At 48.8% G+C, this 115,343-nt stretch carries 100 protein-coding genes and 3 pseudogenes (2 of these 103 cut by a window edge); 19 read left to right on the forward strand and 84 right to left on the reverse strand.

Annotation, left to right across the window (positions count from 1 at the left end; genetic code table 11):
* The 3 genes from DXC51_RS15385 to DXC51_RS15395 all read right to left on the reverse strand — a co-directional run.
* Positions 1–859, reverse strand: the 5' portion of a protein-coding gene (locus DXC51_RS15385) for an acyltransferase family protein (protein WP_117544855.1). The gene continues 260 nt to the left of window position 1, outside the view; the window shows 859 of its 1,119 coding nt (coding positions 1–859); it begins with the start codon at positions 857–859; its stop codon lies beyond the left edge, outside the window.
* Between the two features lie 232 nt (positions 860–1,091).
* The gene (locus tag DXC51_RS15390; protein ID WP_117544856.1) at positions 1,092–2,369 is read right to left on the reverse strand and encodes a sensor histidine kinase; all 1,278 of its coding nucleotides are present in this window, start codon (positions 2,367–2,369) and stop codon (positions 1,092–1,094) included.
* Positions 2,366–3,067, reverse strand: a complete 702-nt coding sequence (locus DXC51_RS15395; RefSeq protein ID WP_117544857.1) for a LytR/AlgR family response regulator transcription factor — start codon at positions 3,065–3,067, stop codon at positions 2,366–2,368. Before DXC51_RS15395 ends, DXC51_RS15390 begins: the two co-directional genes overlap by 4 nt.
* A 240-nt stretch (positions 3,068–3,307) precedes the next feature.
* Between DXC51_RS15395 and DXC51_RS15400 the strand changes: the two genes are divergently transcribed.
* Both DXC51_RS15400 and DXC51_RS15405 read left to right on the forward strand, forming a co-directional pair.
* Positions 3,308–4,051: an ABC transporter ATP-binding protein gene (locus DXC51_RS15400; RefSeq protein ID WP_117544909.1), complete on the forward strand. Its 744-nt coding sequence runs from the start codon at positions 3,308–3,310 to the stop codon at positions 4,049–4,051.
* Between the two features lie 3 nt (positions 4,052–4,054).
* The gene (locus DXC51_RS15405; RefSeq protein ID WP_117544858.1) at positions 4,055–6,163 is read left to right on the forward strand and encodes an FtsX-like permease family protein; all 2,109 of its coding nucleotides are present in this window, start codon (positions 4,055–4,057) and stop codon (positions 6,161–6,163) included.
* A 98-nt stretch (positions 6,164–6,261) separates the two neighbouring features.
* Here DXC51_RS15405 and DXC51_RS15410 read toward each other — a convergent pair whose 3' ends face one another.
* From DXC51_RS15410 to DXC51_RS15460, 10 genes are all read right to left on the reverse strand, one after another.
* Entirely contained in the window at positions 6,262–7,809 is a 1,548-nt protein-coding gene (locus DXC51_RS15410; protein WP_117544859.1) for an ABC-F family ATP-binding cassette domain-containing protein, read from the reverse strand.
* A gap of 760 nt (positions 7,810–8,569) precedes the next feature.
* Entirely contained in the window at positions 8,570–9,886 is a 1,317-nt protein-coding gene (locus DXC51_RS15420) for an HD-GYP domain-containing protein (RefSeq protein ID WP_181970118.1), read from the reverse strand.
* On the reverse strand, positions 9,879–10,949 hold the full coding sequence (gene mtnA, locus DXC51_RS15425; RefSeq protein WP_117544910.1) for an S-methyl-5-thioribose-1-phosphate isomerase: 1,071 nt from the start codon (positions 10,947–10,949) through the stop codon (positions 9,879–9,881). The genes DXC51_RS15420 and mtnA overlap by 8 nt, the downstream gene beginning before the upstream one ends.
* 146 nt (positions 10,950–11,095) lie before the next feature.
* Positions 11,096–11,290, reverse strand: coding sequence for a hypothetical protein (locus DXC51_RS15430; RefSeq protein WP_021640431.1), 195 nt, complete (start codon positions 11,288–11,290; stop codon positions 11,096–11,098).
* A 60-nt stretch (positions 11,291–11,350) separates the two neighbouring features.
* The gene (gene ybaK, locus DXC51_RS15435; RefSeq protein ID WP_390580591.1) at positions 11,351–11,803 is read right to left on the reverse strand and encodes a Cys-tRNA(Pro) deacylase; all 453 of its coding nucleotides are present in this window, start codon (positions 11,801–11,803) and stop codon (positions 11,351–11,353) included.
* A 267-nt stretch (positions 11,804–12,070) separates the two neighbouring features.
* A complete protein-coding gene (locus DXC51_RS15440) occupies positions 12,071–12,967 on the reverse strand; it encodes an Rpn family recombination-promoting nuclease/putative transposase (RefSeq protein ID WP_117544861.1) in 897 nt (298 codons plus the stop codon).
* A 428-nt stretch (positions 12,968–13,395) separates the two neighbouring features.
* Positions 13,396–14,160 carry an ABC transporter permease gene (locus DXC51_RS15445; protein ID WP_102289974.1) on the reverse strand — a complete coding sequence of 255 codons (765 nt, stop codon included), beginning with the start codon at positions 14,158–14,160 and terminating at the stop codon, positions 13,396–13,398.
* Positions 14,147–15,001 (reverse strand): ABC transporter ATP-binding protein, encoded by an 855-nt coding sequence (locus DXC51_RS15450; protein ID WP_117544862.1) that lies wholly within the window; start codon positions 14,999–15,001, stop codon positions 14,147–14,149. Before DXC51_RS15450 ends, DXC51_RS15445 begins: the two co-directional genes overlap by 14 nt.
* Positions 15,002–15,343: 342 nt before the next feature.
* Complete coding sequence (locus DXC51_RS15455) at positions 15,344–17,875, reverse strand: hypothetical protein (protein WP_117544863.1); 2,532 nt, start codon at positions 17,873–17,875, stop codon at positions 15,344–15,346.
* Positions 17,872–19,968 (reverse strand): efflux RND transporter permease subunit, encoded by a 2,097-nt coding sequence (locus tag DXC51_RS15460; protein WP_117544864.1) that lies wholly within the window; start codon positions 19,966–19,968, stop codon positions 17,872–17,874. Before DXC51_RS15460 ends, DXC51_RS15455 begins: the two co-directional genes overlap by 4 nt.
* A 292-nt stretch (positions 19,969–20,260) precedes the next feature.
* Between DXC51_RS15460 and DXC51_RS15465 the strand changes: the two genes are divergently transcribed.
* Both DXC51_RS15465 and DXC51_RS15470 read left to right on the forward strand, forming a co-directional pair.
* Entirely contained in the window at positions 20,261–20,905 is a 645-nt protein-coding gene (locus DXC51_RS15465; RefSeq protein WP_117544865.1) for a TetR/AcrR family transcriptional regulator, read from the forward strand.
* A gap of 62 nt (positions 20,906–20,967) precedes the next feature.
* A complete protein-coding gene (locus tag DXC51_RS15470) occupies positions 20,968–22,428 on the forward strand; it encodes a helix-turn-helix transcriptional regulator (protein ID WP_117544866.1) in 1,461 nt (486 codons plus the stop codon).
* Between the two features lie 97 nt (positions 22,429–22,525).
* On the opposite strand, the gene DXC51_RS15475 is transcribed toward DXC51_RS15470, so the two are convergent.
* The 4 genes from DXC51_RS15475 to DXC51_RS15490 all read right to left on the reverse strand — a co-directional run bounded on the left by DXC51_RS15475 (position 22,526) and on the right by DXC51_RS15490 (position 27,470).
* Positions 22,526–24,073 (reverse strand): ADP-ribosylglycohydrolase family protein, encoded by a 1,548-nt coding sequence (locus tag DXC51_RS15475; RefSeq protein WP_102289978.1) that lies wholly within the window; start codon positions 24,071–24,073, stop codon positions 22,526–22,528.
* Positions 24,074–24,159: 86 nt separating this feature from the next.
* The gene (locus DXC51_RS15480) at positions 24,160–24,948 is read right to left on the reverse strand and encodes a carbohydrate ABC transporter permease (protein WP_117544867.1); all 789 of its coding nucleotides are present in this window, start codon (positions 24,946–24,948) and stop codon (positions 24,160–24,162) included.
* Between the two features lie 60 nt (positions 24,949–25,008).
* Positions 25,009–25,878: a carbohydrate ABC transporter permease gene (locus DXC51_RS15485; RefSeq protein ID WP_117544868.1), complete on the reverse strand. Its 870-nt coding sequence runs from the start codon at positions 25,876–25,878 to the stop codon at positions 25,009–25,011.
* Positions 25,879–26,039: 161 nt separating this feature from the next.
* Positions 26,040–27,470: an ABC transporter substrate-binding protein gene (locus DXC51_RS15490; RefSeq protein WP_117544869.1), complete on the reverse strand. Its 1,431-nt coding sequence runs from the start codon at positions 27,468–27,470 to the stop codon at positions 26,040–26,042.
* Positions 27,471–27,912: 442 nt separating this feature from the next.
* On the opposite strand from DXC51_RS15490, the gene DXC51_RS15495 reads away from it, so the two are divergent.
* Both DXC51_RS15495 and DXC51_RS15500 read left to right on the forward strand, forming a co-directional pair.
* Positions 27,913–28,176: a CD3324 family protein gene (locus tag DXC51_RS15495; RefSeq protein WP_025490325.1), complete on the forward strand. Its 264-nt coding sequence runs from the start codon at positions 27,913–27,915 to the stop codon at positions 28,174–28,176.
* A gap of 156 nt (positions 28,177–28,332) precedes the next feature.
* Positions 28,333–29,031 (forward strand): conjugal transfer protein, encoded by a 699-nt coding sequence (locus DXC51_RS15500; RefSeq protein ID WP_117544870.1) that lies wholly within the window; start codon positions 28,333–28,335, stop codon positions 29,029–29,031.
* A gap of 308 nt (positions 29,032–29,339) precedes the next feature.
* Here DXC51_RS15500 and DXC51_RS15505 read toward each other — a convergent pair whose 3' ends face one another.
* The 6 genes from DXC51_RS15505 to DXC51_RS15530 form a co-directional block, all read right to left on the reverse strand.
* Positions 29,340–30,383 (reverse strand): electron transfer flavoprotein subunit alpha/FixB family protein, encoded by a 1,044-nt coding sequence (locus DXC51_RS15505; RefSeq protein ID WP_025490323.1) that lies wholly within the window; start codon positions 30,381–30,383, stop codon positions 29,340–29,342.
* A gap of 28 nt (positions 30,384–30,411) precedes the next feature.
* Entirely contained in the window at positions 30,412–31,197 is a 786-nt protein-coding gene (locus DXC51_RS15510; protein ID WP_021640412.1) for an electron transfer flavoprotein subunit beta/FixA family protein, read from the reverse strand.
* A gap of 53 nt (positions 31,198–31,250) precedes the next feature.
* Positions 31,251–32,405, reverse strand: a complete 1,155-nt coding sequence (locus tag DXC51_RS15515; RefSeq protein WP_021640411.1) for an acyl-CoA dehydrogenase — start codon at positions 32,403–32,405, stop codon at positions 31,251–31,253.
* 150 nt (positions 32,406–32,555) lie between these two features.
* Complete coding sequence (locus DXC51_RS15520) at positions 32,556–33,395, reverse strand: 3-hydroxybutyryl-CoA dehydrogenase (RefSeq protein ID WP_117544871.1); 840 nt, start codon at positions 33,393–33,395, stop codon at positions 32,556–32,558.
* A gap of 194 nt (positions 33,396–33,589) precedes the next feature.
* Complete coding sequence (locus DXC51_RS15525; protein ID WP_025490322.1) at positions 33,590–34,366, reverse strand: enoyl-CoA hydratase-related protein; 777 nt, start codon at positions 34,364–34,366, stop codon at positions 33,590–33,592.
* A 118-nt stretch (positions 34,367–34,484) separates the two neighbouring features.
* The gene (locus tag DXC51_RS15530) at positions 34,485–35,666 is read right to left on the reverse strand and encodes an acetyl-CoA C-acetyltransferase (RefSeq protein WP_025490321.1); all 1,182 of its coding nucleotides are present in this window, start codon (positions 35,664–35,666) and stop codon (positions 34,485–34,487) included.
* 306 nt (positions 35,667–35,972) lie between these two features.
* Between DXC51_RS15530 and DXC51_RS15535 the strand changes: the two genes are divergently transcribed.
* On the forward strand, positions 35,973–36,572 hold the full coding sequence (locus DXC51_RS15535) for a hypothetical protein (RefSeq protein WP_117544872.1): 600 nt from the start codon (positions 35,973–35,975) through the stop codon (positions 36,570–36,572).
* Between the two features lie 237 nt (positions 36,573–36,809).
* On the opposite strand, the gene DXC51_RS15540 is transcribed toward DXC51_RS15535, so the two are convergent.
* Positions 36,810–37,652: a DegV family protein gene (locus tag DXC51_RS15540; protein WP_025490319.1), complete on the reverse strand. Its 843-nt coding sequence runs from the start codon at positions 37,650–37,652 to the stop codon at positions 36,810–36,812.
* Between the two features lie 341 nt (positions 37,653–37,993).
* Here DXC51_RS15540 and DXC51_RS15545 point away from each other — a divergent pair, with 341 nt between their 5' ends.
* The gene (locus tag DXC51_RS15545) at positions 37,994–38,896 is read left to right on the forward strand and encodes a prepilin-type N-terminal cleavage/methylation domain-containing protein (RefSeq protein ID WP_117544873.1); all 903 of its coding nucleotides are present in this window, start codon (positions 37,994–37,996) and stop codon (positions 38,894–38,896) included.
* A gap of 94 nt (positions 38,897–38,990) precedes the next feature.
* Here DXC51_RS15545 and DXC51_RS15550 read toward each other — a convergent pair whose 3' ends face one another.
* Positions 38,991–40,097 (reverse strand): GntR family transcriptional regulator, encoded by a 1,107-nt coding sequence (locus DXC51_RS15550; RefSeq protein ID WP_117544874.1) that lies wholly within the window; start codon positions 40,095–40,097, stop codon positions 38,991–38,993.
* Between the two features lie 346 nt (positions 40,098–40,443).
* On the opposite strand from DXC51_RS15550, the gene DXC51_RS15555 reads away from it, so the two are divergent.
* From DXC51_RS15555 to DXC51_RS15570, 4 genes are read left to right on the forward strand one after another with little or no spacing between them, the layout of a single operon-like run.
* Entirely contained in the window at positions 40,444–41,763 is a 1,320-nt protein-coding gene (locus DXC51_RS15555) for an MFS transporter (protein WP_102289984.1), read from the forward strand.
* Between the two features lie 23 nt (positions 41,764–41,786).
* Entirely contained in the window at positions 41,787–42,758 is a 972-nt protein-coding gene (locus DXC51_RS15560) for a polysaccharide deacetylase family protein (RefSeq protein ID WP_117544875.1), read from the forward strand.
* Entirely contained in the window at positions 42,751–44,055 is a 1,305-nt protein-coding gene (locus DXC51_RS15565) for a CehA/McbA family metallohydrolase (RefSeq protein ID WP_117544876.1), read from the forward strand. The genes DXC51_RS15560 and DXC51_RS15565 overlap by 8 nt, the downstream gene beginning before the upstream one ends.
* 24 nt (positions 44,056–44,079) lie before the next feature.
* Positions 44,080–46,140: a DUF5054 domain-containing protein gene (locus DXC51_RS15570; protein ID WP_117544877.1), complete on the forward strand. Its 2,061-nt coding sequence runs from the start codon at positions 44,080–44,082 to the stop codon at positions 46,138–46,140.
* Positions 46,141–46,234: 94 nt separating this feature from the next.
* Here the strand turns inward: DXC51_RS15570 and DXC51_RS15575 are convergent, their stop codons facing one another.
* The 17 genes and pseudogenes from DXC51_RS15575 to DXC51_RS15665 all read right to left on the reverse strand — a co-directional run bounded on the left by DXC51_RS15575 (position 46,235) and on the right by DXC51_RS15665 (position 65,926).
* Complete coding sequence (locus tag DXC51_RS15575; protein WP_025490313.1) at positions 46,235–46,753, reverse strand: nitroreductase family protein; 519 nt, start codon at positions 46,751–46,753, stop codon at positions 46,235–46,237.
* A 107-nt stretch (positions 46,754–46,860) separates the two neighbouring features.
* Positions 46,861–47,634 carry an EFR1 family ferrodoxin gene (locus DXC51_RS15580; RefSeq protein ID WP_117544878.1) on the reverse strand — a complete coding sequence of 258 codons (774 nt, stop codon included), beginning with the start codon at positions 47,632–47,634 and terminating at the stop codon, positions 46,861–46,863.
* 212 nt (positions 47,635–47,846) lie between these two features.
* Complete coding sequence (locus DXC51_RS15585; RefSeq protein WP_117544879.1) at positions 47,847–50,555, reverse strand: alpha-L-rhamnosidase; 2,709 nt, start codon at positions 50,553–50,555, stop codon at positions 47,847–47,849.
* A gap of 366 nt (positions 50,556–50,921) precedes the next feature.
* Entirely contained in the window at positions 50,922–51,122 is a 201-nt protein-coding gene (locus DXC51_RS15595; protein WP_117544881.1) for a type II toxin-antitoxin system RelB/DinJ family antitoxin, read from the reverse strand.
* 53 nt (positions 51,123–51,175) lie between these two features.
* A complete protein-coding gene (locus DXC51_RS15600) occupies positions 51,176–52,309 on the reverse strand; it encodes a M23 family metallopeptidase (protein ID WP_117544882.1) in 1,134 nt (377 codons plus the stop codon).
* Positions 52,310–52,465: 156 nt separating this feature from the next.
* Positions 52,466–53,632: a glycerate kinase family protein gene (locus tag DXC51_RS15605; protein WP_207660863.1), complete on the reverse strand. Its 1,167-nt coding sequence runs from the start codon at positions 53,630–53,632 to the stop codon at positions 52,466–52,468.
* 70 nt (positions 53,633–53,702) lie between these two features.
* Positions 53,703–54,491, reverse strand: a complete 789-nt coding sequence (locus DXC51_RS15610) for a sugar phosphate isomerase/epimerase family protein (protein WP_117544883.1) — start codon at positions 54,489–54,491, stop codon at positions 53,703–53,705.
* Between the two features lie 73 nt (positions 54,492–54,564).
* Entirely contained in the window at positions 54,565–55,449 is an 885-nt protein-coding gene (gene garR, locus DXC51_RS15615) for a 2-hydroxy-3-oxopropionate reductase (protein ID WP_021640389.1), read from the reverse strand.
* A 63-nt stretch (positions 55,450–55,512) separates the two neighbouring features.
* Entirely contained in the window at positions 55,513–56,454 is a 942-nt protein-coding gene (locus DXC51_RS15620; RefSeq protein WP_117544884.1) for a transketolase family protein, read from the reverse strand.
* Between the two features lies 1 nt (position 56,455).
* Positions 56,456–57,301 carry a transketolase gene (locus DXC51_RS15625; protein WP_117544885.1) on the reverse strand — a complete coding sequence of 282 codons (846 nt, stop codon included), beginning with the start codon at positions 57,299–57,301 and terminating at the stop codon, positions 56,456–56,458.
* Positions 57,302–57,315: 14 nt separating this feature from the next.
* Positions 57,316–57,999 (reverse strand): aspartate/glutamate racemase family protein, encoded by a 684-nt coding sequence (locus DXC51_RS15630; protein ID WP_021640386.1) that lies wholly within the window; start codon positions 57,997–57,999, stop codon positions 57,316–57,318.
* Between the two features lie 181 nt (positions 58,000–58,180).
* On the reverse strand, positions 58,181–59,836 hold the full coding sequence (locus DXC51_RS15635; RefSeq protein WP_117544886.1) for a GH39 family glycosyl hydrolase: 1,656 nt from the start codon (positions 59,834–59,836) through the stop codon (positions 58,181–58,183).
* A 268-nt stretch (positions 59,837–60,104) separates the two neighbouring features.
* On the reverse strand, positions 60,105–61,163 hold the full coding sequence (locus DXC51_RS15640) for a substrate-binding domain-containing protein (RefSeq protein ID WP_021640383.1): 1,059 nt from the start codon (positions 61,161–61,163) through the stop codon (positions 60,105–60,107).
* A 375-nt stretch (positions 61,164–61,538) separates the two neighbouring features.
* On the reverse strand, positions 61,539–62,066 hold the full coding sequence (gene hpf / locus DXC51_RS15645; protein WP_025490300.1) for a ribosome hibernation-promoting factor, HPF/YfiA family: 528 nt from the start codon (positions 62,064–62,066) through the stop codon (positions 61,539–61,541).
* 718 nt (positions 62,067–62,784) lie between these two features.
* Positions 62,785–63,078 (reverse strand): annotated as a pseudogene (locus DXC51_RS15655) (MATE family efflux transporter); the annotation flags it as partial.
* Between the two features lie 89 nt (positions 63,079–63,167).
* Positions 63,168–64,538, reverse strand: a complete 1,371-nt coding sequence (locus DXC51_RS15660; RefSeq protein WP_243003214.1) for a C40 family peptidase — start codon at positions 64,536–64,538, stop codon at positions 63,168–63,170.
* 479 nt (positions 64,539–65,017) lie between these two features.
* Positions 65,018–65,926: an NAD(P)/FAD-dependent oxidoreductase gene (locus DXC51_RS15665; protein ID WP_117544887.1), complete on the reverse strand. Its 909-nt coding sequence runs from the start codon at positions 65,924–65,926 to the stop codon at positions 65,018–65,020.
* A gap of 138 nt (positions 65,927–66,064) precedes the next feature.
* On the opposite strand from DXC51_RS15665, the gene ymfI reads away from it, so the two are divergent.
* On the forward strand, positions 66,065–66,784 hold the full coding sequence (ymfI, locus tag DXC51_RS15670) for an elongation factor P 5-aminopentanone reductase (RefSeq protein WP_117544888.1): 720 nt from the start codon (positions 66,065–66,067) through the stop codon (positions 66,782–66,784).
* Positions 66,785–66,799: 15 nt separating this feature from the next.
* On the opposite strand, the gene DXC51_RS15675 is transcribed toward ymfI, so the two are convergent.
* Both DXC51_RS15675 and DXC51_RS15680 read right to left on the reverse strand, forming a co-directional pair.
* Positions 66,800–68,221, reverse strand: coding sequence for an MFS transporter (locus tag DXC51_RS15675; protein ID WP_044915665.1), 1,422 nt, complete (start codon positions 68,219–68,221; stop codon positions 66,800–66,802).
* Entirely contained in the window at positions 68,218–69,264 is a 1,047-nt protein-coding gene (locus DXC51_RS15680; RefSeq protein WP_117544889.1) for a mannonate dehydratase, read from the reverse strand. Before DXC51_RS15680 ends, DXC51_RS15675 begins: the two co-directional genes overlap by 4 nt.
* A 36-nt stretch (positions 69,265–69,300) precedes the next feature.
* Here DXC51_RS15680 and DXC51_RS30285 point away from each other — a divergent pair, with 36 nt between their 5' ends.
* Positions 69,301–69,435 carry a hypothetical protein gene (locus DXC51_RS30285; RefSeq protein WP_021639450.1) on the forward strand — a complete coding sequence of 45 codons (135 nt, stop codon included), beginning with the start codon at positions 69,301–69,303 and terminating at the stop codon, positions 69,433–69,435.
* An 85-nt stretch (positions 69,436–69,520) separates the two neighbouring features.
* Here DXC51_RS30285 and DXC51_RS15685 read toward each other — a convergent pair whose 3' ends face one another.
* The gene (locus DXC51_RS15685) at positions 69,521–69,991 is read right to left on the reverse strand and encodes a GNAT family N-acetyltransferase (RefSeq protein ID WP_025490294.1); all 471 of its coding nucleotides are present in this window, start codon (positions 69,989–69,991) and stop codon (positions 69,521–69,523) included.
* A 119-nt stretch (positions 69,992–70,110) separates the two neighbouring features.
* Here DXC51_RS15685 and DXC51_RS15690 point away from each other — a divergent pair, with 119 nt between their 5' ends.
* Positions 70,111–71,082, forward strand: coding sequence for a phosphotransferase (locus DXC51_RS15690; RefSeq protein WP_117544890.1), 972 nt, complete (start codon positions 70,111–70,113; stop codon positions 71,080–71,082).
* Here the strand turns inward: DXC51_RS15690 and DXC51_RS15695 are convergent.
* The 28 genes and pseudogenes from DXC51_RS15695 to DXC51_RS15820 form a co-directional block, all read right to left on the reverse strand.
* Positions 71,069–71,785, reverse strand: coding sequence for a hypothetical protein (locus DXC51_RS15695; RefSeq protein WP_117544891.1), 717 nt, complete (start codon positions 71,783–71,785; stop codon positions 71,069–71,071). The genes DXC51_RS15690 and DXC51_RS15695 overlap by 14 nt on opposite strands.
* A gap of 31 nt (positions 71,786–71,816) precedes the next feature.
* Complete coding sequence (locus DXC51_RS15700; RefSeq protein WP_117531245.1) at positions 71,817–73,166, reverse strand: MATE family efflux transporter; 1,350 nt, start codon at positions 73,164–73,166, stop codon at positions 71,817–71,819.
* A gap of 403 nt (positions 73,167–73,569) precedes the next feature.
* Positions 73,570–75,180 (reverse strand): sensor domain-containing diguanylate cyclase, encoded by a 1,611-nt coding sequence (locus tag DXC51_RS15705; RefSeq protein ID WP_117544892.1) that lies wholly within the window; start codon positions 75,178–75,180, stop codon positions 73,570–73,572.
* Between the two features lie 107 nt (positions 75,181–75,287).
* A complete protein-coding gene (locus tag DXC51_RS15710; protein WP_117544893.1) occupies positions 75,288–76,229 on the reverse strand; it encodes an AraC family transcriptional regulator in 942 nt (313 codons plus the stop codon).
* A gap of 367 nt (positions 76,230–76,596) precedes the next feature.
* Entirely contained in the window at positions 76,597–76,809 is a 213-nt protein-coding gene (locus tag DXC51_RS15715) for a cold-shock protein (protein ID WP_025490286.1), read from the reverse strand.
* 354 nt (positions 76,810–77,163) lie between these two features.
* Positions 77,164–77,673, reverse strand: a complete 510-nt coding sequence (locus DXC51_RS15720) for a CarD family transcriptional regulator (RefSeq protein WP_021635753.1) — start codon at positions 77,671–77,673, stop codon at positions 77,164–77,166.
* Positions 77,674–77,836: 163 nt separating this feature from the next.
* On the reverse strand, positions 77,837–80,515 hold the full coding sequence (locus tag DXC51_RS15725; RefSeq protein WP_117544894.1) for an ABC transporter permease: 2,679 nt from the start codon (positions 80,513–80,515) through the stop codon (positions 77,837–77,839).
* A gap of 164 nt (positions 80,516–80,679) precedes the next feature.
* Positions 80,680–81,351: pseudogene (locus DXC51_RS15730) on the reverse strand (ABC transporter ATP-binding protein); the annotation flags it as partial.
* A 141-nt stretch (positions 81,352–81,492) separates the two neighbouring features.
* Complete coding sequence (locus DXC51_RS15735) at positions 81,493–82,698, reverse strand: sensor histidine kinase (protein WP_181970119.1); 1,206 nt, start codon at positions 82,696–82,698, stop codon at positions 81,493–81,495.
* Positions 82,691–83,470 carry a response regulator transcription factor gene (locus tag DXC51_RS15740; RefSeq protein ID WP_117544896.1) on the reverse strand — a complete coding sequence of 260 codons (780 nt, stop codon included), beginning with the start codon at positions 83,468–83,470 and terminating at the stop codon, positions 82,691–82,693. Before DXC51_RS15740 ends, DXC51_RS15735 begins: the two co-directional genes overlap by 8 nt.
* Before the next feature lie 84 nt (positions 83,471–83,554).
* Complete coding sequence (locus DXC51_RS15745) at positions 83,555–84,877, reverse strand: DUF2812 domain-containing protein (RefSeq protein WP_181970120.1); 1,323 nt, start codon at positions 84,875–84,877, stop codon at positions 83,555–83,557.
* A 299-nt stretch (positions 84,878–85,176) separates the two neighbouring features.
* Entirely contained in the window at positions 85,177–86,481 is a 1,305-nt protein-coding gene (locus tag DXC51_RS15750; RefSeq protein ID WP_025490277.1) for a SurA N-terminal domain-containing protein, read from the reverse strand.
* Positions 86,482–86,717: 236 nt separating this feature from the next.
* Positions 86,718–87,626: an SDR family oxidoreductase gene (locus tag DXC51_RS15755; protein ID WP_162162478.1), complete on the reverse strand. Its 909-nt coding sequence runs from the start codon at positions 87,624–87,626 to the stop codon at positions 86,718–86,720.
* A 101-nt stretch (positions 87,627–87,727) separates the two neighbouring features.
* Positions 87,728–88,681 (reverse strand): amidohydrolase family protein, encoded by a 954-nt coding sequence (locus DXC51_RS15760; protein ID WP_025490275.1) that lies wholly within the window; start codon positions 88,679–88,681, stop codon positions 87,728–87,730.
* Positions 88,682–88,809: 128 nt separating this feature from the next.
* Positions 88,810–89,436, reverse strand: a complete 627-nt coding sequence (locus DXC51_RS15765) for a manganese efflux pump (protein ID WP_025490274.1) — start codon at positions 89,434–89,436, stop codon at positions 88,810–88,812.
* Between the two features lie 86 nt (positions 89,437–89,522).
* On the reverse strand, positions 89,523–90,290 hold the full coding sequence (locus DXC51_RS15770) for a DUF3307 domain-containing protein (protein ID WP_117544898.1): 768 nt from the start codon (positions 90,288–90,290) through the stop codon (positions 89,523–89,525).
* Positions 90,280–90,966, reverse strand: a complete 687-nt coding sequence (locus DXC51_RS15775; RefSeq protein WP_117531946.1) for a SatD family protein — start codon at positions 90,964–90,966, stop codon at positions 90,280–90,282. Before DXC51_RS15775 ends, DXC51_RS15770 begins: the two co-directional genes overlap by 11 nt.
* A 117-nt stretch (positions 90,967–91,083) precedes the next feature.
* Complete coding sequence (locus tag DXC51_RS15780) at positions 91,084–91,815, reverse strand: class I SAM-dependent methyltransferase (RefSeq protein WP_025491704.1); 732 nt, start codon at positions 91,813–91,815, stop codon at positions 91,084–91,086.
* A gap of 98 nt (positions 91,816–91,913) precedes the next feature.
* Complete coding sequence (locus tag DXC51_RS15785) at positions 91,914–92,834, reverse strand: aldo/keto reductase (protein ID WP_025491705.1); 921 nt, start codon at positions 92,832–92,834, stop codon at positions 91,914–91,916.
* 386 nt (positions 92,835–93,220) lie between these two features.
* The gene (locus DXC51_RS15790; RefSeq protein ID WP_025491706.1) at positions 93,221–93,403 is read right to left on the reverse strand and encodes a DUF1016 N-terminal domain-containing protein; all 183 of its coding nucleotides are present in this window, start codon (positions 93,401–93,403) and stop codon (positions 93,221–93,223) included.
* Positions 93,404–93,446: 43 nt separating this feature from the next.
* Entirely contained in the window at positions 93,447–93,653 is a 207-nt protein-coding gene (locus DXC51_RS15795; protein ID WP_025491707.1) for a hypothetical protein, read from the reverse strand.
* A complete protein-coding gene (locus DXC51_RS30290; protein WP_276917244.1) occupies positions 93,650–93,784 on the reverse strand; it encodes a hypothetical protein in 135 nt (44 codons plus the stop codon). The genes DXC51_RS15795 and DXC51_RS30290 overlap by 4 nt, the downstream gene beginning before the upstream one ends.
* Positions 93,785–93,889: 105 nt before the next feature.
* A complete protein-coding gene (locus DXC51_RS15800) occupies positions 93,890–94,345 on the reverse strand; it encodes a nucleotidyl transferase AbiEii/AbiGii toxin family protein (RefSeq protein ID WP_330413844.1) in 456 nt (151 codons plus the stop codon).
* Positions 94,342–94,557, reverse strand: coding sequence for a nucleotidyl transferase AbiEii/AbiGii toxin family protein (locus tag DXC51_RS30455; protein WP_049942505.1), 216 nt, complete (start codon positions 94,555–94,557; stop codon positions 94,342–94,344). The genes DXC51_RS15800 and DXC51_RS30455 overlap by 4 nt, the downstream gene beginning before the upstream one ends.
* On the reverse strand, positions 94,554–95,150 hold the full coding sequence (locus DXC51_RS15805) for a type IV toxin-antitoxin system AbiEi family antitoxin domain-containing protein (protein WP_025491708.1): 597 nt from the start codon (positions 95,148–95,150) through the stop codon (positions 94,554–94,556). The genes DXC51_RS30455 and DXC51_RS15805 overlap by 4 nt, the downstream gene beginning before the upstream one ends.
* 442 nt (positions 95,151–95,592) lie before the next feature.
* Positions 95,593–95,781, reverse strand: a pseudogene (locus DXC51_RS15810) (DUF362 domain-containing protein); the annotation flags it as partial.
* A complete protein-coding gene (locus DXC51_RS15815) occupies positions 95,781–98,804 on the reverse strand; it encodes an efflux RND transporter permease subunit (RefSeq protein ID WP_025487379.1) in 3,024 nt (1,007 codons plus the stop codon). The gene DXC51_RS15815 and the pseudogene DXC51_RS15810, both read right to left, overlap by 1 nt.
* Positions 98,801–101,209, reverse strand: a complete 2,409-nt coding sequence (locus DXC51_RS15820) for an efflux RND transporter periplasmic adaptor subunit (RefSeq protein WP_025487380.1) — start codon at positions 101,207–101,209, stop codon at positions 98,801–98,803. Before DXC51_RS15820 ends, DXC51_RS15815 begins: the two co-directional genes overlap by 4 nt.
* A gap of 342 nt (positions 101,210–101,551) precedes the next feature.
* Between DXC51_RS15820 and DXC51_RS15825 the strand changes: the two genes are divergently transcribed.
* Positions 101,552–102,004: a MarR family winged helix-turn-helix transcriptional regulator gene (locus DXC51_RS15825; RefSeq protein WP_025487381.1), complete on the forward strand. Its 453-nt coding sequence runs from the start codon at positions 101,552–101,554 to the stop codon at positions 102,002–102,004.
* A gap of 21 nt (positions 102,005–102,025) precedes the next feature.
* Here DXC51_RS15825 and DXC51_RS15830 read toward each other — a convergent pair whose 3' ends face one another.
* From DXC51_RS15830 to DXC51_RS30295, 8 genes are all read right to left on the reverse strand, one after another.
* A complete protein-coding gene (locus tag DXC51_RS15830) occupies positions 102,026–103,291 on the reverse strand; it encodes an alkyl/aryl-sulfatase (protein ID WP_025487382.1) in 1,266 nt (421 codons plus the stop codon).
* A 131-nt stretch (positions 103,292–103,422) separates the two neighbouring features.
* Positions 103,423–104,553, reverse strand: coding sequence for a sensor histidine kinase (locus tag DXC51_RS15835; protein WP_025487383.1), 1,131 nt, complete (start codon positions 104,551–104,553; stop codon positions 103,423–103,425).
* Positions 104,550–105,224, reverse strand: a complete 675-nt coding sequence (locus DXC51_RS15840) for a response regulator transcription factor (RefSeq protein ID WP_025487384.1) — start codon at positions 105,222–105,224, stop codon at positions 104,550–104,552. Before DXC51_RS15840 ends, DXC51_RS15835 begins: the two co-directional genes overlap by 4 nt.
* Positions 105,225–105,299: 75 nt before the next feature.
* On the reverse strand, positions 105,300–107,774 hold the full coding sequence (locus DXC51_RS15845) for an ABC transporter permease (protein WP_025487385.1): 2,475 nt from the start codon (positions 107,772–107,774) through the stop codon (positions 105,300–105,302).
* A gap of 50 nt (positions 107,775–107,824) precedes the next feature.
* Complete coding sequence (locus DXC51_RS15850) at positions 107,825–108,514, reverse strand: ABC transporter ATP-binding protein (protein ID WP_025487386.1); 690 nt, start codon at positions 108,512–108,514, stop codon at positions 107,825–107,827.
* Positions 108,515–108,933: 419 nt separating this feature from the next.
* Complete coding sequence (locus DXC51_RS15855; RefSeq protein ID WP_025487387.1) at positions 108,934–109,563, reverse strand: HAD-IA family hydrolase; 630 nt, start codon at positions 109,561–109,563, stop codon at positions 108,934–108,936.
* Positions 109,564–109,575: 12 nt separating this feature from the next.
* The gene (locus DXC51_RS15860; protein WP_025487388.1) at positions 109,576–110,544 is read right to left on the reverse strand and encodes a penicillin-binding transpeptidase domain-containing protein; all 969 of its coding nucleotides are present in this window, start codon (positions 110,542–110,544) and stop codon (positions 109,576–109,578) included.
* A gap of 234 nt (positions 110,545–110,778) precedes the next feature.
* On the reverse strand, positions 110,779–110,913 hold the full coding sequence (locus DXC51_RS30295) for a hypothetical protein (protein WP_278336984.1): 135 nt from the start codon (positions 110,911–110,913) through the stop codon (positions 110,779–110,781).
* Positions 110,914–111,231: 318 nt separating this feature from the next.
* Between DXC51_RS30295 and DXC51_RS15870 the strand changes: the two genes are divergently transcribed.
* Positions 111,232–112,164: a magnesium transporter CorA family protein gene (locus DXC51_RS15870; protein ID WP_021633762.1), complete on the forward strand. Its 933-nt coding sequence runs from the start codon at positions 111,232–111,234 to the stop codon at positions 112,162–112,164.
* A 123-nt stretch (positions 112,165–112,287) separates the two neighbouring features.
* Positions 112,288–113,046 carry an N-acetyltransferase gene (locus tag DXC51_RS15875; protein WP_021633761.1) on the forward strand — a complete coding sequence of 253 codons (759 nt, stop codon included), beginning with the start codon at positions 112,288–112,290 and terminating at the stop codon, positions 113,044–113,046.
* A 140-nt stretch (positions 113,047–113,186) separates the two neighbouring features.
* Here DXC51_RS15875 and bcp read toward each other — a convergent pair whose 3' ends face one another.
* From bcp to DXC51_RS15890, 3 genes are all read right to left on the reverse strand, one after another.
* Complete coding sequence (gene bcp, locus DXC51_RS15880; protein WP_021633760.1) at positions 113,187–113,639, reverse strand: thioredoxin-dependent thiol peroxidase; 453 nt, start codon at positions 113,637–113,639, stop codon at positions 113,187–113,189.
* Positions 113,640–113,825: 186 nt separating this feature from the next.
* Complete coding sequence (locus tag DXC51_RS15885; RefSeq protein ID WP_117544899.1) at positions 113,826–114,683, reverse strand: carbon-nitrogen hydrolase family protein; 858 nt, start codon at positions 114,681–114,683, stop codon at positions 113,826–113,828.
* On the reverse strand, positions 114,680–115,138 hold the full coding sequence (locus DXC51_RS15890; RefSeq protein ID WP_025487394.1) for an Lrp/AsnC family transcriptional regulator: 459 nt from the start codon (positions 115,136–115,138) through the stop codon (positions 114,680–114,682). The genes DXC51_RS15885 and DXC51_RS15890 overlap by 4 nt, the downstream gene beginning before the upstream one ends.
* Before the next feature lie 189 nt (positions 115,139–115,327).
* Here DXC51_RS15890 and DXC51_RS15895 point away from each other — a divergent pair, with 189 nt between their 5' ends.
* Positions 115,328–115,343, forward strand: the start of a protein-coding gene (locus DXC51_RS15895) for an MATE family efflux transporter (protein ID WP_025487395.1). The gene runs 1,325 nt beyond the window's last position; the window shows 16 of its 1,341 coding nt (coding positions 1–16); it begins with the start codon at positions 115,328–115,330; its stop codon lies off the right edge, out of view.

Here is a 115,343-nt window from a genome sequence, read left to right on the forward strand (position 1 = left end):
GTATTTTCGCCGCCGGCATACTCAACAGGAAAAATAAAAGCCACATCAGCGCAGCGCCGATGCTCAGCACACGGAACTGCCAGCCGTAATTTCCTTTTTTATAAGAAACGGAGCCGTAAAGCCACGCGGAATTGATATCCTCCGCATGCCGGCTGATAAACCAGACAAGCAGCCCAATCAACACCAGCAGCCCGGCCATCAGAAAAGCCCTGAGCATGGCCTTTCCCCGCGCCCCGGTAAGGACGGACAGCCTTCTATGCTTCCTCAGATGCTCCGAAACCGTTTCCTTCACACCGTTCTTCAGTTCTTTATAATATACGCCCAGCAGGAAATAAGGGAAAAACTCCACAATCCTGGAGGCCGACAGATAATATCCCGCCTTATCATCAAAGCCGATGAGCACACTGGCGGCCCCGGCCGCTATGAGCATGACGGCCTTCCTGCCCAGGCTGCCGCCCTGCACCAGCGGAAGCACCAGATTCCACACGATGATGGCGAACAGATACCACAGCAGCCAGTACGGCGTGGTATACTGCATATCCGCATCCTTCTCCAGCACCTGATTTGCGAAAATCACATAAAGGGTCTGGAAAACCAGATAAGGATATATCATATTCTTCTTGATTTTATCCGGATTATATCTGGCAAACACTCCGGATACGAAAGCAAACAGCGGCATATGGAAGGAATAGATGACCAGATAAAGGATCCGGTTCCCCGAATCTTTACCCATAAACAGCTCCAGCATATGTCCTAATACAACTGCAAAAATGAGCAGGCATTTCAAATTATCCAACTGGTAATTCCGCGCTCTCCCGATTCCTCCGGCAGCGCAGGAGCTTACCTCATTCTGTCTCATGTCAGGCACCTCTCTTAAGCCACGCTAAACTATGTCAAATGCCCCTTCCCCCAAAAACCTTTTAACCTCACCAACTATATTACTTTTTCCCGAATTTGTCCATACTAAAATTTCTTAATAATACTTAAGACTTTGTGAAGTTTGCATCTGTCCGGGTAACAGAAGAGTTACCGGGCTTTATCCTTTTGCGAATTCCAAAAGCGCTGCCCCGGCCCGGAAATCTCCCAGCCCCCTAAACAAGGCTGCCTATCCAGATGGTTACGCGGAAGGCATCGGCAGCCGGTGTGATGTCCATATGGCCGCCGTAGCTTTCTACTACGTCACGGACGGATCGGAGGCCGTAGCCATGGTTTTCTTTATCAGGCTTGGTGGTGAGAAGTCCGGCTTTGGATTCCGCCAGTTCCCCGGTCCTGCTGTTTTCCACCTCGATGCAGAGCGATTCCCCGGTGTAGCGGGCCTTGAGGGAAATGCGGCGGGCTTCCCTGTCGGGGACCTTCTGCGCCGCTTCTATGGCATTGTCCAGAAGGTTGGCGAAAATGGTGCACAGGCTTACGTCATCCATGGCGAGAAGGTTATCCAGCTCGATGTTGACGAAGCAGTCTATATTTTTTTCCAGCGCCAGGTTATATTTTGCGTTGATTACCGCGTTGACCAGGCTGTTTTCACAGAATTTGCGGTTTCGGGCCGCTGCGGTGATATTCAGCTCTTTAAAATAGGCAAGCGCCTTGTCGTATTCCTTTTCCTCCAGGAAGGAGCCGATAACACCCAGGTGGTTGTTCATGTCGTGGCGGAGCTTGCGGACCGCCAGCTGGTTTTTTTCCAGCTCCTCATAGTATGCCTGGCGCACCTTCATGTTTTCCATTTCCATATCCCTGCGGATGGTTTCACCGATATAGGCCGCCAGCCAGATACAGCCCAGGCTTGTCACCACACAGGCCAGGCAGGATGGATAGGTGAGCCAGGCATCTTTATGGCTTATTGTGGAAATCAGGGTGATGCTGCCTGCAAATGCCGCGGCGCATACGATATCCATGAGCAGCCACATCCGGTCCGTCATCATTTTTATGGAATGGGCGGCCTTTTTACGGAAGGCAAAGTAAATCCCCATCCATATCAGATCCCGCAAAAGCATGGAAAAAGCGTTCAGCGCAGCATCCCAAAAGGGAGTCTGCGGCGTCAGCCGGAAAAAAACGATTCCGGTGGCATCCAGGGTCACAAAATTGACGGATACAATGATGGGATACAGGAGGAGTACCACCGACAGCCGCCGCACAACGCTTCCTTCAAAGCAGATGAGCAGCACCATGGCAAATAAAACGAGCATCCCGAAAACGTTAAACGGGTCCTCCGGAAAAACCACCGTACAGCCCACAATCCAGACCCCTGCAATGGCGGCCGCCTTTTGCAGGAGTCCCTGCTTCAGCTTCAGGAAGCAAAGAAGGAAGCGGAAAATAAAGGATACATATATGATTGATAATACACAGATTATCAGATTTTTTGAAACCATCATTTCAGCATAAACCTCGCAAAAGCCGCCGCCGTTTCCTGGCTGCAGGAACGGCTGACCGGTATTTTCTCTCCTTCACAATACAGTGCCGCGCTTTCCAGCTTCGTCACATAATTCAGGTTCACCAGATATCTGTTGTGGCAGCGGACAAAAAAGTCAGGCAGCTCTTCTTCCACTTCGCCCAGCTTCCCGTAAAAAGAGATTCTCTCCCCTTCCGCCGCTGCCGCTATCTTTCTTCCCTCGCTGACAAAATACCTGACCTGTCCCAGCGCAAGACGCAGGGTGCCGGACTTCTGCTCCACCGTAAAATATTTCTCCGTACTGATTTCCAGTTCCTTCAGCGCATCCCGCAGAACCTCTTTTATCTTTTTTTCCTTGTACGGCTTTAATATGTAGTTCAGCGCCCTGACCTCATAGCCATGGAATACAAAATCAGGATAGGAGGTCACAAATATTATTACCGCAGGCTGTCCGTTTTTCCGGAGCGCCCTGGCCGCCTCCATGCCGTTCATGCCGCCCATCTCAATATCCAGGAAAATAATATCCGCATTCCTTTCCCTGATGCCCCGAAGAAGCGCCTCCCCGCTTTCATATTCGGTCAGGCCGAACTCCACGCCGTCAAGCGCAAGCTCTTTTTCTATCACATGGCGCAGATCCAACCTCAGTTTTTTTTCGTCATCGCAAATCGCAATTTCCAGCATTCCGTTACAGCTCCGTTTCTTCCTTTTTCCAATTCAGGCCCGCCGCGGCCGCGCTTCCGATTTCAGGCGGCGCGCCAAAGCCGTATCCAGTATAACATATTCCTTATTTCCCGTGAATCACCGAACTTTACAAAATATCTCCCAAACATTACCCTGCCTCCCGTGGGAAACAGGCGCCTTTTCCCCTACAATAGAAGCATAAACACCGGACACAGCCCGGAAGAAAGAGAGGAATCAAACATGCTGCACGTAAATCATTTATATAAAAGCTATCACACCGGCTCCGCCACCTATGAGGTGTTAAAGGACGTTAACCTCACCGTTGAAAAAGGCGAGTTCGTGGCTGTCATGGGGCCCTCGGGAAGCGGCAAAACCACATTGCTCAACTGCATCTCCTGTTTTATCCCCCATGATTCCGGAGAAATCCTGCTGAACGGCACGCCGCTGGAGAATCTGGATGAAGCACGGCTGGCGCAGGTAAGAAGCAAAAAACTGGGCTTTGTATTTCAGGATTTCTGCCTGCTGGACGGCCTGACGGTATTTGAAAACATCTGTATTCCCAAAATCATTCTTCATTCTCCCTATAAGCCCATGGAGGCAAAGGCCCAAAACCTGATGGAGCTGTTTGACATCACCGATATCGCGGACAAATATCCCGCTGAGATTTCAGGAGGGCAGAAGCAGCGCACCGCCGTTGCCAGGGCATTGATGAACCATCCGGATCTGATTCTGGCGGATGAGCCTACCGGCAACCTTGACAGCCGTTCCGGCGCCGCCGTCATCGGCGCATTCCGGGAAGCCAAAGAGAAACTGGACGCCACAATTTTCATGGTCACACATGACAGCTTCTCCGCCAGCCACTGTGACCGGGTTCTACTGATGCGGGACGGCCAGGTGCAGAAGGAACTGAAACGCCAGGGCAGCCGCCGGGAATTCATGGATATACTGCTTGATGAACTGAAACAACTCAATGAAAGGATGTAAATCATGACACTGCATACCATTTTCCAACATCTCCGTAAAAATAATCCCGGCGAATACAGGCTGTTTCTTGGCTGCAATACCTTCGCCATTCTCCTTATTTCCTCTTTCCTGGCAGTTCTCACCAGCCCGCTGGTGCAAAGTGTCCTGCCGGAGGGCGGGGACTCCCGCAAGCAGGTTTACATCATATTTGCGGCGGCGCTCCTTGGCTGTTTTCTTTTTACCATTTATTCCTCATCCCTGTTTCTGCGTTATAAAAGCCGGGAAACAGGAATCCTGACCGCCATGGGGCTTCCCCGCAAAACCTATATGTGCTCACTGTCACGGGAGCTTCTTTCCCTCCTTGCCCTGTGCGCCGTCTGCGGAACTGCCGCCGGACAGCTTCTGTCCTTTATCGTCTGGCTCTGTTTTCTCCCGCTGGTAAAACAGTCCACCGGCGCCGCCTTCTCCATTTCAGCCCGGGGCCTGTTATATACTCTGCTCTTCGTAATTCTCATCGCCGTGTCCCTGTTTATCCAGGCCAACCTGTTTATGAAGCGCAGCAATGTGATCGAAATTATTCAGGAACAGCACAGAAGCGAGCCGCTGAAAAAAACAGTTACCCCCGGATATCTGCTTTCCGGCTGCATACTTCTTGTATCGGGACTGTTTCTTGCGCTCTGCCTTTCGCCCCTTTCACTGCGTTTATTCCATAGAAGCCTGGGAAGCCTGCCCTCCGTTTTTTTCCTGCCTGCCTTCCTGGGAATTTACCGGATTCTGGTGTACTCCATTTCCTGCCATAAAAAGGGAGCGCGGCCCCAGCACTACTATAACCATATCATTTCCTACAACATGTTGAAATTCCTGGGCGCGCAGATGGTGCGCAGCATGTGTATCATTACCCTGCTGCTGTTCTGCGGTCTGTTCGGCGCCTTCTATGTCCCCACGCTTATGACAGGCCTGAGTAACTTCAATGCACAGAATCCGGAGGATGTATCCTTCTTTTATCCGGCGGATTCCGGGGAGCTGACAAAGGAAGAAATTTACCATATTGCCGGGGATTTTGGCGTAACCATTACGGCTTATCATGAACTGACCTTCCTGAATCTAATTGGCAGCTCTGTGGACAGAGATTACGATGATCAGGGTTACCTCATTGAAACCTACATGGAAAAATCCGGATACATGCAGTTTCTCAGTGAAAGCGCCTACAATGCCTATACCGGGGAAGCTGTCCGGGTTCAGCCCGGCACCTACCTGCTGCTTACCCATCCGGATGCCGCTGAAACAATCTGGGCGCATTTTGACGACCTGGATCAGATTACGGATTTGAATGGAAATGCCCACCCTGTTTCCTTTGCGGGAACGCTTGTCTGCCACCAGCTGGTAGTGGGCAGGGGTTCTGACACCCAGGCAAGATACGTTCTCAGTGATTCTGATTACGCCATGCTGTCGGAAGGCGCCGTTGACAAAAACAAGACGAAACAGGTACTGTTTCAAACGGCGGATGCGGAGAATTCCTATGCCTTCGCCAGGGAGCTTTACCGTGCCTTTTCCGAGCGTGCAAGCTCTGAAATGCTTGTTTTAGGGAATTATGATCCCTATCAGCATGAGCAGGCGCGCAGCCAGGGAAAAGAGTACGGCTATGACAGAACGGTCACACTTTATCCGGAGCAGCCCGAAAGGGATTTTGACTGGAAATATGCACCTTATTTTAAAATCCTTGAACAGAAAATCTCTTTTGTCCGTCATGCTGTGTTTTTCCTTCTCTTTTTATATGTTGCCATTATCTGCCTGGCTGCCGCCGTCATCATTGCCTACACCAGAGGCCTTACCCTGGGACAGTCCGAAAGGCTGGTGTTCCGGGATCTGAGCCAGCTTGGCGCGAATGCGGCTTTTCTGCGGGGCTGCCTTTCCTCCCAGCTTCGCAGACTTTTCCTCCTTCCTTCCGTAATTGGTATTTTATCAGCTTACCTCTTTGATTTCTTTGTTATGTACACCAATGACGGCCATATTGCCTCCGCGGAAGCTATGGCGCTTGCCATCAATGGGAGCATCTGCCTGATCGCTGCGCTGCTGCTGGCTGCCGCATATGGGTATTCCGTAAAAAAAGCCTGCCGGGCCGCAGGATGTTAAATCCCGCGGCATCCACTCCCGCAGCGACTGTATTACAGCTTTGCAGCTTATCCGTTTATTATAATTTTGTATCTGTCCAGGACGGCACATGATTTTGATTATTCCCTGGGGCGTACCTGCTCCAGGGATATGATTTTATCAGCGAAGTCCTGGTAAAATTTTTCTTCATGGGACACCAGAATCACGGTTCCCTCATACTTCTCCAGCGCCTCCTTCAACGCCTCCTTTGCCAGATCATCCAGGTGGTTGGTAGGCTCGTCAAGGATCAGCAGGTTCGCGGGCTGAAGCGTCAGCCTGCACAGCTTGACCTTGGCCTGTTCCCCGCCGCTTAAGGTAGAAAGGCTCTGCCCCGCCTTTTTGCTGTCTATTCCGCATCCGGCCAGATGTCTTCTGGCCTCCTTTTCCGTAAGCTGAGGAAACCAGGAACGGATTGCGGCAAGCGGCGTCTGTTCCGGCGTATCCCAGGAAAATTCCTGTTCATAGTAGCCGGTCTGTACGGCCTCCGATATACTGAAATTACCGTCCAGGGCCTGCAGCTGCCCCACCAGCGTCTTTAAAAGCGTGGATTTGCCGATGCCGTTGAAGCCCGTTATCACCACCTTCTGTCCCCTGTTTACCGTAAAACTGATCCCGGAAATCACCGGATAATAATATCCTGCTGCCAGCCCGTTCACCTGCAGGAGGATTTCCTCATGCACCTCCCTGCCCGAATGGAAGCGGAATACCGGCTTCACATAGGTTTTGGCAGGCGGAGCCATACGCTCCAGCCTTTCCAGCTGCTTTCTTCTGCCCTTGGCATTCCGGCTGTTGACGCCGGCAATGTTTTTACGGATGTATTCCTCCGTCTTTTTTATCTGCTTCTGCTGGGCGGTATACCGCCTTATATAATCCTCCCGCAGATGTTTTTTCTGCTTCAGGAAGTCCGAGTATTTTCCGCTGTATTTCCGGATGCTTTGTTCATCAATATCGCAGATACAGGTGCTGATCTGCTCCAGGAAGGCAAAATCATGGGATACCACCAGAAACGCCCCGGAAAACTCCGTCAGATATTCGGACAGCCACCGGATATGCTCCTTGTCCAGAAAGTTCGTGGGTTCATCCAGCAGCAGTACATCCGGCTCCTCCAGCAGAAGCTTGGAAAGAATCACCTTGGCCCGCTGTCCCCCGCTTAAATTCCCCAGTTGTTTATCCATGCCAATGGCTGTCAGCCCCAGCCCCTCTGCAATCCGCATTATCCGGTATTCAATGGAATAAAAATCCGCGGCTTCCAGCTGCTGCTGGTATTTTTCCGCTTTTTTCAGCGCGTCCTCTTCACCGGCCGAATAGCGTTGATAAGCCTGTACCATCTCCTTCTCCTTTTCAAAAAGCGCCGAAAAGGATGCCTGCATATACTCCAGCACGGTCTGCTGCGCATCCGCCGCGGCATGCTGATCCAGGTAGCCACGGCTGATTCCCGGCTGCCACCTGATCTGTCCCTCATCCGGTATGGTATTTCCGGTACAGATATTGATAAAAGTGCTTTTCCCCACGCCGTTGGCTCCTACGATTCCCACATGCTCTCCTTTGAACAGGGAGAATTCCGCATTTTTATATAAACATTTGTCACCATAGCTCAGTGACAGCTCCGTAATATCAAGTAAGCTCATAATCTGTCATTCCTCTCTTTTTGTGCCTGCCGCAGATATTTCCAATGCGTTCACCGGCGTTTTACGCCCATCGCATTCTGCAGTCCATACAAATATTTCTATCAAAAAAAGGCCCTGCATTTCTGCAAAGCCCTTCCGCATTACATCCGCTTCCATGCACAGATGTCCTCAGGCATTCTTCTCCGGCATTGTTGCCGCAGGAAGGCCTGTGGTGTGCACAGATACGGAAAGGCCGCAGACAAAACATTGTCCGCGGCCTCTCATATATCACCTACAACAGCGCTCCGTAAAAAAGGAGCGGCACGGGTATCTTCGGAGAAAACCGGTACACAAACCAGACACACGCCGCCCCATATTCCGGAGCATACCGTGTGTATACTGCTGCATCTGTTCCGTTTCTTCCGATGAACCGTTACTGCCTAATGATTAACCTCTGTACAATGTTTCATCGGTTCCAGTTGTACAGAGTTGATTCGCCTTGTAATCTTATCGGTTTCTGCTGTAAGTGTCATTGGTAATCTCCTTTTCCCGCCGCTGCAAAAATCTGACAGTATAAAATCCATTATTGTATGCGGCCCGGGATTTTTAACATCCTATCACAGCGCTTTCCATCTGTCAAGCAGTAACAGTTCGGCCTTCGGCCGAACCGTTACTGCATCCGCCCATGAAAAGTCGCCTTCGGCGAGGGGCGGATGCCTGCCGCCGCCATGCTTTCTCACGGTCTGCACAGTAAATGCACAGACCTGCCTCAACTGTTACGTCAAGCGTCGTTAGCAGCTGTTGCCTGATTATGATGTCGGCCGTTCCAGTCTCCCTCCATATAGCCGGCAAGTTCCTGGTATTCCCTCTGGATATCCTGATACATATCCATAATCGGCTGACAGCGCACTCCTGTTTTTCCCATGATATCGTCAAAATTATCCGTCATAACATCCACAATGCTGCCGTCAATGAGGCCGTCCTCTTTCATCTTGCCGATGATTCCCACAATACGCTCCCTGGAAAAGGCCTCCTTGTAGCTTCTTGTCCCTGCAAGCGCACTGACGATATCTGCGACAGCCACAATTCTTTCCTCCAGGCTGAGATCCATGGCCGTCAGTCCCAGGGGATAGCCGGATCCGTCCAGCTTTTCGTGGTGCCTCATGGCAATTTTCCGTATTTTTTCTTCCACATCAGGGCCCAGGATCAGGCCGGTAAGCTCCACATGGGTGCGCATAATCCGCATGGCCTGAGGGCTCAGCTTCCCGGGGAATTCCAGGATTTCCACGGGTATGCCGATTTTTCCCAGATCATGAAGCAGGGAGCCGAAATAAATATCACTCAGTGCCCTGCCCTTAAGCCCCATCCTCTTTGCAAGCTCATAGCTGATGCTGGTCGTGGTCATGGTATGGGTCACGGTATGCCTGCTTCTGAAATCAATGGTATAAATCACCATGTCCAGATATTTTCTTATCTCTTCCTTTGTGAAGGGAACCTTCCAGATTTTTTCCCATAATTCAGCTTCCCAGGCCTCCCTTTCAGAGGAAAGCTCCAGGAAATCCTCCGCCAGCACAATATCCGCTATTTCAGGAGAATATCTCACTCCCCGTCCGGCCAGAAGGCGTCGTGCAAATTCCTGATAGCTGCAGCCTTCTTCCTCCAGGCACACATCCGCCCGGTCCGCTATGTACATGATCTGGGCAAGCCTCTTATTCTCCGGGCTGACGCCGGGCAGCTCCTGCAGCCTGCGCCAGGTGGTATGATGGAACAGGACCCCCGGAGCCACTTCCTGCAAAGGCGTAAAATACTTAATGAACAGATAACCATAAATGGAGTGTTCCTGCATATTTCTGGTTTCAAATTCCAGCATCCGGCTGATTTCTTCCGTTTTATAAGCACCTATATCATGGTACAGAGCCAGGATGCAGATATCCCGCATTTCCTTTTCCGTATAGCCGCCCAGCCTGGCAAGTATCCTGGATACGATACAGGCCACCCGGAATCCGTGGTCCACCAGCCTGGCATCCACATAATTACAGGCACGGCGGACTATTCCCAGCACGCCCCTGTTGTCAATATAATTACCATATTCAATCATATTCCGCATTTTCTTTTCTGGCAAAAATTTCACGGAAGGATTCCTCATAGGGCTCCCGTGCAATGCCATATTCCGTTACGATTCCTGCAATCAGGCTGTGATCCGTCACATCGAATGCAGGATTATATACCTTTACGCCCTCCGGCGCCATGCGTTCCCGATACCACATCTGTGTGACTTCCTCTGCAGGGCGTTCTTCAATATGAATATCCGCGCCTGTGGCCGTATTCATATCAATGGTAGAGGTAGGTGCGCAGATATAGACAGGCACGTTATAATAATTCGCAGCAATCGCCACCGAAGAAGTGCCTATTTTATTAGCGGTATCACCGTTACGGGCCACTCTGTCACAGCCTACGAAAACAGCGTCCACCCAGCCGTTTTTCATTACGGTGGCCGCCATATTATCACAGATCAGGGTCACATCCACACCTGAAGAATGCAGCTCATAGCTGGTCAGCCTGGCTCCCTGCAGCAGCGGACGGGTCTCATCCGCAAAAACACGGAAGTGATAGCCTCTTTCCTCTCCCAGATAAATAGGCGCTGTGGCGGTTCCGTATTTGCTTGTGGCCAGCTGTCCCGCATTACAGTGGGTGAGGATGCCATCGCCGGGCTTCACAAGGGTAAGGCCGAATTCCCCGATGGTTTTGCATACCCGGATATCCTCTGCCTTGATGGCATCCGCTTCCGCTTTCAGAAGCCGCTTGATTTCTTCCACCGATTTATCCCTATTGTCTGTCACAATTTTTTCCATACGCTTCAGCGCCCAGGACAGATTTACCGCGGTGGGGCGGGACGAATCCAGGTATTCCTTCTGTTTTCTGAATTCGGCAAGAAAAGTGCTGTAATCCGCCGTATCTATCTGCTTGGCCAAAAGGTAAATGCCAAAAGCCGCCGCCACGCCAATGGCCGGGGCGCCGCGTACCTTCAGAAGATAAATGGCATCCCACATTTCCTGTGCAGTTTTCAGACGGATAATCTCCGTTTTTCCCGGCAGCTTTGTCTGATCTATGATGACAAGAGCGTCATCCTTATCATCCAGCTCTACCGTTTCGTACTCCATGATATTTTTATTCTCACTCAACTGTGTTACCTCCTTGTATTGCGGAGCAAAATGCCAGCCTCTGACAAACAGAGGATTTTCCTCCGCTTAATGTATACCGGGCTTGATGCTCCGTCATCCTTCCGCTTATCAGGCAGGATGCCCTGTCAGCTTTTTCCAGGAAACTTGACTTCAGACAGAAGGCCCCGAAGGGTCATCCCTTTTGCTTCCAGTGTTTCGTTCACCGCCGTTGCCGCAAATATCAGGAAAAAAATTCCAACAATAAGAAAATCCAGTTTTTTGGATATCTTCTTTTCCCAAACCTTCAGCTTATCTTCCCTGGTTTTCGCTTTCTTTGCCACTGCATTTCCTCCTTTCAGGATTCTCCGGACGCTGTCCGATACTTCGTCCGCCGTCCAGTCTCAGCCAACAATAATATCCGCAAATTCCGCTGCCGCCGCTTTTGCCAGATCTGCCGGATCCAGTTCAATCTGGGAACCGATGCGGCCTCCGCTTACGATTACGGAAGGCAGGGACTGTGCACTTTTTTCTATCAGTGTTTTATACTGTTTCTTCATCCCCACTGCGGTGCAGCCGCCGCGGATGTATCCTGTAACGGTATTGATATCCTTTACATGGAGCATTGCCACGGATTTCTGGCCCGCAGCCCTGGCCGCCTTCTTCAAATCAAGCTCCGCTTCTATGGGTATCACGAATACAAAATATTCTTTGGACGGGCTTTGGGTAACCAGTGTCTTGTATACCTTTTCATGAGGAAGGTCCAGCATATCCGCAACCTGTATGCCATCAATAAATTCTCCGCATTCATAGGTGTAGTGGGTATAGGGGATTTTCATTCGGTCCAGAATGCGCATGGCATTGGTTTTTATTTCTTTTTGTTTTGCCAATTCCGCCACCTCTTTCGTGTTTGTACCTGGTCATTATAGCATATCGGCGTTTGGACGTATACTGTGAAATGTGGGGGATGGAGGGAACGCAAAGAAATGGGATAACCGCTAAGTTTTCTCAGCTGTTACTAAGCGGCCGGAAAAGAGAAAAAGATCCGGAGAAACTACCTTCCAGTCTCTTCGGATCCTCTTTATTACAGGGAATGTAAAACAGCATATCTTATTTGTCAGTTGCTATTGTTCTTCCTGATTCTTTGCTTTTTCCTCCATGAAACTGCGCAGTTCTTCTTCCGCAGCTTCCCGGGTCAGCGAAAAGTTTTTCTGCAGCTTTTCACAAATGCGTTTTTCTTCCACACCCTCTTCCAGATTATCCTGTATCATTGCATGGATTCCCTGTTTAAGCCCTTCCTGAAGCCCTTCCTGCCTGCCCTTTTCAATTCCAATCTCAAGAATATTCATCTTTACAGCCTCCCATTCTTCCGATTGCTTCACTTCATTTACAATTTCATCCAACGTGACAATCCGTCTATCCTTTACTATGATTTCAGGATTATCAATCGTTGTATTTTTCATATACTGCAGCAGGCTTATCAGCTCAGGACGGCCATTCCTGCTGGTCATATTCAGGAATATTTTCTTCGTGCCGTCATCCAGCGGCAAATCGGAAATTTCTTCACACTGTTCAGTAAATGTGTATTCAGCCAAATCCCGTCCAAAAATATCCTCCTGCGTAATGAAAATGATAATAGTCGATGGCAAATGCTTATATTTTGTCATCTTTCCTGATTTTAAAACCGGAGTATCCAGCAAACCCTGATAAAATCTTGCTCTTCGCCTGACATCATCCGTTTCGGTTTCATTCTGCATTTCCGTATTAATACGGCGGTCAAGCGTATCCCGTGCCCAGGCATCCAGCCGGATAGCCCGTTTCCCGCTTTTGTTAAGTACTACCTGCTCCACCTCTACCTCAGCCAGCTTCAGCTCCGGTTCATCCAGAATAATACTCAGGGTGCATTCATAAGCCGTCTTGTTCTTCATCACGGATAAGAACAAAGCGAAATCACTCAGGTTAAACTGATAGTTCCGGGGCAGCAATTGGGTAGAAGTGTCCCCTGTTGTTATAAGGTTCATAGGCATTCCTCTCTTTCTTTTTCCGCAGAGAGAACCATGCCTTTTGCTCTCCCTGCTTATTCATTTGTCAGCAAGGAGTTCATGCATTATCACGCATACGTAACCGGGATGTATCTTCCTCATGGCCCGGGCAATCTCTCTGCCGTTCCTATGGGATTTTCCTCGGCATATGCATTCATGCACACGCGAAACTGCGTGCAGATACCGGCCTGTCAGCGGAATCGCTGAGACAGTACGGCATAGAATCTTAAAAGATGAACAGATATGTTGAATTCATTGCTTGATCCGATTGTAGCATACAGAAATTTATAACGCAATAATATCATATAATATTTTAATAAACATTTTTTGTTGTCAGGAAATTACTCCGGCAATTTTTTACTTTAAACACAATGCAGCAAGGCCTGGCTAATAATTTACCGTTATGCTTATTTACGGTTGAATGTCCGCATTGACACAGCAAAACACACAACACTTAATACTATGCACCATGTAAGTGCCAGCATTAAACTATTCCCCAAAGGCAAATCAAGGGTCAGGGCTCTCAAGCTGTCAATCATCGGTGTCATAGGCTGTATCGAAGCAAACCTGCCAATACCTCTTGGCATAGTGTCAACAGGCGCAAATCCCGAACTCGTAAAAGGTAAAATAAAAAGGGGGAACAATAGTCCGGTTGCCCCTTCTACCGACTTTGAAATCGTCCCACAAAGTACAGCGATCAGCGTAAATGTAATATTTATCAACAAAAGGAGCGCTATAACCAAAACCCAATCCACAAACCCTGCTTGCGGCCTAAAGCCAAGAATGGGAGCCGTTGCCATAATAACAATGTTTGAAATAATCCCCCGCATCACTCCAGCCCCTGTATGGCCAATCAACACAGCAGATTTTGAAACAGACATACAGCGAAAGCGGTCTATGATACCCTTTGTCATATCCGCTGCAACATTCATTGCCGAATATTGAGAGGCCTGGGCGATGCTTTGAAAAATAATTCCCGGCACAATAAAATCAATGTAATTAAAATCCCCCACATCGGATATGCTGCCAAAGACCGTGCCAAATAAAAGAATTAAGAAAAATGGTATCAGCGTTGCCGTCAGGAGTGTTTCAGGATTCCGCAATGATATAATTAAACAGCGTTTGAACATAACCCATGAATCAGGGAATAAATTTCTACTAGATTTTTTCATATTGGTTTTTCTCCTTTTTTTCATCAATCAGTGTTAAAAATACATCTTCTAATGAGGGCAGGTTTTGTTCTATACTGTCGGCAGAAATTCCATTTTCATTTAAGAGTTTTATCGCTGAACCGGCTTTAACCTCACTTTCAAAAACAAGCCGCAGCCCTCTCTCCGGCAATATTTCTTTAAGATACCTCGGCGTGCCCTCTGCAATGATTTTACCGTCATGTAAAATAGCAATATCATCAGCAAGAAATTCAGCTTCTTCTAAATATTGTGTTGTAAGAAATACAGTTGTTCCTGTCCTTGCTAAATCCTTTACCAAATCCCACATGGCAATACGGTTTTGTGGGTCAAGCCCTGTTGTAGGTTCATCAAGAAAAAGTACATTGGGGTTTCCCATAAGGCTCATAGCTATATCAAGCCTGCGCCGCATTCCCCCCGAATAGGTGGAGACTCTTTTGTTGGCTGCATCCTCCAATCTTGAAAAAGACAGCCATTCGTTTACGGTGCTTTTGAGGTTTGGCAGACGTTTCAATTGTCCGATAAGCGTCAGATTTTCTCTGCCTGTCAAAACTTCATCTACCGCCACAAACTGCCCTGTCAGGCTGATACACTCACGTACATTGCCGCCATTCGTCGCCACATTAAATCCATTAACAACTGCACTGCCGCCGTCTGCTTTCAATAGTGTGGAAAGAATTTTGATAACTGTCGTTTTTCCTGCACCATTGGAACCAAGCAAAGCAAAAATACTCCCTTTATCAATAGTGAAACTGACATCCTTCAAAACATGGTTTTCCTTATAGGATTTTTGCAGCCCGGATACTTCAATTATTTTTTCTGACATGTTCCTCCTCCTGATATACATACACATGTATGTTGTCATTGTAAATTTTACTGTCTAAAAAAGGCAGTAAAAAACAGATTTATTCTCTTCATTTTAACTGCTACTTACAATGTCCCCCGCTTTAATATAAAATCAGCCGGAAGCGCCGTTACATCTGGCATCTTCCGGCTGTGCTATACAGTCAGGATATCGTATTTGTCATTGCCCGGCACGCAAGGTACGGTTGAGGAACCGATAATTGCGGCAGTGCAACCTGCAGTTTTCTGCGCATCCGGCGCAAATCCCTCACGATGGAGTAAAAGTGAACCGCAACCTGCGGTTCGGAAGATCAGAGCAGGCGGGTCAGCTGTCCGCTTTGACCTCTGCTGTTTTAATAATGAATTTCACGCTGCCGTCCATTCCCTCAGGCAGCCTGGTGAAGGTCTTGTATTCCTTTCCGGAATCCGCCACAGCCTTCAGACGGTCCGTCACGGTTTTTGTATTATCTCCGAAAATATCCGTCAGCTTACTGATTCCTTCTTCATCAAAGCGGAACATACCATCCTTCAGGGTTCCTGCGCCTTCATCCAGCGCCAGCGCCCCTTCCTGCAGGGAATGCGCGCCGTTTTCCAGGGTATCCACTCCGTCGGTGAGCGTCAGCGCTCCTTCATCCAGCTTTCCTGTCCCTTCCACCAGCCGGGCAGTGCCTTCCTTCAGCTGTGTGGTTCCTGTTTTCAGAGTACCGCTGCCTGCAGAAAGCGTAGCGGCTCCGTTTTTCAGTTCATCCAGGCCGCCCTTCAGCGTCCCGGCTCCTGAATCCAGCTTTTTGGCGCCCTCATTGAGTTCCCGGGCGCCGGATACTGCGCCTGCGGTCCCTTCCTTCAGAGCATTGGCGCCCGCAACCAGGGCGGGAACCCCTTTTTCCTGATCTGCCAGCTGCGTTAACCCGCCGTCCACCTGCCCAAGGCCCGCATAAAGAGCCTGGGTCCCGGCACTCAGCTGAGCGCAATACTGCTTGATAGTAACAATGTCCGTCGCTTTCTGCACCGCATCGCTGCTCAGGCCCTGAACCACCTGATACACCTCCTCCAGCTGGTTCAGCTGTTCGCTGTAAGCGGAAACCTGTGCTTCATAGACAGCCTCCTCCCTGACGGCCTCCCGGTAGCTTTCCACCGCCCCCGATACCGCGTCCGCAGAGATGGTTGCCACCTCCTTCGTCTGAGTGTCCACTGATACAATATCGTTGCCGCTGACACTTTCCACACTGCGGCCGGTCACTACCTCCACCTCTTCCGTGGAAGGCTGACATGCATTGTCCAGATCGGCCTGAGCCTGGCTGCACCGGGATCTGGCGGCATCCAGATTAGCCTGGGCGGTCTCCAGCGCTCCATTTGCATGACTCATCTGCTCCTCTATCATCTGGATTACGGGCGCCAAATCCTTTTCATAGGTATCAAAATAGGCGATTACCTTTTCATATAATGTTCCCATGTTCTGCGCGATTGCCTCGGAACTGCCCAGGATCGGCGGCTGGTCGCCGCTTCCGGTTTCCATGGCCGTTTTCAACGCCGAAATCCCATTATTAACACCGGCAATTCCTTCCTGCAGGGCCCCCGCTCCGGCATCCAGCTTTCCTGCGCCGTCCACCAGGCTGCCGGTTCCCTCTACCAGGCTGTGGGTGCCGTCCTTAAGGCTTCCGGCCCCGTCGCTTAAGGAGGAAGCGCCGCTGTTGAGCTTATCTGCTCCCTCTGCCAGTGAAGATGCGCCCTCCTCCAGTTTTGCAGCGCCTTCGTCCAGTTCTCCGGACTTTTCATACAGCTCCCCGGTTCCCTCCTTCAGGCTCCCGGCGCCGTCCTTCAGGCTTACCACACCATCTGCCAGACTGTCCGTGCCTTCCTTCAGCTTTGCACTGCCGTCCTTTAAATCGGAGGTCCCGTCCTTCAGTTCATTGGATGCTGACTGCAGATCATTCATGGAATCATTCATTTCCTCCAGATCCAGGGAATCCGTGAGGGAAAAATCAGAAAGCATGTCACTCATGGCTATTGTCATAGTCATTCCCAGAGAAAAATTCTCAGCATCCGCGCTGACCTCCAGATAATCCGGAATGGCAAGCTCCTCCTCCGCCTGTTTCTTCTCCGCCTTTGACAAATCTTTTTTAAGTTCCTCCCAGTTCAGGCTTTCCTTCAGCCCCGGAAAAGCGATCCCCACCACAATGCTGTTATTTCCTTCCGACAGCAGACGGCCGTTGGTAACTTGGATATTGGAAAAGGTATCCTGGGGCAAAAGCATACCGGACAGCATGGCAAAGGGGATATGTATTTCTTCCTTTCTGCCGTTTACTTCAACGGTTCTCGTTTCTTTATTTTCGTAATCCATACGGATGGTCACCCGTCCGCTCTTTCCCGCGATTTCCTCCGGCTTTACTTCTTTTCCGTCCAGCTTATAGGTAAGCTTCACCGCAACAGGCAGCTGTTTTTCCGTACTTCCCTGATAGTAAATATCGGCTCCGTCCGCCTGCCAGGTAAGCCCGTTTTTCCCATCTGAGACAAATGTTTCGTAGCCCTTGACATTCTCGATATTCTGTAAATCCGATGCATCCTGCAGGGTACTGTCACCGTCCTTATTTTTCAGCCAGTCGCTTACAATGATCTTCTCCACGCCGCCGGAAGCGTCCGCCAGAACATAAACGGTCTCCTCCTTTCCCGTTTCCGCACTGTGGGAAGGCGCTCCCTGACTGCTCAGCGCCTCTGTCAGCAGCGCCTCTTCCTCCGAAGCTGTAGCAGCGGTTTCCTCCGCCTTCTGCGCCCCGCACCCTGTCAGGCCAAGCAGCAGCGATGCGCTCAGGGTAAGACTGAGTATTTTCTGATATCCGTTTCTTTTTATTCTATTCATGCCTGTGAAGCCTCCTGTTCCTTTTCTGCTTTGTTTGTTTTCATTCCCCAGGTAGTCCTCCGGATCAGCGCGTCAAATACCATCAGCATGGAAGGAAGAATAAAAATAACCGATGCCATACTTATCAGCGCGCCTCTTGCCATCAGGGTGCACAGGGAACTTATCATATCAATATTGGAATAAAGCCCGACGCCAAAGGTGGCCGCAAAGAAGGACAATGCGCTTACCATAATGGATTTTACGCTGGTCTGGCAGGCCACGGAAACCGCCTGCGCCTTATCCGCCCCGCCCAGGCGCTCGCTTTTATATCTTGTGGTCATCAGAATGGCGTAATCCACTGTGGCGCCCAGCTGTATGGTTCCGATTACGATGGAGGCGATAAACGGTATGGCCGTGTCCGTATAATAGGGGATTCCCATATTGATAAATATCGCCAGTTCTATCACCGCCACCAGGACTACCGGAAGTGTGAGGGATTTGAATACCAGCAGGATGATAAGAAAAATAACCCCGATGGAAACAATGCTTACCGTGCTGAAATCATGATCCGTAATCCGGATTAAATCCCTGGTACATGGCGCTTCTCCTACCAGCATCGCGCCGGGATCATATTTTTTACTCACTGCGCTCAACGTATCGCACTGAGCGTTCACCTCATCCGATGCCACCTTATAAGCGGATCCAATGAGCAAAAGCTGCCAGTTTTCATCCTCCAGGGTCTCTGTAAGCTCAGCCGGCACCATTTCTCCGGGAAGCGCCGTCCCTTTCAGGGCATTCAGCCCCAGCACCCATTTTACGCCGTCCACCTTCTCAAGCTCCTCCGTCATATGCCGGACATCCTTGGGAGAAACATCGCCGTCTACCAGCAGCATGTGCGTGGCATTCATATCAAACTCCGCATTCAGCTTATCGTTTGCCACGATACTGGGGAGTGTCTTGGGAAGCGTTTCATCCAGGTTATAATAAACCTTCGTATGCGTATAGCCGAACACTGCCGGAATCAGAGCCGCAACAAAAAGTACGGCAAACACCCTGTAGTGCTTTGTAATAAATGCGCCGATTCCCTTCGGCTCCGGCAGCACTGCCCTGTGCCTTGTTTTTTCCAGAGCCCTGGCGAAAACAAGAATCATGGACGGAAGTATAGTGATGCAGGCAATTACCCCGAACACAACACCCTTTGCCATCACGATTCCCAAATCAAGCCCCAGGGTAAAGCTCATAAAGCAAAGCGCCAGAAAGCCCGCCACCGTAGTAATGGAGCTGCCCACCACTGAGGTAATGGTTGCCGCGATCGCTTTTGCCATGGCATCCTTTTTACCCGTACCGGTCTGTTGCTGTTCCTGATAGCTGTGCCAGAGGAAGATGGAATAATCCATGGTTACTCCCAGCTGAAGCACCGCGCTTAACGCCTTGGTAATATAGGAAATCTGCCCCAGGAACACATTGGTTCCCAGATTATATAAAATCGCCATCCCTATGCTCAGCAGAAACAAAAAAGGAATCAGATAGGAATCCATGGTCAGGGACAGCACCAGGCAGGAAAGCAGAACAGCAATGCACACATAAACCGGCGCTTCCTTTTCCGACAGATTCTTTGTATCCGTGACCACCGCCGACATTCCGCTCAGGAAACAGTTTCTGTCCGCAACCCGCCGTATCTCCTCAATGGCCTTCATCGTCGCATCCGAAGAAGTCGTATCATCAAAAATAATGGCCATCAAGGTACTGTCCCCATGATTAAACGCCTCATACAGTTCATCCGGCAGCATCTCCATGGGAACCGAAATATCCATGGCCGTATCATACCAGATAACCTTCTTTACATGCTCCACCTGCTCAATCTCATTCTTCAGCTCCGTAATTTCCTTTGGCGTCATCCCTTCCGCCACAAACATGGAAAAGGCGCCTGTTCCAAACTCCTCCGTCAGAATATCCTGCCCCGCCATCGTCTCAATATCACCGGGAAGATAAGACAAAATATCATAATTCACCCGTGTTTTCGCATAGCCGATAACGGACGGCACCAACAACACTAACGCCGCTATCAGGATCGGAATCCTTAAAGCCACAATTCTCCTTCCAAACCTATCCATTCCCTGCACCTCTGTTTTTTATCATTATATGACCATTGGTCATTTTTGTTTGCCTGTATTGTTATATCATTTAAATGACCATTGGTCAATATTTTAAATTATTAAATAACTATAAAGCCTGATATTTACCTTTTCCCACCCGACGCATTATCCCTCCGGCCCTTCTCTGCATGGATATTACAGTGCCGCGGCCCTTTTGCCCCGGCAGTCCCTTTTTTTCTGTAAAGCATTTTCATTTGAAGGAATCTGCCTTATAATAAGGGAAATAAAAAACGGCAGGGAGTTATGGCCTATGGGAAAAGCGGAACGGAATAAGAAACAGAAAAAAGACGCGCTATTAAATACCGCATTCGAACTGTTCACCAGTAAAGGAATTACAGACACCACCATTTCCAATATTGTGGATCGGGCAGGAGTGGCTAAGGGAACCTTTTATCTCTATTTCAAGGACAAATATGACATCCGCAACAAACTGATTGCCCATAAGGCCAGCCAGGTTTTCACAAAAGCGGAGGAGGCGCTCCATCAGACGGACATTACGCTGCTGGAGGATAAAATAATTTTCCTGGTGGATCATATTCTGGAGCAGTTTAATGAAGACAAGATCCTTCTGCGGTTTATTTCCAAAAATTTAAGCTGGGGGATCTTTAAAAATGAACTGCTTCATTCCTCTGACAGCTCTGATTTTGATTTCCATGAGCTGTATACCTCCGTATTCGAAAATGAAGCGTCAGACAAGCTTTACCGGAACCCTGAGGTCATGCTTTATCTAATCATAGAGCTTACCGGCTCCACCTGCTACAGCTCCATTTTATATGAGGAGCCCGTGCCCATACAGGAATTAAAGCCGTACCTGTTCCAGTCCATCCGCCAAATCATACGCGGCCAGGAAATTACAGGCGACGCTTTAGAAAATAGCAGGGTGAAAAAAGCATAACTGTCCAGTTATCTGCGCTATTATAAAAAGGACTAATCATAATTGCTGAAAGGAATTGTGTCATGTATTATCTTCTGCTTTTCACCCCTTCTGATACTTTGGCGGAGGAAATCACAGCGCTTCTCTCCCTGTACCTTGGGGATAAGCTTTACGTGGAAAATGCCGGTCCTCTTCAGGGCCCTGCAGCGATTTTTCCCAAAGGTTCTCCCTCCGCCTTTCTGCTGGATGTCCGCTCCTGCCCCGATCAGGACGCACATTCCTGGTTTCGGCTGCTGTCCTCCCAGCATACTCACATTCCCGCACTGGTTTATGATGGCAGCACAAACCTGCGGGAGCTGGTACTTCCCCTCTTATACGACAAGGCCTTTCTTCCTGTAAAAAATAAGGAATTTGTTTCCTATGCCCAAAGTCAGGCCTTTCTGGAACGTCTTTCCTTCCTGAGCCATATAAATCCGGGAGCCGGCCTTACTATACCCAATTTATCCGGATTCAGCTTTACTGTCTGCCTTCTGCGGGGACAAAAAAAGACGCCTGAATTGTTAAACCTCTGCCGCCTGCTTACACACTTATTCCATTCTTCTTTTTGCTATTATAATGACAGTATTCCGTTGTTTCTGTTTGTCCTGTTTGAGCCCACCGGAAATTTCACGCAGCTTGAGCGAAACCGGCAGCTGCTGATAGAGCGAATCCAATCCGGAAAAGACAGCCTTCCTATGTTTTGTCTTGGGGTGATCCATCATGATTTGGCCGGCCTGACCTCCTCCTTTCTGGAGGCCTGTGAAGTATATTATGTAAATTCCTATCAACGGCCCTGTGCCATTTTTGAAGAGATTTCCAGCCCTCCGGGACAGATGCTAAAGCCCCAAAAGCTCATGGAAATCGAACGTTCCATACGGACCGACATTCAGTTCAGGGAAGGAAGCAATGCACTGCAGTATTCCCGCCAATGGTTTGCTGAATGCCGGGCGCTGAATTATGAGCTGGATGACATGAAATACGATCTGATCATCCTTTATTCCAGTATTAAATATGTTTTGTTTGATATGTATGGCCTGAAGCTGAAGCGTATTAAATCCGGCCTTGAGGTACATGAAATACTCAGTATAACTCAAGCCTCCCAGCTTGAGGACTGGTTCTGTACCTGGCTGATTTACACACTGGACAACTTTGATCTGACACGTTCCAATACCGGCTTTCAAATTCAGGAGGTCCTCCAGTTCATCACCAACCATATCATGGAAGATCTTTCCCTGAATACCATCGCCAGCTATTTTTACGTGAATCCCTCTTATTTCAGCACACTGTTTAAGCGCGAAACAGGGCAGACCTATATTTCCTACATCACCAAGCTGAAAATGGATAAGGCCGCCGAACTGATCGCCGCCAACTGTAAAATCTATGAAGCAGCTCACATGCTGGGCTATGAAGATATCAGGCATTTCCGCAATACCTTCAAAAAATACCATGGAATCTCACCCTCCCAGATAAAAGCGCATCATAAAACTCCGGATGGGAAAGCCTGACTGCCCATGCTTTCCTGCCGGAGTTTTATAACCTTTCAGGCGGAAACAAACTGTTACGAAGTCTCCTCCTGTTTTTTATAATTTAATTTTATAACGACTATACTCTGGGAAGATTATTTACAGAACGGGGGCCCTTTTTCTCCCACTTCACATCCCTGACTGTTCCGGTTTCACTGACAAGAACCACTGGTACATGCATTACCCGTCTGTTTTTGCTTTCCTCAAAGGTAAATTCTGCTACGAAACGGTATAGCGGCTTTAGAGGACCCTCTACGTTTATCTCAAAGTCCACCTCCTTGATACCGGCTCCCATATGTGCCATAGTGAGAAATACAGAAGCTTCGTTCTGTGGACTCACCGTACATCCATCCCGATTATACAGATAAACATTCAATCTATCCGAAGTCACCGATTTGGACGTGTTGGAAAGAATAAACCTGATTTTTTTCGGTTCTTCTGCATTAATCACCGGATCACCGCAATAATCCACACGTACATTCAGGTAGGGAAATTCATACTTTACAGTCTTCATTTCATCAAAAATATTTCTGAAATAAGGCTTCGCATAGAAAATTTCTTCATCTTCTGCCGTAGCTTCTGTCAACGCCAGCTCTTTCCAGGCCACTTCCTTAAGCGCCAGAACCCTGTCGGTCAGTTCCTCTACCGTGGAAGGAATCCTTCCTGCCATCCGGAAGGGATCAATGCTGCAGGTTACAATTCCGTGTCCGATTGGATCAATCCATTTTGCCTCAAAGAAATCAATGCCATACATGATTCCAAAGAGAGACGCGATGGTTCCTGCCGTACAATCCGTATCTTCTCCGTAATGGACCGCTGTCAGAACCGATTTTTCAAAATCCCCGCCGCCAAAAAGCAGGCCATAGATAATGATCATGAGATTAGAAGGAACATCCCAACCCATTTTTCCATTCTGATAACCCTTCTTCTCATCCTCCTCAGAAATATAGTGCCACTCAAGATGACCAATAAAGTTCTGCATGATATATTCTCTTGTTTCCTCTTCATCCATACCGGAATCGAAGGTTTCCATGGCTTTTCTCACACCGATGCTTACCGCACAGCCCTCCGGAATATAGGAAAGCCCTATTTCAATCAGTTTTCTGATATCCCTGATATAAAATGCCGCGCTCTCCATAGCGGCAATGAACACCTCCGCATATACACCCTCACCATCCCCATGATCCACAATGGCATCCTGGAATGCATATTCAGCCGCCAAATCAGGCTTACCAGGAAACAGGCACGCCCATATTTCAGAACGGATATAGGAACCGCAGCTGTCCTTAAACTCATTGTTGAAGCTCCCTGTCACAGGCGGCTGGAACCCGCTCCTCAGATTGGTTTTTGCCACCCCGTACTCTGCATGAGTAAAAATCATAAATTCATTAAAATATTCACCAAGATCCTTGGCATCTATATGGATGCCCCGATCCTCCAGCGCCAGCAGCCAGAGTATCTGAATATCCAAATCGTCATTGGGAAGCGGTTCACCATTAAGATCATGCGTATAATATGTAATGTTATTTTTGCATCGTTCCCATTCCATGGGCATACCCAGGGTACCGCCGATATTCTTTCCCATCCAGCAGCCATAGACTCTGCTCTTGAATTCTTCTCTATTCATTCGTAATCTCCTTTTTTCGTAACATTTCAGATAACCGGATTGTTGCTATGTTTTCATATATGCCAATAGCCGTCTTCTATCGGCTGCTACTCCTTCACGGCTCCCGCATTCAGGCCGTTTACAATAAATTTCTGCATCAGCAGATATATGACAATACCCGGCACCAGAATGATGAAAAGAGCTGCATAAAGTTTTCCCACATTACCGCCATACATTGACTGGAACTTGGTGGGAATCACTGTGATTGTCATAATTTCTTCCTTGCGAAGCATTACAAATGCCATCATATATTCATTCCAGCTGGAAAGAAAAGTCCAGATAACTGCCATGACAATAGCAGGCTTACACATGGGCACCGCTATCTTGAAGAGCGTTTTCATAATACCGCAGCCATCTATGAGCGCTGCTTCCAATACCGTATTAGGGAGTGCGTCAAACCCGTTTTTTATCGTAAGAAGATTAAATGGAGCTATCAGCACCACATAAGGCCCCATCACTGCCAGATAAGTATTCAATATGCCCAACTTTGAATTTATCTGAAAAACCGGAACCAGGATGGCAGCTGCAGGAAGAAGCAGCGCCGAAAGCAGGAAAATATACACTCCGTTTTTAAACGGGAAATTCAGCTTGGAAAGGGCAAATCCCGCCAGTACATCCAGAAACACCACCAGCACTACCACCGAAACACTGATAATCAGACTGTTTATAAAATACGTCTGAATATGGTACTTTGTAAGAATATCCACATAGTTCTGAATTCCTCCACCCTGGAAGGAGCCATGCACCAGAATCCCTATGGGCAGAAGAATGACTGCAACACATGCAATACATATCAGATACCGAAGCACGGCACCTGCCAACCGTAATTTTTTCATCTTTGCTCCTAACCGCGCGCTATGGCGCGCTTTCAAATCATCAAGATATCTGCCGCAGATCTAATAAATTGATTTAGAATTATAAAGCCGCAGCTGTATGACGGTAATTATGCCTGCAATCAGGAACATTACCACCGCAATAGCCGATGCATACCCCTGTTCATAATTTGTAAATGCCGCTTCATACAGATAGGTCGCAAAAGTTTGTGTGGAATTGGCAGGGCCGCCTCCTGTAAGGGATGCAACCAAATCGTACTGCTTCAACGCGCCGATAACTCCGATAATGGTCAGATTATATGTAGTTCCGCGCACCAACGGCAGCGTTATCTTTCTCAGAATCTGGAAATGGGAGGCACCGTCAATTCTTGCTGCCTCATACAGGTCTTCAGATATTCCTGCCATGGAACCATAATAAAGTGTCATGGAATATCCCGTCCACTGCCATATATTAACGATGATAATTGCCCAGATAGCCAGCTTCGGGTTGGAAAGCGGTGCGCTGACTCCGAAAAAGCTGAGAATATTTTTCAGGTATCCGATATTGGGATCCAGCAGTCTGTAAAAAACCTGACCGATAATAATAGATGAAAGGATGGCCGGCATGAACAGAACAGCCTTGGAAACATCCCTTCCTAAAAATTTTTTCTGAAATAAATCCGCCAGAAGGAAGCCCAGCACTGCCTGTATTGTTACTGTGAACAGGGCAAAAAGCAGGAAATTTTTTAAAACAACACGGAAAACCTTGTCTTTAAAGATATCGGTAAAGTTTTTAATGCCGATGAAGGTCATATCCGGATCGATGCCGTTCCAGTCATAAAAACTGATTTTTACATTATACAGAATCGGATAAACCATGTATACCAGCACAAAGAGCACTAATGGCAGTACACAGAAAAAACCGATTTTCTTACTGTTTTTAAAATTAATCATTTATTCCGGCCTCCTGAAAATAGAACCGTCGGTAGTTTAAACTTATCAAAATGTTACTGTTAACTGTAAAGATCCTGAACCGTTATAGCAGGACATAAAAAGGACTGCCGCCCGCTTATCGCCTTGCGGCAGTCCGGAGCATTAATAAGATACCGGCCTTATTATTTGGAAATACCTGCTGCCGCTTCAGCCATAGCAGCAGCTGCTTCTTCAGGTGTAGCAGCCCCGGTTCCCAGCAGCTGCAGCTGATCAAACAGCGCGTCATTCAGCTTTGTATAGAAAGAACTGCGGAAGCCTACCGTATTGTCCGATGCTGCAGCCGCGGAAATAACATCATAAGCTGCTTTATAATCGTCGGTTAAATCCACGGTGGGACTGGGAGCATCTTTCAATACGCTGAAAAAGCCAAGTCCGTCTACAACTTCCTGCTGCATATCATAGCAAAGCCATTTTACAAATTCCCATGCAGCTTCCTTATTAGCGCTGTTGGCATTTACACCCCAGGCAACGTCGGGAGCTGTCAGCACTGCACCAGGCTTTCCTTCAATAGAAGGCATGGTTGCTACTTTAATATCATTGGAAGAGAAATTTTCATAGAAGGAATTTTCTGCCTTCAGAGAGCCCATATCCCAGGAACCATTAAATATCATCGGGATTGTTGAATTTCCATCATCATCCTTCCACTGGGAATAACCTTCATTATACAAAGTTGTAGAAAGGGCTCCGTCCTGAACAATTCCATCTGTAAACAGCTTCTGATAATAATCAAAGGCTTTAACCACATCGCTTTCCGTCCATTCATTTTCCAGGGCAAAAATTCCGTTACAGAGATCCTTGTTGATGGTTGCCATAATGGTAATGAACATATCATAATTCTGCCAGTTGTCTTTTCCGCCGAACATAAGCGGAATCTGTCCTGCACCACGCAGTGTCTGTGCCGCAGTCTGCAGTTCCTCCCAGGTAGCAGGGAAAGATTCCACGCCGTTTTCTGTCATCAGTTTATTGTTATACCAGACGGTTCCTGCCGCGCTCATCGCACTGGGAAATGCATAGATTTCATCACCGGACAGTTTAATTGTCGTAAATGAAGCTTCTGTAAACTTATCCTGCCAGTCCTCGCCCAAATCTTGTGATGCATAATCTGCCAAAGGAGCCAGCTGCGATTTATACTGTTCCAAGTCTGCGCCAGGCGCAATACCAATTACATCAGGTGCACTGCCTGCTGCAAAATCAACCTTCAATGCGTTATAATGATCTTCCTGTCTCATGATTTTTACAGTTGCATGTATACCGGGATGGGTGGCATTAAATTCATCTGCAATTGCCTGCGTCAATTCATCATCCTCTGTAAATCCCTTATAATTGCCCAGGGCATACTGCCAGGATTGAACAGTAATTTCCACTACCTCACCATTTTCCGCTTCACCGCCTTCGCCTCCCTGCGAAGCAGTGCTTTCCTGTACCGCCGCAGTACTTCCTGCCGCATTATTTTCTCCTGTGCCGGAGTTTGTTTCAGATACTGTATTTCCTGAACATGCTGTCAGAGATAACGTCATAACTCCCGCCAGCAACATCGCAATAGCTTTTTTCATTGGAAAAGTCTCCTTCCTGAATCATGTGCCGTTTCTTCACGGCACGATTATATCTGACATAAAATGTGAATGCATTCAACTTACTATTGAATTATAGTAGATAATACAAAAGAAACAAAGAGCACAAATTTTGGCAAAAATAGGTGGTTTTTTTTAGTTTTATAATATATTATCTTATATATGAATAAATATGGTTACTGTTCTCACAAAAATCCGAGATTAGTTGATACGGTATAAAGAATATGCTACACTAAAGCTACATCAGTTTTTAACCGTATATAAAGAAAGAAGGGGTTTATATGTGTATCAACACAAAAAATAAGAAGAAAGTTTTTCTCCATGCAAAGCCAGCAGATTGCGACGGTTGCATGGAGTAGATATGGTCGCAAAATAATAATGCTGGCTTTTGGAACTTGACTATAATATCAAGGAGGAAGCCTGCATGAAATATCTGAACGCAACATCTGTTCTTCCGGACACTTTGGTAAAAGAGCTGCAGAACTATGTTCAGGGTGGTTACATCTACATTCCAATAGAACAGGAACAGCAAAAACGTTGGGGAGAAGCTTCCGGCTATCGGCAGGAACTGGAACAACGTAATCAGCAAATCAAAAGGGAATATCGGAATGGTGTTTCCATTGAATGTCTGACTGAAAAATACTGTTTGTCTTTATATACTGTCCGGAAAATCATATATCAAAAATAATTGAAGGAGGCTGCCAGTCGCGGCCTCTTTTTTTTATACATATTGGTTCGGTAGCATACTGTATATAGAAAAAATATTCCAATAACCGTAGAATAAAAGGGAAATCTATAATGAATTTATGAGGTGTTTACTCAGGCTTTATGAAAGGAAACAATTATGTGTACCAGATTTGTTTATCATGGAAATGATATGATTACAGGCTTTAATTTTGATATTGACCTCTCTGCATGGAAGCATAAGGTGATTATGGATGAGGAACGTTTTTATATTGGAATCTTACGTCCGGATGGAACCTATCATTCTTATCATGGGGTTAATAAAAATGGGAATGTCGGTACGCTGCTTTACGTGCACGGCAATCCTGGCGGGGAATACCAGGCCAGCCCGGACTGCATGACAATTGCAGATTTGACGGAAGAATTTATTAAAGGACAGATTACATTTGATGACGCGCTTCAGCTTGTAAGGGATAAAAAGATTACCTATGCGCCGGACGCCACTATGCAGGCGCTGCTGTCAGATATCCATGGGCGTGTTTTGATAATCGAGCCGGGATTGGGATATCGGGAAGAACATAAGAAATATTCCCTGATAACGAATTATTCTCTGATAGATCCGGAAAGCACAAAAAATTATATTGTGCCGGGTGATGACCGGTATGAACGGGCTTTGCAGTTATTAGACTGCTGCGGAAATGATTTCTCGGTATCCAACGCATATACTTTGCTTCATGCCGTCCGTCAGGAGGGTGCATGGGCTACCAGAGTATCCTTTGTTTACTCTGCAAAAGAACAGGCGGTGTATTATGTGGAGAATAACCGTTTTGAACACATTACAAAGTATGTATTTCCTTGAACGGATAAAGAACGGAACTTTATAAGCTGTGAAGCTATAAAACTAAGAAGCTGTGAAACTATAGAGCAATGAAACTATGAAGCCGTGAAACTAAGAAGCTGTGAAATTATGATTTGACAAATAGAAAACAGGGACTCCGGAGAACGCCATTCGGATAAACGGAATACTTTACATCCATGCAGGCGGGGCAGCCAAGAGAAACATAAGAAGAAAAATAAAGAATATTATTTTTTGTATAAAAAACCGCCGCCCTACGGCAAAACTGGTGTGATACCAGAACCGTAGGGCGGCGATTGTTGTTCACCGCATTATTTTGCAGCTCTTGCTTCCCTGATCTTATCGGCAAGAATCGGAACGATCTTATTCAGATCACCAACGATGCCGTAATCAGCTACGTCAAAGATAGGAGCTGTCTCATCCTTGTTGATTGCAACAATGATGTCAGATTCTTCCATACCTGCCAGATGCTGAATTGCTCCGGAGATACCGATTGCAAAGTATACGTTGGGGCGAACGGTTTTACCGGTCTGTCCAACCTGAAGATCCTTGGGCTTCCAGCCTGCGTCCACAACTGCACGGGAGCAGCTTACTGTTCCGCCGATAGCTTCTGCAAGGTCATCCAGAATCTTGAAGTTCTCCGGGCTGCCAACTCCACGGCCGCCGGATACCAGGATTTTTGCATCCATAATATCAACGGTATCAACTACGGATTTAACAACTTCCATGATTTCAACATATTTGTTGTCCGGGGTAAAGCCGGGATTAAACTCTTCCACTACAGCCTTAGCGCCTTCTACCTTGGGTGCCTTCTGCATAACGCCAGGACGAACGGTTGCCATCTGAGGACGGAAGTTCGGGCAGGCGATAGTAGCGATGGTATTTCCACCGAATGCAGGACGGGTCATTAACAACTGATTATGTTTCTGCTCCTGTCCGGGAACGGGATTTAACGGGAAATCTCCGATATCCAGCTGTGTACAGTCTGCAGTCAGACCTGTATGGATTCTTGCGGAAACACGGGGGCCAAGGTCACGGCCGATTGCGGTAGCGCCTACCAGCATGATTTCCGGTTTATATTTTTCAATTACAGAGGAAAGTGCATGGGCATAAGGCTCTGTTCTGTATTCCTTCAGTTCAGGATCGTCAACAACGATTACTCTATCAGCGCCATATGCAGCCAGCTCGTCAGCCAGTCCTTTTACTTCATAACCGATCAGTACTGCGGTTACTTCTGTTCCTAAATCCTTTGCCAGTTCTTTCCCTTTGCCAATCAGTTCAAATGCGATTCCGCTTACTACGTTATCAACCTGCTGTGCAAAGACAAATACTCCCTTATATTCTTCTAAATTCATCCTTATTCACCACACTTTTCTATTAATATTAAATAACGTGTTTTTCCTGTAATTTTCCTGTAATAAAGGAAGCTGCTTCATCAGGAGTATCAAAGGTAAACTTCTCTCCTGCTCCCTTTCTTACCTTATCAGAAGCCTTAGCGATCTGAGTCGGTGATCCCTTCAGACCAAGGTTGGAATCGTCAACATCCTTCAGATCTGCTCTTCCCCATACGGTGATTTCTTTCTTGTATGCATCGAAGATTCCGCCGGGTGTCATATAACGGGGCTCATTCAGTTCGCCCAGAGCTGTGATCAGGCAGGGCATTTTAGCTTTCAGGACATGATATCTGTCATCGAACTGACGCTCTACGATAACATTTTCGCCTTCGATTTTGATATTCTGTGCATAGGAAATAACCGGAATTCCCAGATGCTCGGAAATCTGAGGTCCAACCTGTGCGGTATCGCCATCGATAGCCTGACGGCCTGTAATAATCAGGTCATAATCCAGATTGCGGATAGCGCCTGCGATTGTCTGGGAGGTAGCCCATGTATCAGCGCCACCCAGAACTCTGTCGGTTACCAGGATTCCGTTGTCAGCGCCCATAGCCATAGCTTCACGGAGAACCTCTTCTGCCTTGGGAAGACCCATGGTGATAACGGTAACCTCTGCGCCGTATTGATCTTTCAGTCTCAGTGCAGCTTCCAGACCTGCCTTGTCATCGGGATTCATGATCGTAAGCATTGCAGCTCTGTCAAGCGTACCATCGGGTTTGAATTTAACGCCGCCCTTTGTATCAGGTACCTGCTTAATACAAACAACAATTTTCATTGTATTTTCTCTCCTTGTTTATAATTTTCTTAAGATAACAGTCGTGCCGCAGCTTATTTCAGCAGTGCTCCGGAGATTACCATTCTCTGAACTTCGCTTGTTCCTTCGTAGATCTCGGTAATCTTGGCATCGCGCATCATACGCTCAACATCATATTCTCTTGTGTATCCATAACCGCCGTGCAGCTGAACAGCCTTGGTTGTAACTTCCATTGCAACCTCTGCAGCGTACAGCTTAGCTTTTGCAGCTTCCACAGAATATACGGACTGGGTAGCCTTTGCCATAGCAGCCTTGTAAACAAGCAGCTGGGCGCATTCAACCTTGGTAGCCATATCTGCAAGCTGGAACTGGGTGTTCTGGAAAGCGCCGATTGCTCTGCCGAACTGTTTTCTTTCTTTTACATAAGCGATGGTATTGTTAAGAGCGCCTTCAGCAAGCCCAAGAGCCTGTGCAGCGATACCGATACGTCCGCCGTCCAGAGTATGCATAGCGATACCAAAGCCCTTGCCTTCTGCTCCCAGCAGGTTTTCCTTCGGGATTCTGCAGTCTGTGAAAATCAGTTCGTAGGTTGATGAACCGCGGATACCCATCTTCTTTTCTTTGGTACCAAAGGAGAAGCCGGGAGTTCCTTTTTCCACGATGAATGCAGAAATCATTTTTTTCTTTCTGCCTCTCTTATCTTCAACAACGCTTGTAACAGCGAAAATTACATAAACGTCAGCTTCTTTACCGTTGGTGATGAAAATCTTGGATCCGTTAAGCACCCACTCATCTCCATCCAGATAAGCCTTGGTCTGCTGTCCCTGTGCGTCAGTACCTGCGCCGGGCTCTGTCAGGCCGAATGCACCCAGTTTTTCACCCTTTGCAAGGGGAACCAGGTATTTCTGCTTCTGCTCTTCCGTACCATAGGTCATGATAGGATCGCAGCACAGAGATGTATGGGCGGATACGATAACACCTGTGGTGCCGCATACCTTGGAAAGCTCTTCCACGCACATAGCGTAGGTCAGAGGATCGCAGCCCTGTCCGCCGTATTCCTTCGGAACCGGAATTCCCAGAAAACCAAGCTTAGCCATTTTTTCAACGGTAGCCCTGGGGAACTCCTCTGTTTCGTCAACCTCCTGTGCAAGAGGCTTTACTTCTTTTTCTGCAAATTCTCTGAAAAGAGTTCTTGCCATCTCATGCTCTTTGCTTAAAGTAAAATCCATGATTATTTACTCCTCCGTTTTTATCTTTATTATTGCGAAAGCAGCGGGCCTGAGTCAGGAATTCCCGGCTCCGGCGGCCGCCTGCAGGGGATAAGCCCTGCCGCTTACTGCGCCTTTTGCCCGCCGTTCCGTAATCTGCTGCGGGATATTTTACTTGCTGTAGTCATAGAAGCCCTTGCCGGTCTTCTGTCCAAGCTGTCCGCCGCGAACCATCTTCTTAAGCAGTGTATGAGGACGGTATTTCGGATCGCCTGTTTCGGATTCCAGAACTTCCATGATAGCCAGAACGATATCCAGACCAATCATATCGCCCAGAGCCAGAGGTCCCATGGGATGATTAGCGCCCAGCTTCATAGCGGTGTCGATATCTTCTACGGAAGCAACGCCTTCAGCATAGATGCCGATAGCTTCGTTGATCATCGGAACAAGGATTCTGTTTACTACGAAACCTGCAGCTTCGTTAACCTGTACAGGTGTTTTGCCGATAGCTACGGAGATTTCCTTAATTGTTTCCACTACGCTTTCAGGTGTGTTCAGTCCTGCGATAACCTCAACCAGCTTCATAACAGGAGCGGGATTGAAGAAATGCATTCCGATAACGGGTCTGTCAAGGCCAGCGCCGATTTCGGTAATGGACAGGGAAGATGTATTAGTAGCGAAGATGCAGTCCTTCTTGCAGATATCCTGCAGCTCTTTGAAAGTCTGCTTCTTGATTTCCATATTCTCCAGAGCAGCTTCAACAACCAGATCACAATCTGTGCAGATAGTCTTCACACCTGTTGTGATTTTAGCAAGGATAGCGTCAGCAGCAGCCTGCTCCATTTTACCCTTTGCCACTCTCTTAGACAGATTCTTAGCGATTCTGTTCTTTCCGTTTGCAGCGAATTCCTCATTGATATCACACAGAAAAACTTCATACCCTTCTGTCTGAGCAAAAGCCTGCGCTATACCAGAACCCATTGTACCTGCACCAATAATACCAACCTTCATCTGATTAAACCTCCTACAAGATATGTTTTAGTTGAGCCGGGCGTGGACCGGATTGTAAAAGCTGAGCGGTGAGCTTGCTCACCGACCAGTTTTTACAATCCGGCCCACATGCGGCGAAGCCGCACAGCGAAAGGCCGCAGGCCTTGAGCCTCCCGGCGGATTTCCGGTAACCAATCCCTTAAGTCCCTAAGAAATTACTTATTCAAAAACTTCTCCACTTTCCTCTTCTCCAGGAAAGCAGCCATTCCTTCCTTCTGGTCATAGCTCTCGAAGCAGTCGCCAAACAGCTTCTCTTCGATTACAATCGCCTCATCCATATCCGCGTCCAGACCATCATTAATAGCCTTCTTGCAGTTTCTCACAGCGATCGGCGCATTCTTGGCAATTCCCGCCGCCATCTTCTCAGCAGCAGCCATAAGCTCGTCCTGCGTATAAACCGCATTCACCAGACCAATTCTCAGAGCCTCGTCAGCCTTAATATTCCTTGCCGTATAAATCATCTGCTTTGCCATTCCAGGTCCAACCAGACGTGCCAGTCTCTGTGTGCCGCCGAAACCAGGTGTGATTCCCAGGCCAACCTCAGGCTGTCCGAATACTGCATTATCAGAACAGATTCTGATATCACAGCTCATGGAAATCTCACAGCCGCCGCCCAGTGCAAAGCCGTTAACAGCTGCAATAACAGGAATCGGGAATGTCTCCAGCTTACGGAAAACATCATTTCCCTTCTTACCAAAGGCCTCGCCCTCCGCCTTGGTCAGAGTGCTCATTTCTCCGATATCCGCGCCTGCAACGAAGGATTTTGCCCCTGCGCCTGTCAGAATCAGACATCTTACCTCTTCCAGATTCACAGCATCCAAAGTTTCATTCAGTTCATCAAGAACCTGGGAATTCAGAGCGTTCAGCGCTTTTTCACGGCTGATGGTGATAACTGCGTAGGAACCCTTCTGTTCATATACAATGTATTCCATAGTACTCATCCTTTCTATATCACCGTCTTTTATGACGGGAATTTTTCAGCTACCCCTGTGCATAACGAATGATTAGCAGACCGCAAAGTCCGCTAATCATTCAGTTTAGAAGCCTATATCAGTCTCTTTCTACGATGGTTGCGCAGCCCATGCCGCCGCCGATGCACAGAGTTGCAAGACCCTTCTTAGCATCAGATTTAACCATTTCGTGAAGCAGAGTAACCAGAATACGGCATCCGGAAGCTCCTACGGGATGTCCCAGCGCAATAGCACCGCCGTTTACATTCAGCTTGTCATTGTTAATGCCAAGATCATGTGCAACAGCAAGAGACTGTGCGGCAAAAGCTTCATTGGCTTCAATCAGATCGAAATCATCGATGTTCATTCCGGTCTTAGCCATAACCTTTCTGGTTGCTGCAACAGGTCCGATTCCCATGATGGTGGGATCCACGCCTGCCAGTGCTCCCGCTACCCATGTTGCCATAGGGGTTACGCCCAGCTCTTTTGCCTTTTCTTCGCTCATAACCACAACTGCTGCCGCGCCGTCATTGATTCCTGAAGAGTTCGCAGCGGTTACGACGCCGTCTTTCTTGAATGCAGGACGAAGCTTTGCAATGCCTTCTGCGGTGGTTCCCGGACGAGGGCCTTCATCCTTATTGAAAATAATGGTTTCTTTTTTCTTCTTAACTTCTACAGGAACGATTTCATCATCAAACTTTCCTGCTTCCTGAGCTGCAACAGTCTTCTGCTGGCTCCATGCAGCGAACTCGTCCAGCTGCTGTCTGGTCAGCCCCCACTGCTCTGCGATATTTTCTGCAGTGATGCCCATATGATACTGATTGAATGCATCTGTAAGAGCATCGTTCACCATAGTATCAACCATAGTTGCGTTGCCCATTCTATATCCGTAACGTCCCTGAGGGATTGCATAAGGAGCCATGGACATGTTTTCCATACCGCCTGCAACAACGATATCCGCATCTCCTGCAAGAATCATCTGTGCAGCCTGGTTCACACAGTTCAGACCGGAACCGCATACAACGTTCATGGTAACAGCCGGAACTTCGATAGGCAAACCAGCTTTGATAGATGCCTGACGTGCCACGTTCTGTCCCAGGCCAGCCTGGATAACACATCCCATATATACCTGATCAACTGCTTCGGGAGCAACTCCCGCTCTGTTTAAAGCTTCCTTGATAACGATAGCACCCAGCTCCGCTGCCGGAGTTGTGCTTAAGGCCCCGCCCATTGTACCGATGGCTGTACGGCATGCACCTGCCAAAACGATTTTCTTTGCCATGTTTTCTCCTCCATATTCATTAAAAACTGCGAATTTACTGGGTTTTGACGGTATTGTTAATTTTTTGTCATTACCCACAGCCTTTATTATAGCATAGAGAATATTTAATAGCAAGGATTTTTCGATGCTCAATAACAGGAAACTTTCCGGCATAAGAAACCTAATTAAAATAGTGTAAAAATAAATAAATTTTTAATAAACATTAAGTTTTGTAACGCTTCGGATATGTCGCTGCACGGACGCACCTCTCGGTTTTTCAGTCATATAATGATAAAAAAGACTATTTTGTCTCTCAAGAGGTTAGATATGGCCACTGATAATTTAGGTTCCATCGTATCCCTGGGTAATGTTCTCCGGATTGACAACGCTGTTATTGATGAGGTTTTTTTCTCAAATAACAACACCGGATATATCCTTATCTCCTATTCCGTCCCATGGCAGAGCGGAATTACCACGACAGACCAGCTGCAGCTTAACGTAAATAACAATACCGTTATCCTGAATTCCTTCCGACTGCCGATATGTCTCTGTGATCTGCGCGAGGGAATGCGGGTCGATGTCACCTTTTCGCCCCGTATGACAAGAAGCATCCCGCCTCAGAGCAATGCATTTTCAATTACTGTAAAACGCCCGTCGCGGCCTCCCGTTGCGCCGCCAAGTGTAACAACAGCACGAATCCTCTGGATTGATGCAAATAATAACCGGTTGATCACCGTTTCGCAAAACAATATAAACAGACAGATGGTATTTGTCATAACAAATTCCACAATTATTCTGAACAGGAACGGTTTCCCAATCCCTCTGCGCGCTCTCCGCCCCGGACAGCTGGTGCAGATATCACACTCTAATTTTCAGACGGCAAGCATACCGCCAATCGCCACGGCATTCCGGATTCAGGTAATATAGCATTTATTTAAACTGCCTGCCGGAAGTATATAAAAAGGGAGCCTCAGCAAAAATTCCGTTCCAGCGGAATTTTCCTGCCATGGCTCCTTTTTATCATCATTCGCAATATATACGGTTTCAACAGAGATTTACTTTTTATCTGCGATATCCAGTCCTATCACCACCCATGGCAGGGCGGCTGAAGTAAAATCTCCCATATTGCATCCTTTCATGCACTCCGGCATTCTGCGGACAGCATCAGTTCAGGAAAACGGCAACCGCATTCGCTCCAGGACCTACATGCACCCCGATTACAGAACCAACCGGAACTGTCTTTTTGTATTCCGCATCAAAATGTTCCTTAATAAATGCCTCAAATCCGCTGACACATTCCTTTTTTCCTGTAAAGCCAAGATTGTAGCCTCTTGTCTTGTCCATCCCGCCGTCTTTCTCAATTGTTTTAAGCACCTTGTCCCAGGCGCTCTTCTGGCCCCTGGCAAGCCCGGCCACACGCACTTCCCCGTATCTCACGGACAGAATGGGCTTAAGGTTAAGCGCGCTTCCCACTACCATGCCCGTAGTGGACAGGCGTCCTCCCTTCTGGAGATAAAGAAGTGTGTCTACAATCAGATAAATGCAGATCTTCTCTTTTTCTTTTTCAAGAATTTCAACAATCTGCTCCGCTGTCTTTCCTTCCTCTCTGAGGGCAAATGCGCGATCCAGCAAAAGCTGTGTCCCCAGCGTTGCCTGCATGCTGTCGATTATGTAAATCCTGTCATATTCCACAATATCCCTGGCAATAAGCGCGCTCTGGCAGGTACCGCTAAGCTTGCTCGCAAGAAGGATGCATATCACATCGTCTCCCGCTTCTTTAGCCTCCCTGAAATACTGCAAAAATGCTTCCGGAGAGGGCTGGCTTGTCGTGGGCAGTTCCTCCGCTGAAGCAAGCTTATCATAAAATTCCTCCGGTTTCATGTCAACACCGTCAAAATATTCTTTTTCTCCGAAAAGTACTTTAAGGGGAACCAGGGTGATGCCCAGCCTGGCTGCCTGTTCTGTTGTATAGTCGCAGGTTGAATCACAGATAAAACGGATACTCATTTTTACTCCTGTCTGCGCGTAAATACGCTATTATCAAAAACGGGCCGAATGGTGGAAATCTTCAGCTTTATTGATTTAATGTTACTGTTTTAATTGTGTGTAGGTCATCGGGTTATATAAAGTATGGTATATTTTAGAATTAAGTTCAAATATTTTGATTTTCAAAACATTTGAAAGCATAGCAAAATTTAATTAGGATGTCAATAATTTTTTTCAGTTTACTCTTGTTTTTTTGATTTATTCTTGTTTATTTATGCTGATTGCTATTGTGGGTGGAATATTGTAGAATAACATAATATATGGAAGATCTTATATTATATTGATCAATAAGGAGTCCTATTATGAAGAAGGATTACAGAAATAAAGGGTTTACGCTTGTTGAGATGATAGTTGTAATAGTTATAATAGGGATTCTTCTGGCTATATTGGTGCCAGGGATGTTTAGGTACATACAGAAGGCTAAAGAGCAGCAGGCGATTGTGGAGTGTCGGACGGTGGTTACGGCGGCGCAGACTTTATCATATGAGTTATACGCAAAAAAACTGTTTATCTCAGATACATTTTGCACTAATGAAAATAAAAATATAATACTAACTAATGCAGATGTTAAAGGTCTTATTAATGATATTAAGTTCACAATAAACTCTGCACAAGTATCATACCTGTCTTATACTACTTCCTCCAATATTACTGTGGTATATGATATAAATAACTCTTCCGTTTTTAAGATTATGGATGGCAGTAAAAACACTACTACAATGGACTCTCGTACGGATTATGCTATAAATGAATATCAAAAAATTTTAGCTGATAACTCTCTGTATGGCCAGGGGAAACCTTTCAGCAATCCGCATGATGCATTAAAAGATAGCTTTTTTAATTCATCCTATTCAGAACTTAATAGTTATGAAAAAAACATATTAGATGGCCATATAGCAAATCCAGAAAAATATAAATGGAAACCTTGTTTTTATACTGACTCTGCAGGACAAAAGCATACATTTTTTGTTGCATGTACAGCAGCTAATGCACAAATGAACACCCCTTTGATGTTTTATAATGGAAGTTACTACTATTATAAAGCCTGGAATAACAATACTATTGGGACAAATTCAATTTTTGATAACATAAATACTGATGAGAAAAGAAAACAATTTGAAAAAATTATAAATACCGAAATCACCAGTTCAAGTAAAGAAATTAACAATGATGCTAAACAAACATGGGTTAAGGTAGTTGATTAAAATTATATTACTTTTTTCTATCCGTTGAAAATAATATAAACTTTATTTTAAGCTGGGGACAGAATGACTTTTAACTATCTTCTTTATTATCCAGTTAATTTTTATCCATCTTGGACTTTATATGATTATATATTCCATGAATAAGAACTTCATTATCATCTCGTCCCCCAGCAATCCTCCCCAACAGCACCTCCACCGCCTTCTCCGCAATCGCCGCCTCATCCTGCTTCACATGCAGGAAGGCCGGCCCATAGGGCGCCAGATAATCTTCATCCACACAAGCCAGGCGGATTTCCTTATCCAGAGAGATCCCTACTTTCCCCGCCGCGGCAGTAATGGCAGGCACAATGCCATACTCCTCCGCAATTATGGCATCCATTTCCGTTCTCCCCTTTTCCAGGAACCATACTGCCGCCTGAATTGCTTCCGGACAGGGGTGGTTATCCAAGAGAGACTCCTTCCCTCCGCCTGACGGCAGCACACAGATTCCGGCTTCAGTCAGGCCGAGACGTTCCATCTCATTAATAAACCCATTCCGCCGTTCCTGAACTGAAATCGCTTCGGTATCCTCCGTAGTAAACAGAGCTATCCGGCGGCAGCCGTCCTCAGCCAAAGCCCTGACCAAAGCAGCTGTCGCCGCCTTATTGTCAGTTCTTACCGAAGGTACCGGGATGCCCTTCATCTTCTTATCAATAAGAACCACAGGAAAATCATCCAGATACAGCTGCAGGATAGCAGGACTGTAGTTCTTTCCATGACAGGGCATGATTATCATGCCGTCCACATGAAGCGACATAAGAAAATGGATCTCCTCCGTTTCCCTCTCCCTGTCTCCATAGGAAAATCTGACAATCAGGCTGTATCCTGTCTTTTTGGCGAGACAATCCATGCGGTACATCATTTCCAGCCCGAAGGGTGTTGATACATGCTCCAGTACCAATCCCAGCAAATGATCCTTACCGCCCTTTTCCCCTCCCGCCTTCTCCTGTTTTCTCACAAAGCTGCCATTCCCCGGCACTCTTTTCACACATCCGCTTTCCGCCAGCATTTCCAGCGCTTTCTTCACTGTTATTGCACTGACCGAAAACTCTCTGCACAGTTCATCGTCGGCAGGCAGTTTTTCACCAGGCGGATAGGTTCCGTTCTGGATACGCTCCAGCAACTCCTCATATACCTTCTGATATAAAAATACTTTTCCCATTTTCTTTATAACATCCCTTCACCGCTAAACCTGAATGCCTAATATGCAAACACGCATACCTTAATGCTCCATCAATCTTCCATTTCATTCATCCTCAATAAAATATATTTTATTACAAATACAGCCATATATACAACAAGAAAAATATACTTTACTCCTCTTTTTCATGTCACATTCCCCAGTAATCCCTTCCGCTTTTTAGCAGAATCAGAGAAAAAAATCAGTCCGATTTACAAACAAATACCCCTATGCTACCTTTAAAGCAGGTCTTACACCATTTCTGTCGAAAATGGCGGCAAGACAACCACCCTTTACTTAAAATTATCCCAGCCAAAGGAGGCTACCCATGAACACTACCAGGAAAACCAGTCCCTTCCGTTATGCTGTCGGCATGTTCGGCACATCCATCCCCATCAATATGTTTAAAACCTATGCCGCCGCATTTTATGTTATCGGGCACGGCGTTACCACAGCGCAGTTTTCCATGGTGCTGTTCCTGTATACCTTTGTGGATGCCATTGATAATCCGGTGTACGGCTTTCTTTCCGACAGGACACGGACACGCTGGGGACGGCGCAGGCCCTGGCTTGTTATCGGCGCGCCGCTGCTGGCGCTTTGCTTCATTGCCTTTTTCAATATCCCGGCTTTCTTAAGCGGAAGCGGAATTTTTTCCTATATGCTGCTGATGTACATACTCACCGGTACGCTGGATTCCCTCATCAATGCCAATTATGGAGCGCTTTTCCCGGAGCTTTTCCGTTCCGATGCAGAGCGTGCCAAATCCAACGCCATGCGCCAGGCCTTCCAGCTGCTCGCCATGGTAATCAGCATCGCACTCACGCCTATAGTAACGGATGCCCTGGGTTACGGCCTGACCAGTGTGATTTACGGGCTTTTAGCCGTTTCCGTTATTCTCTACTGCACTTTCGGCTGCCATGAAACCGCACAGGAGGAAGAACTGGAAAAACCACGTCTGCTTTCCACCCTGCGGGATCTTCTCACCAACCCCAAATTCTGGATTTTCGGGCTGACCAATGCTTTTTACAGCGCTGCCATGGCGCTGGTGATGTCGGCGGTCCCTTTTTATGTTAAATATACGCTGGGGCTGGACAGCATGGCAAATACCATGCTCCTTGGCGTGGTGCTTCTGTTTGCCATGGCCGGGGTATCGGTCTGGGCTTTCTTTGTAAAAAAACGTTCTTTAATGCCCATATGGCGTACGGCGCTCATCGCGCTTGCGCTGTCTTTTATCCCGCTCTATTTTGTGTCCGGTTTTGTGCCGGCGCTCGCCGCTTCCTGCCTGCTCGGCTTCGGCTACTCCGGCGCCATCACCACCATGGATTTGGTGGGCGCCCGCATTATGGATGAGGATACCCGGAAGAACGGGCTGCGGCGTGAGGGCACCTATGCCAGCGCCATGGGCTTTATGAACCGGCTGAGCGGATTTTTTACAAGCTTTGCCTTTCTTTTGGTGGGCTGGCTTTATGGTTTTGAAAGCGGCGACATGCCGGGGGCAAGGCCCCATGACGCCGCCCGTTTTCTGATGGTGGTATTCCCGCTGTGCGCCATGCTTTTGTGCGTTGTGTGCTCCCGTTTCCTCAAATTCCCGGAAGCGCCTTCCCAGGCTTCGCATAAACAGCCGGAAACCCGGGAAGCGAAAAAGTAATATCCGAAAGGACAATTCAGACAATGAACGAACGGTATCTGATCATCAATGCGGACGACTTTGGCCTGTGTGAAAGCATGAACCAGGCGGTGCAGGAGCTTTTCCGGCTAGGGGCCATCACCTCTTCTTCCATTCTCAGTCCTGCGCCCAGGGCGGCTAAGGCCAGTGCCCTGGCGGCACAGCAGAAGCTTCCTGCCGGCGTGCACTGGACACTTTTTTCCGAGTGGAAGGAGGAGCTTTGGCCTGCCGCATCCTTACAGGGAAAGCACGGTTTTCTTACGGACAACGGGTTTCTGCCTGCGGACGGAGGCGCTGCGGCAAAGCGCGCGGCTTCCAGCGATATTACAAGAGAGTTGGAAGCGCAATATCTGCGCATGGCTGCTGCAGGATGCATTCCTGATCATGCGGACAGCCATGGCGGAACCCTGTATGGGATTAATGGAAGGCTTTTTTTCATAAATGCATTCAGGCTGTGCCGGAAATACGGACTGCCCTTCCGTTTTGCACGTACAACCGCCTTCCTGGAGAGGCAGTTTGCAGGAAGGGTGTCTCCGGCAGTCACACTGGCCCATTCGGGAATTGTATTTCTGGCGGAGCGTATGGGGGTGGCTCTGCCCGACGATTTCATCACCAATCCTTATCCTGTGGAAAAAATCAGAGATTACGAAGCGCTCTGCCGTTATTATGAGGAGCAGTTAAGAATTGCTCCCGCAGGCATTACCGAAGTATTCCTCCACCCCTCCGTCCCGGACGGACGGCTTCTGGCGCGCACGCCCCAGTGGCGGAAGCGGGAATGGGAATATTATTTTCTCAAAAGCGGACGACTTGCCCGTCTGGTAGAAAAAGAAGGCTTTATACCGGTTTCCTGGGGCAGCGCTCCTTTCGAGGAGCTGCGCCGTAAAGCCGCTGATTTTCCCGAGACGCCACATTCCCGGCAGCAGAAGCAGACAATCCCAATGGAAAATATCAACAGGAGAATAAAACATTATGGATAAAATAAAGCATCTCACCCTTACCCTGGACAAATCCCAGGAACGCGGATACATCAAAGTCCCCTTTCAGGTGGAAAAAAATACGGAAAGGATAGACATCCGTTACCGCTATCCGTCGTCTCCGGTCAGCAGCGAAGGGGATTACTGCATTTCCGGCGAACCCTGTACCATTGATTTGGCCGTCATGCTGCCGGATGGAACCATGGCCGGGGCCTCCGGTTCCGACAGAAACCACGTCTGGCTGTCCCCGCTGGGAAGCAGCGCCGGTTTTCTTTCCGGTGAACTGCCGGAAGGGACCTGGCATATCATCGCCGGCGCCTATCATGTGCCCGCAGAAGGGGTCACCGTTGAATATACGCTGGAATTTACGGAAAAAAAGCGCCGGCTTTTTAAAGGCGATACCCATGTGCATACCACCGCATCGGACGGTATCCTGACGCCGGAAGAGGCTGCGGGGCTGGCAAAACGCATGGGGCTGGACTATCTTTTTTTCACAGACCACAATAACAACGCACAGAACGAAAATCTGCCCGACTGCGATGACATTACGCTTCTTCCCGGCACCGAATGGACGCATTACAAGGGACATGCCGGTTTTCTCGGCGTAAAAAGGGCTTTCCTGCGTCCTTATTTCACAGGCTCCCCGGAAGAAACGGATGCACTTTTCCGGGAGGCGGGGGAACGCGGCGCTTTCCGTGTCATCAACCATCCTTTCTGCCCTCTGGTACCATGGGAATGGGGCTTTGCCCTTCCCTTTGACGGCCTGGAGGTGTGGAATGGCGTCATGTCCGAACGGAATGAAAGGGCGGCGGGCTGGTGGCATGCCCAGCTGTGTGCCGGCCGGCGGATTCCGGTCACCGGAGGCAGCGATTACCATCGCCCCGGACTGCTGGGCAGTCTTGCCATGCCCTGCCATTGTCTGTATGCGCCCTCCCGTTCCCCGCAAGACCTGCTGCAGGCGCTCCGACGGGGAAACGGCTTTATTTCCTATCTGCCCTCCGGGCCGATGGCCGACCTGCAGGCCGAGGGCATGGATGGAAATGCCGCCTCCTTCGGGGATTTTGCTGTCCGCGGCTCTGAGGTTTCCCTTCTTTTTACCGGCCTGCAGGCCGGGGATGAAATCCGCCTGATTACAGAGAAGGATACAGAAATCCTGAATGCGCCGAAGGGCGCGGTACAGCTGATGCTGAAGCGTAATTATCCGGATGCGCTGTTCCTCCGGCTGGAGCTTTACCGCAGCTATGCGCCCGGCCTTCCCCCTATGAAGGCCCTGCTGAGCAATCCTGTTTATTTTGGCTGAAAAAAGAGAGGAATTACTTAAAATATGGATATTACTGCAAAAAAGGTTATTGTGGTATTTAAAACCCACCTGGACATCGGTTTTACAGGGCTGGCGGAAGACGTGCTCCGCCGGTACTGTGATGATTTTATCCCTGCAGCGGTGGAGCTGGCTTTCCGTGTCAATACCGGGGCGCAGAAAAAATTCGTCTGGACGGTAGGCTCCTACCTCATACGCTATTATCTGGAGCATGCAAAACCGGATGCCTGCGCCCGGCTGGAACAGGCCATCCGCGCCGGCTTCATCCGCTGGCACGGGCTGGCCTGCACCACCCATACCGAGCTGATGGACAGACGGCTGCTGGATTATGATCTTTCCATTTCACAGGCGCTTGACCGCCGTTTCGGCGTCACCACGCTGGCTGCCAAAATGACGGACGTTCCGGGACATACCATAGGCCTGGTTCCCGCGCTTTCCGACGCAGGGATTGAATTCCTCCATATCGGGGTAAATGCCTCTTCCCGGGTGCCCTCCGTCCCCTCCCTGTTTCGCTGGCGTTTTGGCGGCAAAGAAATCACAGTTAACTATGCCGCGGAATATGGGAATGTCACCCTACTGGAAAATGGAGCCGCGCTCGTTTTCTATCATGCCCATGACAATTCCGCCCCGCCCTCTCCCGAAGAGCTGGAGCATCTGTATGCCCGGCTGGCAGCGCAGTATCCCCAGGCACATATCGAAGCGGGCACTCTTGATGAATTCGCGGAGGAAATCCGGCAGGTGAGGGACAGCCTGCCCGTCCTGGAAGCGGAAATCGGCGATACCTGGATTCACGGCGCCGCCAGCGATCCCCTGAAGGTATCCTGGTACAGACGCCTGCTTCTCCTGAAGGAAAAATGGCTGGCTGAGGGCCGGCTTCCACAGGAAAGCCCGGCCTATGATACGCTGATGGAAAATCTCCTGTTGATCTGCGAACACACCTGGGGGATGGATACCAAGAAATTCCTGCTTGATTTCACCAACTGGGAAAAGAAGGCCTTTGCCGAAGCCCGGAAAAAGGATATCACCTCCTACGCGCTTTTTTCTCCGCAGAACCAGCATATCTTCCAGGCGCTGCTCCCCGAACTGGAGGATTACAAAAAGGTCCGCGGCGGACAGTGCTCCTCCTATTCCCTGTTTGAAAGCTCCCATCAGGAACAGAGGGACTACATCACCCGCGCCCTGGGGGCGCTGCCTGATGCGTTGAAAAAAGAAGCGCAGGCTTCCTTTTCCTTCTCCTATCCGACGCTGCCCGATTGTGCCGTGCCCTGCCGCGCCTATACGCCCCTTCAGGCCGGCCCCTGTACGGTAACCGTTGGCGCCTGCGGGGAGCTGACGCATATTTCCTTCAGCGCCAACGGACAAAAACGGGAAATGTCTGGCGCCATCGGTCTGCTGGAATATGAAACCTTTGGCGGAAAGGAAGTGGATGACTGTTATTTTGAATACGGCCGGGATTTGGGGGAGAACTTCCACTGGGCGGAGCCTGACTTCGGAAAACCGGGACTTCGCTACCATCCTGAAATCCAACATCGTACCTGCCGTCCTTTCCCCGCTTCCATCCATGTAAGCGGAGGACAGCTGTATATCTTCCTTATATTTCCTCCGGAGGCCAGCGAGCAGTATGGCTGCCCCAGGGAGGCCATGGCCGTATACAGGTTCACCGAGGGAAATATCCATCTGGAACTGTTCTGGAAGGATAAGGATGCGCTGCGAAGCCCGGAAGCATTGTGGCTTGGCATACGTCCGGAGGTGGAAAATCCCTCCTGCTGGCAGATGGTTAAAAGCGGCGCGGCCCTTTCCCCCTCCAATGTGGTTTCCAACGGAAACCGGCAGCTGCATGTTGTGCAGGACCTGTCCTATACTGGCTCAGACAGCAGGATCCATATCACCCCGACGGATGCGCCGCTTGTGTCTTTGGGCGGTAAAAAGCTGTACCAGCCGGACAACAGCATGCCTGAGCTTTCCCAGGGCTTCTTTTTCCTTTTGTACAACAACCGGTGGGGAACCAATTTTAAACAGTGGTTTGAAGAAGATATGCGGTTTGCCTTTGACATCAGTTTATCTTAGCTGCGCCCTCCGGGTACGCAAAAAAACGGGCTGCCCATCGCCGGCAGCCCGCGTTTCCTTCACAGATTCATATACTTGCTTTGCATCCCCGCTGTTATGCCCGGATGACAAAGCCTTCTTTTCTCGGTTTCGCCTGAGGAAGCGGTTTGTCGCCATAACCCAGGATGCAGTTTCCGATGCCGATATATTCTTCGCCAAGTCCCCATTTTTTCATAAGGGCTTTTCCTTCCTCCGTCTGGAAAACCTCTCTGGCCCGGTGGATCCAACAGGAGTCAACACCCAGGGAGAAAGCGGCATTCATCAGGTTGCCCATTACAAGGCTTCCATCCTCCACACAGGTTCCCCTGCGGCTGTCTGCAAAAACCACCACCACCGTCGGCGCACCGTAAAAAGGATCGCTGTCATTTCCCATCACCGCCGCATTCATGCGGGACAGCTGCCGGATAGTTTCCTTATCCTGTACCACCGCCATCACCACCGGCTGCATTCCCATGCCGCTGGGGGCATATTCTCCCGCCGTAAGAATCTGCTGCAGTGTTTCTTCCGGCACCTGCGCGTCCTTATAGGAACGCACGCTTCTGCGCTCCGTCAATACCTTCAGTGTTTCATTCATTTCCTGCTCCTTTCCCCGCGATGGACCGGATGCCCGGCCACCACGAACCCGTACGGCCCGCGCAGCAAATGCGCAGGCTTGTCTGAACCGTTACTTTTTTCCGCCATTTACAAAAACCATTCGTTTTTTCCTCTCACAGAAAGGAACGGCGCCAGCTTCTGGCTGAGCATCTCCGTTACCGGCGCAGGGAGAGTTCTCGCTTTTTCCGGGCAAATGGTAATGCACCGCATGCACAGAATACATTTTGACGGATCTGTCTGCGTCGGATCTCCGGCGGGTATGGCTTCCACGGGACATTTTTGTGCGCAGAGACCGCACCGGATACAGTCCTTTGCTATCTGAGGGACGGCCTGCATGGGCTTCCAGCTTTTATAGGGACGGTTCCCCGGCGTCGCTTTTTCCTCCGGCCTGTTCCCTTCGGCCAGGGTCTTCAGCTTATGTAAAATCTCACCGGCAAATTCGGCGATTTCCCTGCGGTCCTGCCCATCCGGCCGTCCTGCCGCCAGCTGTGTTACGATGGAATGCTGTGCAACGAGAGCCGCTGAAGCCAGCCTGGAAAAGCCCTGCTGCTCCATCCTGTCATCCAGCTCTGCAAGGGCATCCTCATAAGCCCGGTTCCCATATACCGCAAGGGAAATGAACCAGGCGCCGTTTCCCTGCACACGGGAAAGCCTTTCAGCCATCACACCGGGAAGCCGGCCGCCGTAAACCGGCCCCGCCGCAATCACCACATCCGATGGTGCAAAGCTGCGCCGTTCCCCCAAGGGGAGCGTCAGATCATATTCCTCCACCTGCACCGCCAGCTCTCCGGCCAGCATCAGAGCGGCTTTCCTGGTATTTCCCGCCGGACTGAAATGTACCACATATACTTTGTCAAGCATGCAAAAATCCCCCGTTTCCTGTTTGTAGCCGGCATCATAACAGCCCGGATAACCAGACTCTTGCCGGCCGCCTGCTGCCGCTATTGATTCCTATGGCCAGCGGCTAAATTTTTCCAGCTGTATGAACCATTCCATATCAGTTAGTATAGGTTCCTTTTTGCCTGATGTCAATCGGCCGCAGGCTCTAAGCTGCAGGCTCTGAATTACAGGCTCTAAGCTTCCTGCATAAGAAGCTGATAGCTTCCCGCCTCCAGGGTAAGGGACTTCACGTTTTCCAGGGAAAGTGCCTTCTGCGCTTCCGGCTCAGCGCCATCCACAGCCTTCAGAACCATTCCATCCGGCACAATAAACCGGGCGGTGCAGTCAAAGGGGATACGGACCTGGCAGCGGATGCCATCTTCTTCATATGCCCATTCACTTTCGTAAACACCGGCCGTAGAGGAAAATTCTCCCTTCACCCAGCCCAGCCTCCTGTCCGGGCAGGGCGCCAGGACCGCCTTTTTAAAGCCGACAGCCGTTTCATCCGGCGCAATACCGCAGACGCTTCTGTAAATCCATTCGGAAACAGCCCCGTAGGCGTAATGGTTCAGGCTGTTCATGCCTGTGCCGCTGATTTTCCCATCGGGCAGAACGGAATTCCATCTCTCCCAGACGGTGGTGGCTCCCATGTTCACCTCGTACAGCCAGCTGGGATAATCCTCCTGTAGAAGCAGCGTATAGGCCTCTTTTACCAGCCCCGCCTTTGTGAGCGCCTGGCAGAGATAAGCGGTCCCCACAAAACCGGTATTCAGATGCATTCCGTTCTCCTGCAGCATTTTTTTCAGGCGGGACGCTGTTTTTTCCATAAACTCTACCGGGATGATGTCAAAATAAATCGCCAGCACCAGCGCCGTCTGCGTATCGATCGCCACCCTTCCGCCCGGCGTAATATATTCCTTGCGGATAGCGTCCCTGACCTCCTGCGCAATCCTGCCATAATAAGCTTCGTCCTCCTTTTTGCCAAGCACGGCTGCCGCTCTTGCGGTCAGCAGGGAGGAATACAGGTAATAGACCGAAGCCACATAATAAGGATCGGTTCTTCCGAAGCAGCTGTCCTTATCCGGATTATCCAGCGCCAGCCAGTCCGCGAAATGGAAGCCTACCTGCCACAGCCTTCCGCCGCCGCAGTAAGTCTCATCCATATGGATGATGAAATCTGTCCATTGCTTCATATTTTCATAGGTTTCAGCCAGCAGGCCCGTATCCCCGTAAAACTGGTACAGGGTCCAGGGGATGATCGTCGCCGCATCGCCCCAGGCGCAGGAACCGGCCTCTCCCCAGGTATTTGCCGTCATATCCGGCGCTTCCTGCCCCATGTTTTCACGGGCCACGGAAAGGACATCCGGCACGACAAAAGGTACAGCGCCCTGGTTGATCCGCTGCTCATAACGCATATCCTTCAGGTATTTCCGGTAAAAAGCCGCCGTATCCATATGATAGGACGCCGTCTGGCAGAACACCTGGGCATCTCCGGTCCAGCCCAGCCTTTCATCACGCTGCGGGCAGTCTGTAGGCACATCCAGGAAGTTTCCCTTCTGTCCCCAAAGCGTATTTTCTATCAGGCGGTTCACCTTTTCATTCGCTGTGGTGATCCGGCCTGTTCTTTCCAAATCAGAATAAACCGCGCAGGCCTCAAAGGCAAAGCTGTCCAGATTTTCCCGGGTAAGCGTCATTCCGGTCACCTTCACATAACGGAAGCCATAGAAGGTGAAATGCGGGCGCACATGGGCGCTGCTGCCGTCGGAAATGTAGGTGAATTCCGCTTTTGCGGTGCGCAGGTTGTCCCTGTAGAAATTGCCATCCTGCAGGATTTCCCCGTATTGAAGATAAATCCGGGTCCCTTTTTCCGCTTTACAGTCAAATTCCACCCAGCCTGTGATTTCCTGACCGAAATCCAAAACCTGTTCCCCTGCCGGCGTCATAAGGAGGCTGACGGGACGCAGCCTCTCATGGATGGTCACCGGAACGCTCAGGCGCTCGGTCAGCTTCGCTTTCGGCGCGGATGCCCTGCTGACGGGCATGGCCTCTTCCTTCGCGCAGGCGCAGATTTTGCCGGAGCAGTCCCGGAAATCCCTGTTGGCATCATAGACTTCACCGTCATAAATATTGGAAAAAAGAACCGGCGACGGAAGGCATTTCCAGTTTTCATCCGTTGTTATTTTCTGCTGTGAGCCGTCCTTGTAGGTAATCAGAAGCTGTGCGGCGGCAAGGAATTTATCGCCGTAAATTTCCGTCACCCTCGCTTCATCCAGGTAACTGAACCTGCCCTTGTACCAGCCGTCCCCAAGAATGACGGAAAGCACATTTTCTCCCGGGCAAAGCAGCTGTGTCACATCATAGGTCTGGTACTGTATCCAGAAACGGTAATCGTTGTAAAAAGGCGCCAGATATTCCACACCGGCCTTTTCCCCATTCAGGCCGGCTTCATATACGCCCAGCCCTGTTATGTAAAGCCTGGCGCAGGCAACCTCAGATACCGGGGCGTCCAGTGTGAATTCACGGTACATCACCGGCTGGATTTTCTTATCCAGAGGGGAAGCAATCCAGTCCGCGCTCCATTCCTCTTCCCCGCAGCCGCCTTCAAACCAGGCAACACTGCTGATGCCGGTATCCCCGTTATCCGCCTCTGCGCAAACATCCCAATAATAACGGATGCCGCCCTCAAATTCCTGTTCAGGGATAAAGGAAAGGGAGGAAATATCCGTCCTCTCTCCGCTGTCATATACCAGATCGGTCATATCCTCCGTCCTGGATACCCTGATTCTGGCCGATTTCAGATGCCTGCCGGTGCTTTCCTCCACCTGGAAGGAAAAGGACGGGTTTTTTACGCAAAAGCCCAGCGGGTTCTTCAGATGATTCACTTTTAAATTTGTCAGCTTCATGTGTTTTTTCTCCTATTACTGCTTCATGCTTGATGGCCGCTGCCTGCGGCGGGGTGTTTGATTTCCTTATACAGGTTATTGTAATATGCAGGGAGAAAATAGTCATTGGCTTTTTGACTGTCTTTTTATGACCTTTAGGGAATTAATGAATATAGCCCTGCAGTTCTATGACTCTTTTAAACCGGATCAGTGCCAAGGCTGCGGAAATGCCGGACACGGAAAAACCGCCGCACAGGCAAAATTTTCCCATACGGCGGCGGTGCAGTTTCTATTATCCAAACAAATCAGCATGTGTCCCGGTGCGGACCAGGGTCAATACCAGAACATTTAATTATGTGGTGGGTTTTACGGTCAGTTTGGTTTCTCTCATTTCTTCAGTCCTGCGAACAGTTCATCCAAATCGGTGTAGCCCTTTACCGACTGATCTTTCGCAATCCTTTCCGCCTCCAGCATCGCAGCGATGGTTTCCTTGTTGGGGCGTTCCGTTTTGATTGCAAAGGGAATTCCTCCCTCCCGCAGCGACTGGCAGACAAAAATATTAAATGCAGTGGTCAAATATCCATGCAAGCATGGCTACTTGGCTCGTTGCTCGCGGGAATAAAAATACAATTACGCTTCCCTTATTCCAAACCATTCTCCGACACCCCGTTCCCGGAAACCGAATTTCCGGAAACAGCGTCTCCATGCTCCTCCAGGTATTTTTCCACCGCCGGATCCTCCATGTCGTACACCCGCTTCCACTCCTTGCTGTCATCCACCTTCACCGCCTCAGAGCGGTTAAGATAGAGGAAGCGGGAAAGCTGGTAGCAGTCAATCCATATTTCGTTGTCCGATTCCTTCTGGGATTCGTCAAAAACCAGCTCCAGCCCCCAATGGAGATGGACGGTTTTAATGTTGTTCACATTTTCTGTTTTGGAATACCCGGTGTGGCCCATGTAGCCAATGATGTCGCCGGCAGTCACCGCGCTGCCCTCCTCCAGGCCTTCCGCGAACGGATAATCCTGGCGCAGGTGGGCGTAATAATAATAGCGCCTTCCGTCAAAGCTGCGGATGCCGATACGCCAGCCGCCGTACTGGTTCCAGCCCATCACCTCCACATATCCTGATTCCACAGCCACCACAGGGGTGCCAATCTGGCCCATCATGTCGTGCCCCAGGTGCGGCCTCTTGTAACCATAGCTTCTGGAAGAGCCGAAATCATCATAGTCGGTATAGGGGAAACCCTTGGCAATGGGTGAATAGGCCTTCAGGCCATATTTCCGTTTCCATACCAGATTCCCGGATTCATCCTGCTCCTGCAGCAGGAATTCGCCTACCATACCGCCCAGCGCGGCATCGTAGGCTTCGCGGAAATAATCATAGTTCTTCAGATCCGCCGTCGCCTCTTCCAGAGTGGTTTCCCCGTTTTTAATCTTTTCCGTCAGGGCATCCATATCCTTCAGTGCCTGTTTTCCAAACTCGCCGCCGTTCCTGGCCGCAGTATAGGCCAGCAGGGAAATCCAGTCAATGTGATAATCCTCCCTGTAGGTATCCACGTCCGTCTCATAGGCCTGACTGAGGGCTTCACAGGAAACATTGAAGTCCACCCACTTAATATAGTCTTTTCCCGTTTCTTCCTCTGCATTTTCCTCCATCAGCACAGAATCTGAGTTCACGCTTGCAGGCCTTCCTCCGGCCTGTCTGACCGCAAGCAGCAGAAGGATAAGCACCATCTCTATTAAAATTGCATGTTTTAATTTTCCGCAGCGTTTCATGGCGGCTCCAAAGGTCTTTTCTATCCAATATATGCAGGAACAGGCCCGCTAAGTCCTTTAACCTGCGGCTATGCCTCTGGCATTAACTCCGGCTCCGCCTTCTTCTCACGGCGCCGCCCTGTTCTCACGGCACCGCCTTCCTCTCATGGCCCCGTCTCACCCTTTTGTCCCGGCTTTGTTTCCTTCCGATATTGCCAGAAGCCGTAAGATATTATCCATGGCAAACGCCAGATTTTCTTCACTGGACTTACGCGCCTCCCTGAACGGGACGGGCTTCCTCGTTATGCTGAATGCGGCGCTGACGCCGGAGGTGTAGATATCCCCTGTGTTTTCATCAATGCTCCCCGCTACCGCCACCAGCGGAATCCCTTTGCGTTTTGCTCTTTGCGCCACGCCTCCCACTACCTTGCCCATCAGGCTCTGGCAGTCCAGCCTTCCTTCTCCGGTAAAAATAACGTCTGCCCCCTCTATCCTTTCATCAAACCGGACAGTGTCCAGAACCACTTCAATGCCGGAACGCAGCTGCGCCTGCAAAAAGGCCGCTGCGCCGCCTCCCATGCCACCCGCCGCTCCTGCGCCCGGCAGCCCGGAAACATCCCTGCCCAGATCCCTTGCCAGCACACCGGACAGATGCCGCAGCCCTGCATCCAGCCTTTTTACCATGGCTTCATCCGCCCCCTTCTGGGGGCCGAAAATACAGGCGGCGCCCAGCGGGCCATACATGGGATTATCAATATCGCACATGGCGGTAAACCGGCATTCCTTCAAGGCGGGATGAAGTCCCGACATATCGATGCGGCAAAGCTCCAAAAGGTTCCCGCCCACAGGCAGAAAAGGCTTTCCTTCCTTATTCAGGAAACGCACTCCCAACGCGGCCGCCATGCCGCAGCCGCCGTCATTTGTCGCGCTCCCGCCCAGGCCAAGCACAAATTCCCTGCAGCCCTGTTCCAGCGCATCCGCAATCAGCCCGCCCACCCCATAGGTGCTGGCCTTTTCCGGGTTCTCCCTGCCCTCCGCCAGCGGAAGGCCGGCGCATGCCGCCATTTCAATGACAGCTGTTCTTTCTTCGTTCTCCAGGATTCCGTAAAAACCTGCCACCGGATCCAGGAAGGGGCCGGGCACCCGCACCGTCCGTTTTCTGCCGCCCACAGCCTGCAGGAAGCAGTCCACCGTGCCCTCCCCTCCGTCCGCCACCGGGATCTGTATCACCTCGCAATCCGGGAATCGGCGTTTTATGCTGCTGTCCATAATTTCGCAGACCCTGGTGGATGATAGCGTCCCTTTGAAGGAATCCGGAATCAAAACCACTTTTTTTATATCCATACCCACTTCCCCATATGCCGGCGTCAATAGAGCTTATCAAAAATATTTAAACCTGTCCCATCCCTGACAGTTACAAGTATTTTCTTATAAAAACCGCCTTCTCAAGCTCCTTCTCCGGCTCCTTCCCATAAGCCTCAATACTCACCCTGCCGTCGTATCCCTTCTCTTTTAAAACGGTGAAAAATTCCCTGTACGCTTCCTGTTCCGCTGTAGGGAAGCTTCTCCCCGCCGGTTCTGCAAAATGCACATGTATGATATCCTCCGTCAGCGCGCCAAGAGTCTCAAGGTTCTCCTTTTCCATCATAAAATGATAATAATCCACCAGCAGGCGGATGGAAGACCTGTCCGCTTCCTTCATCAGAAGCGCTCCCTCCTCCAGGCTGCATATAATATTGCTTTCCCTGCGGTTGAGCGGCTCGATGGCGATGCGGATTCCCGCGGGCAGCGCAAAAGCGTCAATGATGCGAAGTGCATCTGCCGTCTGGCAGAGAGCCCTGCGATAATCAAACCCCTCCGGCACATTTTTGGCGCCGCTGCTGCCAAATACAATTATTTTCGCTCCCAGCCGGACCGCCCTGTCCATTGCCCCTTTTACATACTCGCTGATTTTGGGCGGATCAGCTTCCTCCCCTGTCAGCCTTACCGAAGCCGGGAAAAAATTATTGCAGCATTCACAGGGAATTCCCGACTCCTGTATCTGTGAAAGAAGCTCCTCAAATCCAGCCTCCGAAAGCTCCATTATCTGCGCCAGCGGAAGCTCCATGTAATCATACCCCTCCCGGTACAGCAAATTCATATATCTGCGGCCAATCGGTTCGCTGCTGTCCCCCAGCATATTCAGGCAGCATCCCAGTTTCATAGCCTTCCCCTTCCTGACGGAACAGTCAGCGTTTATAACTGTTCCGTCCCTTCACAGCCATCGCCGAAATTAATCAGCGTTTCACCTCTATATTTTCCTGTTCCTCATAATAACGGAGCACCGCTGCGTGATCACATTTTCCAAGCCCCTCTTCCTGGAGTTTTTTCATCATATCAAGCACCCTGTCCGTCATGGGCAGTTCCATGCCAACGGCCTTGGACGCATTCTGCGCATTCGTCAGATCCTTGATATGAAGCTCGATACGGAAGCCCGGATCAAAATTACGGTCCAGCATCATCGGCGCCTTGGCGTCCATAACCGTACTGCCTGCCAGCCCGCCGCGGATAGCCTTGTAGACATTCTCCGGATTTACGCCGGATTTCGTGGCCAGAACCAGGGCCTCAGACAATGCGGCAATATTTACCGCCACAATAATCTGATTGGCCAGCTTGGTCATATTCCCGCTTCCCACTGGCCCTACAAGAACGATAGAGGAGCCCATCTTCTCCAAAATCGGCTTTACCCTGTCAAACACCTCCTGCTTTCCGCCGCACATAAAGGAAAGCGTGGCATCCACCGCCTTGGGTTCTCCTCCGCTCACCGGTGCATCCAGCATTTCCCCGCCGGCCGCCGCCACCTCCTTTTCCAGCTCTATGGAAACGTTCGGATCAATGGAGCTCATATCCACAAGGATCGTTCCCGGCTTCATGCCTTCCAGGACGCCGTCCTTCCCTTCAATTACAGTTTTTACATGAGGGGAGTTGGGAAGCATGGTGAGGATGATATCGCTTTCTGCCGCCGTTTCCCTGGGCGTATCGTATGCCCTGCCGCCGGAGGCGGCTACATCAGCCACCGCATCCTTGTTGATATCGCATATATTCAGCTCATACCCTGCCTTCAGCAGATTTTTAGCCATGGGTTTTCCCATGATTCCAAGACCGATAAAACCTATTTTCATTTGCAAATTCCCTCCTTGCTCTGCAGCTTTCCGCCGCCTGTCCCGTAAATAGTCCCAATCCGGCTATATTTCCTGTTTTCCCGCTGCCTTTCTGATTTTCCTATATATGCTCTTTGCATCCAGCCCATAATATTCCAGCAGTTCCTCATGGGAGGACGCGGACTGCCCGAATACATCCATGACAGCGACGCTTTCCATGGGAATGCCGCTTCCCCTGAGGGCAAAGCTGACCAGCATATTCAACCCGCCGCGAATGCTGCATTCTTCGCAGACTACAACGCCCTTTTTCCCGGCCGACAGGGTTCTTACCGCCTCCTCATTGAGCGGCTTGATGGTGGGGATGTGGACCACGCTTACGCTGATCCCTTCTTTCTCTGCCGTTGCGGCCGCTTTCAGCGCTTCATGCGCCATAATTCCATGGGTAAAAACCGTCACATCCGTCCCCTCGCGCAAAACCACAGGCTCACCAATCCTGTAGGCTGCATCAGCGGGGAAAATATCCTCCAGATCATTTCTGCACAGCCGGATGTAGCAGGGGCCTTCCAGCTGCGCAGCAGCCTCAACCGCCCGGCGCACCTCAAGCCCGTCGCATGGCGTGAATACCGTCATATTGGGAATTGCGCTCATAATTGCCACGTCGTCTATGGACTGGTGCGTCGCACCATCTCCGAAATCCGACATACCGGAGCTGGATCCTACGATTTTAACATTCAGCTTCGCCGTTGCAATGCTCTGCCTGATCTGATCATACGCCCTTCCTGAGGCGAAAACGGCAAACGTGTTGGTAAACGGCACCTTTCCCGCCAGCGCAAGGCCTCCCGCAAAGCTTGTCATATTCTGCTCCGCAATCCCCATTTCAAAATATCTGTCCGGAAATGCTTCCTCAAACATACAGCTCATGGTGGATTTTCCCAGATCCGCTTCCAGCACCACGATATCCGGATTCTTCTTTCCCAGCTCCACCAGCATGCTGCCGTATTCTTTTCTCTGATTATGTACCCCCATTTTACGCCTCCGTTCTGCTGACACAGCCTAAAGCCTGCAGCGCTTCTTCGTACTGCTCCTGCGTAAGCGTTCCATTATGGAAGGCTGCGACCCCTTCTGCAAACGGAATTCCCTTTCCTTTTACGGTATCGGCTATGATGCAGACCGGTTTTTCCCTGATATCATCCGCTTTGTCAAAAGCATCGGCAATCTGTCCCATATCATGGCCGTCAATTACCATAACCTCAAATCCGAAGGAACGCATCTTATCCTCAATACTGCCAATCCGGAACCGATCCATGGTCTTTCCGGTTGCCTGCAGCCCGTTTCTGTCAATAATGACACGCAGATTGTCCAGTTTAAAATTGGAAGCCGCCATAAATGCCTCCCACAGCTGCCCCTCCGCAAGCTCGCCGTCTCCTACCGCCACATAGACCTTAGCGTCCAGCCCGTCAAGCTTAAGGCCTGCCGCCAGTCCCGCCGCCAGGGATACCCCCTGTCCCAAAGAGCCTGTATTGGCTTCAATGCCCGGAAGCTTTCTCATGTCAGGATGTCCCTGCAGACGGCTTCCCAGCTTTTTCAGCGTATGGATATAGGCTTCCTTGTCAAAATAGCCGCATTCCATCAAAGCGGCATACTGGACAATCGCCGCATGCCCTTTACTCAGCAGGAAACGATCTCTTTCCTTCCAGTCCGGCTGCGCCGGGTTATGCCTCATTTTATAAAAATACAGAACCGTAACAATATCCGCCAGCGAACAGGAGCCTCCCAGATGTCCTGCCTTCCCCACACCGATCATCGTTACAATGTCTTTCCTGATTTCCCTGGCCTGTATTTCCAGTTCCTGCTTTTTCTCCTGATTAAGCATTGCCGGTCCCCTCCTTATTCCATGTTCTCAAGCATTTCCCGGACTCTTAAGAACCCTGTCTCACCGCTGTTGTACACAGGCACCCTGGTATCCTTTAAAAACGGCGCCAGCGCGGACATGGACAGCTGCGCCATGACGATGCAGTCCACCTCCTCCGAAAGCCTGTCGATTGCCTCCACCAGTATCTCGTTATGCCTGGCAATATTTCCTTTGGAATACTCTTCAAAGGCCTCGCTGCATAAAACCGTTTTCCGCTCTATCTGCATTCCCGCCTCCGCCGCCGCGATATCCAGAAGCCTTTCCGAGGACGGCACCGTTGTGGCAAGCGTCGCCAGCAGGCCGATCCGCTTTCCCGTCCTGACAGCCTTCTCCATCATCGGACGGTCAATCTGCGCAATAGGCGTATTTACAAGTGGCCTGCCAAGCTCCGCCGCATAGTTGAATGTGGAACAGGCCAAAAGGATTAAATCCACGCCGGCTTCCTCCAGATTATGCGCATACTGGGCAAATTTAAAATAGTTAACCTTGGGGATAACGCCTGCCCCTGCCTTAATGTTATCCCGCTGGATCGTATCGTCACACAGATGCATGATTTCCACTTCAGGAATATATTCCCTGATATAAGGCTCCATCGCCTGAATTGTAATATGGGATGCGTGGATAATCCCCAGTGTTTTTCCGCTTAAATCCATGCTCATTTTTTTACCCCCTTTTTCTTCCGGCCCTTTTGCAAAAGGCCGGAAGCTGAAGCTGTCCCAATTGGCAGCCTGTTATGTGTCCTTATGGCCGGCATTTCCTTATGGCCAGTATTTCCTTATGGCCGGCATTTCCTTGCGGCTGACCTTTTCTTACGGCCGGCATTTCCCGCGGCCAAATGCTTTACTCAATTACCAGATAAGAGACTGCATGCGCCGGCAGACTGAATTCCAGGCTGAGGGCTCCGTTAACCGCAGCCGTTTCATCCTCACACAGCTTCTCCAGGCCGTCTCTTGCCTTAATTGCATCATACTGCTCTCCTTCCGGGAACAGCGGGCTGCCCTGTCTCACCCATTCCGCATACGGGTTGGAATGCTCGGAATCAATGCGGTAATGTCTGATCTTCACCTCTTTTTCACCGATCCCATCCACCGTCAAGCTGATTTTCTGATCCTCCACCTTGTCACGGTCGTTGCAGTGGCTGTAAATAACAATCTGGATTTCCCCGTTTTTCCCTCTTACGGCAAAGCCCGCCACATCCGTATCCTCGCCCTCGCCTGTGTACTGGCTGTGATTTTTTACGCCGATTTCAGGCTCCTTCAGGAATTCAAGCTTCTTTGTGCCATCGCTTTCAAAGGAAAGCTTTTCGTTTCCCAGAGAGCCGTAAATTTTAAACATATTGAATACAGCTTTATCGATTCCCTGTGTGGTAAAAGTTCTGGTTCCTTCAAAACACCTTTCTCCCGGGAACATGAATGCCCATGCAAGAGGCCTTACCCGGATGCCGTACTGGCTGCTGAGCTGATCGATTTTTTCATAGGTGGAAGCAACGTAGGTCGCATAATACTCCGTATTTCTGAAAATCATGTTGGCATTGTCATAGATGCCGCCCGCTGCCCAGCCGTCCGGGTCCGCCTCTGAAAGCACCACCTCGCAGTCCTGGTAGCCGTACTCCTGAATGATATCCAGCCCCAGCTTCACCTGATGCACCAGGCTTTCTACGGAAGGCACGGCCTTGGGAGCATGCATTTCAAACGGGAAGCCGCCGCCTTTAACATGGAAGGTAATGAAATCCAGCCGTGTTCCCTTTTCCTGCGTACAGAAATTCGCACCGTCCCTGCAGTGGTTCAGGAAAAAGCGGAAAAACTTCTGCGCATGGCCGCCCTCAAAAATACCGGTTACCGCAGGGCCTGACAGCCTTAATTCCGGAAGCACCTCATGCACCGCATGCTCCGTGTAGTCGTATAACTTGCAGTATTCCGCCGCAGTCCCGCTCCAATAGAAAATATCCGGCTCATTCCAAAGCTCGAAATACCAGCTCTTTACCTCTTCCGCCCCGTATTTTTCCACCAGGTGGGACGCAACCGCCTTAATGAAATCATGCCATTTATCATAATCCTTCGGAGGGCAGGTCCAGCCTACCTCTTTATATCGTCCGTATTTTTCCCAGTTGCCCGCTGCCGGTCTCAGATAATTGGTATCCACCAAATCCATTGGCATAAAGCCCAGCTCTATAAAGGGTTTGTTTCCGGTACTAAGAAATGCGTCTATGATATAGTCATAATAGGTAAAATCATAAACCGGCTCCCCTTTTTCGTTTTCCCAATAAATATTGGTGGAACCGAATTTATAAGTTCCATGGCAGTTGCCCGTACAGAACATGAAATGGGTCCTGAAATAATAGGGTGCATCTCCCAGTGCAGCAAATTTTTTCAATAAATCCACTCCCTCAGGGATATAAGTATAGTTGCACTCGTCATAGCCTATGTAACGCCAGAGATGTTCCTGTACCCCTATAGAAACACCTGCATCCACCTTTACATTTACTTGATTGTTCATCCGCTTTTCCTCCGCTTTTTTAATTTATATTTACCCGGGTATCACCAGCCAGACTGCCAACTATGCTGAAAACCAAAGGTTCCCTTCTCTGCCTGGCAATTACCGCAAGGGTCAGGTTCCCCGCTGCCTGCAGCAGGAAATCCGATTTTTAATCCCCTATTCCGGTCACTGTACGCCTATCTGTAAAATAACATGCCACAATTAACACGGTCCTGTCTCTTTCAGGGGAAGGACATTCTTTTTTCCATCATACAGCCAGGCTTATAAATCAGCTGCCGGGATGAGGCTGTTCCTCCCGTTTTTTAAGTGTATCCCTGGTTATCAGCACCGGCTGCAGAATTATTCTCTTATGGAACTTCTGCTCCTCAACATCATTGCTTTCCATACGGTTATCCACAGCATCCATCAATGAAAAGCATTCTGCAATCATCATATTTGCATCCAGAGAATAGGTTGTTAATGCTGGAGCAAACTGCCCTGCCAACGGTATATTATCTACACTGAGCACGGAAACTTGATCCGGAACTTCAATTCCTTTTGTCCTCAACGCCTGAATTAATCCAATCGCCATCCAGTCATTTGCTGCAAATATCGCCGTGTATTTATGAAACATGACCAGATTAGCCACCCGTTCTGCAAGATCGTAGCCTCCCCTGAAGTTCATTTTGCTTTCCAGAATTACATTCTCAATCCCATTTTTTCTTGCCCCTCTGATAAAACCGTTCTTACGGTAAAGAGCTGAGGCATAAGTACCAGGCCCAGTGATATGTATTACCTTCTTATGTCCATAGCCACTCAAAACCTTAGCTGCATTCATACCGATTTTAAAATGATCGAAATATATCTGTGCAAAATCATCATGATTAGGATAATTTTCAAAAGAAATGATATGGGGGTATATTTTTTTTATTTTCTGCAGATTTTCTTCTTCAAACTTACCAATCATAAGGACCGGTGAAATCATATCACCGTTTTCCAGCGTTTCCAAAGTCAATGGAATCATGTTTACGCTATTTTTTGCCGAATAGCCAGTCAGCTCCATAAGCATCCTGTTATAAAAGGGATCATTAAGTTTGATGCTGGGAGAACATATAAGATTTATGTATTTATTTTTAACAATGGGTGTGACATATGTGCCTTTCCCTTCATATTTGATAAGAAGCCCTTCGGATACGAGCTGATTAATTACTTCCCGGATACGCTGCCTGCCAACCATAAGCCTCCGTTCGAGTTTTCTTTCCGACTCCAATTTAATCAGCCGGTCGGACTGCAGCTGCTTTACTTCTCTGCGCAGGATGTCCGCAATTTCTTTATTCTCCTGATTCATAATTTTACAGCACCTCATTTCTTTGTTTTCGGCAAAACCTTTGGTAAATATCAACAATCAGGTAATTTTTATATTTTTGTATATTTTATACAATTTATGCATTTGGTTTAACCCAAATCATAATACAAAAATCAGAATTTTCCATAAAACCTCTTTTATAATTTGTCCAAACTTGTAATTTACACTGTTTTTTAAGGCTATTTATTCATCATTTTTACTAATAATATATCACTCTATTTTGCTTGTCAATAATATTAATCTTTTTTGCTTTTTTATAATGTACCGTTTCTCTTTCTTTTCAAAAAAAGCCGCGCCCCCGGTGATCCATCGATCCCGGGGGGCGCGGCCCCCTTTTCTATCTCACTTGCTTAACTCTTAATATTCCGGTTCAATCAATCCGTAGGTATTGCCTTTTCTCTTATACACTACGTTCACCTGCTCTGTTTCCGCATTGAAGAAAACAAAGAAATTATGTCCCAGAAGTTCCATCTGGATACATGCGTCTTCGGGATACATCGGCTTAATGTCGAATTTCTTGGTTCTGACAATCTGGATCTCCTCTTCTTCCGGATAATCCTTATCAATAAAAGCCTGCTGGAAGTTGCCGCCTGACTGATGCTTGTCCGTAATTTTATTCTTATATTTCTTAAGCTGTCTCTCAATTACCTCTTCAACCAGGTCGATGGATACATACATATCATTGCTTGTCTGCTCCGACCTGATAATACTGCCTTTTACCGGGATTGTCACCTCAATCTTCTGTCTGTCTTTCTCAACGCTCAGCGTTACATGTACTTCCGTGTCCTGGGTGAAGTACTTTTCCAGCTTGCCAATCTTCGATTCCACTGCGCTGCGAAGCCCCTGTGTTATTTCGATGTTCTTTCCGCTGATAATGAATTTCATGCCGATCATCCCTTCTGTTTCATATTAGGAACAAAGACCATATTGCCTGTCCACATCCTGCGGCATATCTTTTTGTCCTTATTTGGATTATAACATATCCCCACACCGGCATGCAATGTTTTCAGAATTTTAACTGAAAATTTATAATTGTTTCTGTCAATGTGAAATGACATAACTTTGTAATTATTTTGTAAAATTCGTGGAACTTGCCAAAACACCCGTTCCATTTTACGTTCTTACGAACAGCACTGAAATATTTTCTCAACCTGTGGATAATGTGTATAAGTTCGTGTATAACTCCATAATCCCCAAAAATACCGCTTTTTCTGTGTGGATAACTTTGTGGTTAAAAAACTCTTATTTCTACATACTTCGACAAATTTTGTGCAGAATCTACAATCCGGGTAAATTCAGTGCCTTTTCAGATAATTTTGAAAGTGTCAGACAATAATATATTTTTAACTGATTTTTGAAAAAAATCTGTCTCCTGCCATCCCTCTGCAAACGGCGTGCCAGACTGCTTTTCATGTCCTGTGATGTATCATTTTTTTGCTTTCCCAGGACTTGCGCTTAAAGTAAATCAGACCTGTGACAACCGGCAGAATCGGTGAAACCGCCTGCCCTATTGTCCAGCAGGGCATTCCTGCAAACGTATTTATTTTAAGCCCTACACCGGATGCTGCAGCAACGGATACACCAAAGTAATTCAGCATTGCAGCCAAATGTTCCAAACGGTTACTGTCTGCCCCTGCTGTTCCTCCGCACCTTTATATTGGGCAATTAAAACCGTTCCGCCCATTGTAACGCCGATGCAGACGGAGTTAATGACAAAACTCAACATGGAAGCATTACTGATTGCCACAAGCCCCGTTTCACGTGCTATATTCCTCACAACAAGCATATCCATATCCACAATACTGTAAAAGGACTGGAGCAGGCTGGCTAACAGGAGGGGAAGCGCAAACCTGATGAGCTTCTTTGGTACGCTTCCGGAGCATTTTTTTCCTGACAGGCAAACACCATCACCCACTCTTTCTGCATAACAAAAAGGATATGCTCCTAAGAACATATCCTCTGTTACTTTTCATTATTATTTATTTCTCAGGGAAGAACTCTTCTTACTGCCACAGGAGTTCTGTAATCCGCCTCAGAAATCTTGATTCCGGTGCTTGCCGTGCTGGCATGTACGATCTGTCCGTCGCCGATGTAGATTCCCACATGGCCGGTATAGCATACGATATCTCCGGGCTGTGCATTTTCCAGTCCGCCTACATCCGTGCCTACATTTCTGTCTGCAGATGAGGAATGAGGAAGGGAAACACCGAAGTTCTTATATACGCTCATTACAAAACCGGAGCAGTCCGCACCGTTTGTAAGGCTTGTCCCGCCATATACATAAGGGTTGCCGACAAACTGCACTGCGAAATCCGCAACTGATTCACCGTGTGATGAAACGGCTGCTGCCGCAGAGGTTGTCTCTGCTGCCGGAGCTGCTTCTGCGGAAGCTTCAGAAGAAGTTTCTGTTGCTGCAGACTCCGTTGCTGTTTCCGAAGGTGCCTGGGAAGCGGTTTCCGTTGTTGCCTCTGTGCTTGTCCCTGTTGTAGTTTCTGTTGTTGTCTCACTGCTTGTTTCGGTCGTGGTCTCAGTGGTTGTTTCCGTTGAAGTCTCTGTAGTTGTTTCAGAAGAAGATTCCGTTGTTGTCTCAGATGAGGTTTCTGTTGTTGCCTCAGAGGAAGCTTCCGTCTTAGTCTCAGAAGAAGCTTCTGATGAAGATTCGGTCTGAGCAGAGGATTCGGTTTCCTTCTTTGACTCTTCTTCGGAAGAGGTTTCGGTCTGGGATTCAGATTCCCTGCTTTCTTCCTTTTCCGGTTCGGATTCTTTTTCCTGGCTATTATTAACTGCCTGTGAGGATTGCTCCTGTTCAGGTGTCTGGGTTGTCTCTGATTTGGCAGTCTGTGTTTCCTTCAGGTCTACAGGTTCAACAATTGTCTTCGACTGTGCAAGAGCTTCTCCCTGCACGGTAGCCTGTCCGCTCAGAACCGCATCCTCGCCGATTGTCAGAACCACGTCTGACACAGATGCTTCGGCTTCAGGAGCTTCCACCGCATCCAGTACGCTTGCCACGCCAATACCATTGGTAATCGCCGCCTCTGTCTGCTGTTCCTGGATATGGGAATCAACCTGTGCGTCAATGGATGATTCTCCTGCTCCTGTCATTCCGGTTTCGATATCCACAGATGTTACCTCTGAGGATTCCTGTGCGGTCTGGACAGTCTGTGCAGCCTTTTCGCTCTGGTCTGCTTCTTCCTGTACACTTGTGAGGGAACTGCCTTCATCCAGCGTCAGGCCGATGCCTGCTGCCGGAAGTTCATAAGATACACCGGTTGCACTTGCCTGCATAGCAGCTGTACCAAATATTACTGCGGAAGCAGTGATTGCACATGTTACAGCTTTCACGCGTGTATATTTCATGAGTTCCTCCAAAAAATCATTTGAACTGTTACATTTGTTACGAAATTATTACATCTGTTGTTAACTATACCACCGCCGCCATTTTTTGTCAACCTTTACACAAAAAGCGATTCTAAAGAGAAAAAGCCTGCAAAACCGCATAAAATCAAGGAAAGGAAGGCACTCAGCCTTCCTTTCCAAATTGTGAACATTTTTTGAATTTTACAGATTTTATATTACATACTGGCAATAATTAACAATAAAAGTTGTTACGTAATATTTAAAATTTACATTGGATGAACATCCGATGCTTCTTGAATACAAGAGCCATTCAAGAAGATACGCCGTACTGAACAATTACAATAACTGTTCAGCAGGCCAGCGTTTTGCGCTGACCGTAAGAAAGTGATTCAGGAGTGCTAAAATCCATCGCCAAAGGCGATTTAGGATGGATTTTAGCGGTAACTGTGAGTGGTACTGAACAGTTACCAATTACAATATTACTGCAGGAAATATTCCTGTACGCCCTCCACCGCATTGGCCCCGTCCGCCACGGCGGTTACAATCTGGCGCAGCTTCTTGGTACGGATATCGCCTGCGGCAAATACGCCGGGCATACTGGTTGTGCAGTCCTCGCCCGCGATAAGGTAGCCTTTTTCATCTGATGCAATGTTGGAGATAAAGCTTTCGGAATTGGGTTTAATGCCAACTGCGATAAAAACGCCCTGAAGAGGAAGTTCCCGCCGCTCTCCGCTCGGTTTATGCAGCATGGTAAGAGAGCTTACCTGGCCGTCGCCGTTGATGCTTTCCACTACACTGTCCCAGCAAACCTCCACATTGGGCAGCGCCAGCATGGTATTCTGCAGCGACTGTGCCGCCCTGAGACTGTCCCTGCGGTGAATCAGATATACCTTTTCACAGGCTCTGGCCAGGAAAATGGCATCCTCAACCGCCACGTCTCCGCCGCCTATCACCGCTACCGTCTTACCCCGGAAAAAAGCGCCGTCACAGGTGGCGCAGTAGGAAACGCCCATTCCGCTCAGTTCCTCTTCTCCGGGCACGCCCAGATGGCTGTGGGAAGCGCCGGAGGCTATAATAACCGCCCTGGCCTCAAAATCCCCTTCCGCTGTTTTCACCAGCTTGCAATCCTCGGAATCCTCCACGCCAAGCACATCCGCTTCCATGAATTCCGCCTGCATTTTTTCCGCATGCTCCCTGAACTTCATCCCCATGTCAAAACCGTTGATTCCGGGCAGCCCCAGATAATTGTCCACCTCATAGGTGTTGAGCACCTGACCTCCGCTCATGGGATTTTTCTCTATTACCAACGTGGAAAATCCGGCTCTTCTTCCGTATACCGCAGCACTCAGCCCCGCAGGACCGGAACCGATAATTATCAAATCATGCATAATCACTACCCCTTTACCATTCTTTATTGTAAGCTTATCCAGCCGTTGTTTCCATTATACCGGTTTCGGCCGCAGCTTTCAACCTTCCTCAGGATATGTTACAATAGGAAGACACCAAGTTCATAAAAGGAGAACCCTATGAGAAAGAAAGCATTAATTACCGGAGCCTCCCGCGGGATCGGGGAAGCTATAGCCAAAGAGCTGGCCAGGCAGGGCTTTGATCTTACGCTGACCTGCCTGAATTCACTGGATCGGTTGAAGGAGCTTGCCGGAGGCCTGGAAAAAAAATACGGCATTTCCTGTCACATTTTCCAGGGCGATATGGGCGATCCGGAGACTGTGGATCGGTTGTTTGACGGACTGAACCGCCTGGATGTACTGATTAATAATGCGGGCATCTCTCACATCGGACTTCTTTCCGATATGTCCGTTTCCCAGTGGAAACGTGTTATGTCAACCAATCTTGACAGCTGTTTTTATACCTGCCGAAGGGCAATTCCGCTGATGGTGCACGCCAAGCAGGGACGAATCATTAATATTTCATCGGTATGGGGGCAGGCGGGCGCTTCCATGGAAGCCGCCTATTCCGCTTCAAAGGGTGGGGTCAACAGTCTTACAAAGGCGCTGGCAAAAGAACTTGCTCCCAGCAATATCCAGGTCAATGCCATTGCCTGCGGGGTAATCGATACCGATATGAACCGCTGCTTTGCCCCTGAAGAAATGGCCTCTCTCATCGAAGAAATTCCGGCAGACAGAATCGGAAGGCCGGAGGAGGTGGCCGCCCTGGCTGGCCAGCTTATAACGGCGCCCGCTTATATGACCGGGCAAATCATCACCATTGACGGGGGATGGATCTGAAAGACAGCGCCCCTTTCAGGAGCGCTGTTCCATTTCTCTTTTCTTTTTTAATATGGCGGCATTTTCCTCCACCTTTTTTCTGCTCAATGGATAGGCAAAGGCAAGAATAGCTGCCACGCCCAGGAAACAGACTGCGGGGATCAGGTTGACTGTGGCATAAATGCCTTCCACCACCCTGGCGTTCTGCACCGTAGCCAGCTCATCGTAGCCAATGGCCTGCAGCGCAGCGCCGCCCAGCCCTCCGGCCAGCGCCTGTCCTATTTTACGGGCAAAGGAATAGACAGAATACACCGTACCGTCATCCCTGCTTCCGGTCCTTACCTCATGATCATCAATCACATCCGTAATATTCGCCCAAATCACCATATTGAACAGGTTCACTCCCAGAAATCCGATGACAGAGAGAATCATATACAGCCATGCGCTGGTAATGTGCATGAAATACAGAATCAGGTAGGCCACGCCGGAAAAACAGGTGGCCGCCGCAGACACTTCTTTTTTCCCGAAGCGTTTGGAAAGGGGGACGGTAACGCCTGCAATGGCCAGCGACACCACGGTGGAAACCAGGCTGAACGCGGAAAGCACTTTGGTATTCCGGAAATAATCCAGATACAGATACTGGTTCATGGACTGGATTAAAAGCTGGCTCAGCAGAAGGCCGATGGCTGCCCCGATAATCGCCAGAAGGGCCCTGCTGGAAAAAACAGTACGGAAGGTTCTTGCCAGCGTTGCATTTTCCCGGTTCCCCATCCTGTCCATACGCACCCGCTCCGTAGTGCAGCGGTAGCAGATAAAATAGCAGACAATGGCAAGCAGGGAAAACAGGCCTGCCACTGCTGTAAAACGCGGACCGCTTACGATCTGATTTCCCGCAGCGTCCGTCGTATAAATAAGAAGAGGCGCCCCCACCCCGATGACCAGCCCTGCCAGCGTCGCGCCGATACCGCGGAACGTGGACAGCGAGGTTCGCTGATCCGGATCTGAGGTGACAGCGGACGCCATGGAGCCGTAGGGAATGTTTATCGACGTATAAAAAATGCTTCCCCACAAAAGATAGGTTACGTACATATAAATCATTTTTACCGGCATGGAGGCGCCTGCAAGGCCGGACTGGTACATAAGGAAGCTTGCCAGCGCCACCGGCGCGCTCATCCTGCGCAGCCAGGGCTTAAATTTCCCATCCCGGCCGGTACGGCTCATATCCACAATGCGGCCCATGGTGATATCCGTCACCGCATCCACGCATCTTGCCACCAGAAAAAGGGTACCCACGGCAAGGCCGCTGATTCCCAATACCTTTGTATAAAATACCATGAGAAAAGAGCTGGCAAATATAAACGTAAAATCGTTTCCAAAGTCTCCGAACATGTAGCCTATTTTATCCCGCATGCCGAAGGGCCTTATATTTCCGGCGTTTTGTTCTGTTTTATCATTCATCGTTTTTTCCATTCCTTTTCTAACGTTTCCCAGATTCCCATGAGATATACGGCGCCCAGCGCTCTGTCATAAAGGCCATAGCCGGGTTTTCCGGTTTCACCCCAGATCATTCTTCCGTGATCCGGCCTCATATAGCCCTCAAATCCGGTTTCATAATAGGCCTTCATGATTTCCACCATATCCAGGGAGCCGCAGAAGGAAGGATGGGCGCTTTCTTCAAAGGAGCTGTCCTCCAGTATTTTGACATTCCTCATATGGGCAAAATGTATTCTTCCCATCTTTCCGTATTTGCGAACCAGATGCGGGATATCGTTGCAGGCGGCGCAGCCCAGGCTGCCGCTGCAAAGGCTGAGGCCATGGTGGGGATCATCATAAAGCGAAAGGAAACGGTCAATGGCAGCCTCGTCCGTGATAATTCTGGGAATTCCGAAAATGGGCCACGGCGGATCATCCGGGTGAAGGCCCATATTCACATTGCATTCTATGGCGACCGGAATGATTTCCTGGATAAAATACTTCAGATTTTCCCAAAGGCCTTCAATGCCCTGAAGCTGATATTCCCGGATCAGCTCTTCGATCTCTTCCGGAAAATAGGAAGCATCCCAACCGGGCAGGGACATCTTTGCCGGATCCATCCTGTCCACATCCTCTTTATAGTAAACAAGGGCATTGGAACCGTCCGGCAGCGGCTGATCCAGGCGGGATCTCGTCCAGTCAAAAACCGGCATGAAATTATAGCAGATGCATCGGATTCCCTCTGCTGCCAGCCTGCGGATATTTTCCTTATAATTCTCTATATATTCCTGGTATTTTCCCCGGCGCAGCTTGATGTCCTCATGCACCGGAACGCTTTCAATCACTTCCAGCGCAAGGCCGGAACGGCTGACTTTTTCTTTCAGTTCCCTGATGGCCTCAACGGGCCAGACTTTACCTACGGGAATGTTATATATGGCTGATACGATGCCGGTGACGCCTGGGATCTGTCTGATTTGCCCCAGGGTTACCGGATCGTTATCCCCATACCATCGGAAGGTCATTTTCATGGATCGGCTCCTTTCATTAGGGAGGGTTAAATTAAGATGGGCATGATTATGGCAGGGAAGGATTACAGGGCCGGGGCACCGCGCCGGGAGCCGGCGGAATGGACGGCTGTGGGTGCGGTGCCTCGGATTGTATCATTTGCTATTGATTTTAGTTTTGCCAGGGATTTTTGATTTTATGAATGAAAATTGAGAAATTAAGCAGATCAGCGAAGACGGTACAGAACATATTTTAATTCAGGCTATCGCATAATATTTTTTACAAACCGGAGTTTTTCATACACAGAAAAGTAACCGGCTTCCCAAAAGAACTGGCCTTCTGTTCTCCATAAACCTTAAATCCGGCCCGTTCATAGGTCTTTATTGCGCGTTGATTGGAATCCAAGACACGCAATACCACCGGGCCGTCAGGAAAACAGAAATGACGGCGGCCATGGGCAATTGCCTGTTTTACGAATTCCAGCCCCTTTCCTTTTCCGGTTTCCTCAGGGCATAAGCCAAGGCCGATTTCCATGACCTTTTCTTCATTTTCTTCATGGAAGGAAAATTCATAGAAGCCGAGCAATCGGTCGTTTTCATCAATTACTGCGAACCAGTAAGGAAGGTTTTCCATGACTTCTTCCAGGCATTCATCGTAATGCGCCCTTGGAATATTGTAAAATTCATAGGGCTCCGGGTAACTCCAGTCCAGATAGCGGACGGCATATTCTTCTGTCATTGGCACAATCATTTTTTTCTCCTGTCTGCCCGTTCCATTAACCGTTTTTAGCGCCGGTTGAAGTGGAAAGGCGGTATGATTTGTGGTACGCTGAAAGCAGCGTAATTACTTCAGGGGGGATATGGTTCTGTATGGACGAGAAAATTATTGCCGACATCAAAGCAGGCTTTGGCATGGTTATATCTAATATTACCACAGTTAACGGAGGCTGGCTGAACCAATTATGGAGGGCGTCAGCCGGAGACCGTGAGCTTCTGGTAAAAAAATACAGCAGGGAACGGTTCAGCAGGGAGAAATTAAACAGGATTGAGTCCGCGCTGCAACGGCAGGCAATGCTGGAGGCGTACGGCGTGGCCTGCCCCCATGTATACCGGTGTGGGCAGAAAATCATACGGTTCCTGGACGACGGTACAGCTTATATGGTGATGTCTTTTTGCCAGGGGAAAAACGAGAATGCGCAGACAATCAACACCGCGCAGATGAAAAGCCTCGGAAGCGCCTGCGGGTACCTGCATAAGGCTTTTTCCAGGCTCACCGGGAGCGTTGAAAAGAGCTTTCCGGCGTTCGGCGGTTATACTATGGATTCGCTATGCCAGACCCTGCGCAGGCAAACCAGGCAGCTTACCTGTGATATGCCGGCGGCCTACCGCAGGGCGCTGCTTTCGTGCGAAGCCATTGTAAAGCAGCTTCCGCCGGATTTTTTTGACAGGCTGCCCAGAGGGATTGCACATGAGGATTTTACGCCGGACAATCTTTTGTTTCATGAGACAGGCGTGGAGGCGGTCATTGATTTTGACCGGAACTGCTACAGCTATCCCTGGCATGATGTGGGCAGGGCGATCCTGTCCTTCGCTTTGGAGGATGGGCAGCTGAATTATGAGAAAATCCGTGCCTTTGTGGATGGATATGCACTGCATATGCCCCTTTCCCTGGCAGACGTCGGGGATGCCCTGCGCCTTTCCTGGTGCATTGAGGTTCCGTGGTGGATACAGCCTGACTGCTTTACCCCATCCCTGACCGGAAAGGCAGTGGATTTCAGGGAGCAGATATTATGGCTTACCACCCATTGGGAGGAGCTTTCTTTTCCTGCTAATGCGGTGTAAACGCTTTCCTTTCCACCAGATGCAGCGAGCGTTGGGCCTCTTTTCCAAAAATGTCGTCTCTGACCGCATATCCCTCAAGGATCCGCACGGCCTCCGGTACAGGGAAGGCGGAAAGGCAGAGCAGCACCTTCCATACAATGATCTCACTGCCGCTGTGGGAATGCAGGAGGTGAAGAATCCGTTCCGCATTTTCCCCGGTCGCCAGGGCCGGATGGTAAAAAGCCATGAAGCCCGCCGCATCCAGCGCTTCCGATATCTGCTGTTCACTGCCTGTATTAAACAGCTGCAGAAGAAGGGGGAAAAACGCCGTATCCATTCTTGCAAGGGAACGGGCAATCAGGTCACGGGGAAGGGGAAAGGATTTTTTAGCGGACACCTTATCCGGCAGGGCCTTATACTGGTTATTTCCTATCCGTCCCAGCCAGGGAAGCATTTTTTCCGCGGTTTCTTCCGTGCCCTTTTCCAGAGTTTCACAAATGGCCAGTCTTGTATACAGGCACTTTTCCTGCGCCAGCTGTTCCAGCAGCAGGACGGCGGCAGCCTTACTTTTCGGATCCATACAGCGGGCGGCGGCGGTCCGACGGCAGGGATCCGGGCTGCGCAGCTCCTCCACAAGCTGCTCCCACGGCAGGGACGCACAGGCGGCAATTTCCTCCGGTGAAGCCATTCCTCTGTTTTTCAATTGGGACCGTGTACTTTTCATGTGCTGTTCTCCTTTGGCTTACCGTCGATTTTCAGGAAGGGATGGAACCCACATTTTTATGGTAGATTACGGCAAAAATCACAGCCGCTGCAATTGCGGTGAGGAACTCGGCTACCGGAAAAGCGGTCCAGATGCCCGTGACCCCGGCGATTTGGATGCCCAGCCAGGCGGCGGGCACGATCAGGGCCAGATACCGCAGCAGGGAGATAAGGAAGGAGGCAAAGCCCTTTCCCAAAGCCTCAAGCGCGCCGGAGCAAATCACGCTCACACCGGATACCACAAAGCCCAGGCTGATAATCCGCAAAGCGGCAGAGCCTTCCCGTACGGTAACAACATCCGCCGTAAACAGCTTCATTATGATTCCCGGAGCCAGGAGGAACAGCAGCATTCCCGCCGCCATGATCACCAGAATCATCACGCTGCATATCTGTATAATCCGTCTCATCCGCTTCTTTTCCCCGGCGCCGTAATTATAGCTGAGTATGGGACGCATCCCCTGGACAATTCCGTTGGCAGGCAGATAAATAAAGGACTGGAGCTTAAAATAAACGCCCAGAATCAAAATATATACCGGGGAAAAAGCAGCCGCAAAACCGTTCAGTACGGTTATCAGCAGTGACGGAAGCCCCATGGTCAGGGAACAGGGCACGCCTACGGTATACAGCTTACCGCAGATTTCACCCGTAAGCTTCATATTCCGCCGTCCCAGGGACAGTCCCATATCCTTGCAGAAATACCAGATCAGATACAAAATCAGGGTTACCACCTGGCCGATAACCGTAGCAATGGCCGCCCCCTTTACCTCCAGACGCGGGATGGGCCCAAGCCCGAAAATAAAAACCGGATCCAGAATGATATTGGTAATACAGCCTGCCGCCATACAAACCATGGGGACCAGCATGTTCCCCACCGCCTGATATATTTTTTCAAAGGCAATCTGAACGGTAATCACCATGGAAAAGCTGAGGACAATATAAGCATATTCCATTCCCCAGTCCAGGATTCTGGCATCTGAAGTAAACAGAGGCAGAAAATACGGAATGCACAAAAATCCGCCCACAGACAAAAGCGCGCCGTGCAGCAGGCTGAGAAGCAGCCCCTGTGCCGCCGACCTGTCGGCGTTCTCTTTCTCTCCCGCCCCCAGGAAAAAAGCCACCGCCGCATTGATGCCCACGCCGAACCCGACGCTGATGGATACTACCAGCGTCTGAAGCGGATAAACAAGAGAAACCGCCGTCAGCGCATCCTCCCCGATTCTGGCCACAAACATACTGTCAATAATATTATAAAGGGAATTGATCAGCATGGACAGCATCATCGGCAGGGACATGGACAATACCAACGGAAAAATAGGTTTTGTTTTCATAAAATCCTGATTCATTAATTAACATACTCCTTCCGCGGCCGCATCTTTTTTGGCCGCATCTGTCTTTCATCATTTATTTCCGCGTGCAACGAACCAGGCGCCATGCCTGCATGGGCATTTAGCGGCTGCCGCGAGGGCCGGATGCCCCGTTGCCTGCGGCGGGATATTTGCCTATCCTCCGGCAGGGCCGCCGCAAATCCGTCAGGAATGCGCCGCAGAAAAAAAAGACCATAAATCTCACTGTTTGGAATCAGAAACAGGAAAATTTATAGTCTCTTACCGGACACCTTATCTTATCAGAAAAAATCTCCCACCGCAATGGGTTAATCCATAAATACCCTATAACCATGGCGTGAACTGTTACAACACCGCACTTTATCCGGCCGGCAGGAGAATCTTAACCTCTGACCGCTGTTTTTCAGCCGTTATACGCAAAGCCTCCGTTATGGGTTTCCTTGGCGCTGTACAGCGCAGTATCCGCAGCTTTGGCCAGCGCCGCATAGGAATCCCCCCTTTTGGCAACCACCGCTCCTGCTGAAATCGTAATGGAAGGCATATTCCGCCTCTTTGCCTCTTTGGCAATGGAATGGTTAATATCCCCGATAATTCCTCTGGCAACCGTATAATCAGCGGTATTGGACACAAAAATTGCAAATTCATCGCCATGCAGACGGGAAGCAAGATCGACGGTACGGATACGGCCGATAATCATCTGGGCTGTGAGCTTAATCACCTCATCCCCCATACTATGGCCATACCGATCATTGATATGCTTAAAATGATCACCGTCAATCATAATCAAAATCCCACGTTCCTCATCCTCCATCTGCTCCAGACAGCTCTCCATCTGGGAACGGAAGGATTTGAAATTCATGAGGCCCGTAAGGTCATCGATGGCCGCCGCCTTCTGTGCGGCGTTCAAAGCAAGCTCCAGGCGTTTCTGTGTCTGCCCCAGTTCAATATATGCGCTCTTCAGTTCACGGTTCTTCATTTCCCTGCCGATCCGGCTGAATACATAAATCAGCAGCAGCTCCAGCAGGAGAAGGGGAACAAGCCAGTATCCCAGCGTAGACGTCAGCATGGACAACACCGGAACCAGCACCAGGAAATGATAATCCCCCGCCCCCAGCAGCAGTCCGTAATACCTGCCTCCGTTAAGCGGAACACAGACCGTCTCCGATTCCGCCCCGGCCAGCCTGTCGAATTCGGGCTGAAAGCCCTGACGGAAGCTGCAGAAGACTTCCGCCGCCCTGAGCTGCTCCTCCGCTTTGGAATACTGTTCCCCATCGGCCGGATCCGCTGCCTCAAGCTCCGCCCTGGCCGCCTCCACCGCGCCGCTGACCGCGTCCATGGACGCTAACAGGCTGCCTCCCAGGTAATCCTCCTTTGTGCTGCCGATTACCGTCCCGTTTTTATCATAAATAAGTATCTCTTCCTTCTTGTATTCCTCCATGGAGGATACCAGACGCTGAATGTCACCCATCTTAATATCATATGCAAAAACAGTCTCGCCGTCCGGCTGAAGCTGAGACAGCGTAGTCAGTATGTAATGATTGGCATAGCTCATATACGGCGGCGTAAATACGATTTCACCTGCGCCTGCCGCCGCGTCCTTGTACCACGGCCGCTCCGTAGCCACATATCCTGTCTCCTCATACTGGGAATACGGCGTATCCCAGCTGTAAAGATAACGCCCCTGATAATACATATACAATCCGTCAAAGGTATCCCCTTCAATTTCCAGCATAGTGGAATCAATCCCCTTCAGGAAATCCCAGATACTGTCCGGGTCAGGGCTGCTCTTAATCTCATTGTGCATCATCTCCACAAACAGCCTGAAAGAATGCCTGTAATTCTCCATAACCGATTCAAACTGTGCAGCCGTGTCCTCCGCCCGCTGCTGCATCCGCCTATTTATAACAGCCGCTTCCCTCACGCCGATAATAATAACCGCAGCCAGGTTCACTGCCAGAAAAACAGCGACGGCGCCGTACAGTTTCCTGCCCCGGCTTTTCTTTAGTTGTTCCATGTAAATCCCCCTCAAGCAACCCGCTATTCATTACATACTTCTATATTTTTAATAATAAGTCTGCATTCATTTATTCTAGCACGTTTATTTGTATAAGTCTATATCGTTTAATGTTTTTCCGGTTTTCCTGCCGCCCTTCTGTATTCCTTCGGCGTCATGCCGAATTCCTTCCTGAACAACTTATTAAAATAAGAAATATTATGGAATCCGTTTTCCAACGCCGCCTCCATCACCGGCTGATCTGACTGTGCCAGCGCAGCAGCAGCCCGTGACAGCCTGTAATGATTGATATACTCCACACAGGTCATCCCCACAAACCGTTTGAAAAAGCTCATAAAATGTGCCTGGCTGAAATGGCACACCTCCGCCAGTTCTTCAATGGTCAGCGTTTCCGTGTAGTGCTCCTGGATGAATCCCAACACAGCCTTAAGCTTCCGCTCCAGCTCCGAATCACTGGCCGAGCTTTCATTCTTCACCACATATCCATACTGATACAGAAGCCGGAAAAACCGGAACAGCTGCTCCTTCATAAAAAGCTCGATCCCCTCCCGCCTTCTCACTTCCCCGCCAGCCTCCTGGCAGCCAGCAAAACGCGTATAATTCTTATCCTCCAGGCATGTCAGCATCTCCTTTATACACCCAAGCAGCGCCTCATGCCCCGGCTCCCCCTCTTTAACCACGGGAACGAACCGGTACTTCCCCTTTTGAAGCGGACTGATATACTTAATCGTACACGCGTCCGGCGTCTGATATCCCAGCATATCCAGATGAAAAACCAGACTCTCCGAAATCATCTCCTCCCCCCTGAGCGCATGCGCCGAATGAAGCGTATGCGGGGAAATCAACAAAATATCCCCCTTTACCACCCGAAAGGTCTCAAAATTTATATCATAATCAATCTCCCCGTCCGCGATCCACGCCACCTCCGCCTCATCATGCCAATGCAGGGACAAATCCTGATAAGAGAACGGCACAAAACACCGATACCGCTGAATCGGCATCAACACATCCCCATGAGAAGCCTTTTCCTTAAAATCCGTAATTCCCATATCCTTCCTCCCAAGCCATCCTTTCTTTTCCCTCCCATTATAATCTCCCCCTCTTCCCCCAGTCAACGCCCATGAGACACCATTCCACGCCTGCACCATAAAGCAGCATTTCCCGCTTTCCCGGCTGCAGTAGCTGAATTCCGGTAAAGCTTCTTTATGAACAGACAGTTTTGATACCGGAGTACGGGCCTCCTTATGATATCGGGAGTATGAAAAAAAGAATTTTGGTTCCGAATATCAAAAAAAGGCTGCCGCCTTCACGATTTATCAATCGTTAATGCGACAACCCTCTTGACTCGATATAAATATTCTAATGGTCGGACCAGAAAACGTGGTACAATGGACGATAGAATACTTCTTATTTCTCTTATGCTGCGCAGACGTTAACTGCTCTCAGTTTTCTGCTGTCTCTCGGGTCAGATTCCATATCGAAGGTAACCTTCTGTCCTTCGTTAAGGCTCTTGTAGCCTTCGGAAACGATGGAAGAATAGTGAACGAACACATCCTCACCGTTTGCGTCATTTGTGATAAATCCATATCCTTTTTCTGCGTTGAACCATTTTACTGTACCGTTATTCATTTTCAGTACCTCCATTATAATATTTATACCAATTCAAACCAGCCGAAGCCTTCTGTCCCGCATAATGCGTTTCCAAAAACTATTTTACTGTTAAAAAAACTGACCCATACAGAAAGTCATTAAGAAAAAAGGAATGACTCACAGTACAGGCCAGATCTAAATTCAAATTGATTACTTAGTCATACTAACACGTATATAAAAATATGTCAAACACTTTTTTAAATTTTGATATATTTTTGTGTTTACTTTATTTTACAAAAAAATATGCCGTCCGACAAATTCCCGTTTCTTCCACAGGTACATCCGGACCTGGCGGCAAGGCCTGGTACCATCTGCCTATCCTTCATCTGACTGTCAGCCTTCTTTATCTTGTGTAAATACTGCCTCAACCACCGACTTCCTGGCGCTTTCCACCGTGACATTGAACACAACGGCCAGCTCGGAAATCAGCATCTTTTCCGCTCTCTGCAGATCCTTTTCATCAGAACAGTTCAGCTTTTTCCCGCCCTGTTTCTTTTTTTCCTGCTCCAGCAGTATGGCCTTCATCAGTTCCAGATACTGGCTGACTTCACAGGATTTCAGAATCTGCCTGTTTTTCTTTTCCCGTTCCTTGTTGTTCGTATCATATTCCGCATCGATCCCGGAAAGCTTTTCCAGATAGCTTCTGGCCTCTGCCTTGGAGATAACAGGTCTCATATATACTTTGTCGTTGTTAATCTTGACGTATATCATGCTGCTGTCATCCCAGACAGACTTCATTGTGTAATACTCCTCCTGCCCTTTGACAAAATCGGGTTTTCCAATGGAAACTATCCTGTACACACCGCCGTTTTCATGCACCACTACATCATTTACCTTATACATTTTACACCTTTTCCTTTACAACTGAAAAAGCTGCAACGGGAACACAGGCAGGTTACCGATGCAGCAGTTATATAGTTATTATATCACACTTTTGCAGAAAAAGCACTCTTTCTTTATTTTCCAAATTCCGTTAATAATTCCGCCAATATTTCAGTTTTTATTGCTATACAGTCTCGTCCCGCACAGCATCTGCTATGGTTTCTTTCCGCATGCCCAGAAACGCCAACAGATAGGCTGCGCCCACCGAAGCCATCACAAGCCCTGCATTCAGAAGGATTTTTCCGTATGGCAGAACAGGAAGGCAGCTCTTCCAGGATAAATCCGTCACCCCAAGCAGGTAAATAATAATAACCAAAAGTACCGGCAGGCCGGTAAGTACGGGAGCGGCCGCTGTCCGAAGCCCTTCCAGAAGCAGCATTTTCCTTAACTGCGCTTCGTCCATTCCCGCGGAACGCAGGACGGCAAATTCCCGCCTTCGCTGCTGCAGGGATACGCTCGCCGCGGAAAGGGCATTGAAAATCCCTATCAGGGAAAGAAGCACCCCTGTCAGGTTTACCACAGCCTCCATCGCCCTGCCCGAGACCTCGTTTTCCTGCCGCTCTTCCTCCCTGCTTCGGATTGTAAAATCCTCTTCCGCCAGATAGCGGCTGCTGATTTCCCTTATTTTTTCCGTAACCGCAATGTCCTTTTCCACAGAGGTAAGCCCCACGCCGCAGATTTGATAATAGCTTTCCGCTGTCTCCGGGCGGAACCCGGCCACGATTTCCCGATAGGTTTCTATGGGCACGTAAAGCTGGATGCTGTAGTCCGAATTGTATTCATCCAGCACAGGCCTTTTATCCGCCCGATCCCCAATCTCCACCCGGAAGCTGTAATCCGTTTCGTCCGAATCACGCAGCTTTTCTTCCAAAGTCAGCACATCTCCCGCCTCCAGGGAAAGCATCCTGTACTCTTCCTGCTCTTTTTCCGAATTATTGGCAATCCCGGGATAGCGTGATACGTTGCCCACCAGAATGGCTCTGGGAACCTCCGTGTTATTATATGCCTCCGGATCACTCCCCAGCGCACGGCAGTAGTCGTCAAAAAAGGAAGCCTCCAGCCCCAGGATATCCGCCCGTATCCGGTATCTGCCATCCCTTTCCAGAACGCTGTAATGATCCGGATCCACGTCGGCGAAACCGCCGTTTGCCGCAAATTCTTCCGTTTCCATGGACGGCTCCGCCCAGTAGGACACTCTGGTGCGGTAAAACCAGGTTCCCTCCTCAAGTCCCGGCAGGGAAAAAATCTCTTGAAGCATTTCCGGTTCCGGCTCCGAAGCCATCTGCCAGCGCATTAAAATATTGTAATGCCTGGCCGCCGCATTGCGTTCGGTCACCAGATTATTCAGCGTAAGCAGACAGAAAAATCCCGATACCAGTACAAAGCACATGGTCAGCGCCGCCAGCCCTGCACGGAAGGAGCGCCGGTTCGCTTTCCTGGAGGCTTGGGCCATCACACCTTCCACGCCGAACAGCCCCAGACGGGCGCGGCTTTTGCGGCGCTTCAGCCAGCACTTCTTCCCTCCCGCCGCATCCTCCTGCATCCGTATGGCATCCACCGGTGAAAGCTCAGCCATCTTTTTCGCAGGCAGTGAAGCGGATACCAGTACGGTAAGAAAGGAAACAAACGCCGCGGTCAGGGCAATTCCCCAGGAAAAACGAAGCGTGAACGGAAAATAAATAAGGTCTCCCAGAATTCCGGTATAAATGCGTACCATGAGGGCTGTAAAAAGCTGCCCCAGGCCGATTCCCGCAGCAATGGGAAGCAGTGACACCCCGATCCCTTCCAGCAGCACGGACGCCCGGATCTGTCCCGGCGTCGCCCCTACAGACCGGAACATGCCAAGCTGCCTGATTCTTGATCTGGCCGACATGGCGAAGGCGCTGTGTATAATGAGCACAAAGGCGGCCGCCGCCAGCAGTACAAGCGTGGCATAAAAGAAAAGATTCGCGTAATTTGACAAATACCCCGGTGAAAAATTCTCCATGGGCGGAAATACGCCGCCCAACGCCAGAAGCCTGCTGTGATAGCGGAAATGGTTTTCATAATTCCCATATTCATTTTTCTCAAATCCCAGCTGTTCCATCAGAGGCGGCATTACCTTATAGGTATCCCGGATATTTTTCATGGTAACATAAACCACCAGTTCATCCGTATCGTTAAGCGCTTCGTGTTCCAGGAAGCCCATGGCATAATAGCCCGGCGTGGTGGTGGGCGTGGTCATATCCAGCTTTCCCACAACGGTAAGCGTCACTTTTTCCTCCGGCAGGAACTGTTCTCCTTCCATCCTTGCCCCGGCATCCCACAGTTCTCCGCCTGCCATGCGGTGCCCCGCTGTCAGCGTGAAGCTGTCTCCCAGCCGGAAGCCGGGATTATTGTCAAAAAAAGATTTGGATACGACGATCTCACCGGGCTTTTCCGGCGCCCTGCCCTCCGTGATTGCGTTTTTTTCTCCCATCAGTGACCAGTAGTTCTCATCCGCATCCCGGAGGAGCAGGTAGGGAAGCCGGCTTTCCTCCGGCAGCTGTACAGACATGAATGGCCCTTTAATCATTATCTTATCGATTTGCAGATTATTCTCAATAATCTCCAGCCCCTCTTTGGTAAGCTGCCCGCCCACCTCCGCATGCCAGCCGCCGCTTTCATATCGCTCAATGTCAGCCTGCCAGGCGATGTTGTTATAAAATATACTGCAGAGGGAAAACAGCAGGGTGGATGCAATGAGAACTGCCGCCATGGATGCAAAGGTGGTCTTTTTGTTGTTTTTCAGGTTCCGGAATGTGTATTGCAGAAGGACCTTCATAATGCGTTTCCCCCTTCCGCAGACCTGCCGGGAGCATTTTTCCGATCGGAGACGGTTTTTCCATTGGAAGCGTTTTTTCCATCGGGGACGGCTTTTCCATCGGAAACGGCTTTTCCATCAGGGATATTTTTGTTATCGGAACAGCTTTTCGGGCCGGGGCTATTCTTCCCCTGGGATACAATTTTTCCATCTTCAATCAGGATAATCCGATCCGCCTCCAGCGCGATTTTCTCATCGTGGGTAATCAGGACCACCGTCTGATGATAGCGTTTGTTGGACAGCTTCAGAAGCGCCATGATTTCTCCCGAATTCTTCCGGTCAAGGTTTCCGGTGGGTTCATCCGCCAGAAGCACGGCGGGCCGGTAAATCAACGCCCTGCCGATGGCGGCACGCTGCTGCTGGCCGCCGGACAGCTGCGCGGGCAGATGGTGAAGGCGGTCGGTAAGCCCCAGCGTATCCGCAAGCTCACGGAAGCTTTCCTCATCCGGCTTCTGCCCGTCCAGCAGTACCGGCAGCAAAATATTCTGCCGCACATCCAGGGTTGGTATCAGGTTGTAAAACTGGTAGATCAATCCCACCTTACGCCTCCTGAACACTGAAAGCTGTTTTTCCGACAAGGTGGAAATATCCGTATCTTCTATTTTAATCGTTCCTGAGGTAGGGCGGTCCACACCGCCCAGCATGTGAAGAAGCGTGGACTTACCGGAGCCGGACGCTCCCACCACCGCCACAAACTCTCCCTTCTCCACCGCCAGATCCACACCATCCAGCGCTGTTACCGTTGTCTGTCCCATTTTATAGGTTTTCGTCACCTTTTCACACTGCAGAATGTTCATAATCTCCTCCTTTTCGCAGATAACTGTCCTTTTTTCCTGTCTGCTTCCGCATTGTAAAGGAGCTGTGTGACAATCCGGTGACAAATCCGTATTTTCCTGCCGGGAACCGCAAAACGGATAGGAATGCATCATGTTCTCATTTTACAAATCCCGGGCGGGGTTTCCACCGTCGCTGTAAAAATCAATGACAAATCTGGCGCCGCCGTTTTTCCTGTTTTCCGCACGAATTTCCCCGTTCTGGCTTTCAATCAGGGATTTTGCCATGGACAGCCCCACGCCCACATTTTCCCGGCCAGACTTGCGCCCCTGGTAAAAACGTTCAAAGATCCTTTTGCATTCTTCCGGACTAAGTCCCGGCCCTTCATCCTCTATTTCAATGCGGGTATAAATAAAATTCTGCTGTGCACGGATAAAAATACATCCTCCCTCCGGCGAATGCTCGCTGCAGTTTTTCAGGATATTAGCCAGGGCTTCCGCCGTCCAGCCCAGATCGCAGGAAAGCTGCAGCCCCTCTGCGCCTTCCATGAGTATTTTCTGTTTCCTGTGATCCGCCAGAGAACGCACCGATTCTGCCGCACTGGTCAAAAGCTCCTGCAAATCCACCGTTTTTTTCTCAAGCACAAGCACGCCCGCGTCCAGCCGCGACAGGGTGAGCAGGGCGGAAACCAGTCCCCTGATATGCTCTGTCTGTTGTTCCATCCTCTCAAGCAGCTGTCTTCCTTCTTCCCTCTCCACCTGCTCCTCCAAAAGCTCCTGAAGCAGGGAAATGCTGGTGAGCGGCGTTTTCAGCTGATGGGAAATATCCGTCAGGTTTTCCGAAAGCTTCTGTCTGCCTTCCGCCGCTTCCTCCCTGCTTTCCCGCAGTTTTATCACGGTCTTATAAATCTCATCCTGCAGACGGGAATATTCATCCTCTGCGGAACTGATTCCCATATCGTATTCTCCGCGGTTGATTCGTGCCAGGTAACCGGAAAGTTCTCCGACCCGCCGCTCTCTCCTCTTTTTATCCCACCAGTAACAGAAAAAACCGGCAGCACCAAGCAGAAGGAAGCATAAAGAAAGGCGGACGGCCAGGCCGGCAAAATCATGAAATACAAACAGGCCGGCTTCATATCCATAACGTTTCAGAAGTCCGGCTCCCGCCGCTTCCTGTTCCGGCAGCCCGCTTTTAAGGGCCTGCATCATTTTTCCTGCGCTTTCAGGCGCTGCCGACATCAGCAGAGACGCCCTGGTATAAAAAGCGGCCTCACTCCGTCGGATCGCCCAAAGGCAGATCCCGGAGCAGGCCAGCATACAACCGCCCATCCACACAATCAGGGCGGAAATTCCCGTACTTTTCCTATTCATTTTCATCCCTCCTGCTTATCGCAGGCTTGCCTGCGGTACTGCGCCAGTCAGTCGTTTGAAAGGGACTTTCAAACCTGTCCTCCGCTTTATAGCCAATCCCTCTCACCGTCCGTATGATTCGCTGCGGATCCCCGCCCAGCTTTTCCCGGAGCCTTTTGATCAGCACCGTAAGCGTGTTGCTGTTGACAAAATCTCCGTCGATATCCCACAGACGTTCCAGAAGGAGGGTGCGCGTCAGCGTCCTGTTTTTATTCTCCAGCAATATTTCCAGAAGACGGTACTCCCCTGCGGTAAGCACCGTTTCCTTCCCGCCCACGCTCACCAGGGTTCTTTTTTTATCCAGAACCACGTCCCCGCATGTCAGAAGCTGTGTTCCCTCCCGGCCGGGCTCTTCTTCCTTTTCCCCGGCTCTGCGCAGGGCGGCCCGGATTCTGGAAAGCAGAATGCCCAGTTTAAACGGCTTTGTCACATAATCATCCGCCCCGGCATCCAGTCCTTTTATGATATCCGCCTCATCGTCCCTGGCAGTCAGTATAATGACGGGCGGGCCGCCTGCTTCCCTGAAGGCCTTCAGAAGCGTCAGCCCTTCGCCGTCTGGAAGTCCCAGATCAAGCAGGATGAGATCCGTCGGATTTTGGATAAAGCGTTTTGCCTCCTCCAGGCTTCCTGCGGCGCTTACCTCATAACCGTTTCTGCCAAGCGCAGAACGCAGCGCAAATAATATGGTTTCATCATCTTCCACTATGAGTATCCGGCTCAATTTCTGTTCCATCCTTTTTATCAGTTTATCTCCGCGCCCGGCTCCGCTTCTGCCGGCTGGCCGGATGCTTCAGCCCCCTTCAGCAGGCAGGCCTGCTCAGCCTCCTCCCAGCGTCTCCACCGCCTGTTCGAACTCCGGCAAATGGTCCGTCAGCATTTCATCACCGATATAATAAGCAAAGATTACCTGGTTTCCTTTTCTGGCAAAAAGATAATGCAGCCCCCTGTCATGGATGACCAGTTCGTCAAAATAGCTGCTTTCCACCTTTTCCGGCACCCAGCCTTTATACCAGTGCATATAGTATCTTCCCAGCTCCTTTAAAAAAGCGCTGGCCAGCTTTGGCGTAAGCGTCTGATAGTACTCCAGCTTCAGCGTGCTTTCCCTGCTGTTTCCCCCTTCCTTCCATTTCCCGTACTGCATCACCTCCGCCTGCACAGGCGCAAGGAGGGAACCTGTTACGAGGGAATAGCTGTCCTGATTCTTTCCCTTATAAGTATATACCCGGTATTCCAGTTCTTCATTCTGCTGGATTTTATTCAATGGAATGAGGGCGGGCGACAGCGTTTTCCAGGCAGGATGTTTTTTTAAAAAGGATGCTGTCCGGAAATCCCCTTCCTTCCAGCCGTCTTCTTCATATGCCGCGGCATTTCCCGTTAGCACCATTTTTTTCCGGCTCACCGCCGCATTGATTCCGCCCAACAGCCCGAATACCGTACAGACTGCAAAAAACGTCAGCATAACCCGGTATAATATGTCGGCTGCATTTGCCCGTCCTGCCGTAATTGTCCCGGTTTCTTTGTTATCCTGGGCTTTTATTTCCCCGCCGCCCCGCAGTTCTTTCTTAAACCTGATTTCCATTTCCCGCAGCAGCCGCTGCACCAGCCTGGCCTCCTGCCAGCTGCCAGCCTGTGACAGGCCGCACAATCCCATCCCCAGAAAAACCACCCAGCAGTATCCCTTCACCGCCAGTAAAAGCATTCCATACCCCATCAGATAACTGGAAGCCACCAGCCAGATCAACCAGAAAATAAAGGGGGTAAAAAGTCCCCAGGCGCTTCCCTTCAGCTTCCTCAAAAGCTTCTCATAAATACTTTGCCCCTTCAGCTCCTGAATCCGTTCGCACTGCCCCCTGCTGCCGCGCAGCACAAGAACCATCCGCCTCAGCTGCGTTACATATTCCCAGCCGAATTTTTTATATTCTCCGCCCTGCTCCGCCGGTCCCTTCATATCATCCGGGTCCATGGGGACAAGCATATACGCAGCCTCCTCCGGCTCCCCTTTTATAAAAACAGCCCATTTTCTTCCAAGAGACTGAAGAAACAGCCCCTCTGCCGCCTTTTCCTCAAGCCATCCTTCGGCCTTTTCCGGCAGGTAAAAATCTTCCGGTAATCTGAAACGAACCTTTTGCTTTTTATCCATTTTTACCTCCTGCACATCACAGGCCTGCCCGCGATACTGCATTATTCTGCAGTTTTAACAGAACCTTCAAACCTGTCTACTGCCTTCTGTGACCCTTTTTATTATACTCTCTTACCTGTTATCGGAACAAGCCGGAGGGAATATCCTTTTCTTATTTTTTTATTAAATCCCAAAAAGGCCGCCTTTTTACCGGAAAAAAAGGAACCGTCCCCAGGCTGAATCCGGCCCGGAACGGTTCCCTGTTCTGTTATACTGCAACGTATTATGAAAGTGCTGATTCGGCTGTACGGTTGGAAAAATTATTCAGCTGCGCTGCTGCTTTCCGTTTCTTCAGCAGAAGCGTTCCCCACAGCAGTTTCAGTTGCTGCTTCCGTACCTGTTTCCACAGCTTCCGTGGTGCTCTCTTCGATGGTCAGATAAGCCAGTTTGCCTGCCACATCCGTCACTTCGTATTTTTCGGTCAGGGCTTTTACATATTCCCCTGCCTTCTGGTTGGAAAGCGTGCTGGAAATGGACTGGCTTGTGGCATCCGCATCGTTGGTTCTCTTTATGAACTGCGCCACATAATATCTGTGGTTTGTTTCATCGGGAAGGATGGTCAGATCGCCTTCCTTGCGGCTTTCATCAAACAGCCATGCTGAAATGGCCGCCGGTGATCCGGCATAGGAACCGCCTTCCGTCAGGCTGCCTTCCTTATCCGCGCCGCCGTAATTCTCCTTCTGTTCCTCTGATGCATTTTCCACACAGAGAGTCTCAAAATCTTCTCCGGCCTTTACCTTTTCTTCCATGGCCTGTGCGCTCTTCTTCAGCTCGTCCATGGCTTTTGTGATATCCTCTTCCGTGGCATCCTCGGCCAGCTGCGTTGTGAATGCAAAGCTTCTGTAATCCACTTTATCATAGCTGTTCTTGTTGGCCTCGTAGTATTCCTGAATTTCTTCATCACCAGGCTTGTTGATTTCCGTCAGGTGCTCATAGTAAGCATTTGCAAGCATATTTTCCTTCACGTAGGGCAGGATCCTGTCCCTGGTCGCATAGTCGCCGTACATATTGCTGTAAAGCTCGGACGCGCTCACGGATTCCGTTTCCGCCTGTGCAGCAAATTCAGTTTCAAAGGCTGCCATATCCTGCGTATCATCATAGGTAAAGCCCTGTGCTGCGGCATCGTCAACAATGGCCTTCACCTGTGTCAGCTGGCTTACCGCCATCTGATCAAAATAATCCTTCCAGGTCATATTGTCGGTATACTGCTGCTGGGCAAAATCCTTTGAGGTATCCAGTCCCATATAGGGCAGATAGGAGCCATACATGGAAAGATAGCTGTTTACCGCATTGTTGTAGTAGTAATCATATTCTACCTTAGTGATTTCATGATCGCCAATTTTCACATAGGTGTTGTGGACCGCTGCATATTTCGTATATGCGGACATTCCTATGGATATTACAACCGCCGCAGCGATTGCCGCGATTATAATAATGCTTCCTATTTTAAAACGCTTCAGCGATTTGAGTTCTTTTTCCTCCTCAATCCTTCTCTTTTCCATTTTCCGGTCATATTTTGTCATGACCTTTTCGCTTTTTTCTTCCGTCTTCTTATTATTAGACATGGTAAGCTTCCCTCCTTTTATCTCTGTCAGGTATTATACCTGATAAATGTGAAACAAGCGTGAACTTTTTGCATAAATCCAGCTGTTTTTCTCTGAAAATCTGCACAATGGCACACCTTTTTCGCATTACTGCTGCCGCTAAAGTCCTGTAATTCCCGGCAGACAGCACTATTCACAGTATAATACACTCTCCTTCCGGCTTCAACAAAAATTGTTAATTTTGAGGGGGAATTTTGTTATAGGTGGATGAGTTTGTCCGGATGTTTGGAAGTGCAGCGGCCAGAGGGGGACCGGGGTTTCATGTTATCCTGCTGGAGGCAATTTTTAAGGGTTTGCAGGGTATCGGAAAAACAGATGCCGTGGCGCAGGAGTTTTTCCTGGTCCATGCGCAGGTTTCTGGGGCTGGCGGCAAAGGCTTCTTTATTTGGGACCAGGAGCGCTTCGTCGGTGCCCTGGAAGCTGAGAAGCTCGCGGACGATGTGGTAAGTGCTCAGGTCGTTGGGGCTTCCGAAATTGTAGATTCCGGGAGGGAGGGTGAGTGCGGTTTCCAGATGGCGTATCATTTCCCCCACGTAGGTAATGCTGCGATAGTCGTGGATGGGGTAGGTGATGCGGCGTTTTTCACTGACAGCCTGTCTTACACTGGTGATAAGGGTGTCGTGTTCCCGGGGGCTAAGCTTTTTATTGTCAAACATCCAGCTCATGCGAAGCACCACGGTATCGGGCTGGGCAGTAAGGCATCTTTGTTCGGCCTCCTGCTTTTGTTTTCCGTAAATGCGGCAGGGGGTGAGGAGTTCGTCCTCTCGGTGCGGTTCCTGTACGTCATTTCCGAAGTATACCTGATCCGAACTGAAAAAAATCATCCTCGCTCCAGTTTCCCGGCAGGCCAGGGCTATGTTTTCCGCGCCGGTTACGTTTACCAGATACGAGTGTCCGGGATCTTTGTCACATGCGCCTACGTCAGAAACAGCGCCGCAGTGTATGACAATTTGCGGCCGGACTTGTCCGATAACTCGCAGGCATTCTTCTTTGTTGGTAAAATCAAGCTGTGCACGCCCTGTTCCTGTGATTTCATGCCTGTCTTTCCAGGCGGCAATAATTCTTGCGGCGGCAAAGCCGTCTGCTCCTGTTATAAGTATTTTCATGTTTTCCTCCTGCATATCTCAGATTCGCCTGTGATATAGCAACAATCAATAGTTTGAAGAGAACTTTATAAAATTGAATACTTCTGAGTAAATTGGCACAATCAAATCAGCAAATTCATCCTCAGACCCTTTCTCAGGCCGAATTGCCTGATAGTGTCCAGTTCCTCCGGCTTCATGCAGCCGGAATCATAAAGCATCCTGTATTCTCTGGAAACACTGCTGTTAAAAATCAGCATATCATCCGTATTGATTGTTACCGGTACTCCATAGTCATAGAACAGCCTTATGGGATATGTTTTATAATCTCCGGATCTTCCCAATATTATATTGCTCGTTGGGCACAGGTTTAAGCATATGTGATTATCCTTCAGAAAGTACATGGTCTGTGGGGAAGCTGCAGCCGCAATACCATGCTGTACCTCGTCCAGCTCCAGTACCTCCACTGCTTCTCTCACATCCTCTGCCGTCCCGAATTCCCCTGCATGCGCTCTCAGGCAAAGGCCGTTTGCTTTCGCCGTTCGGTACAATGGAACAAAATTTTTAACCGGTTGTGCAAGTTCCCTATTACATAAATCCAGAGAGCATATCCAATGATAAGGAAGCAACTCTTCAAGCTGGCGAAGCGCTTCCTCTGCGTGGCATTCCCATCCTATGGCAAGTTCCGGACAGAATATAGTATCCGGGCAGTATTTTTTCCGGAAAGTTTCTGTCAGCCGGATAAAATTCTGAATTTTTCCAAGCTGCACCAGTTCACCATAGCCAAATTCCATACATAATACTTTAATATGCTCCTCCGCGGCCCGGGCAAACGCGCCTTCCAGACGGAGTAAATATCCTTCCATACCACGACAAGATGATTTTATTTCCTCTTCGAACCATAGCTGCATGTCCTCCAGAGACATAAAAGGAGAACACCTGCTTTTAATTCTTTTACCGGTGCGTTCCATTATAAATTCCTGGCTTCCTCCCCGTCCGGCATGTACATGTAAGTCACTTTTGGGATATTCCTCCAAAGGCTTATGATTTTTCAATGCTTCCGCAAAGCTTATTTCCATCCCTTCCGCTCCTTCACTTCCCCCGCACTGCAGGCTGCAAAATCAGGAAAAGCAGAAGCTTCTCTTCTGCCCCCTGATATGCCGTATCTTTTTTCAGTGTATCTTCCTGTTTTCTTCTGTCTTTCAGTTTATCCCTTCAGCTTGGAAAATGCCAGAACAATAAATAAGACGCCGCTCAGCCAGGACAGATTCCAGCTGAGACGGGAAGCGATTTTCCGGCCGAGCAGCTGCCCCAGCCCCATGGCGGCCACGCCGATTAAAAATGCCGCCAGCATGGTTGGGAGAATATGAATCTTCAGGAAGGCGGCAAAGGTTCCGGCTACCAGGCTGTCAATTGACATGGCAAATGCCAGAAATACCGTTTCTTTCATGGAAAGCGTCTGGGAATGATCGCTGTCCGCCGCTGTGGGGTTCCCATAAATACTGATAATGAACTGCAGCTGGGAAAAAGAAAAATGGATATCCTTGCGCACTTCATAATGATGGTTGATGTAATTTTTAATCAAAGAATCCGCCAGCCTGATTGCACCCAGGATGAAAAGGCTGGTGAAGCATATGGCCTTGGTCAGGTTTTCCGGCACCACCGCCGTCAGTGCCGTCCCAAAACATAATGCAGCGCCCAGGCAGGCGCTGCATATACCGTTCATGACACCCGTTTCCTTCCAGTTAATGCTTATCCCGTCAGCTCCATAAGCAATACTGGCTACAAACTCATCCATACAGAGAGCCAGACATAATACTAAAATCTGAAGCATAGTGATTTCTCTTTTTATTTTAGTATATTCTTTCTGCTTATTTTTGACATACTTTTGCAGGAAATGGCATATAAAGGAACTGAACTTTATATCATATTGATAATAAAAGAAACCGCTATTACAGCCAATGTACTCAGTAACGTACCTAACAGATAATATTCTGCAAAATCCGGTTCCTTTACAATTTTATCATATCTTGCAATTGATTTTGCAGTTAAGACCAATCCTATTGCAGAATATTGCTGTAATGATATAAAAATCAACATTATACTGCGTTCAATAGTTCCGATAAGCCGGCCAGCATTTCTGTCATTTTTCCTATCCGAATCTTTACTTTTAGGTTTATACAATAAAAGCATTTTTGATATTGCCATATTAACAGGTTTATGTATTATCAATACGGCTGTAATCCACGAAACTACTTTAGCTGCGCATAATTCCATTACAGAAAAAACATTCTGCAATTTTCTGTATATCTCTGTATCCGGTGCATAAACTGCATAAAAATATGATATAACAAACAATCCAGCCAGACATACAAATTGTTCAAAATAGAAAATATTCCTTTTAATCTGAACAGATAATTCATTATTCTTTTTTATGTTTGAAATATAAACGTATTTAATTATTTCTATTATCGCATGAACAAATACCGCTATTGTTCCAAACAGCAACAAATTATATGACATTGCAAATAATAAAAGCATAATCATCACTATCCAGTAAATAACACAATGTCTGATTAACTCTTGTTTTTTTACAGATTTTCTATCCTCCATACCGACAGACTGTAAATAGAAATCACTTATTATATGTGCAAGTAGCAATAATACAAAGCATTCTTTAAATATCATTCCAATTTATTTCTCCCAATATCTTCTCCAAAACATCAATAGCTTCCTTATATGCATAATACTTTCCGCTTGCCAGTATTTTTTGTATGGTTGGCTGCCGTACCTTCAGCCTTTCTGCAACTGCTGTCTGCGTATCACCATGTTCCAGCATATCAAGTATTACTTCCCGCTGTCTGTCGCTCCATGATTCTTTAATCGTACACAGCAATGTAAAAACTGTATTTATTATAAGTACGGCTTCCTGATTTTCTATGTCTGATACCAAATGGATATTTGCTGTATCCGTCTGTTTCTTTTTCTCATTCTTTCTTAAATTTTCTATTGCCTCTCTGGCTCTATAATATCCGGGGCCATCGGCGCCAATAGAAATCTCCCGTTCAATACCTGTGGTAATTTCTCCTATACCAATTCCAAATCTGATATCAATGGGCCACATACAATTTTCTATCTCAAAAATAATTTTAATTATATTTTTCCCATTGCATAACAGTCCTTGAAATTCATCTCCCAGGGTTATTGTAAACTTCGATGCTATATCTCTGTCATATTTTTCATTAACTTTCATCAGAACTCTCTTCAGCTTATCCTGGACTGCTTTTCTGTCAGAAAGCTTTTTAGAGCTTTTGATATCTCCTATTATGGCTATATATGGTTTATAAAAAAAAGTAAAAAACATAATACACCTCCTTTTATATTATATAGTCGAAATAGGCTATAATCAACAATTATTCATAAAAAAGGCTATATTTTATAATTATAGCCTTTTTTATGAATAATTCCCTTCCCGATCATTTCATTTCTTCCGTGTAAAGACACTCACCGAAGACGGGCACATCCGTTTTTGTTCCATCTCACGGACCAAATCCACATGAAAACCGCTGCTTTCCAGTTCCCGGATATAGCCCTCCCGGCTTCTGGGCCTGCAGGGGATGAAGGGGATGGAGACTTCCTTTCCCTCGTTTTTCCCCCGGGCGCTTCTCATTTTGGGCGTCTGGTAGTCCTCGCCGGTAAGGCGCAGCCATTCCTCAAAGGTTTCCACACGGCCTTCCCAGGCATCTGTACGGAAGCTTTCCCGGAAGAAAAGCATGGGAGCGCCCTTTTTCAGGCAGCCGCAGGCATGGCGAAGGTATTTCTCCCGATCCCGGTCGGTTACGAGCATATGAAGCCCCATGACATCCAGTGCCGCATCATAACGATCATTTGGCATATGTCTGACCATATCCAGGGGAAAAACCCTGGCGTCCGTATACGGGCGCAGCGCATCCCTGGCCCGTTCCACTGCGGCGGGTGCGATGTCCACGCCGGTGTATTTAACGCCGAGGCGGGAGAGAATGACGCCGCAGGCGCCTTCCCCGCAGGCAAATTCTATTACCATTTTCCCATGCAGGCTGTAATGCTTTACCCATTCCGCCAGATATACATTCAGCACGGAATCCCCTGTTTCATGCCCCCAATGGTCAATCCCGGCTTCATAAACAGTCTTGTATCTTTCTTCATATGCCAGATAATATTTTTCCTGTTCCATTTCGTTCTCCTGATACACGCAGAGAATTGTCCTCAGGCATCCGTCCATACGCCCATCACTGATTCGTATCGTCCGGATCCATAATTTTCAAACACGCTTTAAGGCAGGATATGTCCGCCCGCCAGATAAATACGATACCATTCCTCTCTGGTAAGCACAATTTCAGATGCTTCACAGATTTCCTTCAGGCGCGAGGTCTTCATGGTTCCGGCAACCAGCTGCATATTAGCCGGATGTCTCAGAATCCAGGCGGAGGCAATGCCGGTGCTGCCTGTCCCATATTTTTCTCCCAGCTCCTCCAGAATCCGGTTCAGTTCAGCGTATTTGGGATTTCCTAAAAATACGCCTTCAAAAAATCCATACTGGAACGGCGACCAGGTCTGAATGGTGATATCCTCCAGACGGCAGAAATCCAGCACGCTTCCGTCCCGGTCCGCCGCGCCCTCCGTCAGCATGTTTACTTCCATGCCGTTTGCCACCATTTGGGAATTGGGAATGCTGAACTGCAGCTGATCCGCGGCAATATCCTGTTTCACATACTTTTTCAGAAGCCGGATCTGGGAAGGCTTATGGTTGGATACCCCGAAATGCCGCACCTTTCCCGAAGACTCCAGCAGATCAAAAGCCTCCGCCACCTCCTCCGGCTCCACAAGGGCATCCGGCCTGTGCAGGAGCAGAACGTCCAGATATTCTGTCTGAAGACGCTTCAGAATCCCATCCACCGATTCCAGGATATGTTCTTTGGAGCAGTCATACATCACGCCGGGCACAATGCTGCATTTGGACTGGAGAATAATCCTGTCCCTCAGTGCCGGGTTCTTATGCAGGTATTTCCCGAACATCTCCTCACATTTTCCCGCCCCGTAGATATCGGCATGGTCAAAAAATACGGCGCCCATATCCACAGCCTCTGCAATATAGTTATCCGCTTCCTTCTGCTCCAAATCCCCCATGCGCATACAGCCAACTGCCACCGCTGGAACCTTCAGGCCGCTTTTTCCCAGATTTATTGTCTTCATTATTGCCCTCCCATCTGAAGCCGCACTATTCCGGCCTCTTTTTTCTTTTTATTCTACTTTACTTTTATGCAAAGTAAAAGCTATTATCTTGTCTTTTTCCTGTCTTATCATGGTGGAAAATTCCCTGACGGAACAAATCCCTCAATACCCCTGCCCGTTTACAGCCGCCTTTCGAACTCCATTCGGACGGATGCAGAGCGTCGTCTGGCCACCATTTTTTATTTTTGGCCTGAAAAAACAGGCGCCCATTTCCTCTTTTCAGAAAAAATGAACCGCCTGTCTGTATTTATATATATTTTTTTTCGGCTTTCCAAACCGTCACTATTGAGCGGATAATAATGATGGATAAAAGGCAGAGTTGGGCCTAGTGTGTAGACATATTGATATTAATAAATATTAATTTGCGCATCAAGTTGGGGCGTAATCTCTACATCCGAATACAACCTGTAAAACTGATTCATATATTGTAGATTTCCTGGTGAAAATGACTTGATCTCCGGCAGTTCTTTTACTAAGTCTTTGCTTATCTTTTGATAAACATGGCTGCCCCATGTCACATTCTTCTTCACTACCGCCACCTATAACCCAATCTATATGAAACTCATATTACCATTACAAAATTTCACGAATCAAAACAGCACTTAATGCTTCCCTGATTATTCTTTTAATTTGTCTTGCATTATCGAGTTTATCTACCATTCCCATAATAGCAGTTCTAATTCCGGACTGAACAATAATTTGCTTTTCGTCATCATCTAATTTAGAAAATTGCTTTTCATATTCTATAATCATAATTTGTTCAACAGCTTCTTTTCTCAATCTATCATTATGTGCTCTTTTTTATCACTGCTTTTACCACCAGCTAATACATATATGAAATCTGTAGCTGATCCTTCATCAAAATACACTACTTTTATCATCTTTTTGGGTTTTACTTTCTTGACTGACATAAACTAAACATCCACCTCATATTCTATTATTTATTTTGTCACTACTCTTTAATGTTCGAACTAAAAAACATATGCTTTTCACAAAATATCTTAGAATGAAAGCAACTACTTTTCTAACATTATCCCAATTTCCAAAATAGTGTCTAACGTGTCCTTAAATTTTATACCCTCACTATATGTATTTTCTTCCTTGTACTTTTTCCATACTCTTCTAAGAAAGTCACTTTCACGCATCTCTTCTATAATTTTCCGATATTCTTTCAACTCCTCCCAAGAACCACGTTTTTTAGAAGTCGCCAATACAGCTTCCTTTAAAATATCCCAACGAATTTCATTCTTCTTGATTTTCATTAATACAAATAAATCATAGAAATCCCTTGCCCTTGTATTACCAATATTTCTCCTCATTACGGTCTCATATTTTTCAGCGAGGATAGTTTCCAATGTGTATGCCTTTACCAACACGCTCTTTTCTTCAAACATGCATTTATATCTATAATCAATCTGTCTTGGCGTAATCTCGTCTCCAGTTGTAATATCTATTTTCATTGGAATATTCATTTTCCCATATCCATCGTTGTTCTCTCTGCAATTCCAATCATGGATGCAATCAACAAGCCACCTTTTAATATAAAATTTCCTTTATATTTGGAAACAGACAAACATTCCACAAGGCGTTCAAACATGTATATCTGCAAAATTTCCTGTGGTTTCAAGTTCATTTTCTTCGCTATGTTTTTCACAGCTCCTTTTATCTGCTCTGCACTTTTCATTGCAATACCTCCATGTACCTTTCCAATTCCTCGGTTATATTGAATGCCTTTCCATACTTCACCAATCTTCTGATGCTCTTTTCTTTACTTTTGAAGTACACATTCAGTGCATTACTATAAAGCTGCATATCTACATTTTTTCTATCCCTTATCAAATCACAAATCGTTCTTTCCCTATCATAAACCTGTATAGTTGCCCCCTGCGGCGACACGATCTCAGTTATACCAATATTGTATACTTTCATTGGCACATAATGATATTTAACCTTTGTACTAATTTTCAACCGGGACGTATTATACCCCCTTGGAACCGTACAACTTAGAACATTGGGGACTCTTTCTGACAGATTCCAAAAATATGCTGACGTACCATAAGAAAAAACACCTTTAGGACATCTCTGTTGAAATTCATAATATTCGTCTATATCCTCTCTGCTGAGAGAATAAAATCCATGTCCTATTCTTTCAATTATTCCATTATCCAGCATTTCTTTTATTTTTTCTTTTCTTATTCCTGCATTAACAATCATTTTTGTTTTAAAAACATTATTATGCTGTTTGGCTATTTCAATTATTTTTTCATGATCGGTCACACTCTCACCTCCACCATGTACTTATTGACTTCAACTTTATCATATTTTAGTCAATAAGTACATATATAATTATTAATATAACCAATTCTTTTTTATTTATGCTATACATAAAACACCTGGCTGGAACAGTATCAGCAGCTTATCCACTGACAGCATCTTAGTGTTTGCTATTCCTACTCTCCATCACAAATTTTCAAAATCACTTCAAATTCTCATTTTTACCCCTATGCATCTATAAAAATGGGTAAAAAGAGGGGCAAAAACCAGCCATTTTTCGGCACGATTTTTGCCCTTAAATCACAACTTTTTGTGGTTGAACCACCTTATTTTTTTCTTTTTCCACAATACTGCATCAGAATCACCGTCTCAACATTGGCTGTTTATGCGTACATATCCATTCTTTCTCCAAAAGCTCCGCCATATCGGCCGCTTTGGGATGGCAGCCCTCCAGAATCTCAGAATGGGTTGTCGCTCCCTCGCTTGGATCCCTGGCCACTACCAGATTCGGCTTCAGGCCGATTCTCTTGTTCCTGTCCCCGATCAGCTCCGCCAGGCCCGCACGCTTCAAAATGCGGATGGTCATATTTTTATAATCCGTGCCGTGAATGATCAGGATATCCTTTTTCTCCATCATTGTGTTTTATTCTCCGCCTGTAACCGTTTAGGTTTTTTCTTATCTATTATCAGATAAATGGTAGGCATCAGAAGCAGGGTGAGCAGTGTGGAGGCCACCAGGCCGCCGATAATAACAAGAGCCATGCCCTGCATCATTTCGCTGTTTCTTCCGATTCCCAGTCCCATGGGGAGCATGGAGAGAATGGTTGTGAGGGTGGTCATCAGGATCGGGCGCAGACGGATGGCTCCCGCATCGATCAGCGCGTCCTCCAGCGGTATTTCCTGTCTCAGCTGGTTCACGGTATCCACATATAATATACCGTTATTCACCACGATTCCGGCCAGCATCAAAAATCCCATTAAGGAAACCATACTGATGGTGATTCCTGCAATATACAGCAGGAAAACGGAGCCTACCAGGCTGAAGGGAATACACATCATAACCATGAAGGAAAAACGGGGTGATTCAAACTGCATGGCCATCACCAGGAAAACAAGGAATACGGCGATTAAAATGGATTGGTAGAGAACGCCAAATTCCTCGTTCATAATCTCCGTCACCATATCCTCCGCCACCTCCACGCCCGCCGGCAGCGTCAGCGCTCCCACCGTCTGCAACAGTGTCTTCTGCGCGGTAAAACGTGCCTCCTGGGTAGTGGCCGCCGTAAGGCTGATCTGATATTTGCCATCCACCTTCATGATGGTCTGGGGCGCATCCGTATACACCACCTGGGCGATTTCCCGCACAGGGACCTGAATGCCCTGATTGTTAGTCAGAGTGGCATCCATCAGGCTGTTCATGCTGTCATACAGCCCCTCTGGATATTCCAGCTTCACCTCATATTCCGTTCCGTCCTTTGTTACGGTAAGCACATCCGTTCCGCTTAAAATATTGCGGATGCTGCCCGCCACCTGCACGGGCGTCATTCCATAATGCATGGACATCAGCGGGTCGATTTCCAGTTTGGCCGCGGTGCTCGTGTCCTGGGCGGAGGAGGTTACCTTGATTACGCCGTCCACCTGCTCCATGGCTTCCTGGGCTTTCCGGGCCGCTTTTTTCAAAATCTCCATATCCGCGCCCTGCAGATCGATTTCTGTGGTGGAAGAGGACATCATGCCGCTTCCCATACTGCTGCCGCCGGAAGCAATATCCAGCTCCATACCCGTATAGTCCCTGGTTTCCCTATTCCACTTTTCTATCACATCCGCAGTGGACAGCTCCCTATCACTTTTCAGGTAGGCGCGCAGGCTGGCGGAAGATCCGCTTTCTATGGAAACACTATAGGATGCAACGTCTGGCTCTGCCTTGGCAAGCGCCTCCAGCTTTTCCATGGCGCTTTCCTTGTCCTCCAGCGTGGTTCCTGGCCGGAAGGAGGCGGAAACCTCCACAATTCCTTCATCGGAGGCAGGCATCAGCTCCATATTTACCTGGGTAAGCATCAGTCCCGCCACAGCCACCAGGGCAAGGGTAACGCCCACCACCACCAGCTTCCTGTGAAGCACCTTTCTCAGGATTTTCCTGTATACACGGGTGGTTTTATCCACGATCCTGTTTGCCGGAATCTCCTTCTTCTCCGTGGGCTTGAAAAGGGAGTAAAAGAGGGGCACCAGAGTCATGGCTGATATCAGGGAGGCAAGCATGGCAAATACAATGGTAAAGCCCAGCTGGCCGAACATCTGCCCCGCCAGATCATCCACGGTGGCCAGGGGAAGATATACCACGATTGTAGTAATTGTGGAAGCGATGATTGACATGGTTACCGCCTTGGTTCCCCGCAGCGCCGCTTCCTTATAGTCCTCATGCGTATCCCTGGCCCTGAAGCAGCTTTCAATCACGACGATGGAGTTATCCACGATCATACCGATGGCGATTACAAGGGATCCCATGGTAACGATATTCATGGAGTAGCCCATCATGCTCATGAGAATCAGCGTGGCCAGCAGGGAAATGGGCATGGAGCTTCCCACGATTAGGCTGGCTTTGAAATCCCCGAAAAAGATGAACAGCACCGCCATGGAAATCAGGACGCCCGCAATCAGTGTTTTTCCCACCGACCAGAGGGAGGAGGTAATGATATCGCTGGAATTGTATTCCACGCTGATTTCGATTCCCGGATTTTTTCCCGAATATTCCGCAATCAGCTTTTCAATTTTCTGCGTTACCTGCACCACGCTGGCGCTCTGTTTTTTCTGGATGGAAATACTGATATTTTCCATGCCGTCGCTTTTACTGATGGAATCCGCCTTTTCCTGTGCCATGGAAACCTCAGCCACATCGGAAAGATGGACCACGCTTCCGGCCGCGGTGATAATCGGCACCTGTTCCAGCTTCTGCACAGTATTAAATTCCATGGCCGCGCTGACGGAAATGTCCTGGCTGCCCTGCTTCACGCTGCCCGCGGGCACGGTAAAGTCCGCCGCCGACAGATAGTTGGCAACCGCCGCCATATTCAGGCCGTATTGCTTGAGCATATCTTCTTTTAAAAGAACCCTGATGTATTCCTGGCTGCCTCCGGAAACATCCACCTGGGCTACATTGGTGATGGATTCCAGATCCGGTATAAACGTATCCTCCAGGGTTTTGCGCAAATCCTGCTCCCCCTGCGCGCGGGCAGAAAGGATCATGTCCGCGGACTGTGACATATTCAGTTCGATGACAACAGGGGAGGAGGCATCCTCCGGCAGCTGCAGGCTGGCCGTATCCAGCGCAGTACGCAGATCCGCATAGCATTCGTCAATATCCACGCCGTATTCATAGGTAAACATGACCATGGACAGATTTTCCGAGGACTGTGAGGTTACGGAATCAATGCCGCTCAGGGTGGAGCCGGAATCCTCCACCACCTTGGTCACCAGTTCGTCCACGCTCTCCGGATCCGCGCCGGGGTAGGTAGTCATTACAATGAGCATGGGCATATCCATGTCCGGCGTCAGCTGCATCTTAAAGCCCGGTATGGAGCCCAGGCCGAAAACGGCCAGGGACAGTATGATAAGAATCACGGAAACCGGGCGCTTCAGCGCTAATTTTGTGAGATTCATTCCGCGTCCTCCCCTTCAACCAGACGCACCTTCGCACCATCCGTCAGCTGGGAAGACCAGGTATGTATGACTATGCTGTCCGCGGCAAGACCGCCTGTTATTTCTATTTTATCTTCATTGTACAGGCCGGTTTCCACAGGTGTCTTAACGGCGATCCCGTCCTCCACGCAATACACATAGGCCTGCTCCGCTTCATAATATACTGCGTCATAGGGAAGCAGCAGCGCATCGTTTGTCCGGTAAGTGTCGGCTGTGATTTTTACCGTTACGCCATTGGAAAGCTGTGTGTTTTCCGTGGCGGCCTTGATTTCAAACAATCCGGTCCTGGAGTCAACTGACTGGCCGATCTGGGTAATGCCTGCCGTAAAGGTCTCGCCGTTCCTTTCCAGCGTAATTGTTTCTCCTGCAGTGAGCTGGTTTTTCACCGCTTCGCTCACATAAAAGGTAACTGTCATGGAATCCTTGTTGGATATGACATAAACCGGATTGCCGGCGCTTACCATACCGAATTCATCCACATTTTTCTGCTCAATCACCCCGGAAATAGGGGCCGTCAGCGTATAGTTTTCCAGCTGCATCATGGCGCTCTGGATCCCCACGTCGGAGGAAGCGATCTGGTTCTGCAGGGCCGCTGCCGTATCCTGGTACGCCTGCCCGTTCTGGATGCCATACTGTACCTGGGCATCCTTCAGATTTTCCTCGTAAAAATCAATGGTATCGCCGGTGGTTGACCGGGAGGTCTCCGCAGAATCAATGCTGCTGTCAATGGAGGAAATATTGCTTTCCAGGGAGGAAGCCTGGGTTTTCATGGAAGCAATCTGGGAAGCATAGGTTGACAGGCTGCTGTCCAGACGGCCTTCCCCGATGTCTGCAGCTGAATAGCCTGCGGATCTGAATTTATTTACCGCCTCTAACTTACCTTCATAGATTGCTTTATCCTTTACATATTCTTCGTAGCTTTTCTTTTTGGTTCCGTCCTGATTATCTATCTGAAGAATTACAATATCACTGTTATTTCCAATTCCCACAACCGCCTGCATGATTTCCGGTTCATCGTTCCCGCAGCCGTGTCTGCCGCCCTTTCCGATACCGGCATTCAGGGAATTGCCTGTCCGGAAGGAGACCTGTGCCGCTGCGGCGGTCTGTGCCGATCTGTTATCATAATGGTTTTCATGGTCGGAGGTTTTCCGTACGGCTCCGTTATCCCCTGCCCTGCTCTGCAGTTCGCTGCTTTGGGTTGATTCGTTATGGCTGCTCTTTTCAGCCCCGCTCTGGGACGCAGAAGTGGATTCCTGAGATGGGGCTTCCTGGGCGGAAGAACCCTGGGCAGAGGAATCCTGGGAAGAGGAATTCTGGGAGGAAGAACCTTGTGAGGAAGAATCCTGGGAAGCTGTCCCCTGTGTGGACGAATCCTGGGAAGCAGAGCCCTGGCCGCCGCCGTCCGTTCCCTGATGCTCTTCTTCCGAAGGCGACTTATCCGGGCTGCCCTGAGAATCAGGGTCCTTGCCGCCATTCTCCTGGGATCCTCCTTCAGATGCTGAACCTCCATTGCTTTCTTCACCGCTTCCGTTGGTCTTGTCCGTGTTTTCATCCGGCTTCGTGCCATCCGATGGATTTATATTGGAATCGGGATTCTGGCCAGAATCCGGCTTATTATCCGGATCGGGATTTGGATCAGGATTCACGTCCGGCTTAGTCTCTCCGCCTTCACCAGGTTCGGTATAATAAAGCTCCTTCCAGTTTGGCTCCGGATCAGTCACCCATCTCCAGACGCCGTTGGCGTCCTGATAGACGAACTGCTTGGCCGTCACCGCCATGCTCTTCATGCTCTTATAATTTTCTTCCATATCACCGATGCTGTCGTTGATTTTGTTCAGAGCACTCTTCATATCCTCTTTTTTCTGCTGGGTATCCGCAATGGAGGTTCCGGCAGAATCATACTGCTTTTTCGCCATATCAATCTGATACTGGATATTTTTAAGATTGCTCTCCATGGACAGATTGCTCATGACCTGGCTGGAACCCAGGGTGCGCTGTGCGGACAGCTCCGCGCCCTCCTTCGTCAGCTTTGCCGATTCCAGCTGAAGCCTTGCTGCCTCATCATCAATCTGCAGCAGCACATCCCCCGCCTGTACATGGTCGCCCACTTCAAAATTGACCGCCGCCACCTCGCCTGAAACAAGCGGTATGATACTGACCTGTTCCTGGGGACTTACCGTCCCGATAAAAGTGCTGGAAACTGCCAGGCTGCCTGTTTCCGGCGCCGACGCTTCCACGGCAAGGGCCGTATCCGCCGCCTCCGTTTCCTCCGTACCGGCCGTATCCGCACTGCCTGCGCAGCCTCCCAGCGTCATCACAGCCGCCATCAGGACTGCAAGGCTCCTCATACGGTTCTCTTTTTTCATAATAACACCTCATTTTATTTATTTCCTGATCCCGCATCACCGGCATAAGCTTCGCACATGCCGGCCCTGGCGTTCCTCCCTGCAGGAATCCATTCCAGCGCCGAAATGTGCGAAGCTCATGTTACTTAGCAATGCTAACCATTTTCAATCCCATTCTAACTTTCATATTATTATAAGTCAATTAAAAAACTATAAAATAAGTCCGGGAGGGAGACCCATCCGCCCCGGTTAAACCATAACTGTATGGCTGCTTTGCATTACAGGGGGGTGCGTGTTATACTGTTGTTGGAAAAATAAAGTAATTGGTGTGAGTAAAATTGTTGAATGCAAGAAGAGGTTGTTATGGCGGATGTGAATGTATTTCCTTTTGAGTTGATTAATAAATTTCATCGTTTTAAGCTGAGTGCGCTTCCTATGCCGCTGCCGGAAAGTGAGCTGATTACTCTGTATACCATCCGGGACGCCAATCAGTATGATGGGGTGGAGAATACGCTTATTTCGGGGCTTGCGGAGAAGCTTCATGTTTCGGTTCCCACGATTTCACGGTGTTTAAGCAGGCTGGAGGAGAAGGGGCTGGTGCAAAAAAGCAGCCAGACAAACGATCGCCGTAATACGTACGTCTGTCTGACTGAAGAGGGGCTTGCAATCTATGAGGAGTCCTTCCGGACCCTTTCTTCTTTTGTGGAGCGCGCCCTTTCCCGGATTGACGGGGAGGAGCTGAACCAGTTTTTTGCTACCTTTGATAAAATTTATGATGCACTGGCCCAGGAATACAATGCTTTGGGGAAAAAATAGGCTTTCCTGCGGGAGCTTCGGTCAGCGAAGCTCTTTGGCGCATTCTTTATAGTAATGTCTGCCGTTGGCGCTGGTTTCATACTCTGCCATCCGGTCCAGCGCCTCTGCTTTCAGGCGCCGCGTTTCTTTGTCCGTATCATCGTTTGTCAGCAGCAAATCGCACAGCTCCAGGCACCATTGGTATTCCTGCGCCTCAAATGCTTCCGCTGCAGCCCGGAACACTTTCCGTTTCCCGCCGATCAGGGCAGTCATTTTTTCAGTGTACTTTTTGGGCGCAAGCGGGTGAAGGTGTGTGGGATTTCCGTCAAACCAGCCTAAATAGGCCGTATAAACCGCTCTTACCGTCCATTCCACACAGCCGTAAAATTCTCCCAGATACGGAAGGACAGCATATTGTTCAGGCAGCCGTATTTCTGCAGCCAGCTCTTCCTGGCTTTTTCCCTCATTCATCCCTTCCAGGGTCTTTGTGAGAATGTAATTTATGACGTCTCTGAAATTCCCAAGCACTTCCCTGATGTTATCGTTTCCATAGATTACTGAGGTGTGTCCTGGCAGAAGGTAATCCGCAGGATAGGCAAGCAAGGCGTCTATGCTTTTCTTCCAGGCCGATAGGTCGCGGTACTGTCCGCCCCGGATGGCGTAAAAGTTGGGAAAACAGCCATAGTAATTGTCACCGCAGCACAGAACCCTTTTCTGCGGAAGCCACACGCATATCTGATCATCCGTTTCCCCCGGAAGTCTGGCCATTTCCAGTAAAATGCCGTCTATTTCACGGCTCACGCTGTCCTCCTGATAAACCGTTGACGGCGCGGTAAAGGCGCGGTGCTCCCCATATACGACTCCCTCGCGCCGGCCGATTCCCTGGGAAATATTTTCTTCGTCCGTAAGGGTATAACCGAACTGCCTGCTTCCCCGTCTGTTCTGAATCTGCTGCAGCAATTCCGAGCCCTCCAGGGCCGGTGTTTTCGGCGCGAAGGCAATAATCTCCGGAGCGCTTCCCAGAAAAGCGCCTGCGCCGCCCCGGTGATCGGGATGGGAATGGGTGAAAATTACCGTTTTCACTTCTTTTCCCGTTTTTTCCCGGATAAAATGAAGCAGTTTTTCTCCCCTTTCCAGCGTATCCAGGGTATCGATCAGGATCACCCCTGTATTTCCTTCCAGTACTACCGCGTTGCTGTGTCCCAGACCCGATACGTGCCACACGCCCTCCGTCACCTGGGTAAAGGCTTCCTGAAAATTCCTGTCCGTAAAATCCTGAAGCTGAAGGCTTCCGTTCTCTGTTAACATATGTGTGCCTCCTTCTTTGAAACAGTTTAAATAAATATCTTTTTATAAAAACTGATTTATCAGGTCCGCCTTCTATGCAAAAAAATCTTCCGCTTCGCAGGCTGGCCGGCTGCTGTTCTATACATATACTATCACAAAGCGCCGGCCGCGTCCACGCTCCGGGCAATCCCGCCTTCTTCCTCCGTCCCCGGCCCATTGCCGCTTCGCCGGACGAAAATGCGGAAGCTGTTGCCGTTTTCCCCGTAGTTGTCTATCGATACATAGCCTCCCTGATCACTAATGATTTTCCGGGTCAGAAACAGGCCCAGCCCCACGCCCTCCTGCAGCATGGCGGCCTGCTTTCCCCTGTAGAACCGCTGGAAAACAGTATTTCTTTCCGCTTCCGGTATCCTGTTTCCCTCACTGCATACCTCAATACAGGCGTATAGCTCACAGGCGCTCATGCGTATCAGGATATCACTGCCCTGCGCACCGTATTTTACCGCATTGTCCAGCAGGTTAAAAACAGCCTCCAGCGTCCATTTCCCATCCACGCAGACGCGGATGCCCCGGTCTCCCTCCAGACGGATTTCCCTGCCCTTTGCCTCCGCCCTGGGTGACGCCTGATTTGCCGCCTCCAAAATAATCGGGAGCAGCTCCTGTTCCACTGGCGTAAGCGTAATGATATCCGTTTCCAACCTTGTCGCCTTTTCAAAGCCTTCCCCAAACCAGCCGAGCTTTTCCGCCTGCCTGGATATATTGGACAGGAAATGATTCTTATTTTCCGCGCTCAGATCCGGCATCTGCAGGAAATCACAATACATACGTATATTGGTAAGCGGCGTGTTCATCTGATGCACCAAATCCGCTACCAGGCCGCTTAACTGGTTTTTTAACGCCAGCTCCTGTTCCTCATGGGCCTTCATAATGTCATACAGCTTGTAAATCTGGGTCTGCAGCTTCCCCGTCACAGTATCCTCCTGGGAAAAAAATGCCGCCGCCCCGTCACTTTCGGGAATACCGTCAATCAGGCGCTGCACGCAGTCGGAAGCCGTATGCAGCGCCCGGTTCACACAGCCGGAAAGCCAGGCAAAGCCGCTATAAACTACAGCGCATTCCGCCAGGCAGTAGAAAATACCCCACCACAGCGCGCCGGAGGGTGCCGTCAAAAGCAAAAACAAAAAAAGACAGGACAGCACCGCCTGCCCTGCCAGAATCCTTTTTATATTCAGGTCAATGCCTTCTGTTTTCCATGCTCCTTCCCTGATATCCCGTTTTTTCATTCTTCCTCCCATTTGTACCCAATTCCAAACACTGTTTTTATCCGCTCCGGTTTTCCCGGCTCCTTTTCAATTTTTTCCCGGAGCCGCCTGATATTCACCGCAAGCGCTTTGTCATCCACATAATTTTCCTGCGCATCCCAAACCCGGGCAAGCAGCATTTCCCGGGTGAGCACCCGCCTTCTGTTGTGCAGGAACACCTCTAAAAGACGCATTTCCGTCGGGGTGAGCGGGATGCTTTTTTCACCGATTTTCAACTCTTTCCCGTCAAAATCATAGCACAGATCGCCGTTATAATAGAAGCGGCCGTCCCGGCACAGGCTCCGGTTCAGCACGGCCTGTATCCTGCGCACAAGCAGCGGCACGGAAAAGGGCTTGGTAATATAATCATCCGCTCCGGCATCGAAGCCCGCAATCATATCGCCTTCCGTATTTCTTGCCGTCAGGAAAATCACAGGCACCGGGTTGCTTTCCCGCAGCCCGGGAAGGAATTCCCTGCTGTCTCCGTCTGGAAGGCTCACATCCAGCACCACCAGATCCGCCGGCTGCCCCAGCTGTTCCTTCATCCCGGCCAGACTGCCGGCGCCGCGTACCTGATGTCCTTCCCTGGCAAGGGCAAACAGGATTCCTTCCCTCAATATTTCATCATCCTCTACCACAAGTATCCGGGCCATCTTTTCTCCTTACCTGCCTGTCCGCCGCTTCCTGGTTCCGCCATTTCCGCTTTGCACAGCCTGAGCAACCGCCTTTTATTCCGCTTCCCGCAGCCTTTCCACCACCGGCCTGCGTGTGAGGAAACGCGTCAGCAGCAACGCAACGGAAAGGGATACGCCGCACATTACCGCCAGGAGGATCCCGCAGCCTGCCGCAAAAATACCAGCGGAAAAACCGGAAAAGAACAATATCGCTTTCCCCAGCACCCGGCAGAATAATACGCCCAGCGGTATGGCCGCCAGGACGCTGATGCCGCTGAGCAACAGCCCTTCCCGGCCTATCATGGAGCACATCTGCTTCTTTGTCATCCCCACGGACTGCATGGCCGCAAATTCCAGTTTTCTTGACAGCACGCCGGTCACCAGCGTGTTAACCACATTGCAGATCCCTATTATGCCAAACACCCCGGCAAGAAACAGGCCGATGAGAATCATGGACGCCTTCTCCTCCCTCTGTGCTTGCCTTTCCTCCACCCGGGATTCTATGGAAAGCTGAAAATTAAAGCTGTTTCGTACAATTTCCTCCAACTGTCCATATTCCTCCTGCGTCAGTTCCCGAAAGCCATTCGCCTGAATTATGGTAATCATATCCGCATACCCGGAATATATCTCCTGAAAAGCCCCGTCAGGGAATGTCAGAGCCGCCTTGGCTACAAGCCCCGTGGAAAACGGATTAATTCTTTCCACCACCGCAAGCACCTCCGCCTCACGCTCCACATATGCTCCTGTATCCGGATCCAGAATCGAAAGATGCAGCACCTGCCCCGCATGAATATTCCCGGCCGCCCTGCCGCTCTGATTCGTTCCCTGGTTATAAATCACATATTTGCCGGAAGCAAATTTCTCCGCATCCAGGCTCCCCTCCAGCACACGGATATTCTCTTCTTCCAGGTACAGCTGATCCGCAGGAAGTCCCCACAGATCAAGCAGGATATCCCCATTATCCGCCTGGTTCATCCATCCGGTTCCCATCTGTACACACCGGGCAAATTCTTCCTTTAACTCATCCGTCAGCCGAAGCTGTGCATATCCCGCTTCACAGCCCCCCAGGATTCCCTCTTCATGCCTTCTCGCCTGATAGTATATGGCAGTCTCAGCAATAAAAGGAAGCTTTTCAATTTCCTCTACCATGGATTGTCTGATGGGCTGATAAGGCTCCTCATTATCCCACATCATGGCATCCTGACGTATTCTTACATCCGCAGTATGGTAGCGATCCACCATATTTTCCACATTGTATCCCAATGTAAGGGTAAATACAACCAGGAAAATAATACCGCTCAGCATAAAGGATACGGCTGACCAGACCTTTTTCTTCTTTTCATTCCGCTCCCGATATCTGGCCGCCTCCACCGGAGAAATCCGCATGGCCAGGCGATAGGATTTTCTGCTGCTGATATATACCGTCAGGGCGGAGAAGAAAACAGCGGAAATAAAAAACAGAGGATTCAGCGAAGGTTTATAAAAAGCAGAATAATTTGTCCTTGCAAGTACGGCCGGAGATGCCGCAAGCCCAACCAGATAGCCCAGAACCAGCCCCGCCCCGATTCCTGCTGCCGACAGCCTCAATACCTGCCAGGTAAGCAGGGTACGGATCTGTTTTGCCGTCGTCCCGATAGTCTTAAGCATGCCAAAAAAGCGGATATCATTCACAATGGAGATATAAAAGATATTATAAATAAGAAGATACCCGCAAAACATCACCACAAACACGAACAGGAGCACTGCCACAAGATAAAGAATGGTAAAACCGTTATCCATCTTATACTCAACGCCTGATGCTTCCACCAAAGCGGCAATATCATACAGCTCTCCTGCAATCGTATCCTTGATCCGGCCGTCTTTGAATTTTACATAGACTGTCGCAGGTTCCTGCTCCATCTGAGGCACCTTCTGCTCCAGAAAAGCCTGCGAGGTATAGATTTCTTCATAAATAGAGGCCAGTCCCTCCAAAGGCGAGGTTACGATTCCTGAAACGGTCACCGGAATTTCTTTTTCCACCTGCTGCCCGTTTTCCCGTACCACAGGATGAAGCACCATCCGGTCTCCCGTATGGATATTGCCGCCCAGGCGCTGCACCATAGTATCCGAAATGGCTATTTCATCTGGTTTTTCGGGGAAATTTCCCTCCACCAGGCTTACCTTGTTCCTTGTATAAAATTCCTGCTGGGGAACCAGGAGCGTCGTTTTAACCCCTGCCATTTCCCGGTTATGGATGCTTCCCACATTGCAGGGCCGCACATAGGCCGCCCACTCAACCTGAGGCATATCCCTGATTTCCTCATATTTTTCTACATCTGTAATAATACCGCCGTCAGCCAATGGCCCGGGAGTAAGATCCGTGCCCAGGTTTATCGCATTATAGAAGCTGATTCCCGCTGTGCAAATCGTTGTAATCAGTAGCGTGGTCAGCCCAATTCCCAGAACAGCCGTCAGATTGCGCAGCCTGTGGGACTTCATGCTCTCTCTAGCTATCTCTCTTATCACTTCTTTGTTGGAGTTTTCAAACATCCTTATACCTCCCGCTTATCACAGGCCTGTCTGCTGCATGAATCAGTCGTTTAAAAGGAACCTTCAAGTCTGCTTCCTCCTACAATTTTTCCGTCTTCAATATGTATGATTCTGTCCGCCAGCTGGGCCACTGCTTCGTTGTGGGTGATCATGACAATCGTCTGATGAAACTGTGTACTTGTCATTTTTAAAAGCCCCATTACCTCCGCGCTTGTGCGGGAGTCCAGGTTTCCGGTAGGCTCATCCGCCAGAATCAAAGCCGGCTTACTGGCCAAAGCCCGTGCAATGGCAACTCTCTGCTGCTGCCCGCCGGAGAGCTGGTTGGGAAAAGCCTTCCTTTTTTCAGCAATTCCCAGCGAGGAAACTATGGAGGTGATATAATTTTCATCTACTTTGTTTCCGTCCAGGCGGATAGGGAGGGTAATATTCTTCTCCGTATTCAGCACGGATACCAGATTATAATTTTGAAAAATAAAGCCGATTTTTCTCCTGCGGAAAATCGTCAGTTCCTCATCCTTCATCCCCGTAATATCCTGTCCGTCAACGATCACATTTCCTTCGTCCGCGTAATCCAGTCCCCCAATCAGGTTGAGCAGCGTGGTTTTTCCCGAACCGGAAGTCCCCACCACTGCTACAAATTCCCCTCTCTGTACGGAAAAACTGATATGATCCACCGCCTTAACCAGATTTTCTCCGCTTCCATAATATTTTACCAGGCCTTCCGCTCTTAATATTTCCATTTACTTTCTGTCCTTTCCCTCCATCTGGTGTCTTTACTGATGTTTGCCGCAGTCCGGAATTCATCTGAACTGTAAACTGTTATTAAGATACCCTCAGAATCTGAATATATGTTTTAAAGTAACTGTTCAGTACCCCTCACAGTTACTGCTAAAATCCATCCTAAATCGCCTTTGGCGATGGATTTTAGCACTCCTGAATCACTTTCTTACGGTCAGCGCAAAGCGTTGGCCTGCGCAGCTAAATGCGCTGACCTGCTGAACAGTTACGTTTTAAATACACTCTAACATATATTTCTTACAATCCGGTAACAAAAGACAGAATGTGCGGTGGCCGGGAGCAGCAAAAAGGCAGCCGATCTGTATGGCTGCCTGAAACTATTTATTTGGACAATAGTCCTTTAAGATTAATGCTGCGATGCTTATATCAATAAATCTCGCTGTTCATTGATCACTTTTTCCAGTTCATCAAAATTGTTCACGGTAACGCCGGAATAAGCAACATTGTCCCGGTTAAATAATATGGGCAAAAATCCCATTTCCGCAGACGTCTCCAGATTTGCCACACTATTGTCTATAAAAATGCATTCCTGTGGCAGCTTTCCCATCCTTTCCAATGCTATCGTGAAAATCTTTTTTTCCGGCTTTCTGCATTTTACATCGCCGCTGACAATTTTACATTTAAAATATTTGTCTAATTTATAGTATTTTGTGATATAGGCGCTCCATTCAGATATGTCATTTGACAATAATACAAAATCACACCTGTCAGCATATTTTCCGGCAAAATTTACAAAGCCTTCATCTAATGTAAGGTAATTCTCAATATAATTTTTCATGTGATAGGAGGGATTTTCATACCCCAGCAAAGTCATAAATTCTTCTGATCCTATTTCACCATTTCCAGCTTTAGTAAACAACTGGTCTTCTTTCAATAATTTTATCAGCCTTCCATGCTCACATACATCAAAATGCCGGAAAGTATATGGAATAAAATTTCCTTTACTTTCCTTTAAAATTACACCATACATATCAAACACAATTGTTTTCAAACATAAAATCTCCTATTGTCCGATGATTTTTAATGCAATCTCTTTCGCTTTTTTACTGGAAACCTGCTCTCTATTATCCGTATCTTCCAAATAAACCGCAAAGTAAGTCCGTTTTTCCTCACTCTCAGAAAATCCTACAAACCACGCCTGCCCCTTCGTACCGGTTCCGGTTTTTCCATAGATTCCGCCGCCGTCCGCTGACATAATATTTTTTACTATCTTCACATGCTCCGGAGAAAAGCCTGTGCGGCCTTCAAAAATATCCGAAAGAACGCGTACCTGCTCATATGGAGATATTTTCAAAGAAGATGCAAGCCAGAAGCCATTCAGCTCTTCTCCGGGATTTATTCCGCTGCCCGCCCACTCACTGATATTACAGTTTCCATAGTCCAGGGCTGTTAATTCTTCCTTTACCCGTTCCTGTCCCACCTGATCAATCACCTTTCGGAAATACCAGACACAGGAGGACTGAAACGCATCCTTCAGGGATAAATCCTGGTTCCATGCAGCATTTCCGTACTGCGTTCCATCGTAGCCCATCGTCGAGTTTTCATTCTCCAGCACATGATACTTCAGCCCCATAAGCGCAGACACGATCTTAAAGGTAGAACAGGGAGAGACTGCTGTCTCACATAAGGTTTTATTATAGAATCTGCATACCTGTTCCTGCGGGTCGAAAACTACCGCGCAGCCATTCAGGCCTCCAAACGTTTCACTGTAATCCACATTTTCCTGTGCTGCATTTTCCAGAGAGGCCTGATGCGGTTCTGCCGGAGGAGTATCGGTTTCTGTGATATTTGGCTGTTCGTCAATGGACTGCCCATCATACGGGTCTCGTACATCTTTTTCCGCAGCAGTGCTCCCTGTACTGATTTCAACCGCTTTTTTATCACCGCAGCCAGTGAATAAACCTGCACACAATACAACGGATAAAAAAACGGCACATCTGTGGCTTCTCTTACTTTTTCCCCGCTTACTCATCCTTTATCACCTCTAATCCCGTAGCTAATCCAAAATTCCGGTTCTTTCCAGATAAAGCTTCACCTCTTCCAAATTTGCAAACCTGCCAAGGTTGTCCCCGTCAAAATTCCCTGTACAGAAAATCACAATCGTTGTCCTCTTCATTCCTCACCCCATCCAGATACCCTTCCATCCTCTCCCTCTGCGTCCAAACATGCTTCTCTGATTCCACAAACTCCAAAAATTCCCGCGCAGTTATCCACAAAAAAGAAATAGTTTCCCCCTCCTGCAGTACCACCGCCTTCTTGTCCCTTCCGGGATTTCCTGCCCCCTTATCAGCTCTCCGCCGATTTTATTCCCCTGCCCGTCATAGGCATCCCACAATTCCATATTACTCCTGTCCACGCATTGCAGCATTAATGCATGCCATATCACCATGATTCCATTTCGTCATATGTTTCTATTCTAATCTCATCCTCTTCCAAAGTCACTTTCTTTTTCTGTTGTTTTTCCCAATCCTGGCATATAATCAACTCAGGGAGAATTCCCCGTAAAGAAATCATAACAACAGTTCAGACAGCTCTGAGCTGCTACGGCATCCGGCCATTAAAAAACGCTGCACAATGGACCGGATACCTGCCGTCACTGTATATTCTTATAGTCTGTGCAGAAAATGCGCAGACCTGCTGAACCGAAAGGAGACATCCCATGTCAAAAATATTCGGCATCCATTCCCGGCTCACAGAGCTTCCCGCTTTCCCGGAAGCCTCTGCGTCCGCACAAAACAATACGCCTGCCATAGAAATTCTTACGCCTGCGGAAGCCGCTTCAAACGCTTATCTGCAGGAGCATGGCTTTATGAATCTGAAATACCCCCAGGAAATCCATTTCTGCAAAGCGGAGGTGCATATGGACTTTTTATATGGCACCTTCGTCATTCCTCCCAAAGGGAAAAACACCCATGAGGCCTCCTTCCGCTATGCGATTTTTAAAGATCGCATCATATTCATTGATGACGGAGACTATGTCCTTCGTATCGTAGAAAAAATCCGCGATTCTATCACCCGGCCCAATCCCGGCATCGGCTTTTTCTTCGCAGATTTCCTGGATGCCTTGATTTCAGAGGATCTGCTCTGCCTGACCGATATTGAGAACCAGATTGCCCATCTGGAGGATGAAGTCCTGTCCGGCACTCTTGATAATTTCAATCACAAAATCATGAGCTGCCGCAGAAAAATCCTCATTTATTCCCACTATTATCTGCAGCTTTCCGACATCAGCAACGTACTGCAGCAGAATGATCACGGCTTCTTTAACCGCAGCGAACTGAATGCCTTCCGCCTTTTCAGCGAACGTGTGGGAAGGCTGCATGAGGAAGCGCTCATGCTCCGGGAGTATTCCACGCAAATCCGGGAGGTTTACCAGTCCCAGATCGACATCAGGCAAAATAAAATCATGAAAATCCTCACCGTCGTCACCACCATCTTTCTCCCCCTGACGCTCATTGCAGGCTGGTACGGCATGAATTTCAAATATATGCCTGAGCTGAATTGGAAATACGGCTATCTCACCGTATTCCTGCTCAGCCTTGCCATCGTCATCCTCTGCATCCGCCTCTGCCGGAAAAAACATTTTCTGTAAATTTTAATATGACATACCGCTGTCATATTTAATGTTATATAATGGCCTTAAAGACAGCAGCCCAAAGCGCCAGACTTACTCTGAAAAATTATTTTTGCACCGGCCGGAGGAAGGAATCATACAATGGAAATTATCACAATCACCGCGGACAATATTGACAGCGAGCACATCTGCTGCGCCGTTTCTGATAAAAAGGACAGTACAGGAGCCAATGCCAAAAAGTCCTGGATGAAGGACCGTTTTCAGGACGGCCTTGTATTCCGCCGCCTGGATGCGAGGGGAAAGGTTTTCATCGAATATATACCCGCGGAAAAAGCCTGGTATCCCATCCTAGCGGATGGCTACATGCATATCGACTGCTTCTGGGTATCCGGCCAGTTTAAGGGACAGGGGTATGCCAATCAGCTGCTTTCCCAATGTATTGAGGATGCCAGGTCGCAGGGGATGCATGGCCTCACCGTCCTTTCCTCCTCCAAAAAGAAGCCCTATTTATCTGATCCGGATTATCTGAAATACAAGGGCTTCCTTACTGCAGACACGGCCCATCCCTTTTTTGAACTCCTCTATCTTCCTTTTACGGACAATGCCCCCCTGCCCCGGTTTAAGGACTGCGCCAGAAAAGGAACCATCGAAGAAACCGGCATGGTGCTTTACTATACCGCCCAGTGCCCCTATACCTCCCAATATGTCCCTCTTATAGCCAAAGCCGCCCGCGCACGCGGACATGAACTCACGCTCCACCCCATAACGACAACAGAGCAGGCACAAAATGCGCCCGCTCCCTATACTACCTACAGCTTTTTTAACAACGGCCGGCTGGTTACCCATGAAATATTCTCTGAAAAAAAATTTGAAAAATTCCTGGACTCCCTGCCCGTGTAAGCACCCGCCAATCTCCGGCAGATACCATTTACTCCAACTATTTGTAAGCCTCCCGATTTTATTTTATCCACTGGTAAAAAATGCCTGCCGCTCCATCTGCCGGAGCCTTATCAACGCGGCAGGCATCTCTCCTGACTTTACTACAGCGTCCCCAGCATCTGCTCTGCATTCTCACCGGCCTTCACCTTGGTAAATGCCTGACGAATAATTCCCTCTTCATCAATCAGGTAGGTGGAGCGCACTACACCCATAACCTTTTTCCCGTACATATTTTTTTCCTGCCATACATCGTATGCCTGGATGACCTCCAGCTCCGGATCCGCCAGAAGCGCAAAAGGAAGATGATATTTCTCCGCAAATTTCTTATGAGACGCCACGCTGTCCTTGCTGACTCCCAGCACCACAGCCCCTTTCTCCTGAATCTGAGGATATCTGTCCCCGAAAGAGCAGGCCTGTGTGGTACAGCCCGGCGTATTGTCCTTGGGATAGAAATAAAGAATCACCTTTTTCCCACGGAAATCCTTAAGCGAAACCTCTTCTCCATCTTGATTTTTTAATGTAAATTCCGGTGCTTTTATTCCTGTTTCCAGCATAATCTGACCTCCTGTCAATTTCTGTAAATTAGTATTAACCGCCGGCTTTCTTTAATATAGAAAAGACACCAGCCTTTAAAATTAAGAATCTTACTGTCTCACGCAATATTTACAAAAAGCAGAACCGCCTCCCGGCAGATAACATGCTCACAACGCAATATCGTTTTATAAAAAGGTATTCTTCTGTCAGCCACCTGTCCCTTCTGTCTGCGCAATGCAGGGCGATACATGCTGCGGTCTACTTAACGACAGGCGGCCATTCACATATTTTCTCCCCGCCTGCCCAAAAGTATCCGGCAGCTTCTCAACTTCCCAAACTAACAGCTCCGTTTCATTCCTTCTGCACTCCGCAAATACCTTACCGTCCCTGTCAAAAAACGCCGTCGGTGCAGTCTGGAATGGACCTGCGTCATTCACAGCCAATACAGGCATCACGTTTTCCACAGCCCTTGTTCTCAGGTGTGCTTTTATGAGCTCATACCTGTCCGGATTATCCGTCTCTGAAATATCACAGAAACAGACTACTCCCAAATCAGCCCCCTGCCTGTATAATTCCCGGAAATACTCCGGAAACCTTACTTCAAAACAAATACGGATGCCAATTCTTAAGCCATCGATATCATAGATTCCATCGCTGCCGCCTTCATAAAAATTCTCCCGGTCCCATCCCCAGAGCGCCCTTTTATCATAAGCCGGAAGTTCTCCTCCTCTCGGGGAAAATACCCTGACGGAATTAAATATCCTGCCGCCGCGCCGAACTGCACACCCCAACGCAATATACATACGATACTTCACCGCAAACATCTGCACCTGGGCACAGTATTTCTCCGCAGCCTCGAAATCAATACACTCCATACTGACTTCCAACGGCGGATATCCCGTCAATGCACATTCATAAAAAGCTAGGAACCGCACATCAGCCCCTGCCGCCTGCCGGATTCCCTCAGATATCTTTGCAAAATTATATTCCATGTCACCGCTTCCGGCAAACTGGAATGCCCCTATCTTCATTTTCCCCTGCCTTTCCGTGCTGCTTTCCATCATAACCGAAGTCCTTTAATATCCTTCACCCTGGAAAGAATTATATTACAGCTCATATCCCGCACGCCGGGAAGACGGTGCATCGTCTGTTCCAGGAAGCTTTCCAGCTCTTCCTGGGAAGCCGCCACCGCATGAACATGCAGCCTGCTCCTCCCTGACACCAGATAAATCTGGGTCACCATCTCATTTTTTTCCAGAATATCAGTGACTGTCTTCAGACTGGAAGGCTCTGTCTCTATTTCAAAGTAACAGGATACCGCGCCGCTCAGCTTCTGCGGATTAATTATCGTTGTATACTCTTCTATAATTCCTCTTTTCTCCAGAGCATCGATTCTGGACTTTACAGCCACACGGGACAGACCCACCAGTTCTCCCAAATCCGAATAGGAAATCCTGGCATTCCGTATCAGCGCCTCCACAATCTGCCTGTCCGTTTCATCCAATCCGCTCAAAAACATGCCGCCCTTTACCCCTTCCTGCTGCCCATTACCTTTTGTCCCATTGCATAATGTTTTCTTTTATACCATTATTAAAATATTTTCTTCTATATCATTATAATAATTGACATGCCGCATGTAAAGTGTTATCTTTTACTTACAAAATGTAAGTTTAAACTTTCAATATGTAATTACAAAAGGAGAATTCCCTTGGAGAAAAAACTTA

The sequence above is a fragment of the Eisenbergiella massiliensis genome, assembly GCF_003435485.1.

What these genes read in the sequence shown, in the direction of transcription:
- DXC51_RS15860 (WP_025487388.1), bottom strand. Translation starts at nt 110,544, where the DNA reads ATGAGTAAGCGGGGAAAAAGTAAGAGAAGCCACAGATGTGCCGTTTTT.
- DXC51_RS15680 (WP_117544889.1), bottom strand. Translation starts at nt 69,264, where the DNA reads ATGAAAATGACCTTCCGATGGTATGGGGATAACGATCCGGTAACCCTG.
- DXC51_RS15845 (WP_025487385.1), bottom strand. Translation starts at nt 107,774, where the DNA reads ATGTTTGAAAACTCCAACAAAGAAGTGATAAGAGAGATAGCTAGAGAG.
- hpf (WP_025490300.1), bottom strand. Translation starts at nt 62,066, where the DNA reads ATGAAATTCATTATCAGCGGAAAGAACATCGAAATAACACAGGGGCTT.
- DXC51_RS15840 (WP_025487384.1), bottom strand. Translation starts at nt 105,224, where the DNA reads ATGGCCCGGATACTTGTGGTAGAGGATGATGAAATATTGAGGGAAGGA.
- DXC51_RS15780 (WP_025491704.1), bottom strand. Translation starts at nt 91,815, where the DNA reads ATGGAACAGGAAAAATATTATCTGGCATATGAAGAAAGATACAAGACT.
- DXC51_RS15675 (WP_044915665.1), bottom strand. Translation starts at nt 68,221, where the DNA reads ATGAATGATAAAACAGAACAAAACGCCGGAAATATAAGGCCCTTCGGC.
- DXC51_RS30290 (WP_276917244.1), bottom strand. Translation starts at nt 93,784, where the DNA reads ATGTCAGTCAAGAAAGTAAAACCCAAAAAGATGATAAAAGTAGTGTAT.
- DXC51_RS15735 (WP_181970119.1), bottom strand. Translation starts at nt 82,698, where the DNA reads ATGAATAGGAAAAGTACGGGAATTTCCGCCCTGATTGTGTGGATGGGC.
- DXC51_RS15450 (WP_117544862.1), bottom strand. Translation starts at nt 15,001, where the DNA reads ATGTCAGAAAAAATAATTGAAGTATCCGGGCTGCAAAAATCCTATAAG.
- DXC51_RS15560 (WP_117544875.1), top strand. Translation starts at nt 41,787, where the DNA reads ATGAACGAACGGTATCTGATCATCAATGCGGACGACTTTGGCCTGTGT.
- DXC51_RS15755 (WP_162162478.1), bottom strand. Translation starts at nt 87,626, where the DNA reads ATGAAAATACTTATAACAGGAGCAGACGGCTTTGCCGCCGCAAGAATT.
- DXC51_RS15885 (WP_117544899.1), bottom strand. Translation starts at nt 114,683, where the DNA reads ATGATGGAAAGCAGCACGGAAAGGCAGGGGAAAATGAAGATAGGGGCA.
- DXC51_RS15830 (WP_025487382.1), bottom strand. Translation starts at nt 103,291, where the DNA reads ATGTTAACAGAGAACGGAAGCCTTCAGCTTCAGGATTTTACGGACAGG.
- DXC51_RS15620 (WP_117544884.1), bottom strand. Translation starts at nt 56,454, where the DNA reads ATGGGGGTACATAATCAGAGAAAAGAATACGGCAGCATGCTGGTGGAG.
- DXC51_RS15610 (WP_117544883.1), bottom strand. Translation starts at nt 54,491, where the DNA reads ATGAAACTGGGATGCTGCCTGAATATGCTGGGGGACAGCAGCGAACCG.
- DXC51_RS15465 (WP_117544865.1), top strand. Translation starts at nt 20,261, where the DNA reads ATGGGAAAAGCGGAACGGAATAAGAAACAGAAAAAAGACGCGCTATTA.
- DXC51_RS15495 (WP_025490325.1), top strand. Translation starts at nt 27,913, where the DNA reads ATGAAATATCTGAACGCAACATCTGTTCTTCCGGACACTTTGGTAAAA.
- DXC51_RS15875 (WP_021633761.1), top strand. Translation starts at nt 112,288, where the DNA reads ATGGAAATTATCACAATCACCGCGGACAATATTGACAGCGAGCACATC.
- DXC51_RS15710 (WP_117544893.1), bottom strand. Translation starts at nt 76,229, where the DNA reads ATGGGAATTACGGATTTTAAGGAAAAGGCTTCTCATGGGGATGTGTTG.
- DXC51_RS15785 (WP_025491705.1), bottom strand. Translation starts at nt 92,834, where the DNA reads ATGAAGACAATAAATCTGGGAAAAAGCGGCCTGAAGGTTCCAGCGGTG.
- DXC51_RS15800 (WP_330413844.1), bottom strand. Translation starts at nt 94,345, where the DNA reads ATGAATATTCCAATGAAAATAGATATTACAACTGGAGACGAGATTACG.
- bcp (WP_021633760.1), bottom strand. Translation starts at nt 113,639, where the DNA reads ATGCTGGAAACAGGAATAAAAGCACCGGAATTTACATTAAAAAATCAA.
- DXC51_RS15530 (WP_025490321.1), bottom strand. Translation starts at nt 35,666, where the DNA reads ATGGCAAAGAAAATCGTTTTGGCAGGTGCATGCCGTACAGCCATCGGT.
- DXC51_RS15575 (WP_025490313.1), bottom strand. Translation starts at nt 46,753, where the DNA reads ATGAATGAAACACTGAAGGTATTGACGGAGCGCAGAAGCGTGCGTTCC.
- DXC51_RS15445 (WP_102289974.1), bottom strand. Translation starts at nt 14,160, where the DNA reads ATGAAAAAATCTAGTAGAAATTTATTCCCTGATTCATGGGTTATGTTC.
- DXC51_RS15770 (WP_117544898.1), bottom strand. Translation starts at nt 90,290, where the DNA reads ATGATATTTAAAGAATGCTTTGTATTATTGCTACTTGCACATATAATA.
- DXC51_RS15410 (WP_117544859.1), bottom strand. Translation starts at nt 7,809, where the DNA reads ATGAGCTTACTTGATATTACGGAGCTGTCACTGAGCTATGGTGACAAA.
- DXC51_RS15510 (WP_021640412.1), bottom strand. Translation starts at nt 31,197, where the DNA reads ATGAAAATTGTTGTTTGTATTAAGCAGGTACCTGATACAAAGGGCGGC.
- DXC51_RS15760 (WP_025490275.1), bottom strand. Translation starts at nt 88,681, where the DNA reads ATGGAAATAAGCTTTGCGGAAGCATTGAAAAATCATAAGCCTTTGGAG.
- DXC51_RS15390 (WP_117544856.1), bottom strand. Translation starts at nt 2,369, where the DNA reads ATGATGGTTTCAAAAAATCTGATAATCTGTGTATTATCAATCATATAT.
- DXC51_RS30455 (WP_049942505.1), bottom strand. Translation starts at nt 94,557, where the DNA reads ATGAAAAGTGCAGAGCAGATAAAAGGAGCTGTGAAAAACATAGCGAAG.
- DXC51_RS15825 (WP_025487381.1), top strand. Translation starts at nt 101,552, where the DNA reads ATGGCGGATGTGAATGTATTTCCTTTTGAGTTGATTAATAAATTTCAT.
- DXC51_RS15555 (WP_102289984.1), top strand. Translation starts at nt 40,444, where the DNA reads ATGAACACTACCAGGAAAACCAGTCCCTTCCGTTATGCTGTCGGCATG.
- DXC51_RS15505 (WP_025490323.1), bottom strand. Translation starts at nt 30,383, where the DNA reads ATGAATTTAGAAGAATATAAGGGAGTATTTGTCTTTGCACAGCAGGTT.
- DXC51_RS15890 (WP_025487394.1), bottom strand. Translation starts at nt 115,138, where the DNA reads ATGTTTTTGAGCGGATTGGATGAAACGGACAGGCAGATTGTGGAGGCG.
- DXC51_RS15580 (WP_117544878.1), bottom strand. Translation starts at nt 47,634, where the DNA reads ATGCTTGACAAAGTATATGTGGTACATTTCAGTCCGGCGGGAAATACC.
- DXC51_RS15470 (WP_117544866.1), top strand. Translation starts at nt 20,968, where the DNA reads ATGTATTATCTTCTGCTTTTCACCCCTTCTGATACTTTGGCGGAGGAA.
- DXC51_RS15750 (WP_025490277.1), bottom strand. Translation starts at nt 86,481, where the DNA reads ATGTCTAATAATAAGAAGACGGAAGAAAAAAGCGAAAAGGTCATGACA.
- DXC51_RS15665 (WP_117544887.1), bottom strand. Translation starts at nt 65,926, where the DNA reads ATGCATGATTTGATAATTATCGGTTCCGGTCCTGCGGGGCTGAGTGCT.
- DXC51_RS15540 (WP_025490319.1), bottom strand. Translation starts at nt 37,652, where the DNA reads ATGAGTATCCGTTTTATCTGTGATTCAACCTGCGACTATACAACAGAA.
- DXC51_RS15525 (WP_025490322.1), bottom strand. Translation starts at nt 34,366, where the DNA reads ATGGAATACATTGTATATGAACAGAAGGGTTCCTACGCAGTTATCACC.
- DXC51_RS15605 (WP_207660863.1), bottom strand. Translation starts at nt 53,632, where the DNA reads ATGGATATAAAAAAAGTGGTTTTGATTCCGGATTCCTTCAAAGGGACG.
- DXC51_RS15550 (WP_117544874.1), bottom strand. Translation starts at nt 40,097, where the DNA reads ATGGGAAAAGTATTTTTATATCAGAAGGTATATGAGGAGTTGCTGGAG.
- DXC51_RS15640 (WP_021640383.1), bottom strand. Translation starts at nt 61,163, where the DNA reads ATGAATCAGGAGAATAAAGAAATTGCGGACATCCTGCGCAGAGAAGTA.
- DXC51_RS15635 (WP_117544886.1), bottom strand. Translation starts at nt 59,836, where the DNA reads ATGAACAATCAAGTAAATGTAAAGGTGGATGCAGGTGTTTCTATAGGG.
- DXC51_RS15570 (WP_117544877.1), top strand. Translation starts at nt 44,080, where the DNA reads ATGGATATTACTGCAAAAAAGGTTATTGTGGTATTTAAAACCCACCTG.
- DXC51_RS15400 (WP_117544909.1), top strand. Translation starts at nt 3,308, where the DNA reads ATGCTGCACGTAAATCATTTATATAAAAGCTATCACACCGGCTCCGCC.
- DXC51_RS15695 (WP_117544891.1), bottom strand. Translation starts at nt 71,785, where the DNA reads ATGAAAAGTACACGGTCCCAATTGAAAAACAGAGGAATGGCTTCACCG.
- DXC51_RS15725 (WP_117544894.1), bottom strand. Translation starts at nt 80,515, where the DNA reads ATGAAGGTCCTTCTGCAATACACATTCCGGAACCTGAAAAACAACAAA.
- DXC51_RS15490 (WP_117544869.1), bottom strand. Translation starts at nt 27,470, where the DNA reads ATGAAAAAAGCTATTGCGATGTTGCTGGCGGGAGTTATGACGTTATCT.
- DXC51_RS15775 (WP_117531946.1), bottom strand. Translation starts at nt 90,966, where the DNA reads ATGTTTTTTACTTTTTTTTATAAACCATATATAGCCATAATAGGAGAT.
- DXC51_RS15720 (WP_021635753.1), bottom strand. Translation starts at nt 77,673, where the DNA reads ATGTATAAGGTAAATGATGTAGTGGTGCATGAAAACGGCGGTGTGTAC.
- DXC51_RS15565 (WP_117544876.1), top strand. Translation starts at nt 42,751, where the DNA reads ATGGATAAAATAAAGCATCTCACCCTTACCCTGGACAAATCCCAGGAA.
- DXC51_RS15700 (WP_117531245.1), bottom strand. Translation starts at nt 73,166, where the DNA reads ATGAATCAGGATTTTATGAAAACAAAACCTATTTTTCCGTTGGTATTG.
- DXC51_RS15535 (WP_117544872.1), top strand. Translation starts at nt 35,973, where the DNA reads ATGGCCACTGATAATTTAGGTTCCATCGTATCCCTGGGTAATGTTCTC.
- DXC51_RS15815 (WP_025487379.1), bottom strand. Translation starts at nt 98,804, where the DNA reads ATGAATCTCACAAAATTAGCGCTGAAGCGCCCGGTTTCCGTGATTCTT.
- DXC51_RS15690 (WP_117544890.1), top strand. Translation starts at nt 70,111, where the DNA reads ATGGACGAGAAAATTATTGCCGACATCAAAGCAGGCTTTGGCATGGTT.
- DXC51_RS15850 (WP_025487386.1), bottom strand. Translation starts at nt 108,514, where the DNA reads ATGGAAATATTAAGAGCGGAAGGCCTGGTAAAATATTATGGAAGCGGA.
- DXC51_RS15520 (WP_117544871.1), bottom strand. Translation starts at nt 33,395, where the DNA reads ATGAAGGTTGGTATTATTGGTGCAGGTACAATGGGTTCTGGTATAGCG.
- DXC51_RS15515 (WP_021640411.1), bottom strand. Translation starts at nt 32,405, where the DNA reads ATGGATTTTACTTTAAGCAAAGAGCATGAGATGGCAAGAACTCTTTTC.
- ybaK (WP_390580591.1), bottom strand. Translation starts at nt 11,803, where the DNA reads ATGCGCATTCTGGACCGAATGAAAATCCCCTATACCCACTACACCTAT.
- DXC51_RS15460 (WP_117544864.1), bottom strand. Translation starts at nt 19,968, where the DNA reads ATGGATAGGTTTGGAAGGAGAATTGTGGCTTTAAGGATTCCGATCCTG.
- DXC51_RS15440 (WP_117544861.1), bottom strand. Translation starts at nt 12,967, where the DNA reads ATGAACCTTATAACAACAGGGGACACTTCTACCCAATTGCTGCCCCGG.
- DXC51_RS15395 (WP_117544857.1), bottom strand. Translation starts at nt 3,067, where the DNA reads ATGCTGGAAATTGCGATTTGCGATGACGAAAAAAAACTGAGGTTGGAT.
- DXC51_RS15455 (WP_117544863.1), bottom strand. Translation starts at nt 17,875, where the DNA reads ATGAATAGAATAAAAAGAAACGGATATCAGAAAATACTCAGTCTTACC.
- DXC51_RS15630 (WP_021640386.1), bottom strand. Translation starts at nt 57,999, where the DNA reads ATGAGCATGGATTTAAGCGGAAAAACACTGGGGATTATCCACGCATCC.
- DXC51_RS15405 (WP_117544858.1), top strand. Translation starts at nt 4,055, where the DNA reads ATGACACTGCATACCATTTTCCAACATCTCCGTAAAAATAATCCCGGC.
- garR (WP_021640389.1), bottom strand. Translation starts at nt 55,449, where the DNA reads ATGAAAATAGGTTTTATCGGTCTTGGAATCATGGGAAAACCCATGGCT.
- DXC51_RS15715 (WP_025490286.1), bottom strand. Translation starts at nt 76,809, where the DNA reads ATGAATAACGGTACAGTAAAATGGTTCAACGCAGAAAAAGGATATGGA.
- DXC51_RS15705 (WP_117544892.1), bottom strand. Translation starts at nt 75,180, where the DNA reads ATGGAACAACTAAAGAAAAGCCGGGGCAGGAAACTGTACGGCGCCGTC.
- DXC51_RS30285 (WP_021639450.1), top strand. Translation starts at nt 69,301, where the DNA reads ATGGGCATGATTATGGCAGGGAAGGATTACAGGGCCGGGGCACCGCGC.
- DXC51_RS15745 (WP_181970120.1), bottom strand. Translation starts at nt 84,877, where the DNA reads ATGGATAAAAAGCAAAAGGTTCGTTTCAGATTACCGGAAGATTTTTAC.
- DXC51_RS15545 (WP_117544873.1), top strand. Translation starts at nt 37,994, where the DNA reads ATGAAGAAGGATTACAGAAATAAAGGGTTTACGCTTGTTGAGATGATA.
- DXC51_RS15660 (WP_243003214.1), bottom strand. Translation starts at nt 64,538, where the DNA reads ATGAAATATACACGCGTGAAAGCTGTAACATGTGCAATCACTGCTTCC.
- DXC51_RS15765 (WP_025490274.1), bottom strand. Translation starts at nt 89,436, where the DNA reads ATGCTTCAGATTTTAGTATTATGTCTGGCTCTCTGTATGGATGAGTTT.
- DXC51_RS15740 (WP_117544896.1), bottom strand. Translation starts at nt 83,470, where the DNA reads ATGGAACAGAAATTGAGCCGGATACTCATAGTGGAAGATGATGAAACC.
- DXC51_RS15475 (WP_102289978.1), bottom strand. Translation starts at nt 24,073, where the DNA reads ATGAATAGAGAAGAATTCAAGAGCAGAGTCTATGGCTGCTGGATGGGA.
- DXC51_RS15585 (WP_117544879.1), bottom strand. Translation starts at nt 50,555, where the DNA reads ATGAAGCTGACAAATTTAAAAGTGAATCATCTGAAGAACCCGCTGGGC.
- DXC51_RS15835 (WP_025487383.1), bottom strand. Translation starts at nt 104,553, where the DNA reads ATGAAAAAACGGGATATCAGGGAAGGAGCATGGAAAACAGAAGGCATT.
- ymfI (WP_117544888.1), top strand. Translation starts at nt 66,065, where the DNA reads ATGAGAAAGAAAGCATTAATTACCGGAGCCTCCCGCGGGATCGGGGAA.
- DXC51_RS15625 (WP_117544885.1), bottom strand. Translation starts at nt 57,301, where the DNA reads ATGCTTAATCAGGAGAAAAAGCAGGAACTGGAAATACAGGCCAGGGAA.
- DXC51_RS15600 (WP_117544882.1), bottom strand. Translation starts at nt 52,309, where the DNA reads ATGAAACGCTGCGGAAAATTAAAACATGCAATTTTAATAGAGATGGTG.
- DXC51_RS15485 (WP_117544868.1), bottom strand. Translation starts at nt 25,878, where the DNA reads ATGATTAATTTTAAAAACAGTAAGAAAATCGGTTTTTTCTGTGTACTG.
- DXC51_RS15480 (WP_117544867.1), bottom strand. Translation starts at nt 24,948, where the DNA reads ATGAAAAAATTACGGTTGGCAGGTGCCGTGCTTCGGTATCTGATATGT.
- DXC51_RS15820 (WP_025487380.1), bottom strand. Translation starts at nt 101,209, where the DNA reads ATGAAAAAAGAGAACCGTATGAGGAGCCTTGCAGTCCTGATGGCGGCT.
- DXC51_RS15685 (WP_025490294.1), bottom strand. Translation starts at nt 69,991, where the DNA reads ATGATTGTGCCAATGACAGAAGAATATGCCGTCCGCTATCTGGACTGG.
- DXC51_RS15500 (WP_117544870.1), top strand. Translation starts at nt 28,333, where the DNA reads ATGTGTACCAGATTTGTTTATCATGGAAATGATATGATTACAGGCTTT.
- DXC51_RS15420 (WP_181970118.1), bottom strand. Translation starts at nt 9,886, where the DNA reads ATGATTGAATATGGTAATTATATTGACAACAGGGGCGTGCTGGGAATA.
- DXC51_RS30295 (WP_278336984.1), bottom strand. Translation starts at nt 110,913, where the DNA reads ATGGAATTGTGGGATGCCTATGACGGGCAGGGGAATAAAATCGGCGGA.
- mtnA (WP_117544910.1), bottom strand. Translation starts at nt 10,949, where the DNA reads ATGGAGTACGAAACGGTAGAGCTGGATGATAAGGATGACGCTCTTGTC.
- DXC51_RS15870 (WP_021633762.1), top strand. Translation starts at nt 111,232, where the DNA reads ATGTCAAAAATATTCGGCATCCATTCCCGGCTCACAGAGCTTCCCGCT.